General features: G+C 41.7%; 97 protein-coding genes and 5 pseudogenes (1 of these 102 running past the window's edge). 16 read left to right on the top strand and 86 right to left on the bottom strand.

Going from position 1 to position 115,343, the window contains the following annotated elements:
* The 8 genes from O3642_RS02510 to O3642_RS02475 all read right to left on the bottom strand — a co-directional run.
* On the bottom strand, positions 1-27 hold the beginning of the coding sequence (locus O3642_RS02510; RefSeq protein WP_003006433.1) for a F0F1 ATP synthase subunit C. It extends 174 nt beyond the left edge of the window; only the first 27 of its 201 coding nucleotides appear in the window; the start codon lies at positions 25-27; its stop codon lies beyond the left edge, outside the window.
* A gap of 228 nt (positions 28-255) precedes the next feature.
* A complete protein-coding gene (locus tag O3642_RS02505; protein ID WP_371605325.1) occupies positions 256-6,210 on the bottom strand; it encodes a ZmpA/ZmpB/ZmpC family metallo-endopeptidase in 5,955 nt (1,984 codons plus the stop codon).
* 233 nt (positions 6,211-6,443) lie between these two features.
* A complete protein-coding gene (gene glgA, locus O3642_RS02500; protein ID WP_061455428.1) occupies positions 6,444-7,871 on the bottom strand; it encodes a glycogen synthase GlgA in 1,428 nt (475 codons plus the stop codon).
* Positions 7,871-9,007, bottom strand: a complete 1,137-nt coding sequence (gene glgD, locus O3642_RS02495; protein ID WP_155125661.1) for a glucose-1-phosphate adenylyltransferase subunit GlgD — start codon at positions 9,005-9,007, stop codon at positions 7,871-7,873. The genes glgA and glgD overlap by 1 nt, the downstream gene beginning before the upstream one ends.
* Positions 8,997-10,139 (bottom strand): glucose-1-phosphate adenylyltransferase, encoded by a 1,143-nt coding sequence (locus tag O3642_RS02490; RefSeq protein ID WP_021152896.1) that lies wholly within the window; start codon positions 10,137-10,139, stop codon positions 8,997-8,999. Before O3642_RS02490 ends, glgD begins: the two co-directional genes overlap by 11 nt.
* A gap of 50 nt (positions 10,140-10,189) precedes the next feature.
* Complete coding sequence (gene glgB, locus O3642_RS02485; RefSeq protein WP_371605324.1) at positions 10,190-12,097, bottom strand: 1,4-alpha-glucan branching protein GlgB; 1,908 nt, start codon at positions 12,095-12,097, stop codon at positions 10,190-10,192.
* A gap of 560 nt (positions 12,098-12,657) precedes the next feature.
* Positions 12,658-14,391 (bottom strand): phosphoenolpyruvate--protein phosphotransferase, encoded by a 1,734-nt coding sequence (gene ptsP / locus O3642_RS02480; RefSeq protein WP_049474827.1) that lies wholly within the window; start codon positions 14,389-14,391, stop codon positions 12,658-12,660.
* A 4-nt stretch (positions 14,392-14,395) separates the two neighbouring features.
* Positions 14,396-14,659 (bottom strand): phosphocarrier protein HPr, encoded by a 264-nt coding sequence (locus O3642_RS02475; protein ID WP_003006411.1) that lies wholly within the window; start codon positions 14,657-14,659, stop codon positions 14,396-14,398.
* A gap of 476 nt (positions 14,660-15,135) precedes the next feature.
* Here O3642_RS02475 and nrdH point away from each other — a divergent pair, with 476 nt between their 5' ends.
* The 3 genes from nrdH to nrdF all read left to right on the top strand — a co-directional run bounded on the left by nrdH (position 15,136) and on the right by nrdF (position 18,707).
* Positions 15,136-15,354: a glutaredoxin-like protein NrdH gene (gene nrdH, locus O3642_RS02470; RefSeq protein ID WP_155125655.1), complete on the top strand. Its 219-nt coding sequence runs from the start codon at positions 15,136-15,138 to the stop codon at positions 15,352-15,354.
* A 120-nt stretch (positions 15,355-15,474) separates the two neighbouring features.
* On the top strand, positions 15,475-17,634 hold the full coding sequence (gene nrdE, locus O3642_RS02465; protein ID WP_371605323.1) for a class 1b ribonucleoside-diphosphate reductase subunit alpha: 2,160 nt from the start codon (positions 15,475-15,477) through the stop codon (positions 17,632-17,634).
* Positions 17,635-17,747: 113 nt separating this feature from the next.
* Entirely contained in the window at positions 17,748-18,707 is a 960-nt protein-coding gene (nrdF, locus tag O3642_RS02460; protein ID WP_070673984.1) for a class 1b ribonucleoside-diphosphate reductase subunit beta, read from the top strand.
* Positions 18,708-18,815: 108 nt separating this feature from the next.
* On the opposite strand, the gene alaS is transcribed toward nrdF, so the two are convergent.
* The 10 genes from alaS to O3642_RS02410 all read right to left on the bottom strand — a co-directional run bounded on the left by alaS (position 18,816) and on the right by O3642_RS02410 (position 31,069).
* A complete protein-coding gene (alaS, locus tag O3642_RS02455; protein ID WP_371605322.1) occupies positions 18,816-21,434 on the bottom strand; it encodes an alanine--tRNA ligase in 2,619 nt (872 codons plus the stop codon).
* Between the two features lie 24 nt (positions 21,435-21,458).
* Positions 21,459-21,944: an LURP-one-related/scramblase family protein gene (locus tag O3642_RS02450; protein WP_371605321.1), complete on the bottom strand. Its 486-nt coding sequence runs from the start codon at positions 21,942-21,944 to the stop codon at positions 21,459-21,461.
* A gap of 253 nt (positions 21,945-22,197) precedes the next feature.
* Positions 22,198-23,142: a peptidylprolyl isomerase PrsA gene (prsA, locus tag O3642_RS02445; RefSeq protein ID WP_371605320.1), complete on the bottom strand. Its 945-nt coding sequence runs from the start codon at positions 23,140-23,142 to the stop codon at positions 22,198-22,200.
* A 72-nt stretch (positions 23,143-23,214) separates the two neighbouring features.
* Positions 23,215-23,934 carry an O-methyltransferase gene (locus O3642_RS02440; RefSeq protein WP_118228360.1) on the bottom strand — a complete coding sequence of 240 codons (720 nt, stop codon included), beginning with the start codon at positions 23,932-23,934 and terminating at the stop codon, positions 23,215-23,217.
* Position 23,935: 1 nt separating this feature from the next.
* Entirely contained in the window at positions 23,936-25,738 is a 1,803-nt protein-coding gene (pepF, locus tag O3642_RS02435; protein WP_371605319.1) for an oligoendopeptidase F, read from the bottom strand.
* 72 nt (positions 25,739-25,810) lie between these two features.
* Complete coding sequence (locus tag O3642_RS02430; RefSeq protein ID WP_371605318.1) at positions 25,811-26,761, bottom strand: competence protein CoiA family protein; 951 nt, start codon at positions 26,759-26,761, stop codon at positions 25,811-25,813.
* 73 nt (positions 26,762-26,834) lie between these two features.
* A complete protein-coding gene (locus tag O3642_RS02425; protein ID WP_371605317.1) occupies positions 26,835-27,416 on the bottom strand; it encodes a hypothetical protein in 582 nt (193 codons plus the stop codon).
* Positions 27,417-27,583: 167 nt separating this feature from the next.
* Positions 27,584-28,756, bottom strand: a complete 1,173-nt coding sequence (locus O3642_RS02420; RefSeq protein WP_004219812.1) for an MFS transporter — start codon at positions 28,754-28,756, stop codon at positions 27,584-27,586.
* A 70-nt stretch (positions 28,757-28,826) separates the two neighbouring features.
* Positions 28,827-30,173, bottom strand: a complete 1,347-nt coding sequence (locus tag O3642_RS02415; RefSeq protein WP_371605316.1) for a DUF1958 domain-containing protein — start codon at positions 30,171-30,173, stop codon at positions 28,827-28,829.
* A gap of 188 nt (positions 30,174-30,361) precedes the next feature.
* Positions 30,362-31,069, bottom strand: coding sequence for a glucosamine-6-phosphate deaminase (locus tag O3642_RS02410; protein WP_151378885.1), 708 nt, complete (start codon positions 31,067-31,069; stop codon positions 30,362-30,364).
* A gap of 125 nt (positions 31,070-31,194) precedes the next feature.
* On the opposite strand from O3642_RS02410, the gene O3642_RS02405 reads away from it, so the two are divergent.
* The 3 genes from O3642_RS02405 to O3642_RS02395 are packed head-to-tail and all read left to right on the top strand — an operon-like array spanning position 31,195 to position 32,887.
* A complete protein-coding gene (locus O3642_RS02405; protein WP_003012095.1) occupies positions 31,195-31,365 on the top strand; it encodes a hypothetical protein in 171 nt (56 codons plus the stop codon).
* 11 nt (positions 31,366-31,376) lie between these two features.
* A complete protein-coding gene (gene queA / locus O3642_RS02400) occupies positions 31,377-32,405 on the top strand; it encodes a tRNA preQ1(34) S-adenosylmethionine ribosyltransferase-isomerase QueA (RefSeq protein ID WP_371605315.1) in 1,029 nt (342 codons plus the stop codon).
* 11 nt (positions 32,406-32,416) lie between these two features.
* Entirely contained in the window at positions 32,417-32,887 is a 471-nt protein-coding gene (locus O3642_RS02395) for an arginine repressor (RefSeq protein WP_003006364.1), read from the top strand.
* A 29-nt stretch (positions 32,888-32,916) separates the two neighbouring features.
* Here the strand turns inward: O3642_RS02395 and O3642_RS02390 are convergent, their stop codons facing one another.
* The 14 genes from O3642_RS02390 to O3642_RS02325 all read right to left on the bottom strand — a co-directional run bounded on the left by O3642_RS02390 (position 32,917) and on the right by O3642_RS02325 (position 49,345).
* Positions 32,917-34,251: a dipeptidase gene (locus O3642_RS02390; RefSeq protein WP_371605314.1), complete on the bottom strand. Its 1,335-nt coding sequence runs from the start codon at positions 34,249-34,251 to the stop codon at positions 32,917-32,919.
* Positions 34,252-34,268: 17 nt separating this feature from the next.
* A complete protein-coding gene (locus O3642_RS02385; RefSeq protein ID WP_003012149.1) occupies positions 34,269-35,780 on the bottom strand; it encodes a YfcC family protein in 1,512 nt (503 codons plus the stop codon).
* Between the two features lie 124 nt (positions 35,781-35,904).
* Positions 35,905-36,849: a carbamate kinase gene (gene arcC, locus O3642_RS02380; RefSeq protein WP_347111772.1), complete on the bottom strand. Its 945-nt coding sequence runs from the start codon at positions 36,847-36,849 to the stop codon at positions 35,905-35,907.
* Between the two features lie 85 nt (positions 36,850-36,934).
* On the bottom strand, positions 36,935-37,951 hold the full coding sequence (gene argF / locus O3642_RS02375) for an ornithine carbamoyltransferase (protein WP_135781978.1): 1,017 nt from the start codon (positions 37,949-37,951) through the stop codon (positions 36,935-36,937).
* A 95-nt stretch (positions 37,952-38,046) separates the two neighbouring features.
* The gene (gene arcA, locus O3642_RS02370; protein ID WP_003006347.1) at positions 38,047-39,276 is read right to left on the bottom strand and encodes an arginine deiminase; all 1,230 of its coding nucleotides are present in this window, start codon (positions 39,274-39,276) and stop codon (positions 38,047-38,049) included.
* A 239-nt stretch (positions 39,277-39,515) separates the two neighbouring features.
* Positions 39,516-40,205, bottom strand: coding sequence for a Crp/Fnr family transcriptional regulator (locus O3642_RS02365; protein WP_155125628.1), 690 nt, complete (start codon positions 40,203-40,205; stop codon positions 39,516-39,518).
* Positions 40,206-40,355: 150 nt separating this feature from the next.
* Positions 40,356-41,423 (bottom strand): serine hydrolase, encoded by a 1,068-nt coding sequence (locus O3642_RS02360; RefSeq protein WP_371605313.1) that lies wholly within the window; start codon positions 41,421-41,423, stop codon positions 40,356-40,358.
* A gap of 99 nt (positions 41,424-41,522) precedes the next feature.
* Entirely contained in the window at positions 41,523-42,995 is a 1,473-nt protein-coding gene (locus O3642_RS02355) for a helicase HerA-like domain-containing protein (protein ID WP_371605312.1), read from the bottom strand.
* 210 nt (positions 42,996-43,205) lie between these two features.
* Positions 43,206-43,811 carry a superoxide dismutase SodA gene (gene sodA / locus O3642_RS02350; RefSeq protein ID WP_003006336.1) on the bottom strand — a complete coding sequence of 202 codons (606 nt, stop codon included), beginning with the start codon at positions 43,809-43,811 and terminating at the stop codon, positions 43,206-43,208.
* A gap of 88 nt (positions 43,812-43,899) precedes the next feature.
* Positions 43,900-44,934 (bottom strand): DNA polymerase III subunit delta, encoded by a 1,035-nt coding sequence (gene holA, locus O3642_RS02345; protein ID WP_371605311.1) that lies wholly within the window; start codon positions 44,932-44,934, stop codon positions 43,900-43,902.
* 24 nt (positions 44,935-44,958) lie between these two features.
* Positions 44,959-45,561: a DUF805 domain-containing protein gene (locus tag O3642_RS02340; RefSeq protein WP_371605310.1), complete on the bottom strand. Its 603-nt coding sequence runs from the start codon at positions 45,559-45,561 to the stop codon at positions 44,959-44,961.
* A 75-nt stretch (positions 45,562-45,636) separates the two neighbouring features.
* Positions 45,637-47,883, bottom strand: a complete 2,247-nt coding sequence (locus O3642_RS02335) for a DNA internalization-related competence protein ComEC/Rec2 (RefSeq protein WP_371605309.1) — start codon at positions 47,881-47,883, stop codon at positions 45,637-45,639.
* Complete coding sequence (locus O3642_RS02330; RefSeq protein WP_371605308.1) at positions 47,864-48,532, bottom strand: helix-hairpin-helix domain-containing protein; 669 nt, start codon at positions 48,530-48,532, stop codon at positions 47,864-47,866. The genes O3642_RS02335 and O3642_RS02330 overlap by 20 nt, the downstream gene beginning before the upstream one ends.
* Before the next feature lie 66 nt (positions 48,533-48,598).
* On the bottom strand, positions 48,599-49,345 hold the full coding sequence (locus O3642_RS02325; protein ID WP_155171508.1) for a 1-acyl-sn-glycerol-3-phosphate acyltransferase: 747 nt from the start codon (positions 49,343-49,345) through the stop codon (positions 48,599-48,601).
* Positions 49,346-49,520: 175 nt separating this feature from the next.
* Here O3642_RS02325 and O3642_RS02320 point away from each other — a divergent pair, with 175 nt between their 5' ends.
* From O3642_RS02320 to O3642_RS02310, 3 genes are all read left to right on the top strand, one after another.
* Positions 49,521-51,860: a cation-translocating P-type ATPase gene (locus O3642_RS02320; protein ID WP_371605307.1), complete on the top strand. Its 2,340-nt coding sequence runs from the start codon at positions 49,521-49,523 to the stop codon at positions 51,858-51,860.
* 80 nt (positions 51,861-51,940) lie between these two features.
* Entirely contained in the window at positions 51,941-52,687 is a 747-nt protein-coding gene (locus tag O3642_RS02315) for a tRNA1(Val) (adenine(37)-N6)-methyltransferase (RefSeq protein WP_049474290.1), read from the top strand.
* The gene (locus O3642_RS02310) at positions 52,677-52,940 is read left to right on the top strand and encodes a GIY-YIG nuclease family protein (RefSeq protein WP_070465557.1); all 264 of its coding nucleotides are present in this window, start codon (positions 52,677-52,679) and stop codon (positions 52,938-52,940) included. The genes O3642_RS02315 and O3642_RS02310 overlap by 11 nt, the downstream gene beginning before the upstream one ends.
* 16 nt (positions 52,941-52,956) lie before the next feature.
* On the opposite strand, the gene O3642_RS02305 is transcribed toward O3642_RS02310, so the two are convergent.
* The 15 genes from O3642_RS02305 to O3642_RS02235 all read right to left on the bottom strand — a co-directional run bounded on the left by O3642_RS02305 (position 52,957) and on the right by O3642_RS02235 (position 69,244).
* Entirely contained in the window at positions 52,957-53,850 is an 894-nt protein-coding gene (locus O3642_RS02305) for an aldose 1-epimerase family protein (RefSeq protein ID WP_371605306.1), read from the bottom strand.
* A gap of 353 nt (positions 53,851-54,203) precedes the next feature.
* Positions 54,204-55,775, bottom strand: a complete 1,572-nt coding sequence (locus tag O3642_RS02300) for a DEAD/DEAH box helicase (RefSeq protein WP_371605305.1) — start codon at positions 55,773-55,775, stop codon at positions 54,204-54,206.
* Between the two features lie 788 nt (positions 55,776-56,563).
* Positions 56,564-57,472 (bottom strand): magnesium transporter CorA family protein, encoded by a 909-nt coding sequence (locus O3642_RS02295; RefSeq protein WP_049483663.1) that lies wholly within the window; start codon positions 57,470-57,472, stop codon positions 56,564-56,566.
* Between the two features lie 41 nt (positions 57,473-57,513).
* Entirely contained in the window at positions 57,514-57,894 is a 381-nt protein-coding gene (locus O3642_RS02290) for a PH domain-containing protein (protein ID WP_004219989.1), read from the bottom strand.
* A gap of 78 nt (positions 57,895-57,972) precedes the next feature.
* The gene (locus O3642_RS02285; protein ID WP_070450462.1) at positions 57,973-59,520 is read right to left on the bottom strand and encodes a peptide chain release factor 3; all 1,548 of its coding nucleotides are present in this window, start codon (positions 59,518-59,520) and stop codon (positions 57,973-57,975) included.
* Between the two features lie 184 nt (positions 59,521-59,704).
* Positions 59,705-60,385 (bottom strand): TIGR02206 family membrane protein, encoded by a 681-nt coding sequence (locus O3642_RS02280; RefSeq protein WP_003011786.1) that lies wholly within the window; start codon positions 60,383-60,385, stop codon positions 59,705-59,707.
* A gap of 13 nt (positions 60,386-60,398) precedes the next feature.
* Complete coding sequence (locus O3642_RS02275; RefSeq protein WP_371605304.1) at positions 60,399-61,085, bottom strand: YwaF family protein; 687 nt, start codon at positions 61,083-61,085, stop codon at positions 60,399-60,401.
* 25 nt (positions 61,086-61,110) lie between these two features.
* Complete coding sequence (locus O3642_RS02270; protein WP_155199418.1) at positions 61,111-61,812, bottom strand: TIGR02206 family membrane protein; 702 nt, start codon at positions 61,810-61,812, stop codon at positions 61,111-61,113.
* Between the two features lie 30 nt (positions 61,813-61,842).
* On the bottom strand, positions 61,843-62,454 hold the full coding sequence (locus O3642_RS02265) for an NUDIX hydrolase (protein ID WP_342986482.1): 612 nt from the start codon (positions 62,452-62,454) through the stop codon (positions 61,843-61,845).
* Complete coding sequence (gene murF, locus O3642_RS02260) at positions 62,444-63,814, bottom strand: UDP-N-acetylmuramoyl-tripeptide--D-alanyl-D-alanine ligase (protein ID WP_371605303.1); 1,371 nt, start codon at positions 63,812-63,814, stop codon at positions 62,444-62,446. Before murF ends, O3642_RS02265 begins: the two co-directional genes overlap by 11 nt.
* A gap of 274 nt (positions 63,815-64,088) precedes the next feature.
* Complete coding sequence (locus O3642_RS02255; RefSeq protein WP_371605302.1) at positions 64,089-65,135, bottom strand: D-alanine--D-alanine ligase; 1,047 nt, start codon at positions 65,133-65,135, stop codon at positions 64,089-64,091.
* Positions 65,136-65,211: 76 nt separating this feature from the next.
* Positions 65,212-65,808, bottom strand: a complete 597-nt coding sequence (gene recR / locus O3642_RS02250; RefSeq protein ID WP_003002450.1) for a recombination mediator RecR — start codon at positions 65,806-65,808, stop codon at positions 65,212-65,214.
* A 10-nt stretch (positions 65,809-65,818) separates the two neighbouring features.
* Positions 65,819-67,870, bottom strand: coding sequence for a penicillin-binding protein PBP2B (gene pbp2b / locus O3642_RS02245; protein ID WP_371605301.1), 2,052 nt, complete (start codon positions 67,868-67,870; stop codon positions 65,819-65,821).
* Positions 67,871-68,162: 292 nt separating this feature from the next.
* The gene (locus O3642_RS02240; protein ID WP_371605300.1) at positions 68,163-68,795 is read right to left on the bottom strand and encodes a DUF421 domain-containing protein; all 633 of its coding nucleotides are present in this window, start codon (positions 68,793-68,795) and stop codon (positions 68,163-68,165) included.
* The gene (locus tag O3642_RS02235; protein WP_371605299.1) at positions 68,792-69,244 is read right to left on the bottom strand and encodes a DUF3290 family protein; all 453 of its coding nucleotides are present in this window, start codon (positions 69,242-69,244) and stop codon (positions 68,792-68,794) included. The genes O3642_RS02240 and O3642_RS02235 overlap by 4 nt, the downstream gene beginning before the upstream one ends.
* A 135-nt stretch (positions 69,245-69,379) precedes the next feature.
* Between O3642_RS02235 and O3642_RS02230 the strand changes: the two genes are divergently transcribed.
* The 3 genes from O3642_RS02230 to O3642_RS02220 all read left to right on the top strand — a co-directional run bounded on the left by O3642_RS02230 (position 69,380) and on the right by O3642_RS02220 (position 71,369).
* Positions 69,380-70,207, top strand: a complete 828-nt coding sequence (locus tag O3642_RS02230; protein ID WP_049474278.1) for an exodeoxyribonuclease III — start codon at positions 69,380-69,382, stop codon at positions 70,205-70,207.
* 11 nt (positions 70,208-70,218) lie between these two features.
* Complete coding sequence (locus O3642_RS02225; protein ID WP_049474277.1) at positions 70,219-70,605, top strand: VOC family protein; 387 nt, start codon at positions 70,219-70,221, stop codon at positions 70,603-70,605.
* A gap of 170 nt (positions 70,606-70,775) precedes the next feature.
* On the top strand, positions 70,776-71,369 hold the full coding sequence (locus tag O3642_RS02220; protein WP_031577145.1) for a helix-turn-helix domain-containing protein: 594 nt from the start codon (positions 70,776-70,778) through the stop codon (positions 71,367-71,369).
* A gap of 108 nt (positions 71,370-71,477) precedes the next feature.
* Here O3642_RS02220 and O3642_RS02215 read toward each other — a convergent pair.
* From O3642_RS02215 to O3642_RS02130, 18 genes and pseudogenes are all read right to left on the bottom strand, one after another.
* Positions 71,478-71,687: pseudogene (locus O3642_RS02215) on the bottom strand (PaaI family thioesterase); the annotation flags it as partial.
* 162 nt (positions 71,688-71,849) lie between these two features.
* Complete coding sequence (locus O3642_RS02210; RefSeq protein ID WP_371605298.1) at positions 71,850-73,817, bottom strand: peptide ABC transporter substrate-binding protein; 1,968 nt, start codon at positions 73,815-73,817, stop codon at positions 71,850-71,852.
* A 264-nt stretch (positions 73,818-74,081) separates the two neighbouring features.
* On the bottom strand, positions 74,082-74,705 hold the full coding sequence (nth, locus tag O3642_RS02205; protein ID WP_155125586.1) for an endonuclease III: 624 nt from the start codon (positions 74,703-74,705) through the stop codon (positions 74,082-74,084).
* A 164-nt stretch (positions 74,706-74,869) separates the two neighbouring features.
* The gene (locus O3642_RS02200; protein ID WP_371605297.1) at positions 74,870-75,562 is read right to left on the bottom strand and encodes a 5'-methylthioadenosine/adenosylhomocysteine nucleosidase; all 693 of its coding nucleotides are present in this window, start codon (positions 75,560-75,562) and stop codon (positions 74,870-74,872) included.
* A 24-nt stretch (positions 75,563-75,586) separates the two neighbouring features.
* Positions 75,587-75,922 (bottom strand): cell wall synthase accessory phosphoprotein MacP, encoded by a 336-nt coding sequence (macP, locus tag O3642_RS02195; protein WP_371605296.1) that lies wholly within the window; start codon positions 75,920-75,922, stop codon positions 75,587-75,589.
* Positions 75,923-75,933: 11 nt separating this feature from the next.
* On the bottom strand, positions 75,934-76,479 hold the full coding sequence (locus O3642_RS02190) for an NUDIX hydrolase (RefSeq protein ID WP_371605295.1): 546 nt from the start codon (positions 76,477-76,479) through the stop codon (positions 75,934-75,936).
* A gap of 9 nt (positions 76,480-76,488) precedes the next feature.
* The gene (glmU, locus tag O3642_RS02185) at positions 76,489-77,868 is read right to left on the bottom strand and encodes a bifunctional UDP-N-acetylglucosamine diphosphorylase/glucosamine-1-phosphate N-acetyltransferase GlmU (RefSeq protein WP_371605388.1); all 1,380 of its coding nucleotides are present in this window, start codon (positions 77,866-77,868) and stop codon (positions 76,489-76,491) included.
* Positions 77,869-78,250: 382 nt separating this feature from the next.
* Positions 78,251-78,691, bottom strand: a complete 441-nt coding sequence (locus O3642_RS02180; RefSeq protein WP_371605294.1) for an ASCH domain-containing protein — start codon at positions 78,689-78,691, stop codon at positions 78,251-78,253.
* A complete protein-coding gene (locus O3642_RS02175) occupies positions 78,688-79,185 on the bottom strand; it encodes an NUDIX hydrolase (protein ID WP_155125576.1) in 498 nt (165 codons plus the stop codon). The genes O3642_RS02180 and O3642_RS02175 overlap by 4 nt, the downstream gene beginning before the upstream one ends.
* A 40-nt stretch (positions 79,186-79,225) precedes the next feature.
* A complete protein-coding gene (locus O3642_RS02170) occupies positions 79,226-79,831 on the bottom strand; it encodes a DUF6707 family protein (RefSeq protein ID WP_155125574.1) in 606 nt (201 codons plus the stop codon).
* Between the two features lie 138 nt (positions 79,832-79,969).
* Positions 79,970-80,389 (bottom strand): SMI1/KNR4 family protein, encoded by a 420-nt coding sequence (locus O3642_RS02165; RefSeq protein WP_155125572.1) that lies wholly within the window; start codon positions 80,387-80,389, stop codon positions 79,970-79,972.
* 19 nt (positions 80,390-80,408) lie between these two features.
* Positions 80,409-80,744: a hypothetical protein gene (locus tag O3642_RS02160; protein WP_155125570.1), complete on the bottom strand. Its 336-nt coding sequence runs from the start codon at positions 80,742-80,744 to the stop codon at positions 80,409-80,411.
* 36 nt (positions 80,745-80,780) lie between these two features.
* Complete coding sequence (locus O3642_RS02155; protein WP_371605293.1) at positions 80,781-81,479, bottom strand: 3-oxoacyl-ACP reductase; 699 nt, start codon at positions 81,477-81,479, stop codon at positions 80,781-80,783.
* Positions 81,472-81,708 carry a DUF2829 domain-containing protein gene (locus O3642_RS02150; RefSeq protein WP_371605292.1) on the bottom strand — a complete coding sequence of 79 codons (237 nt, stop codon included), beginning with the start codon at positions 81,706-81,708 and terminating at the stop codon, positions 81,472-81,474. The genes O3642_RS02155 and O3642_RS02150 overlap by 8 nt, the downstream gene beginning before the upstream one ends.
* A 104-nt stretch (positions 81,709-81,812) precedes the next feature.
* Complete coding sequence (locus O3642_RS02145; RefSeq protein WP_371605291.1) at positions 81,813-83,204, bottom strand: APC family permease; 1,392 nt, start codon at positions 83,202-83,204, stop codon at positions 81,813-81,815.
* A 117-nt stretch (positions 83,205-83,321) separates the two neighbouring features.
* A complete protein-coding gene (locus tag O3642_RS02140) occupies positions 83,322-84,149 on the bottom strand; it encodes a hypothetical protein (protein ID WP_371605290.1) in 828 nt (275 codons plus the stop codon).
* Entirely contained in the window at positions 84,146-84,946 is an 801-nt protein-coding gene (locus O3642_RS02135; RefSeq protein WP_371605289.1) for a hypothetical protein, read from the bottom strand. The genes O3642_RS02140 and O3642_RS02135 overlap by 4 nt, the downstream gene beginning before the upstream one ends.
* A complete protein-coding gene (locus tag O3642_RS02130) occupies positions 84,943-85,269 on the bottom strand; it encodes a PadR family transcriptional regulator (protein WP_371605288.1) in 327 nt (108 codons plus the stop codon). Before O3642_RS02130 ends, O3642_RS02135 begins: the two co-directional genes overlap by 4 nt.
* Positions 85,270-85,528: 259 nt before the next feature.
* On the opposite strand from O3642_RS02130, the gene O3642_RS02125 reads away from it, so the two are divergent.
* Positions 85,529-87,493 carry a peptide ABC transporter substrate-binding protein gene (locus O3642_RS02125; protein WP_129824367.1) on the top strand — a complete coding sequence of 655 codons (1,965 nt, stop codon included), beginning with the start codon at positions 85,529-85,531 and terminating at the stop codon, positions 87,491-87,493.
* 356 nt (positions 87,494-87,849) lie between these two features.
* Here O3642_RS02125 and O3642_RS02120 read toward each other — a convergent pair whose 3' ends face one another.
* The 6 genes and pseudogenes from O3642_RS02120 to O3642_RS02095 form a co-directional block, all read right to left on the bottom strand.
* Positions 87,850-89,853: an FtsX-like permease family protein gene (locus O3642_RS02120; RefSeq protein ID WP_129824368.1), complete on the bottom strand. Its 2,004-nt coding sequence runs from the start codon at positions 89,851-89,853 to the stop codon at positions 87,850-87,852.
* A complete protein-coding gene (locus tag O3642_RS02115; RefSeq protein WP_129824369.1) occupies positions 89,846-90,613 on the bottom strand; it encodes an ABC transporter ATP-binding protein in 768 nt (255 codons plus the stop codon). Before O3642_RS02115 ends, O3642_RS02120 begins: the two co-directional genes overlap by 8 nt.
* A gap of 185 nt (positions 90,614-90,798) precedes the next feature.
* Complete coding sequence (locus O3642_RS02110; RefSeq protein ID WP_155125560.1) at positions 90,799-91,416, bottom strand: DUF1307 domain-containing protein; 618 nt, start codon at positions 91,414-91,416, stop codon at positions 90,799-90,801.
* A 247-nt stretch (positions 91,417-91,663) separates the two neighbouring features.
* The gene (locus O3642_RS02105; RefSeq protein WP_371605287.1) at positions 91,664-92,782 is read right to left on the bottom strand and encodes a DUF4767 domain-containing protein; all 1,119 of its coding nucleotides are present in this window, start codon (positions 92,780-92,782) and stop codon (positions 91,664-91,666) included.
* An 81-nt stretch (positions 92,783-92,863) separates the two neighbouring features.
* On the bottom strand, positions 92,864-93,721 hold the full coding sequence (locus O3642_RS02100; protein WP_155125556.1) for an alpha/beta hydrolase: 858 nt from the start codon (positions 93,719-93,721) through the stop codon (positions 92,864-92,866).
* Positions 93,708-95,000 (bottom strand): annotated as a pseudogene (locus tag O3642_RS02095) (PTS transporter subunit EIIC). The gene O3642_RS02100 and the pseudogene O3642_RS02095 overlap by 14 nt, the downstream one beginning before the upstream one ends.
* A 309-nt stretch (positions 95,001-95,309) precedes the next feature.
* Here O3642_RS02095 and O3642_RS02090 point away from each other — a divergent pair.
* Positions 95,310-96,704 carry an MFS transporter gene (locus O3642_RS02090; RefSeq protein ID WP_155125554.1) on the top strand — a complete coding sequence of 465 codons (1,395 nt, stop codon included), beginning with the start codon at positions 95,310-95,312 and terminating at the stop codon, positions 96,702-96,704.
* 193 nt (positions 96,705-96,897) lie between these two features.
* Here O3642_RS02090 and O3642_RS02085 read toward each other — a convergent pair whose 3' ends face one another.
* On the bottom strand, positions 96,898-97,749 hold the full coding sequence (locus O3642_RS02085) for a VOC family protein (protein ID WP_155125552.1): 852 nt from the start codon (positions 97,747-97,749) through the stop codon (positions 96,898-96,900).
* Positions 97,750-97,937: 188 nt separating this feature from the next.
* Here O3642_RS02085 and O3642_RS02080 point away from each other — a divergent pair, with 188 nt between their 5' ends.
* Positions 97,938-98,624 carry a VIT family protein gene (locus O3642_RS02080; protein ID WP_155171475.1) on the top strand — a complete coding sequence of 229 codons (687 nt, stop codon included), beginning with the start codon at positions 97,938-97,940 and terminating at the stop codon, positions 98,622-98,624.
* A gap of 29 nt (positions 98,625-98,653) precedes the next feature.
* Here the strand turns inward: O3642_RS02080 and O3642_RS02075 are convergent, their stop codons facing one another.
* The 14 genes and pseudogenes from O3642_RS02075 to O3642_RS02010 form a co-directional block, all read right to left on the bottom strand.
* The gene (locus tag O3642_RS02075; protein ID WP_070845360.1) at positions 98,654-99,193 is read right to left on the bottom strand and encodes an NADPH-dependent FMN reductase; all 540 of its coding nucleotides are present in this window, start codon (positions 99,191-99,193) and stop codon (positions 98,654-98,656) included.
* A 168-nt stretch (positions 99,194-99,361) separates the two neighbouring features.
* Entirely contained in the window at positions 99,362-100,285 is a 924-nt protein-coding gene (locus tag O3642_RS02070; protein ID WP_371605286.1) for an L-lactate dehydrogenase, read from the bottom strand.
* A 153-nt stretch (positions 100,286-100,438) separates the two neighbouring features.
* Complete coding sequence (locus tag O3642_RS02065) at positions 100,439-101,350, bottom strand: Rpn family recombination-promoting nuclease/putative transposase (RefSeq protein WP_371605285.1); 912 nt, start codon at positions 101,348-101,350, stop codon at positions 100,439-100,441.
* A 272-nt stretch (positions 101,351-101,622) separates the two neighbouring features.
* On the bottom strand, positions 101,623-103,224 hold the full coding sequence (locus O3642_RS02060; protein WP_371605284.1) for a type I restriction-modification system subunit M: 1,602 nt from the start codon (positions 103,222-103,224) through the stop codon (positions 101,623-101,625).
* Positions 103,225-103,245: 21 nt separating this feature from the next.
* The gene (locus O3642_RS02055; RefSeq protein ID WP_021144391.1) at positions 103,246-103,539 is read right to left on the bottom strand and encodes a helix-turn-helix domain-containing protein; all 294 of its coding nucleotides are present in this window, start codon (positions 103,537-103,539) and stop codon (positions 103,246-103,248) included.
* Entirely contained in the window at positions 103,529-103,894 is a 366-nt protein-coding gene (locus tag O3642_RS02050; RefSeq protein ID WP_049518263.1) for a type II toxin-antitoxin system RelE/ParE family toxin, read from the bottom strand. Before O3642_RS02050 ends, O3642_RS02055 begins: the two co-directional genes overlap by 11 nt.
* A gap of 262 nt (positions 103,895-104,156) precedes the next feature.
* Positions 104,157-105,032: pseudogene (locus O3642_RS02045) on the bottom strand (HAD family hydrolase); the annotation flags it as partial.
* A 107-nt stretch (positions 105,033-105,139) separates the two neighbouring features.
* Positions 105,140-105,668: pseudogene (locus O3642_RS02040) on the bottom strand (restriction endonuclease subunit S); the annotation flags it as partial.
* Between the two features lie 120 nt (positions 105,669-105,788).
* Positions 105,789-106,274: pseudogene (locus O3642_RS02035) on the bottom strand (restriction endonuclease subunit S); the annotation flags it as partial.
* A gap of 18 nt (positions 106,275-106,292) precedes the next feature.
* Positions 106,293-110,261: a hypothetical protein gene (locus tag O3642_RS02030; protein WP_371605283.1), complete on the bottom strand. Its 3,969-nt coding sequence runs from the start codon at positions 110,259-110,261 to the stop codon at positions 106,293-106,295.
* Positions 110,262-110,303: 42 nt separating this feature from the next.
* On the bottom strand, positions 110,304-113,297 hold the full coding sequence (locus O3642_RS02025) for a type I restriction endonuclease subunit R (RefSeq protein ID WP_371605282.1): 2,994 nt from the start codon (positions 113,295-113,297) through the stop codon (positions 110,304-110,306).
* 126 nt (positions 113,298-113,423) lie between these two features.
* Positions 113,424-113,789 (bottom strand): TIGR02328 family protein, encoded by a 366-nt coding sequence (locus O3642_RS02020; RefSeq protein ID WP_371605281.1) that lies wholly within the window; start codon positions 113,787-113,789, stop codon positions 113,424-113,426.
* Positions 113,790-114,167: a YbgA family protein gene (locus tag O3642_RS02015; RefSeq protein WP_049522716.1), complete on the bottom strand. Its 378-nt coding sequence runs from the start codon at positions 114,165-114,167 to the stop codon at positions 113,790-113,792.
* A 259-nt stretch (positions 114,168-114,426) separates the two neighbouring features.
* Positions 114,427-114,684: a SemiSWEET family transporter gene (locus tag O3642_RS02010; RefSeq protein WP_003006102.1), complete on the bottom strand. Its 258-nt coding sequence runs from the start codon at positions 114,682-114,684 to the stop codon at positions 114,427-114,429.
* 288 nt (positions 114,685-114,972) lie between these two features.
* Between O3642_RS02010 and O3642_RS02005 the strand changes: the two genes are divergently transcribed.
* Entirely contained in the window at positions 114,973-115,236 is a 264-nt protein-coding gene (locus O3642_RS02005; protein WP_003012241.1) for a SemiSWEET family transporter, read from the top strand.
* The last annotated feature ends 107 nt before the right edge of the window (positions 115,237-115,343 follow it).

The raw sequence follows: 115,343 nt of genomic DNA, 5'->3' as shown, positions 1-115,343 counted from the left end.
ACAAAGACCTAAAAATGTTAAATTCATGATGAATTCTCCTTTTATAAATTTTACCTCCTTAGTTTACTCCTAAAAGATATAATAGTCAAATATTTTCTATAAAAGTAAGCGTTTTAGTGAAATTACGTTATTTTTTTAATATGATAATTTTTCCTATCTACGATTGATTTCTTTTAATTTTTAGACGCTTTGTCCACCTCTATTCATTTTTTCTTCTAAAAAACTCTCACCTGCTCAGCAGATGAGAGAATTCGATTATTTAAAGATAGACGTTTTGAAACTGTCTGTTTGTTGCAGTAATTTCTTAAAGATTTTTTCTTTCAAGGCAAGGGTATTGTCAAATTTGACAGAACCATTCTTCAAGCTGGCCTGATCTTTTTCAACCGCAGTTGCAAAGGCTTGTTTTAAGTCATCATAAGTGCTATAAGTAGTCCCATCAACTTCAATAGCCTGAAGTCCATTTTTAGCACTGGTCACCACTTCGTTGAAGTATGCTTTCTTCCAGTCTTCAAGGGTACTGAATGTTCCATCAGAAATCTTTTGAATGATGTAATCATCCCCTAAAGTCGCATGACCTGCTTGTTTGGATTCTTGTTTATACTTGTTTGAAGCATAGCCTAAGAAGCCTTTTTCATAACCATAGTAGCCCCAGAGTCTAAAGGTATTGTGTTTGAAGGACATGGCTCCAGGAGCCCCTTCACTGGTGTTTCCACCATAGATCCCTGTCATCATCGGCACCGTCACATAGGCTGAGCCAAAGTCTGATGGATTATAGACACCATTTCCAGGACCACGATTGGTCATGAAGTTGTTGGTGATGAGATCATCTACTGAATGTAAGGTGATGGCTTTTTCCTCATCACTCAAAGGACGCACCTTATCAAATTGATTCTTGGTATTAGCCCCTCGGTATTGTTTATCAACCTTCTTGAACCATGCATTGTTCAAGTCTTGACTGCCTTTATTGAGGACGGCTTCTCCTTCTAGGTAATCCAGAAGCATGAGCGTATCGTTATACCCCTTCATGTAACGATCAATTTCATCGCGTGATTGAAGGTAATTTGGATTAGTGTTGTACCATTGGTTGCCGTCGTTTGGACGTTCATAGGCCATGTTGAGACCTAGAGCTTTGTATTCTCCATTTGGATTGGATACGGATGGCGTTTGGAGCATGCCTTGAGCATAGGCTTCTAGATCCGTTCCTTCACGGTGTCTCCAGCCACCCAAGTATACCATACGGTCATTGACGTGCGTCGTTTCATGGGTAAAAGCAGAAATCCCAAAGTCACTGATCATATCCGTCACCATAAAGAAGACCGAATCATCTTTATAAGGATTTCCATAGACACGAGCGGTTGCTCCCATGCGCCAATCTGTCGCATGGTAACGATCAGTTGGTCCATATAATTCACGAATTGGAGCGACATCTTTTCCACTATTCGTATGGCCATAACGGTCTGTACTAATGCCTTTGTAGTTTTGGTTATCAAGGACAGGGGTCGGCACCATATTATTGCTCTTTAGGAGCTGGTTGCGAACATTATCAGCTGCTAATCGCGACCAGAAATCCAAGTAGTCCTGTTGGGCTTTTGCTACTTTATCAATTTCCGCCTTGAAGGCATTTCGTTCTGCCTCAGTGTTTTTACCGTATTTCTCGAAGGAACTATAGGCCAAGGTATTGTATGTTGAAATCAAGAACATGTGCGCATCTTTAAGATTCAAGAGTGGCAAGATCATTTTACCGTGAATATCATTGTTTAAGCCCTCATAGGCTCTATGCTTAGCAGATGCGAAAGCTGGATTGGTCGTCTCAGGCTCCACAATATAGACATTGTCTTTGGTTGCTTTGATGAACCAATCATTCAAGTCTGTCTCTTTTGTGAAGAGCTCCATATTGTACTTCAAGAAGTCATTTAGGTTGCTAGAAAGAGTAGACTTCGCAACGACTTCTCGGAAGGCATCATGGGTACGAGTTCCTTTGATGTAGTCTTCTTTTGAACCAATTTCAATCAAACGGTCTAAGACATCAACATTCTTCCCATAGAAGTCTGGCTTGAACAACATGAGCTGCTTAAGATTGACATCATCGAACTTCACTCCGTAATAGCGATTGAGGTAAGAAAGCCCTAAAAGAACGGCCGCCTTGTTGTCATCAACTTTCTTGATAAGGGCACGTTTAGCAGCCTCATCTGTGTTTAATTGATGGTCTTGGTTTTCAACCAGTTGTTTGACAAAGTGAGTCAGATTATCCTTGACTTCTTGGAAACTTTCTTCGAGGTAAAGGTTCTTAATGGCATTGACTTTGTTAGGTCCTGTTCGACCTAAGTGAGTGTAGATTGGATCTGATTGCAATTCTACAGGACTTAATTTCTCTACGATGGCACTGATGAGATCGCTCCGGTCCTTGTCCACCATATTTGGCGTGTAGACTACTTCACCGAGCTCCGCCACACTGTACTCTTTGACTTGTTTGACTTTAGAATCTTTCGGTGTCATGCTAAAGACATCTTTGGTCTTATCGGCATAATGGATCAGGATGTGATCAGCATCTGCTAGTTCAGTGACAAAATCATTGCCCTTCATAGCGGTCACAGACAAGACTTCCTTGGTCAAAAGAGGGCTCGTCGCAGCCAGTTTATTCCCTTGGTCGACAATCCACTCTTTGTTGTAGAATGGTTGCAATTTAGCAATATTACGGTAAGCCAGCTCACGAGTCGCATCGTAAGCAGTGATGGCCTTGTATTGATCGTCTTTGCTAACAAGGTGATTGAGCGTGTCTTCAATCGGTTTGCTGCTGGTGAATGTATCAGCTGTAATTCCCATTGCTTCGATTTTCTGCTCAGCTTCTGCCAGCGAGATGCTTGGGATTTTACGGGAGTTGTTAAAGGATTTCTTCCCTTCACTCACGCCTTCCACACTGTAATTGCGCTTGGTTCTTGAATAGGTGAAATAATCATCTGCGTCGATATCCGAATGTCCGAAGACCATCTCACCTGTTTTGACTTTCATCATGGTGATGTTGTCTTCAATAGTCCCCAAGGCCCAGTTGGTCCCTAGTAATCCACCAGATTGGACAGCTTCTTTGAGTTCAATCGAACCTTTAGCAACGGAGTTTCTGAGAACTCCTTCTTTACCTACTGTGTGGTTATTTCCACCATTTTGAGAGGAATAAGCCAAACCTGCAGCTTTGGCTTTATTCCCAGTGATTTCAGCATCAACGTAAGCTTTTTCTACGACACCCTTCCAGTTCTCACCAACAACACCCGCTAGATAGCCACCTTTGTTCCCAGCAGCGTGCAGTTTCCCGATAAAGGCGACATTACTTACTTTCCCACTGCCATCAATTTTATTGACGATCCCTGCTACGTCATTGTTCCCAACAACACTTCCTGTTACTTTAACATTCTCGACAGTTGCATTATTTTTGATAACACCTGCTATTGGGGCTACTCGATCTGTCCCAGGTAGGTCAATATTGACATTTTCAAGCAAGAGATTCTTAACCGAGCCACCTTCGATGTTCCCAAATAATGGTCTTGTAATGTTATGGATGGCAAATTTATTTCCATTCGTACTTTCCAAAATTCCCTTGAAGGCATTGGTCACATAGGATTTCCCTACTGGCTGGACATTAGCCGCATTCATATTGCTACCCAGTTTAAAGGTACCAGTCGGATTGGCTTGCATAGCTTTTACAAGTTCGTTGAAATTGTAGTAGACATCCCCTTCATGAGCTTTGGGTTTTGCAATATAGTGGACATAGTCCTCACTAAACTGGTTGTCCGCAGTCCGTTGAATGAGATCAGGAGCTTTGGCTGTTACTTTGTAGAGGGTCACGCCATCTACCGTTACTTCTTCAATTTTATCAACGGCTAGTTTTGTAACCTTATTATCATAGGTAGTGACCTTTAAGTAGTAAGGCTTCACATCTGATGGTGTTTCAGACAAGAGGCTGCTATCGGTCTCAAGACCTTGGTCATCCACGCTAATCAGACTGGTTTCCTTGATGTTTTTGATTTCAACTTTTTTAAGATCAATTCTCAGTGGTTTTTCCTTGAGAACTTCTTCTTCATCCCCATTTCCACGGTCATACACCATGGTCGTTGCGAGCGTATAATCCTTGTAGTAGTCCAAGTCCGCTAAAGCAGCTGCCAAGTCCGTCTCTGAAAGGGTCAGGGTTTTCACCACTTGATCACCCTTCTTCAATACAGCCTGGATGGACTTGATGGTCACACCGTCTGGTTTATCCAAATGATAAGTAGCTTTAGCACTGCGCTTCAATTCTTCCTTATCGACCTGGGTCAAAGTTAAGGTAGGCTTATCAAGTTCTTTGGTCCCTTTTTGAATGATCCGATCTTGAGCTTGTTCAACTACTTCCTCCGTAACCGTTGGGGCATCCGCCGTTTTAACTCCCTTGATGGTCTTGTAGACCTTGGTGATTTTCTTCTTCCCATTCTTACCGGCTTGAGAAACCCTTTCAGTTCCTTTTAGCAAGGTGGCATCTTGTTCGGTTACCGTCTTAAATGGAATTTCTTCAAAAGCAACTTCCTCTTTTTGGCCTTCAATCGCCTTGGTCCCACGACTAATTTTTTCTGTCACAGGAGCTTTGACCGTTTCAGTGGTCGTACTGAGAGGCTCTCCAATCTTCTCACCATTAACCGTCTTATAAACACGACGAATCTCCTGGCTACCAGCCTCTCCTTTTTGAAGGAGGCTTTCTTCATCGGTGTAACGATTGGCGTCCGTTACATACTCTGTTTCATATGGAAGGATTTCCGTTTCTGTCTCTGTTACAGTCCCTCCCGTTACTTGATAGGTTGGGTTCTCCGGTTGAATAGGAGCTTCGCCGACATGGCCTTCTTCCTGTGTTCCCTTGGCTTCCACCACACCTGTATAGGCTTGATTCTCCGGTTGAACAGGAGCTTCACCAACATGACCTTCTTCTTGTGTTCCCTTAGCTTCCACCACGCCTGTATAGACTGGATTCTCTGGTTGAACAGGAGCTTCGCCGACATGGCCTTCTTCCTGCGTCCCTTTGGCTTCTACCACACCTGTATAGACTGGATTCTCCGGTTGAACAGGAGCTTCGCCGACATGGCCTTCTTCTTGTGTTCCCTTAGCTTCCACTACGCCTGTATAGACTGGATTCTCTGGTTGAACAGGAGCTTCGCCGACATGGCCTTCTTCTTGTGTCCCTTTGGCCGTTACAACTGGAGAAGGGCTGGGTTGAGGGGTTGGTTGGGCATCTTCTTTTGTCCCGACAGCAAGAATTTGTGAAACTGGTTCTTTAGTGACCTTGCTTTCAACTACTCTGCGAACTTCTTGTCCATCTACCACACTCACTTCCGTCAATATGGTCCGCTCCCCATTTTGACCAGCAGTCAGCACCTTGGTTTGCCCTTTGGCCAATGTAGGATCAGCTTGTTTGAAAGTTTCAAATGGCACAGGCTCAGTAGAGACTTCCAGGCTTGGTTTTTCAACTTGAGGAAAGGCTGGAGCGACTTCTGGGGTCACACGCGCTTGTGCTTCCACTTGTGGAATACCTGTACTTGTTTTGATCGTCCCTTCTACAGAAGATTTCGTTTCCTGCATAGCCTTTGGCTCTTGTAAGCTCGTCTTTTGGACTGACGGGTAGCACAGATAACCAATATAGTCATAGCCGTCAATTTGAATCACGCCATTTGCAAGATCTTTGCTCGATGCGATCGCAAGATCCTGATTATAGGCGCGCAAAACTTGATTTTGTAGCGCTGCGACTTCAACTGGAAGTAGAAGACTTTGTCCCATGGCTCCAATCAAAAGGACGCCCATGACCTTCTTCCGGTGCTTTTTAGAGAGTAAGAGGACCGCAAAGGAAGCAGTGGCTAGACTTAGGCCAAATAGGGCGACTTCCTGACTTCCTGTTTGAGGAAGAACCGACTGAATTGCTTCCTTCTTCTTATAGACGAGATAGAAAGTATCTTCATTTTGATACTCTTCAGGGATTGCATGAATCACCTGTTCTTTTTCTTCAGCAGTTAGCTCTTCTTCTGTCACATATCCTAAGTGCACATGAGCAGGTAGAGTCACCTGATCTGCTTTGACAGGACGAGCTCCTAACAAGCTTCCTCCTAATAAAAAGGCTCCAATGGCTACCGGACCAACACCGACAGTTAATTTCCGAATCGAATATTTGGTCATTTTTTCAAACGTTTGTTTCGCTTTTTTCATCCTAAAATTCCTATATAGTAATATTTAACCCTCGAGCAGGGACCTGATTATTTTTAGAGAGGATGGGATCCTTTCCAGAAATAAGAACCTTCCCGGGATTTTTTACCTTTACCTATCTTATCTTTTTTCTTCTATTTTAGCAAGCTCTAAAACTCAAAAAAATAAACCGTTTTCTTTATAGGAAGAAAACAAAACAAAAAACGCCTCGAAAGGCGTTTTTACACTAGATTTACTTATAAGGACTGGTATAAATCGTTGTATCGTTGACTAGCCGTATCCCATGAGAAATCACGAGTCATGGCTTGTTCTTGCAGGCCATACCAAGCCTGTTTGTCATTGTAGTAAACAGCTAAAGCCTCATCAACTGCCCAGTTAAACCAGTAGCCAGATAAATTATTGAAGCTAAAGCCTGTTCCACTTCCATCAACAACATTATACGGTTGAACCGTATCTCGAAGTCCGCCGACTTCATGTACCAAAGGAAGGGTTCCATAACGCATGGCCATCATTTGAGAAAGGCCACATGGTTCAAAGCGGCTTGGCATCAAGAAGACATCTGACGCTGCATAGATTTCTTGGGCCAATTGGACATCAAATGTGATATTAGCTGAAAGTTTATCTGAGTAGGCTTGACCGAACCAAGCAAAGGCATTTTCAAATCCAGGATCTCCTGTACCGAGCAAGACAATCTGAATATCCTTTTGCAAGAGTTGATGCAACTCTTCCACCACAACATCAAAACCTTTTTGACGTGTCAAACGAGAGACAATTCCAAACAAAGGAACGTCATCGCGAACGGGTAAACCGACACGTTCTTGAAGAGCTCGTTTACTAGCTGCTTTACCTGAAAGATCTGAAAGACTGAAGTGATGCGTCAAGAGTGGATCCGTTTCAGGATTATATAAATCCGCATCAATCCCGTTAACAATACCGGTCACCTTGCCAGATTCCATCCGAAGGATCTGATCCAAGCCACAACCGTATTCAGCAGTCATAATCTCATGTGCATAACTAGGAGATACGGTTGTCACACGGTCAGCATATAGAATGCCGGCTTTCATCCAATTCAGGCAATCATTCCACCGAAGTGTTCCGTCTGCATAGCGTTCAAATCCCACTCCGAATAAATCCCACAACATTCCTGGGTCAAACTGACCTTGGAATTCCAAATTATGGATGGTCAATACTGTTTTAATCCCATGGTAAGCTTGAATCCAACGGTATTTTTCCTTAAGCAAGAAAGGAATCATCGCTGTATGGTAATCATGGGCATGAAGAACATCTGGAATGAAGTCAACCCGTTCCATCGTTTCTAAGGCCGCGAGCTGGAAAAAGGCAAACCGTTCGCCATCATCAAAGTCACCATACACATGGCCTCTAAAGAAATAGTGTTGGTTATCAATAAAGTAAAAGGTGACCCCATCTCGTACAATGCGTTTCACACCCACATATTGACTTCTCCAGCCAACCTTGGTCTCAAAATGCAAAACGTCTTCAATTTGATCCCCAAATTTTGCCTCTACCATATCATAGTAAGGGAGAATCACGCGCACGTCATGACCACTTTTAGCTAAGGATTTAGGAAGAGCGCCAATGACGTCTCCCAAGCCACCTGTCTTAGAAAATGGTGCTCCTTCAGCTGCAACAAATAATAGTTTCATTAGACAATATCCTCTGTAACAATCGTTCCTTTTTTAACCACGACAGGTGCTTCTTCTGTTCCACGAATCGTCACACCGGCAGTCACTTCAACCCCCTTATCCAGGATGGCATGTTCGACGATTGCATTTTCATGAATGACAACACCAGGGAAAAGAAGACTACTGCGGACTTCTGAACCTTCATGAAGGTGTACCCGGCGTGAAACAACAGAGCGTTCAACGGTTCCTTCTACAATACTACCAGAAGCAAATTGGGACGATTTGATATTTGAAGTCTTGGAATAATAAGTTGGCTCTTCATTCTTCACTTTTGTATACACCTTTTGATTTGGTGAAAAGAGCTTCATGAATTTTTGGTTTTCCAACATATCCAAGTTTGCTTGATAATAGGATTCAACTGAGTGAATATTTGCTAGGTAGCCTGTATACTCAAAGGCAAAGGCATTGTATTCCACTGCCAAATCACGCAAGATATAGCGCAATTTTTGTGGGTATTCTTTCTTGGCTTCTTCTTCAATTTTTTCAATCAACCAAGGAGTATCTACAATAAAGACATCTGTTGACATATTGTAGACTTTATCAGGATCCTGACCATCAAAAAGTTTTTGCTCTGTAACATGGTCTGTTTCATCAATTTCCAAGACAGCATTTACTTCAGAAATGTTTTGCAGATGCAACTTTTTATAAACCACTGTAATCGGACGATCAATGGTATTATGAAGGTGGAAAATCTGATTGAGGTCAATATTCATTAATACATCACAGTTCAAAGCAACTGTTTGATTAGAACCAGACCGTTTCAAATAGGTCAATAATTGTTGGTAGTATTCTGGCCCTACCGTTGTATTTTCAACTGGAGTATTATAGATTCCGAGGTAATAGTGGCTCAATAAAGTAGACAAGCCCCACTCACGACCTGAACGAATATGGTCAAAGACCGAACTAATATTTTCTTGTTGGAAAATCCCAAAAACACTACGAATACCAGCATTTGCAAGACTAGACAATGGGAAGTCGATTAAGCGGTATTTCCCATCAAACGGTAGGGATGCTACCGGACGATGGCTGGTCAAAGTGGACATATCATGATACCCAACTGTATTTCCTAAAATGGCTGAATATTTATCAATCTTCATCTGTTGCTACCCCCACTTTTTCATTGTAACCGACAACTTGTACTTCCTCTGTTCCATCAATCACGACGCCTTCTGCAATGACTGCTCCTTCTCCGATAATCGCGCGTTTCACGACAGCTCCTTTACCGATAATGGCATTGCTCATCACGACAGCATCTTCGACAACCGCTCCTTCACGAACTTGAGCTTCTGTTGATAAGATGGAGTGTTTGACTGTACCGTCTACCGAACAACCATCGACGACAAGAGAATCTTCGATGTGGCCATGTTCCCCAAAGAAGTTTGGTGGAGAAATGAGGTTGCGTGAATAGATTTTCCAGTGACGATCGCGACTATCCAAGGCATTATTCGGATCGATATATTCCATATTGGCTTCCCAAAGAGACTCAATTGTACCAACGTCTTTCCAATAACCATTGAATTCATAAGCATAAACACTTTCTCCTGATTCTAGATAAGTTGGAATGACATTTTTACCGAAGTCTGACATATCGATATCGCTCTTTTCAGCAGCAACCAACATATTGCGCAGACGAGCCCAGTCAAAGATGTAAATCCCCATGGAAGCCTTGGTAGATTTTGGTTCAGCTGGTTTTTCTTCAAATTCAACAATCCGATTATTAGCATCGGTATTCATGATTCCAAAACGACTCGCTTCCTTCAAAGGTACATCTAGGACGGCAACAGTCAAGCTCGCATTATTATCCTTGTGCGCTTGAAGCATATCATCATAGTCCATCTTGTAGATATGGTCACCAGAAAGAATCAAGACATATTCAGGATTGATGCTGTCGATATAGTCGATATTTTGGAGGATGGCATGACTAGTTCCTTCGAACCAACGATTTCCTTCACTAGCTGAATAAGGTTGCAAAATAGAAACACCTGTATTGATTCCATCCAATCCCCAGCTTGAACCATTTCCAATATGACTATTGAGGGCCAGTGGCTGGTACTGTGTAATCACACCAACATTGTGAATTCCTGAGTTGGCGCAGTTTGATAGCGCAAAATCGATAATCCGATAGCGCCCACCAAATTGAACCGCAGGTTTTGCGATGTTTTTGGTTAATTTTCCAAGACGTGTTCCTTGCCCTCCGGCAAGAATTAAAGCGAGCATTTCATTCTTCATTGACTACTTCCTCTTTTTAAAGCTTGGACTCCCATAGAGTCAACCGATCGTCATTTCTTATCTGATGTTTTAGATTTTGTCTTACGCACCTTGCGTTTTACCTTCCAAATACTAGCTCCTAAAGCCGGCAAAGTAAAGGTCAAGGTTTGTTCATAATCCTTCCATAGTCCCTCTTGAGACTGAACTGTCGGATTGTGCTCTTTCCAGACACCTCCCCATTCTTCTAATTCTGTATTCCAAATTTCTTCATAGACCGCTGATACAGGCACACCAATCGTAAAGTCCTTGCGTTCTACTGGTGCCATATTGAAGACACATACTAGAAGCTCGCCTTTACGATTCTTCCGGATCATAGACAAGACGCTCTGATCCCGGTTATCTGCATCAATAATCTCTAAGCCATCAAAGCTATCATCAATCTCCCACAATTCTTTGTGTTCTTTGTAGAAATGATTGAGCTGAGAAGTAAAACGACGCATCTTAGCATTCATTTCATCCTCTAGATTCCCCCATTCCAGTTGCTCCTCTGACTTCCATTCCAAAAATTGACCAAATTCTGAACCCATAAAGAGCAATTTCTTACCTGGATGGCAGATCTGATAGGTTAAAAGATTACGGAGTCCAGCAAATTGATTGTACCGATCTCCCCACATCTTGTGCATCAAACTCTTCTTACCGTGCACCACTTCATCATGTGAAAATGGTAGTAAGAAATTCTCAGAAAATGCATACATATAACTAAAGGTTACCAGATTAAAGTCAAATTTCCTGTAGACCGGGTCTTCCTCATAGAATCGTAGAATATCATTCATCCAACCCATATTCCATTTATAGTCAAAACCAAGACCACCTTCTTCTTCAGGGCCTGTGATCTTTTGACCAGCAGAACTTTCTTCAGCAATCATCATAACATCTGGGTGTTCGTTCTTGATAATCGCATTCAAACGTCTGAGGAAATGAACCCCTTCATAGTTGAGGTTTCCCCCATCAATATTTGGTGTCCATGGACCACTGTCATAATCGAGGTAGAGCATATTGCTCACAGCATCGACCCGAATTCCATCTAAATGATAGGTTTCAATCCAAAACTTCAAACTAGAAATCAAGAAAGACTGTACTTGATTCTTTCCTAAATCGAAGTTCAAAGCCCCCCAACCATAGTTATGGGCCCGATGTTCATCCTGGTATTCAAATGTTGGTGTTCCATCATAATATGCCAAAGCATCATCATTAATGATGAAATGGCCAGGCACCCAATCCACGATCACTCCGATATTGTTGAGGTGACATTCTTCCACGAAATCTTGAAATTCTTCTGGGCTACCATAAGTTTGCTCGAGGGCAAAATAGCCCATGAGCTGATACCCCCAGCTCAATCCCAATGGATGGGCCATCACTGGCATAAATTCTACGTGGGTGTAGTTCATCTCAACCAAATAAGGGATGAGTTCTTCTTTTAGTTGTTTGAAAGTATAGGAACTATAATCATCATTTCGTTTCCAAGATCCTGCGTGAACCTCATAGATATTAACAGGTCGTTCCTTAAAACCAAATTTTTTACGGCGTGCTCTCCAAAGACCGTCTTTCCAGTTCTTTTCCGGAATGGTCTTAATGATAGACCCTGTATTGGGTCGTTTTTCCATCCATAACGCTAGAGGATCAATTTTTTGAACCTGATGACCATTATTTCGTGTCACCAAATATTTGTAGATATCTCCCTCTTTTGCATCTGAACAGAAAACTTCCCAGACGCCTCCTTCATTACGAACCATTGGAATTTTCCGGGCTTCCCAATCAGTAAAGTCACCAATCAGATCGACCGCCTGGGCATTGGGAGCCCAAACACGGAAGGCATACCCTTCTTGTTCTCCCCTTGTTTCCTTGTGAGCACCTAAATACTCTTGAAGCTGGAAATTATCCCCTCTTCCAAATGTCCATAAGTCTGTGCTTCTATCCATATACTCACCTCTTCAATTTTTTTGAAAGCGTTTTCTAATTGTTTTTATTTTACTATAAAATCACTTAATTTTCAAGTTGATTCCAGGAAAATCATGTAAATTTATCAGGAAAAGTTCTTTCATTTTCTTTTCCGAACCTTTTACTGCATTCCTTCGCTTTCCTCATACTCTTACTTACGATTATACTACATATCTAAGGAAATTTAAACAAAAAACCGAACATTTTAGTCAATGTTTTTATTACTAACTAGTTTATTACGAATAAAATGAACATTTTTATAAAAAAAGTAAAAAAAACAAAAAAAATACTAAGACAGATGTGTCTTAGTATTTGAATGTAGACAAACTATGATTTTACATAAAACAGCTAGATAATTTTCAAAAAATAACTTTTATTTTTTAGTTATTTAAGAAGTTGAAATACTTTTCGCTGTGAGAAAAGTGCCTGAAACACAGTTGTTTCAGGCACTCGGAATGATTGAGACCTTAGGAAAGTTTTTAAAATTTCTTTGTCTTCAATCTGAGACTAAGACAGATATGTCTTAGTATTTGATTCATTCTTAGTCTACGTTCACGTATTCTTTAGAAAGTTCAAGCACTTCTTCCATGGTTGAACATTCAGTCAGAGCACGGTTAGCGTATTCTTGCATTTTAGCTGTATCCAATTTCTTCATCAAGCTACGTGTACGAAGAACAGATGTCGCTGACATGGAGAACTCATCCAAGCCCATTCCGACAAGGAGTGGAACAGCTGTTTGGTCACCGGCCATTTCACCACACATACCAGCCCATTTACCTTCTGCGTGAGCCGCCTTGATCACATTATTGATCAAACGAAGGATTGATGGGTTATACGGTTGGTAAAGGTATGAAACTTGTTCGTTCATACGGTCAGCAGCCATAGTGTATTGGATCAAGTCGTTTGTACCAATTGAGAAGAAATCAACTTCCTTAGCAAATTGATCAGCAAGCATAGCTGCAGCTGGAATTTCAATCATGATCCCTACTTGGATATCGTCTGCAACGGCAACACCTTCAGCAAGCAATTTAGCTTTTTCTTCTTCAAGAATGCCTTTAGCCGTACGGAACTCCGTCAACAAAGCAACCATTGGGAACATGATCCGCAATTTACCGTGAACAGATGCACGAAGCAAGGCACGCAATTGTGTACGGAACATTTGATTACCAGTTTCAGAGATAGAAATACGCAAAGCACGGTAACCCAAGAATGGGTTCATTTCTTTAGGAAGGTCGAAGTAAGGGAGTTCCTTATCCCCACCGATATCCATTGTACGAACGACAACAGGTTTACCGTTCATACCTTCAAGAACTGCTTTGTAAGCTTCATATTGGTCATCTTCAGTTGGGAAGTCTTGAGAATCCATATACAAGAATTCTGTACGATAGAGACCAACAGCTTCTGCACCGTTATCATTCACACCTTCAACGTCTTTAGGTGTACCGATGTTAGCAGCCAATTCGAAATGTTTTCCATCAGCAGTAACTGTTTGAGCATCTTTAAGGAGAGCCCATTCAGCTTTTTGTTTAGCGTAAGCTTCACCAGCTGCTTTGAAGGCTGCGATTTGTTCCTCAGTTGGGTTGATCACCACTTCACCAGTGATCCCTGAAACAGCCAAAACATCACCATCTTTGACAAGTTCTGTGATGTTATTTGTTCCAAGAACGGCTGCGATTTCAAGTGTACGCGCCATGATAGCTGAGTGACTTGTACGTCCACCGATGTTAGTAACAAAGGCTTTTACATACTTTTTGTTCAACTGAGCTGTATCAGATGGTGTCAAGTCATGCGCCACCACGATTGCTTCTTCATTGATAGAAGCAGGGTTTGGCAATTTCTTACCAAGCAAGTTGGCAAGGACACGTTTGGTAACGTCGCGAATGTCTGCTGCACGTTCTTGCATGTAAGGATTGTCTTCCATTCCTTCAAAGATTGCAATGAACATGTCAGTGACTTCTTTCAAGCCAGCTTCTGCATTGATTTTTTTCGTACGAATCGTTTCTTTGATCTGACCAATCATTTCAGGGTCAGCGAGAACCATCATATGCGCATCAAAAACTTGCGCTGCTTCTTCACCAAGGCTTGCTACTGCATTCTCCCGAATAAGAGAAAGCTCGTTTTGTGAAGCTTCAAGAGCTGCATCCAAACGAGCTTCTTCTGCACTTGTATCTTCGACTGAAACAGTCTCAAATGATAAGTCTGGTTGAATGAGCAAATATGCCTTAGCAACGGCAACACCATCGGATGCTGCAATTCCTTTTAGCATTTTTGTCATATTTTTAAGCCAATCCTTCTTTAGTCATTGTTTCTGAGATAGCTGCGATCGCATCATCAGCGTCAGCACCTTCAGCAGAAATTACAACGTCAGCACCTTGACCAACACCAAGGCTCATAACACCCATGATTGATTTCAAGTTAACTGATTTACCTTTGTATTCAAGAGTGATGTCTGATGCAAATTTGCTAGCAGTTTGAACCAACAAAGTTGCTGGACGTGCGTGGATACCTGTTTCTGCCACGATGTGGAAATCTTTAGAAGCCATAATTGGACTCTCCTTTTAAAAAATAGTTTTTGAGTTACCTTTTGATAACCCTTACAATTTGGTATTATATCATCTTTTGAAATTTTTTTCAAGATTTTTATCACTGACTTACAGAAAAAGACTGCGAAAAATCCCAATTTAGATACATTCTAAGAAGCTACTGAAGAATGGAGAACAAATCTTTTCAATTTTCTACTATATTATAAGTAACATTTTCCTCCGCTTTCAAATAAAAAGAAGCTACTGAACCACAGGATATTGATTCACCAAAAAATTATAACTAATTAAAGATGCTTTAAAACCTATTCCTATCCCATTTCTTGGAATTTCTCAATTTCCATCCACCACAATATATTGTGTTTTAAAAACCCCATTTCATCTCTTTGCACAATATTTAGTTTTATTTTGTTGACAAGTTGCTGGATTTTGTTTATACTGTTTACAGATTTATATTTCGATAGGAGAACGAAAAAGAAATGGTAACTATTTATTCAAAAAATAATTGTGTTCAGTGCAAAATGACAAAACGATTCCTCGATAGCAATCACGTGGAATACCGCGAAATTAACTTAGATGAACAGCCAGAATTTGTAGAACATGTTAAAAACCTTGGCTTCAATGCTGCTCCAGTTATTCAAACACAGGATGAAGTATTTTCTGGTTTTCAACCAGCTAAGTTGAAGAAACTTTCTTAATAAACACAGTATTTTGCTTAAATAGGGTCTAGCGTTAGCAACCTAACACTAGACCTTTTACTTGGAAAGAGAGGACTTCTCCTCTTCATTTTTTTGAACTAGAACTAGAAAAGGATTATTATGGGATTAAAATCTCTTGAAGATGTGACGTATTTTCGTCTTAACAATGAAATCAACCGTCCAGTAAACGGCCAAATCATGCTTCATAAAGATAAAGAAGCTTTAGATGCTTTCTTTAAAGAAAATGTTGTACCAAATACAAAAGCCTTTGACTCGATTACAGACAAGATTCAGTACCTTCTCGAGCACAATTACATTGAGAGAGCTTTTATCGAGAAATATCGTCCTGAATTTTTAGAGGAATTGGCCCAATTTATCAAAGACCAAAACTTCCAATTCAAGTCCTTCATGGCGGCTTATAAATTCTATAACCAATACGCTCTGAAAACAAACGATGGAGAATATTATCTTGAAAGTATGGAAGACCGCGTCTTCTTTAATGCTCTTTATTTTGCGGATGGAAATGAAGCTATCGCACGAGACATTGCAAACGAAATTATCCACCAACGCTACCAACCAGCTACTCCTTCTTTCTTGAATGCTGGACGTGCCCGACGTGGAGAATTGGTTTCCTGTTTCTTGATCCAAGTAACCGATGACATGAATGCAATCGGACGCTCTATCAACTCTGCCCTTCAACTTTCTCGTATCGGTGGTGGGGTTGGGATCTCCCTCAGCAATCTTCGCGAAGCTGGAGCACCGATCAAGGGCTATGAAGGAGCCGCTTCTGGGGTCGTTCCAGTTATGAAACTCTTCGAAGATAGCTTTTCTTACTCTAACCAACTTGGTCAACGTCAAGGTGCTGGGGTTGTTTACCTCAACGTCTTCCACCCAGACATTATCGCCTTCCTTTCAACTAAGAAAGAAAATGCCGATGAAAAAGTTCGTGTGAAGACTTTATCACTTGGTGTTGTGGTACCAGATAAATTCTACGAATTAGCACGTAAAAACGAAGAAATGTATCTCTTCAGCCCATACTCTGTTGAGCGTGAATACGGAGTACCATTCAACTACATCGACATCACTGAAAAATACGATGAGTTGGTCGCTAATCCAAATATCCGTAAGACAAAAATCAAGGCACGTGATTTGGAAACTGAAATTTCTAAATTGCAACAAGAATCTGGCTACCCTTATGTAGTCAACATCGATACTGCTAACCGGGCAAACCCAGTTGATGGGAAAATCGTCATGAGTAATTTGTGTTCAGAGATCCTACAGGTTCAAGAACCAAGCTTGATCAACGATGCCCAAGAATTTGTCCAAATGGGAACTGACGTCTCATGTAACCTTGGTTCAACCAACGTGGTTAACATGATGACTTCACCTGATTTTGGACGTTCGATTCGTGCCATGGTCCGTGCTTTGACCTTCGTTACAGATAGCTCTCATATCGTGGCCGTTCCAACTATCGACCACGGAAATAAACTGGCGCATTCGTTCGGACTTGGAGCTATGGGACTTCACAGCTACCTTGCGCAACAATTGATTGAATACGGATCCCCTGAGTCTGTTGAGTTCACAAGTATCTACTTCATGCTCATGAACTACTGGACTCTCGTAGAATCAAACAACATCGCGCGTGAACGTGGTGTTACATTCCACAACTTCGAAAAATCTGATTATGCCAACGGTACTTACTTTGATAAGTACACGACTGGAGAATTTGTACCAAAATCTGATCGCGTCAAAGAACTCTTTAAAGATATCTTTATCCCAAGTGCTGAGGATTGGGCAGAACTGCGTGCTAAAGTTCAAGCAGATGGTCTTTACCACCAAAACCGCTTGGCTGTCGCACCAAATGGATCTATCAGCTACATCAATGACGTATCTGCTTCTATCCACCCAATTACACAACGGATTGAAGAACGCCAAGAGAAAAAAATCGGTAAGATCTACTACCCTGCAGCAGGATTGTCAACGGAAACGATTCCTTACTACACTTCTGCCTACGACATGGATATGCGAAAAGTCATCGATGTCTATGCTGCCGCAACTGAACACGTAGACCAAGGTCTTTCACTGACTCTCTTTATGCGTAGCGATATTCCAAAGGGTCTTTACGAATGGAAAACTGAAAACAAACAAACCACTCGTGACTTGTCTATCCTTCGGAACTACGCCTTTAACAAGGGTATCAAGTCTATCTACTACGTCCGTACCTTTACAGATGATGGTGGAGAAGTTGGCGCCAACCAATGTGAAAGCTGTGTCATCTAATCCGCTATCCTAGATAGCTATCAAAAGTCGGTTCGCCGACTTTTTGTGCGGTATTCTATCAATTTATGGTAGAATAGTAACGATTGAATGAATAGAAAAAGAAAGTGATGCAAATGGAAACATACTACAAAGCCATTAACTGGAATGCGATCGAAGATGTCATCGATAAATCGACCTGGGAAAAACTGACAGAGCAATTCTGGTTGGATACACGTATCCCTTTGTCAAACGACTTGGATGACTGGAGAAAGTTGTCTAATAAAGAAAAAGACCTAGTTGGTAAAGTCTTTGGGGGATTGACCCTTCTAGATACCATGCAATCTGAAACAGGTGTTCAGGCTCTTCGTGCGGATATTCGTACTCCCCATGAAGAAGCTGTCTTTAACAACATCCAATTTATGGAATCTGTCCATGCTAAGTCTTACTCTTCTATCTTTTCTACTTTGAATACCAAGTCAGAAATCGAAGAGATTTTCGAATGGACCAACACCAATCCTTTCCTTCAAAGGAAGGCAGAAATCATCAACGAAATCTATCTCAATGGGACCCCTCTTGAAAAGAAAGTCGCCAGCGTTTTCCTTGAAACCTTCCTCTTCTACTCTGGTTTCTTCACACCTCTCTACTATCTTGGAAACAACAAATTGGCCAACGTAGCTGAGATCATCAAGTTGATCATTCGGGACGAATCTGTTCACGGAACCTATATCGGCTACAAGTTCCAACTTGGATTTAACGAATTACCAGAAGAAGACCAAGAAAAACTCAAAGAGTGGATGTATGATCTTCTCTACACCCTCTATGAGAATGAAGAAGGCTACACAGAGAGCCTCTATGACGGTGTGGGCTGGACAGAGGAAGTCAAGACCTTCCTTCGCTACAACGCCAATAAAGCCCTCATGAACTTGGGACAAGATCCGCTTTTCCCAGACTCAGCAGATGACGTTAACCCAATCGTCATGAACGGAATCTCAACCGGTACTTCTAACCACGACTTCTTCTCTCAAGTCGGAAATGGTTACCTTCTCGGTGAAGTAGAAGCCATGCAGGATGACGATTATAACTACGGACTATAAGACAAAAACCTTTCCAGACGGAAAGGTTTTTTTGTTGCAATCTTTTTCTAATTGGATCTGCTTTTTTTTGAAAAAAGAGGTTGGACAAACATCCAACCTCTCCGATTATTACAATTTACCTGCTACGGCATCCAACAATTCTTGGATTTTCGCTTGGTTGCTTCCTCCTGCCATGGCCATGTCTGGTTTACCACCACCACGTCCATCGACGATTGGAGCCAATTCTTTGATCACATTACCTGCATGCACATCTTTTGTCTTGCTAGCAACAAGGACGTTGACCTTGTCACCAATGGCTGCGACAAGAACAAGCACATCAGAGTAGTCTTTTTGTTTCCAGTTATCTGCAAAGGTACGAAGGGCACCTGCATCTGATACAGAAACTTGGCTGGCAATGTAACGGTGACCGTTTGCTTCTTGAACATTCTTGAAGACATCCCCTGCTGCCGCTGCTGCCGCTTTTTCCTTCAATTCTGCATTTTCTTTTTGCAATTGACGGAGTTGTTCTTGAAGACCTTCCACCTTGTGAGGAACTTCTTTGAGTTGAGGTGCTTTCAAGGTTGCTGCGACTGCTTTCAGAGCATCTTCTTGTTCACGATAAGCTTCAAAGGCTTCCTTACCAGTTACTGCCAAGATACGACGAGTTCCTGATCCGATCCCTTCTTCTTTGACAATCTTGAAGAGACCAATTTCAGAAGTATTGCCTACGTGGGTACCACCACAGAGCTCAACAGAGTAATCCCCGATAGTGACAACACGAACTTCTTTACCGTATTTTTCACCAAAGAGGGCCATAGCTCCCATTTCTTTAGCAGTATCAATATCTGTTTCAATCGTTTCGACTGCGATTGCTTCCCAGATCTTTTCATTGACTTGTTGTTCAATAGCACGCAATTCTTCTGGAGTCACAGCTTGGAAGTGAGTGAAGTCAAAGCGAAGGAATTCTACTTCATTGAGAGATCCCGCTTGGGTTGCGTGGTTACCAAGGATATTGTGAAGAGCCGCATGGAGCAAGTGAGTGGCTGTGTGGTTCTTCATAACACGATGACGACGATTGGTATCAATAGCCAAAGTGTATTCTTGGTTCAAGGCAAGTGGAGCAAGAACTTCAACCGTATGAAGCGGTTGTCCATTTGGTGCTTTTTGAACGTCTGTCACTGTCGCTACGACGTTTCCTGCAGCATCCAAGATTTGACCATGGTCCGCAACTTGTCCACCCATTTCAGCGTAGAATGGAGTTTCTGCAAAGATCAGTGATGCAGTCCCTTCAGATACAGCTTCTACTTCTGCATTATCCGCTACGATTGCTACCAACTTAGAAGGCAATTGGCTAGCATTGTAGTTGAAGCTACTTTCAACTGTGATGTTTTGAAGGGTTTCATTTTGCATCCCCATAGATCCACCTTTGACAGCAGATGCACGCGCACGTTCTTGTTGTTCCTTCATAGCTGCTTCAAAACCTTCACGATCGACTGTCATTCCAGCTTCTTCAGCGATTTCTTCTGTCAATTCTACTGGGAATCCGTAGGTATCATAAAGTTTAAAGACATCTTGACCGGCAATCACTGTTTGACCTTTGGCTTTCAAATCTTCAACGATGGTTTGGGCAAAGTGTTGACCAGAGTTTAAGGTACGAGCAAATGATTCTTCTTCACTCTTGATAATTTTTTCGATAAAGTCTTGTTTTTCAAGTACTTCTGGGTAGTAACTTTCCATGATCTTCCCAACGGTTGGAACCAATTTATACAAGAAGGTTCCTTCAATCCCCAATTTTTGACCATGCATGGAAGCACGACGGAGGAGACGACGAAGAACGTAACCGCGTCCTTCATTACCTGGAAGAGCCCCATCTCCAATCGCAAATGAAATCGAACGGATGTGGTCAGCAATCACCTTGAAGCTCATATTGTCTCCATCTGGATCATAGGTTTTACCAGACATCTTTTCCACTTCACGAATGATTGGCATGAAGAGGTCTGTTTCAAAGTTAGTCTTCGCCCCTTGAATAACGGCTACCAAACGTTCCAAACCTGCGCCCGTATCAATGTTCTTGTGTGGCAATTCCTTGTATTCGCTACGAGGAACAGCAGGGTCAGCGTTAAATTGTGACAAGACAATGTTCCAAATTTCGATGTAACGGTCGTTTTCGATATCTTCTGCAAGCAGACGAAGACCGATGTTTTCTGGGTCAAATTCTTCTCCACGGTCGAAGAAGATTTCTGTATCTGGTCCAGAAGGCCCTGCACCGATTTCCCAGAAGTTGTCTTCGATTGGGATCAAGTGACTTGGATCTACTCCCACTTCAATCCAGCGGTTGTATGAATCCTTGTCATCTGGATAATAAGTCATGTAAAGTTTGTCTTTAGGGAAGTCAAACCATTCAGGACTTGTCAAGAGTTCATAAGCCCAGGTAATGGCTTCATCTCGGAAGTAATCTCCGATAGAGAAGTTCCCCAACATTTCAAACATGGTATGGTGACGAGCAGTCTTCCCTACGTTTTCGATATCGTTGGTACGGATGGCTTTTTGAGCATTGGTAATCCGTGGATTTTCAGGTTTGATGGTTCCATCGAAGTATTTCTTAAGAGTAGCAACCCCTGAGTTAATCCACAAAAGCGTTGGGTCGTTTACTGGAACCAAGCTAACAGATGGTTCTACAGAGTGACCTTTGCTTGCCCAGAAATCAAGCCACATTTGACGGACTTGTGCACTAGATAATTGTTTCATATTTTTCTCCTAATTTTTTTAAGCTTAATTTGCGCCAGCTTCTAACATTTCGACATAATCGATGGCGACACAAAGTGAGATGACTAAATCAGCGTATTCATCCTCATACACCGATACTTGGTAGGTAGAGGTTAAATGAAAGAGTTCCTTGCTAATCTCAGCGACGATTTGATCCCGATCATCGAATAATTTGAATTCTAGGTCCCAGATATTTCCTTGTACCCGAAGTCCCAAATCTTCGATATCGTATTTATCCCTGAAGAGCGTCAGCTTTTTATGGATAAAAAAGCGGTCCCCATCCTTCAACTCAACCACAAACTTAGGAAGAAGGCTGATTGTTTTTTTAGTAATGTGGCTCACTTCTTGTCCATTCTTATCGTAGATGGTAAAAGTCTTGGGAATCTTAAGAAAAGATCCCTCAACCTGGTACTCAACATTTCCCAACTCATCTTTGATATCGAACCGCTCGCCACCCAATCGAAATTTTTGTTTCACTTGATAGGTTCGCATCTTTTGATCTCCTTTAAAAAGCTCCAGACAACTGCCCATAAACAAAAGACAAGCCACCAAACGAAGGGCGAAAAACCGCGGTACCACCTTCATTCAATGAACTTGTCATTCTTCATTTTGTATGCAATTGTCTCAGCCGAGTAGCAAAATCATTTCCCTTCCATGGCTCGCACCCCCGCCACTTCTCTGATTCCGAGTAACAATGATTTATTCTCAACTATTTCATTATACAAGTTCCAAAAGGAACCGTCAACTATTTTTTAGATGATGAGCTGCTATCACTTGTTTGAACACCGATATTTTGCAAATATTGGTTGAAGGTTGATTTGAAGGCATCATCTTTGACCTTGATATTGGCATTGGTCATCGCTTTTGCAATAATGCTACGGATGTAGTTAGTATCTTGCTTACGACCGTCAACAATGATCTCTTTCAAACGTTTTTCGTATTTCTTCCAGTCAGAACCTTTTTCTGTCTTCTTATTCAATTTGACAATATAGTAGCTAGCAGAATAGTTTTGACCTGCTGAAACTGTGATCACATCTGAAATCCCATTTTCATCCAACTTAAAGGCAGCTTCTTTGACTTGAGATGGAACATCTGCTGTTCCTGAATCGAACTTGACTTCGCCACCTTTGTCTTTTGTAGCAGTATCTGTTGAATTGTCTTTGGCGATTTGGGCAAAGTCTGCACCTTCCGCTTTAGCTGCTTCCAACACTTCTTTTGCTTTATCTTCTGAATCCAACTTGATAATTTGTGCTGTTACTTCTGGTGTGTAAGATTCAAAAGCCGCCTTGTAGTCAGACTCTTTGATATCTTTCTTAGCTGCTTGGTTAACTGCATATTCCAACAACATATTGCTGCGGATTTGTTTCTTCGCTGTTTCTTCCGTCAAACCTTGTTGCGCCAAGTATGCATCGAATTGGTTGCCTAATTGTTTCTTTTGTTTAGCCAATTCTTTATCGACTTCTTTATCAGAAACTTTTGATCCATATTCTTTTTCAAAGACTTTATTGATGGTCATTTGGAAAAGAACTTGTTGAGCACCTTGGTTGGTTTTGATTTCATTATAGAAATCAGAAACTGTAATCGTGTCCCCTTTCATGGTCACGATATCTTTGTTTGTGCCATTGGCACACGCTGCTAGTGTTACGACTGATAGCAAGGTCACAGCACCCGCTACAAGTTTTTTCTTCATGAAAATTATTCTCCGTTCCTTTTTAAACTTCTTCTATTTTACCACAAATTAGAGAGAATACCTTAAATTTACCTAAAAAGAGCTAGGATCTGGCAAGGTTACCGTCTCTGCATTTTTCCGAATCATCAAAATACCATCTCCAAGTGGCACCAAACTAGCGGTCAAATCTGGATGGTTGAGAGTCGCGTTAAAGAGGTTCTGAAGCCCCCGGTAAATGGTTCGTTGCCCACGACGCACTTCCATGATGTCCTTAGCAACATCTCCTCCTTGGAAAATATCATCCAATACCACGACTCCCCCAACTTCTAAGAGTTCGAGAATTCGTGGTAAAAAGACGATGTACTTAGACTTAGCAGAGTCCATAAAGACAAAGTCATAGGTCTCTGTCAAATCCTGCAAGACATCTACCGCATCTCCTTCAAGCAAGGTGATTTGTTTTCGCTGATCGTATTTAGCCAGATTTTCCTTGGCAAAGCCAATCATCTCTTCATTCCGATCAATAGTAGTAATTTGTGCATCGGGAGCATTTTCAGCCATTAAGAGCGCTGAAAACCCAATTGCTGTCCCAATTTCAAGGATTTTCTTTGGTTGCAAGGCTTGTAGGAGTAGTCTAAAGTAAGCTACCGTTTCATGCGGAATAATCGGAATATTTTCCTTGCGGGCGAATGCTTCTAACTCCTCCAAGGCACCTGCTACCGGTTTTTGACGCGTGCGCATAAAGTCAACGATCTCGTCTTTAACCACTGGCCGGCGCATGTTGTGGTTGGCATTTTTACTATAAGACTCTACCATCTTATGCGAGTCCTAATTTTTTTACTAGGGCTTCAAATTCATTCAACCGACGTTCAAAGACCGCAAAAGCTGCGTCCAAGTAGTCTTCTTTTTCCATATCCACACCTGCTTTACGGATGACGTTGAGTGGATAGTCAGAATTTCCAGCCTTCAAGTAGTCGATATATTTATCACGATCTTCTTGTGTTCCATGAACAATTTTTTCAGCTAAGGCTGAAGCTGCTGCAAAACCTGTTGAATATTGGAAGACATAGTAGTTATAGTAGAAGTGAGGAATCCGAGCCCATTCATATTGGATCTCAGGGTTGTCTTCTTTTGAAAGACCATAGTATTTTTCATTGAGCTCTGCATAAAGGTTGTTCAAGAACTCACTAGTCAAAACGGTACCTTCTTGGTCTGCTTTATGAATGGCATGCTCAAATTCAGCAAACTGCGTTTGACGGAAGACGGTTCCACGGAAGCCATCCAAGAAGTGATTCAAAATAGCAAAACGAGTTGCATCGTCTTCTACTTCTTCTAACAGACGTTCGGTCAGGATATTTTCATTGGTTGTAGAGGCGATTTCGGCAAGGAAGATGGAATAGTCCCCATAGACATAAGGCTGGGTTTCACGGGTATAGCTAGAATGCATACTGTGACCAGTTTCATGCACCAAGGTGAAGAGATTATCCAATGTATCTTGCCAGTTCAACAACATGAAGGCATTGGTATCATAAGAACCACCTGAATAGGCACCTGAGCGTTTTCCTTGGTTGACATGCACGTCGATCCACCGTTCGCTAAAGGCCCGTTTCACACGAGAAAGATAGTCCTCACCCAAAACAGCCAAGACTTCTTCTGCTTTAGCCAATGATTCTTCGTAGGTAAACTTGTAGTCTGTATCGGATAATGGCGTATACATATCGTACATCTTCAAGTCTGAGATTCCTAGAATTTTTGAACGCAATTGCACATAGCGTTGCAAGAGTGGCAAATGTTTGTTCACCGCTGCTACCAAGCTATCATAAACACTTTCTGGTACAAAGTTTTCATAAAGGGCCGCTTCACGGGCAGATGAGAATTTGCGAACTTTGGCATTAAAGTTGTGAACTTTCACATTGGTTTGCAAGGTTTTAGCATAGGTATGTTGGTACTGTTCATAAACCTTGTAGAGACCTTCGTAAGCTTCTTTACGAACGGCACGATCTTTTGATTCTACCAAAGAAATATAGTTTCCATGGGTTAATTGAACTTCTTCGCCCTTGTCATCATGTACAGTTGGGAAAACAATATCTGCATTGTCCAAGATTTCAAAGGTTTCACCACCAGCCGCAAAGATCTCACCAGCTCCTGCAAGTAATTCCTCTTCTTTTTGAGACAAGACATGTTCTTTTTTCTCTAGCAAACGATCAAAATAATGACCATATTGTTCCAAGGCTGGAACTTCACTCACAAAGGCCTTATACTGCTCATCCGTAATGGCCATGAATTCAGGCTCATAGAAGGCAAAGGTTTCACCTAACAAGCTATAAAGAGACATCCCTTTTGATTGGTACTCTTGGTATTTAGCCACTCGTGTGTCTTGGTCATTTTTCATATGAGCATAGACGTAGACCTTTTCTAAGCGACGGCTCAATTCCAAATATGCATTGGTTGTATCCAACAGTGTTTGCGCCGAATCCAACAAATGACCAGCATAGTGGCTTGCTGCTTTAATATCTGCAGCTAAGCTGGTTGCTTCTTCTTCCCAAGCTTGATCTGTCGCAAAAATTGTCGACAAATCCCATTGGTATTTTTCATCAATTTCATTTCGTTGTTTTACCATTTCGATTAATCCTCCAATGGTACTATTTTAGCATAAAAATGAACATTTCGGGAGGATTTCTATCTTAGAAAGTTAGCTTTTCTGCTGAGCATAAAAACGTGGGGGATAGAGGATCTGAACAGGTTGGATCCCTTGCGACTGATAATAGGTCATAAATTGCTGGTAGTAATCTTCTACATTCTCTTCAATTTGAAGCAAGTTCTGTGAAAGGATCGGACGACAAAGAGGATAAAAGAAATCCAGCCCCAGTTCCATCAGATGGTGTCCCTGCAAATAGAGTTCTTCCTGAAGCTTCAGCCACTTTGGATGACGATAAAAGAGTTGTTGCTGTATATACGTTAAAAATGTACGATCGAGCTCAACTGCCATATGCTGCATGGGTTGCGAAAGATAAGGGGTCCGTAAGACTTCTAGTAAAGACCTTTGGCCAAAAGGGAAAATTTCTGTTTGATAATGCAATCGCCCTCGTAAATCCTCATGGATGAGGTATTGCAAACGTAGCTCTTTCTTTGTCAGATCCAATTCCCAAAGATGAAACCCCCGATTCTGACTAAAATAAAGAAAACCTGCTTGTAGCTTGGTTAGTCTTTTCTTAAGCCACAACTTTTTACCGAGTAACCAATAGACCTGATAACCGTTAGATCGATAAGCATCGCTTCTCTCCTTCAAACGTCCTAAAGATAGGGAGCTACACTGCACTTCCAAGGCTAAGTTCTTGTCCACTATTAAAAGATCCGCAATTTGTTGAAAATCTGCTAAATAACTTTCTACTTCTGTTCTAGACTCCTTTGAGGCCCAGTTATAAAGGCTGGCTTTTAATTCCAGGTGTTCAAAACTCTCAGCTTCGTGATGATAGGGACACTGCTGTAACTCTACATGGGCAAAATGAGCCCGCAGAACCGTGCCATTTTTAAGACGCACTGGACTGTGACATGCTAGGCAATAGAAGGGACCTTCTGTCACAGCTGGGATCTCTTCCATGCAGTTCCACCGCTTTTGATTGTTATCCATGGCAATAAACATAGTCCTACCTCCTCATCTATATCATTCGAAAAAAATAAGAAAAAGGCTGGAAATTACCAACCTTTTCTTCATCTTATTCTTCAGAATCTGAATTTGAATCATCACTGTCGTCATCTGCAACAGGAGATTTACCCAATTCTTTCTGCATATCTTTCAATTCTTTACGAGTACTTTCCAACTCGTCTCGAGCATCTTTCAATATTTCGATCAGAGCTTCACGGTCTTCTTTAGGAACGACATCGCCGTTTAAACCGATGCTGTCCAAGCCTTCATAAAAAATTTCTTTTTGGCTTCCTAATTTTTCCTTCAAGGCGCTAATCGTTGCATCGTATTGCTCTTTTGCAGAAGCTGTTACAGAAGCACTTGCTTCTTCAGTATGAGAAACAGATTGGTCCATTACTTTTGCAAATAACTTTTTGAAGTCTCCGACTGTTTTTGCTTTACTGATTTCATCATCTGTTAAAAGAATGGAAGTGGATGTATCTTCTAAATCTGTTGAAGTATCCTTACTTTTTGAAGTAATGGCAGATTTGCTCGTCACTTTAGTAGTTGATTGACCATTTGAAGTGTCCTTCTTTGTGTCTTGTTTGTCAGAACAAGCAGCTAGTGAAACAATCGTTAAAAGAGCAGCTGTCGATAAGATCATTTTTTTCATAAAATGGTCTCCTTTATATTTATTTTACCTGATTCTACCATCAAATACTTTGATTATCAAATTAATCACTAGTTCTTGATAATAACAAAAAAGTTGGACAAAATACTGTGAAATCAGTATTTCTGTCCAACTCCTGGATTATTCGTCATACAATTGTAACAATTTCATTAGTCTACTTTTCCACCAAAAAGACCGTGGGCCTTTCCTTGGGGCATTTTTAAGGCAAAGCTCAGCAAAAAGACGATCCCTACTACCCCTGCTAAAAAGAAACTCATGACTTGGTAACCGCCTCTTTCAATAAAGAGGGCTGCGAAGGGTTGTAAGAGAATGGTTCCTAAATAACGAGCTCCTTGGACAATGGCCATGGCAAGAACCAAGTCTTTGCCATTCACCTGTTGGGCAATAAACCGTAAGGAGACCATAATCAAAACCATCCCTGTTGTATGCTTGGCTAAGAGAGTTAGAAGCACTTTTAAGAAGACAGGACTTGGAAGAGCATAGACAGCATATTGAGCGAAAATAATTCCAATTGGAAGAGCGATCAAAACCCGTAAAGGCCAGTGGTCCATGAATCGATCAGAGAAAAAGATCAAGGGGGCTTCCACTACGACGGAGATAGCCACAACTGTTGAGGCAATATGAACTGGTAGACCACTATCCATGAGTAGCTCAGGAATATAGGTATGACCAATATTTCCAACACCTGAAGCCAAGCCAATCAAAATGATAAAGAAGAGGTAAGGTCCATTGTGAAGAAGGGGACGAATAGAAACTGGCTCTTTAACCTTTTCTTCTTTTTTCTCTCTTGTCTTCATCCGAACGGCACTTAGACAGAAAATGCTGAGTACAATGGTGATCAAAACCGTATAATAGACTGCTTGGGGGCTAAACTGATGATAGACCCAGCCAGCTATTTGGACACCGACCGAGTAGCCAATGGTTCCCCAAACGCGAATCTTCCCAAAAGCGTATGGACTTTGCGTTGCAAAAACTTCCATCATGGGAGCTGTCCCATTCAAACAGACTAGAACACTCCCATAAAAAACGGTCAGCCAAAAGAGATTGGGGGCCCAAAGAAAACCGAGGACACCACCAATGATCACACTCAGACTGAGGGTCGTCATTTTTACGATTCCAAATCGCTCATTGATATACCCAAAGAAGGGTTGGGCTACCATGGATAAGAAAAAGGCAACCGATACTAAGGTCGACACTTGAGTTGCACTATAGTGCTTCCCCATCAAATAGACGGAAATGAGGGTCGTAAAGAGAGACGTGGACATAAAATAAAAACTATAGAGCAGCATATAAGCCGCATAAGAATTTCGGAATTTTTTCATATAAATCCTTTCTAAAAATATCGGAATGGGACAATGACAAAACCCAACTGACAATCAGTTAGGTTTTATTTTATTCTTTATTATAGCGCTTCTGAGCCTCTATTTTGCGTCTCTCACGACTTTGTTTTTCAATCGAGAGAATGATGACAAGAATGAGAATCGGAATCAAAATCAGGAAGTGATCCAGCGAAAGCCATTTACTGTGCTTAGCCGTTGTCTTTTTCCCACTTGCTGTTTCTTTGACAAGCTCTGGCTTGGATCCTTCTTCCACCTTCATATCATCTCGGATACCTTCAGACAACGTATAGAGATCATTATCTACTGTCAGATAGCCATCTTTTACCGCAAGGGTCGGTTCTTTAGCACCTTTTTTGACCGTTGCATAGAAGGGTTTTTCAAGTGTATAGGTCTTGCCGTCAATCTTCTGGACACCTGCATCTAGCAATTTTTTATAACCAAAATCTTTATAGGCTTTTTCGATCAAGGCATTGCCAAACGGATGACGGTAATATTCCCCATCTTGGTCTGCCCAATCTCCTACGCCCATAATGACAGCAATTAAGCGCTGATTGCCCCGTTTGATGGTCGCGATATAGTTGAAGGCTCCACGAGGACTTGATCCAGTTTTTAAACCATCTACACCTTTCAAAGCATACTTGGCTCCTGGCAATGAATAATTGTAGGTATCAAAGGTTTCCTCATACGGAGTCCCTTTTTTAACCGTAACTTGTGCTTGATTGGTATAGTTTAAAATATCTGGGTATTGATTGATAAAATGATAGACCAGAATTCCTAAATCACGCGCAGTTGTCTGGTTAGCAGCGTCATTTGGATAATTGTTTACCGGATAGTAGCCTTGCAAGGTGGAGATGGCTGCCCCACTCGGGTTATTCCAGACCGTATTGGTCATCCCTAATTCCTTAGCCTTGGCATTCATGCGCTCGATAAAGGCATCTGGATCATTGTTGGACATGAGATTAGCCAACATGAGGGTCGATACATTTGAGGATGGAACCACTGTCATGGTAATCAACTCCGGAATTGTATAGTCTACCCCAGCAACAATATTATTGTTGGAGATCTCATAGATCTTTCCGATTGCTTGGTCTGAAGCGGTCGCCTTGATCACTGTATCCTTACCGATCTTGCCACTTGCCATATCTTCAAACAAGAGATAGAGCGTCATGAGCTTACTCATGCTTGCAGGATCTCTGGGTTCATCGATATTGTCTTTCCAAAGAACATTTCCCGTATTTCCGTCAATAATGAGCGAAGAATGCGGGCGGTTAATGGCTTGGACATTGTCATTTGGATACATCTTTTGCGCCATATCCACCAATTCATCCGCACTCGCTAGAATCGGCTGGCATAAGAGACTCAGAAGGAGGCAAATATGGATCAAATATTTTTTTATCATAAACTTTTCCTTTATAACAGACTAATCAGCTGGAGGCTGAAACAAGCTTCTAGCCCTCATGCCCTTTCCTCTTGTCTCCCAGTAGATGAAAAGAGCTAATCCCAGCAGATAATTACTTGTATTGTACCATACTTTAAAGCAGAAAAAAACCTATCTGACCCGAATAAATCGGCGATAGGTCCTTTTTTTTATCGACTTAACAAGCTCAAGGCTTCCTTATCCGCAATAATGGTCACATTTGGATGTCCTTGAAGGGCACTAGCTGGCACTTTTTCTGTCCTTTCACCTTCTACCGTACCTTTGATCGCTTGAGCTTTCGATTCCCCATAAGCAAACAAAACAATTGATTTCGCAGCTAAGATATTGGCAATCCCCATCGAAATGGCTTGAGTTGGTACATCTTCGATCTTATCAAAGAAACGAGAATTGGCTTCAATCGTAGAGTCATCCAACTGAACTAAGTGGGTCTGACTGTCAAAGGATGTTCCTGGCTCATTAAAACCGATATGTCCATTGCGCCCAATACCTAAGATTTGGAGGTCCACTGGATGGTCTTCGAGTATTTTGTTATAGCGGATGACTTCCTGATCGGCAGATTCTTCTACACCTGATGGGAGAAAACTTTCTTTGAATGGTTTGGCATCAAAGAGATTCTTCTCCATGAAATAACGATAAGATTGAGGATCATCTCCCGTCAACCCTACGTATTCATCTAAGTTAACACTAATTAGGTTAGACAGATCCAAATCACTTTCACGAATTTGTTTATAAAACTCAAGGGGACTGCTTCCAGTCGCAAGACCTAAGGTTTGAGCACCTTTCTGTAATGTTTCTTTCAATATATCAAAGGCAACTTTTCCACCCTCAATTTGGTCCTTTACTTCAATAATTTTCATTGGATAGTCCTCCTATTTCTCTATGCTTTTATTATATGGTATAGACCAATTTTTGTCAAGTGAAACCGCTATCTTTTTCTGGCGTTTTTTTCATTTTCAAGTCGATTCGTGATATAATGGAGAGTATGATTGTATCACTATTATTCATCATTTTTTTGATCGGACTCCTTGTCTTTCTCTTATCTTTCTTGATTCATCAAAGAAAGATTCTCAAGGTCCTGATCTTTTTGATGGGAATCTGCCTGATGCTCTTAGCTGTCGGGACTACCATCTATCTACTCACAAATTTATTATAAAAGGAGCGCAAATGAATACCAACGACTTTGACTTTGATTTGCCTGAAGAACTGATTGCCCAAACCCCTCTTGAAAAACGAGATGCCTCTAAACTCTTGATCCTCGATCGAAAAACAGGGCAATTCCAAGACCGTCATTTTGATGCCATTTTGGATGAATTGGAGACAGGAGATGCTCTTGTCATGAACAATACGCGAGTTCTACCAGCCCGCCTTCATGGAGTCAAACCTGAAACAGGTGGTCACGTCGAATTCCTTCTCCTTAAGAATACACAAGACGACTGTTGGGAAGTCTTGGCAAAACCTGCAAAACGCTTAAAGGTAGGTGCCACAGTCAGCTTCGGAGATGGTCGCTTGACCGCAACTGTTGAGGAAGAATTAGAGCACGGAGGTCGCATCGTACGCTTCCATTACCATGGGATCTTTTTAGAAGTTCTAGAAAGCCTTGGCGAAATGCCACTTCCTCCCTATATTCATGAAAAGCTTGCTGACCGTGAACGCTACCAAACCGTTTACGCCAAAGAAAATGGTTCTGCTGCAGCTCCAACGGCAGGTCTTCATTTCACCCAAGAATTGCTCCAAAAGATTGAAGCAAAAGGGGTTCACCTGGTCTATTTGACCCTTCATGTGGGCCTAGGAACCTTCCGTCCAGTATCTGTGGACAATCTTGAAGACCATGAGATGCACTCTGAATTTTACCAACTTTCTGAAGAGGCTGCTGCTACCCTTCGGCAGGTAAAAGCTGCAGGAAAACGTATCGTAGCCGTCGGAACGACTTCTATTCGGACCCTTGAAACGATTGGTAACAAATTTGATGGAGACATCCAGGCCGATTCAGGTTGGACCAATATTTTTATCAAACCAGGTTATGAATGGAAAGTCGTCGATGCCTTTTCAACCAACTTCCACCTTCCAAAATCAACTCTGGTCATGTTGGTTTCTGCCTTTGCTGGCCGTGAATTAACCCTCGAAGCATACCACCATGCTATTCAGGAACGCTACCGGTTCTTCAGTTTTGGGGATGCTATGTTCATCAAGTAAAGGAGTCACTCATGAATAAAATTGAAAGCCGCCACCGCTTGATCCGCTCTATTATTTCTGAGCGTAGGATTCATACCCAACAAGAACTTCAAGAAGCCTTAGAGGCCAATGGCGTTCTCGTTACCCAGTCCACCCTTTCACGGGATGTCAAATCCTTGAATCTAGTAAAAATTAACGAGGGGGATAGTTCCTACTATGCCATGAACACCATCGCTCCTTCCCGTTGGGAAAAGCGACTGCGGATGTATATGGAAGATGCCTTAGTCATGTTGCGGCCCGTTCAAAACCAGGTCGTTGTAAAAACTCTTCCAGGTCTTGCCCAATCCTTTGGAGCTATCTTAGATGCATTGGAACTCCAAGAAATTGTAGCCACCATCTGTGGAGACGATGTCTGTTTGGTTATCTGCGAAGACAATCAAGGAGCTTTGGATTGTTTCGAAAAATTAAAAGAATTCACCCCACCCTTCTTCTTTAGTAAATAAAAAGTTTGGAAACCAAGTTTCCAAACTTTTTATGTTGTAGCTAAGCGTTGAATGGCTTCTCGATAGATTTCCATCGCAGCATAGAGATCGTCAATTTTTGCTCGTTCATTGGCTTGGTGCTCGGTCTGTTCTGCACCTGGGAAAAGAGCCCCAAAAGCGACACAATTTTCCATGGTCCGCGCAAATGTCGCACCACCAGAAGACATGGCTGGCGTCTTATCACCAGTTTCTTCCTGATAGACTGCCATCAAAGAGCTGACTAAAGGACTATCCAAAGGAACATATAAAGGAGCCAAATAATCAAACTCTTCATATTCCAACTGATAACTAGCTGCAATTTCTCGCAAACGAGCTACTAAGGCATCCTTGTCTGCTAAGACGGGGATCCGGATATCAATCCCGATTTCCGATTGTTCTTGATCGATGACAAGGGTCGCAAGATTGAAGGAAAGATCGCCACTTGGTTCATCTGTAATTCTACCAAATAGAGCCCCACCAGTCGCATCCTCACCAACAGCATCTGCAATAAAGAGCAAAGCTGGATGGGGTTGGATGAGGGATAAACTTTCCGCTAAACCGACAATGGCATTCACTCCTTCAGCTGCATCTTTAGAGTGCTTGGAAACACCCAAGACCGTTACAGAATCTTCTGTTTGGCTATACTGAACCCCACTTTGATCCAAAACAGGAAGCAACTCTTCCAAACGATGGCCAGCATAGGTCGCCTTGTCTGGAACAACATTGAGGGCCTGACCAGCCTGTAAGGGAAGATCGTCCCAACCTGAACCATGCAATTTCACTTGTAATAAGCCTTTTTCAGCATAGGTTAATGGGAAAGAGGAATCCGGTGCAAATCCAAGATTTGCTTGCTCTTCGATTTGGTTGTAACGATTCATACAGCGCCACAAGGTTTCTTCATCCGTTCCAAAGATAAAGCGGATTCGTTTGGTAAACTGGATACCATCATCCAGCAAACTCTTAACTGCATAAAGGGCAGCGAGGGACGGCCCCTTGTCATCCTGCACACCGCGACCTACTAGATAGTCACCTATAACAGTCGCTTCAAAAGGTGGCGTTTGCCAATCTTGTAAATCACCGGCTGGAACAACATCCAAGTGACAAAGAACGGCCAGGAGTTCTTCCCCCTGACCGATCTCTGCATATCCATAGTATCCTTCAGGATCTATATATGTTTGAAAACCTAATTCTCGAGCAAGCTCTAAGGTTTTTTCTAGGACATCTTGGATAGCTTGTCCAAACGGTGTTCCATTTTCCCCTTCATTTAATACAGAAGGGTAAGAAATGATGGTTTGGAGCGAGTTTAAAAACTGCTCTTTTACATCGTCCTTTATTCTATTTTTCATGAAACACCTACTTTATGCTATTGCAAGAATGGAACCATTGTTCCTAGTAGAAGAAGGGCAATGGTGATCACAACAATCGCTACGACCAATTTACCCATGAATTTCCACCATGCACTCAAGTCAATACGTCCAAGAGCAAGAGCCCCCATTACAATACCTGAAGTTGGTGCGATTAAGTTCAAGACACCAGATGCAGATTGGTAAGCTGTGACAATCAAGCTACCTGGTACATTGACGAATTTACCAAGAGGTGCCATGATACCCATTGTTGCGCTGGCAAGACCAGATGATGATGGGATCAAGAATGACATTGGCAAGTAGAAAATGTAAGTCAAGACAATGAACAATTGAGATGAAAGACCTTTAAGTCCTTCTTCACCCCAGTGAAGAATTGTCGCAGTGATCATACCGTCATTCATGATGACTTGGATACCACGTGCTACCGCTACGATAAGAGCAACACTCAAGAGGTCAGCTGCACCATTCATGAAGGATGAAATGATTTTATCTTCTTTCAAGCCATAAATGATACCAACAAGGATTCCCATAAAGGCAAAGAGCATAGCTGTTTGAGGGAAGTACCATGTACCAAGAGCATCTGTGTTACCGATCAATTGACCAAGCACTGGAACTTTATGGAGAGATTCGTTAAAGTTTTCAAAGAATGTAATACCCAAATCTTTGAATGGAATAAATCCAGCAACCATGATAACGAATGTTGAAATGAAGACGAGCAAGACACGTTTTTGTTTCTTGTTCATTTGTGAAGGAATTTCTTCGCCACTATCAACGTTGAAGTGTTTCAAATCTTCTTCACGAGTTGCATAGGTGAGAGATTTGGTTGGGTCTTTTTGAACCTTATCTGCATAACGATATACATAGTATGTGCTAAGGGCTGTCAAGACAATCCAGAAGATTACACGGAGCAAGAGACCTGAGGCACTTGAGATACCTGCAGTGTCAGAAGCGATAACTGTTGCAAATGGGTTCAATGTTGACGCCAAACATCCGATTTGTGATCCTAAAAGGATAATGGCTACCCCTGTTAAGCTGTCAAAACCAACGGACATCATAACAGGTACAAGAAGTGGATAGAAGGCCATGGTTTCTTCACCCATACCATAAGTTGTCCCACCAAGGGCAAACAATGGCATCAAGATCAAGATCAACATTTTTTCGCGGCCTTTGTATTTACGAACGATAGAAGCAATCCCTACATCAAGGGTACCTGTTTCGTTCACAACTCCAAGGAAACCACCGACCATCAAGATGAAGAAGGCTACGTCAATCGCTGCACTAGTTGGTGCTTTACCAAGCATGGCATTGATCGGAGCCATCAAGACATCCCAAATCCCTTGAGGATTTTGTTTCACAGATTCATAACTACCTGCGATGATGGCACCAGCTTTATCAACCTTGTATTGACCAGCTGGAATGATCCAAGTTAACACTGCCATAATGGCAATGATAATTAACAATACGGAAAAAGATGAAGGCATCTTAAATCCTTTTTTCGTTTTTTCACTCATTTGTCTTCCTCCTAACGCAACAAAGTGTGAGTGATGTTTTACAAGAGTCTCTTGTAAAACGCTTACCTATAGACTTATTCTATCACAATAAGCTTTAAAATACTAGTTTTTTCCTAATTTTTCATTAGTCTTTTTGGATGATTGTTCCACTTTCAGACTCAATCAAAGCTCCAAGGTTTTCAAGGGATGTAATAACTGCTTTTCCTTCCGGGCGACCATTGACGAAGGCAATGGCAGCTTCTACCTTAGGAAGCATGCTTCCTGGTGCAAATTGGTCTTGTTTGATATATTCTTCCAATTGAGCCACATTAACATGTTCCAATTTTGCTTGGTCTGGTTTGTTGTAGTTCACAAAGACATAATCGACACCAGTCAAGACGATGAAGAGGTCTGCTTCTACTAATTCAGCCAAACGTTGAGATGCGAAGTCTTTATCGATTACCGCTTCAACACCAGATAGGCTACCATCTGCTTCTTTCACAACTGGGATACCGCCACCACCGGCTGCAACAACGACTTGACCGTCGTTCAACAAAGTACGAATGGTATTGATTTCTTTGATATCCACTGGTTTTGGTGAAGCCACAACTTTACGCCAGCCACGACCAGCATCTTCTTTGAAAGTTGCACCTGATTTTTCAGCTTCTGCTTTTGCTTCTTCTTCTGAGTAGAATGGGCCAATTGGTTTGCTGAGGTTGACAAAAGCTGGGTCGTTCTTATCAACAACGACTTGTGTCACAACAGAAGCCACGTCTTTTTCGATTCCTTCTTCAAGAAGAGCATTTTGAAGAGCATTTTGAAGCCAGTAGCCAATGCTTCCTTCGGTCATAGCAACTAATGAATCAAGTGGGAAAGCAGGGTTCTTTTCAGAGTTTGTTGCCAAGTGTTGGAGCAAGAGGTTCCCTACTTGAGGACCATTTCCGTGAGTGATGATCAAGTCATCCCCATTTTTGATTAATTTGACTAAGTGTTTTGCTGTTTCTACAAGCGCTTCTTGTTGAGCTTGAGCAGAAGGATCAGATGAGAGAATAGCATTTCCTCCCAAAGCAACAACGATTTTTCTTGACATAGGTTTTCCCTTTCTATAAAAAATAGGGGCAGGACTAAAGCTAGCAGTCCAGCCCCTATAGCTGTTGGTATACGGTTATAAAGTCTTAAACTTTTGGAATGTACATGTTACCAAGAGTCGCTGCCATAACCGCTTTGATGGTGTGCATACGGTTTTCAGCTTGGTCAAAGTGACGAGCATATTTGCTACGGAACACTTCGTCAGTAACTTCCATTTCTTCTACGCCGAATTTTTCAGCAACATCTTTACCATAAACAGTGTTTGTGTCGTGGAAAGCTGGCAAGCAGTGCAAGAAGATCAAGTCTTCGTTATCAGCTTTCTTAACCAATTCCATGTTTACTTGGTAAGGTTTCAAAAGGGCAACGCGTTCTGCAAATTTGTCTTCTTCACCCATAGATACCCAAACGTCAGTGTAAAGTACATCTGCACCTTTCACAGCTTCATCAGCATCTTCAGTGATCAAAATATGAGCGCCACTTTCTTTTGCGAATCCTTCTGCCAATTCAACAATTTCTTGTTCTGGGAAGAGTTCTTTTGGAGAGAAGATGTGTACGTTCACACCAAGGATTGCACCTGTTACAAGAAGGCTGTTTGCAACGTTGTTACGTCCGTCACCACAGTATACAAGTGTCAAACCTTCCAAACGCCCAAAGTTTTCTTGAACAGTCAAGTAGTCAGCAAGCATTTGAGTTGGGTGCCATTCGTCAGTCAAACCATTCCATACTGGAACACCTGAGAATTCAGCCAATTCTTCAACCATGCGTTGGCTAAATCCACGGAATTCGATACCATCAAACATACGTCCGAGAACTTTTGCAGTATCTTCTGTAGATTCTTTTTTACCAAGTTGGATATCGTTTGCACCTAGGTATTCTGGGTGAGCACCAAGGTCGATTGCTGCAGTAGTGAAGGCTGCACGAGTACGAGTTGAAGTTTTTTCAAACAAAAGCGCAATGTTTTTACCAGCAAGGTAGTGGTGTTCGATGTTGCGTTTTTTAAGGTCTTTCAAGTGAGCTGAAAGTCCGATAAGGTATTCTAACTCTGCACGTGTAAAGTCTTTTTCTGCTAAAAAGCTACGCCCTTGGAATACTGAAGTTGTCATTAATTATCTCCTTTAATTATGCATGATAGGATCCTGTCATTCAGTTTAGAGGGCTCAGTTTAGACACTGAGCCCGTCTAACCTGAAGAAGGATGATTAGATTTCTTCACGTTCGAATGGCATTGACATACAACGAGGTCCACCACGACCGCGAACCAATTCACTTCCGCGGATCTTAATCAAACGAAGTCCGTATTCTTCTAATTTCTTGTTCGTAACAGTGTTACGGTCGTATACTACTACCACACCTGGTGCGATTGTAAGAGTATTTGATCCGTCGTTCCATTGTTCACGTGCAGCAGCAACGACGTTGCCACCTCCACATGGAATCAATGTAACTTTTTCAACACCAAGGTTTTCAGCAAGCAATTCAGCCAAATCACCTTTTTCTTCAACGATCTTCAATTGTTCGTTTTCATAAGTTACAGAGAAGACGCGAAGGTTACCTTGGATTTCTGGGTGGATTGTGAATTTATCGTAGTCCACCATTGTGAATACTGTATCCAAGTGCATGAATTTACGGTTGTTAGCAAATTCGAAGGCCAATACTTTCTTGAAGCCAACGTTCTTCTTGAAGATGTTTACCAACAATTTTTCGATTGATGCAGCATCAGTACGTTGTGAGATACCAACTGCCAATACATCTTTAGAAAGTACCAACTCATCTCCACCTTCGATACGAGTATCTTCTTCACGGTTGTAGACAAGTTCAACTTTTCCACCGTAAACTGGGTGGTATTTGAAGATGTATTTACCATACAAAGTTTCACGGTTACGTGTATCTGCGTACATGTGGTTCAATGATACTGCATTACCAATTGTTGCAAATGGGTCACGTGTGAAGTACAAGTTTGTCATTGGGTCGATAGCAAATGGATAGTCAGATTCAACAAGGTCTGTCAATCCTTTTGCTTCTTCAGGAATTTCTGGAAGTTCAGCTTTTTGAACCCCTTCCATTGTTTTTTCAACCAATTCTTGGTTGTCTTCAATGCTGTGAAGCAATTCACGGATCGCAATTTTTGTTTGGCGTCCACGAATGTTCGCTTCTTCAAGGTATTCTTCGATGAACTGATCGCGAATTTCTGGAGAAGTCAATGACTCAGCAGCCAACTGTTCAAGATAAAGTACTTCGATTCCTTCGTTACGAAGTGCTTCAGCAAATGCGTCGTGTTCTTTTTGAGCATCTTCCAAGAATGGAATATCATCAAAAAGAAGACGTTCAAGATAGTCAGGCATCAAGTTTTCCAACTCTTTACCTGGACGGTGCAAACAAACTTTTTTCAGTTTTCCAATTTCTGAGAAAACATGAATTGGGTGTGTAGACATCTATAGTCCTCCTTTTTTCTTGCGGTTTAGCATAGCTAATCCTGTTTACAGGTTTTATTTTATCACCAATTGGTACCGCTTTCACAAAGGATTCTACTTTTTGAATGCAAAGAATTTGGCATTTTTTTGAATCTTTCCTATTTTTTAGTTAATATGAAGCGTTTTCTTTGCATATTTTGCCTTTTATATCATTTTTATGAATATATATTTTTTTGTAAAAAAATAAAAAGATCAACAAATTAGTTGATCTCTTCAAAACTCTTTAAAAAATAGGCTGTATCTAGAAAAGTTAGTTGTTTTCTCTCATACTGGACCTTATGAGAATCGATGAGTTTCTTTAAAACTTGATTGACGGTTTCTCGAGTTGTGGCTGCTAATTTGGCCATTTCCTTCATACTAATTGGAAATGGAAGCTGATTTCCTAGACTTTCATAGTCCTTGCACAGAATTGCTAAAGATTGAATCACGCGCTCACTAGCACTAGCTGTCACGACATTGCGCAAGCGCAACTCTTGAAATTCTAGGATGGAGGAGATCTTTCTCATAATAAAGAGCAATTGCTCCTTACTCTCTTTGGCATAAAATTCATAAAGATGAACGGGAATAACAAAACAACGTAAATCCGTCACCGCACTAGCTGTATAGTGGTAACGCTCATCCTGGAACATCCCACCATAAGGGAACAAAGCCCCCTTCTTTATATAATCCATATAGGAGAATTGGTCCGACGAATCAAATTGCTCAATACGAGCAAAGCCGTTTGCCAGAAGAAAAAGGCGCTCCCGCTTATCTCCTGCATAAAATAAAATTTGTCCCTTAGGGATATCCCTGGTATGAATTTCAACAGCTAATTTATCAAATAGCTCCACTGGTAGCGCAGAAAAGGCTGGATGCGAGCGAAGCAACAGGTAATCTTCCTTTGTAATCATATCTATACTTTCTCTTATTACTGTTATTAGTATAACATACTTTTCATAGAAAAGAGAAAGAAGTCTCTATAGAACAGAAAAATAATTCGAAACACCAAGTAATTGTTTGTTAGAAAAAAAGGCCTGAGCATAACTCAGACCTTCTGTCGATTATTCATTCATATTGACACGATGCCATTCATTGATAACATATGCCAATTGCCCCAATTGATAAAGACCAACGCCACTGATTTCAGAACTTTCTGGAGTCGTACCTCCAAGTCCTGCAGTGTAAATAGCAACCATATAAGGAGTCGATTCACGGACAATAGCATCTACATTAAGTGCTTCAGCAACATAGCCTGGTTTTTGTTGGATCACCAAATCTGGCAAGAATTTCTTATAGTACTCACCTGGGAAAGATTCCCCAATTAATTCCAGCAAATCTGCATATTTTTCTTGATGATTCCAAAGGTACTCCAAGACATGGATGTAATAATCTGTCGTCGTTTTATTATCTTCGCTAAAGGTTTTGACTTCTGGTGAACGGGATTGACCATAGCGACTGAATAACTTACGCGCTTGCTCTATTCCCCCTAAACGATCTGCTAAGGCATAGGCAGGGGTATTTTCAGAGTAAACCAATGAATAGCGTTGCATATCAGGAATAGACATGGCACCATCGAAGGCAGCAACGTAATTGTCATGCTCCCCTACATATTCATAGTAGGTATTGGTAATGTCAAACCGGTCTGTTAAATTGAGTTTGCCTTTTGCGACCTCATCCACCACCAACATGTTTAATGGTAGCTTATAGGTGCTTCCTCCAGTCATTGGTTGGAGATCATTCATGGCAAATTGCTCTCCTGTAATGGCATTGCGATAAGTGAAGGCAACTTGTGATGGATCAATTTCACTTTCTGCTAGGAAATCCTGAACAACCTCTACCAAACCTTTATTAGCATAATCATAGACTAAGCCATACTCATTCATTGTCTCCCTATCAGCATCTAGCACCGCTTGCTTGGCTTCAGGAGATTTGATACGTGGCTTTTTTGTCTCAGGGGTAGACTTTTCGATATCTTGTTCTTTTGCTTCTTTTGTTTTCTTTGCTTTTTTGTCGATTGCTGATGCTATTGGTTGCGTAACATGCAAGTAGCCCAGTGTACCCGTTCCCGCTATGCACAATAGAATACTGATCGCAATCATGATCGAGCGTAGCTTCAAATAGTTTTTCATATAAGTTTTATTATAAAAGATTCTACAAAAAATAACAAGGCATATCAGGTGAGGAAAACGATTTCTCCTTAAATACCTTTTTACGCTACCTCTAGACTGTCATTTCCGTTTAAAGGAGCCCATAATCAGCTTAGCGATCTCACGCGCAATCGTTCGGAATAAGGAACTCAAGAAGGAATCTTTTGCCTTTTCAAGACTAGATTTTCTTGGACGACCTGGACTACGTTTTTGAGCCGCCTTATCTGCTGCAGCCTCTTCCTTTTCTGCTTCTTTTTGCTCTTTTTCTTGTACTTCCTTGCTTGCTTTAGCTGCTAATTTTTCATAGGCAGATTCCCGATCAATCGTCGTCGCATACTTTTGATGGAAAGGCGATGTTGTGATCAAGGCCAATTGTTCACTCTCATTTAAGAGGTCAAAACTCGATTGAGGAGAGAGAATATAAGCACGCTCAACCACACTAGGCTGTCCCTTTTCATTCAGGAAAGAAACCAAGGCTTCCCCTGTCCCTAATTCTGTGATTACTGTTTCTGTATCAAAGTCTGGATTCGGACGAAAACTTTGGGCAGCAACCTTAATCGCCTTCATTTCTTTTGGTGTATAAGCTCGAAGTGCATGCTGAACACGATTTCCAAGCTGTGCCAAAACAGATTCTGGAAGGTCTTGAGGATTTTGGGTAATAAAGTAAATCCCTACACCCTTCGAACGAATTAGGCGTACCACTTGCTCAACCTTCTCAAGAAAGAGCTTGCTTGCATCCTTAAAGAGGAGATGAGCTTCATCAAAGAAGAAGACCAATTTTGGCTTTTCAGGATCCCCAACCTCTGGAAGTGTTTCAAAAAGACGAGACAGCATCCAAATCAAAAAGGTTGAGTACAATTTTGGTGAATGAAAGAGCTTTGTAGCCGAAAGAATATTGATATAACCACGACCAGATGCATCGAGTTGCATGAAGTCATTTAAATCAAGTGCGGGCTCTCCGAAAAACTGGTCTGCTCCTTCTTCTTCAAGAACCAAGAGACTTCTTTGGATCGCTCCGACAGATTGTTTGGTGATATTGCCATATTGGGCCGAATAGTCTGAACTGTGTTCATAGACTTCCTTTAAAAGGCTTTGCAGGTCCTTCAAATCAATCAAGGGCCAATCTTTCTCTTGGGCCACTTTAAAGACAATTGCGAGAATTCCTGATTGGGTTTCATTCAAATCAAGCAGACGAGAAAGAAGCAATGACCCCATCCCTTCGACCGTCGCACGAACAGGATGACCAGCTTGGCCAAAGACGTCCCACAATCGAACAGGGAAAGCTTGTGGCTCAAACGGATCTGTGATCCCAAGAAGCTTGTAGCGTTCTTCCAGTTTTGGTGTCCATTGCCCTGCTTTGGCTAAGCCAGATAAATCTCCCTTGATATCGGCTAGAAAGACCGGAATGCCTTCTTTGCTTAATTTTTCTGTGAGGACCTTGAGCGTAACCGTTTTTCCTGTTCCTGTTGCACCTGCAATCAAGCCATGACGATTCAACATCCGCAAATAGATAGGCGTTTCAACGGCTCCTTTAGTAATGGTAATACTAGTCATTTCATTTCTCCCTGAATGTTTCAGTTTTCATTTTAAGGTTTATCTTTTCCTTTCCTAGGCCCTTCAAACCAGGTTTCAGACAAGTAAGACACACTCCTACTAGTGTATCATTTTCCTGACCAAACGCAAGAAATTATACTCCGATTTTTCGGATGCAAATAAAAAAATCTATAAGAGCCAATACTTGCTCTTATAGATTCCTTCATTTTATTATTTTGCTGCTGCAAACAATTCATTAACTTTATTCCAGTTGATCACTGAGAAGAAAGCTTTGATGTAGTCAGGGCGTACGTTACGGTATTTCACGTAGTAGGCATGTTCCCAAACATCCAAACCAAGGATTGGTGTTTTACCTTCAGAGATTGGTGTATCTTGGTTTGCTGTTGAAGTCACTTCGAGTTTGCCTTCTTTGTTGACAACCAACCATGCCCAGCCAGAACCAAAACGTGTTGTTGCTGCTGCTGTGAAGGCTGCTTTGAAATCTTCAAATGAACCAAATGTAGCATCAATCGCTGCAGCAAGTTCTGCTGAAGGAGCTGTTTGTTCTGGAGTCATCAATTCCCAGAAAAGAGCATGGTTCAAATGACCACCACCATTGTTGATCACAGCTTGGCGAATGTCAGCTGGAATGGATTCAACATCAGCTAACAAGCTTTCAAGGTCTTCTCCAATTTCAGGATGTTTTTCAAGAGCTGCATTCACATTGTTTACATATGTTTGATGGTGTTTATCATGGTGCAAATGCATGGTTTCTTCATCGATATAAGGTTCCAATGCATCATAAGCATATGGTAATTCTGGTAAAATGATAGCCATTTTATGGTCCTCTTTTCTTTATTACTGACTTGATGATAACGCAAACAGCTAAATTATTCAACTAATCTGCTTGCGATTTCATTCATCGTTAGATGCTATTCGCTACTTTCAACAGGGCCAAATCAAATAAGTAGTCTTTTTCATATGTTCCACTTTTAATCGCATAATCCGTCTCGATGAAGGTTATCATAGCTTGCTTCAAAAAGGACAAGGAAAGCCTGCGGCTATCCCTTAAGGCAAACTTCACCTGATAAGGATTGACCTTGCGTCCTGACAAGTCCGACAAGCTCGCTACAATTTGGCTTTCGGATTGGCCTTCTTCTGAGAAAATTTTAACTTGAGAAAACATTCGGAATTGTCCCAACAAAATAGCGATCAATTTTATTTCATCTTCTCCTTGTAAGCGGAGATCCTTAACCAAATTCCGGGCTTGATCGATTTGGCGTTTGAGAATCATCTGTGTCAGATCAAAAATATTATCTTGCAAGGACTTTGGAACAACCTCCTTGATATCTTGGAGGGTAATCTGACCATCTTCTTTATAAGCCTGCAACAGAGCGAGATTCTTCTGTAACTCTCCAAAATCATAGCCAGATTTTAAGAGTAGCTGGTCCAAGGAATCGCCCACAAAGTGTAAGCCCAATTCTTGCGCCTGACCAGAAAAATAACGCTTTAAATCTTGCTCTTTAGGAGTGGTCGCTTCAATGATTTGGGCATCCCGTTTTAGGAGTTTGACCAAGCGGCGCTTACTATCTAATTTTCCTTCTGCAAATATCAGCAAACGGGTCGATTCAGAAGGATTTTCCAGATAGTTTTCAAATTGTTTCAGATCTTCATCGGTTAAATTGCGTTTCTTGGCAGTGGTTAGATCCAATAAGTGATCCAAAATCACGATTTTTTCATCTGCAAAAAAAGGAAGACTGACCAAATCCAGCTCGACCTCAGCATAAGAGGCTTCCTTCATATCAAAATAAGAATAATTCAAATCTGAAGGATCATAGCCTATTTTTTTTAAAATGTCTTTTTTTAACCATTCAAATTGACCTACATCCTCACCCGTCAAGACAAGAATAGGAGGCAGAGTTTGAACCGTCAGATGTTTAGTGTCGGTAATTGCTTGCATGAAACTCTCTTATCTTTTATCAGTTTAGTGGATTTCGTGTTCAGCAGCCATCTTTTGTTCCAATGGTGGTTTTTCATCAGACAAATCAGGTGCTGCTACAAAATTTGGAATTTGCTCAAACGAGTTGCCGCCAAAGCTCCCCCCTGTCGCTGTGACCTGTGGTTCAGAAGCCACTCCCATAGGAGTTTCTACTGGTTGTGGGAAGGTGTTTTTCCCTGGAAGCATCATGAGAATCAAGAGAGAAATAACTGTAATCCCCAAAAGAAATAGGAAAATATCTAGCCCCGTCAACAAATAGAGCAGAACCGGACCAAGGTTCAAAAAAATCCAAGACCAATGGATTCCCGCATCCCGCAAGCGACGTACACAAATGGCTTGACTGGGTACTAAAATGAGGAAGTAAAAGAATGCTAAGAAAGCGAGCGCCCATAAACCTGTCTTAGAATGAACAGCTGAAAAATTGAGCGTTTCTTGAGCATTTTGATGGGATAAAGAGGCCACGATATAAAAAACCCAAAGAGGCAACGAAATCAGGGAATTCCAGAAAAAAGCTAGCCAAAAATGGGCCCGACTGGTCTTACTTGAAAAATCTGCATACTGTATCCAAAATTGCTTAAATGCGTTCATACGATTCTACCTTTACATTGATTTCACTTTCTATAATAGCAATTTTCAGCATAGAAAGCAAACCTCTCCTCATCTCTAGCGGACCGTTTCTACCCTCCAATGGTCCCACCCAATCAAGCGAATCGCTCCTCTTTCATCGGTACGAAGATAAGAAATGGATCGTTCCTCTAGACGATCGAGCAATTCTTTGTGAGGATGCTGGTAGCGATTTTTCTTTCCAACAGAGATCAAGGCCAATTGAGGATGTAACTGGTCTAAAAACACATCACTAGAGGAACCTTTTGATCCGTGGTGGCCTACTTTCAAGACATCCACTTGTAATTGTGGATCGTTTTTCAATAGTTTTTTCTCTCCAGCTTCTTCCAAATCACCCGTGAACAAAAATCGTTTCTGATAGAACTGTCCATAGAGGACAATCGAATCATCATTTTTACCATCCCCCACTTCATCAGGGGATAAGACTTCTAGATGATGATCAAAAATAGGAAGTTGATCCCCTCTTTGGACTACTTTAATCGGACTATGAAGCTGTTTCAATTTCTCTCGAAATTGAGAATTAGTTAGACTACCTGGACTGACATACACTTTTTTAACTGGGATTTGTTTGGCAACCTCCACCATATCTCCCATATGGTCCTGGTCTGTATGAGTCAAGACTAAAGCATCGAGTTTTCCAACACCTCGACTCTTGAGATAGGGAATCAAGGTTTGATCCGCATTGGCAGATTGACTGCGCTTTTGCCACTTTTCTCCACTTTTAAAAGTGACGCGTCCTCCGACATCAATCAATATGGTTCTTCCTTTCCAATCACGTAAAAAGATACTATCTCCTTGACCGATATCCACCATGGTGATCTCATTTTCTAAAGGATGCTTGGTCCAACAAAAGATGAGTAGAATCATGCCTATTAACAGGAAACGACGTTTTTTTTGCTTTCGAAGATCATACAAGATCCCTAAAAGAAGGAAGAGAGCGATCAGAGCTGGTCCCGTTGGCTGACCAAATACCAAAGGTAGCGACGTGAGCTTTGAAATCCAACGAATACACTCCTCTATGAGAAGAAAGAAACTGTTAAAAATGGTAAGGGGCTTTAGAATCGATAAGATAAATAGCACCGTTAAACCTGGAAGAAGGACAAGGTCAAATAAGAAAGAAAAGAGGAAGGTTAAAGGGAGTGACCAGGGTTGAAAGACGCTAAAGTAATAGGTCAAAAGGGGCAAAATCCCCAGGCTAATCCAGAAACTTTCCACTAGTATCTTTTTAAGTCCTGAATAAGAGCTGGTATCTACCAAGGTCAAAATAAAGGCATAGGCACAACTCAAGACCCCTCCAGCTGTCAGGAGAAACTTGGGCATGAGCAACATTAAGATCATCAAGGTCATCGCCATATTCTCCATCCCTCGGACCCCCTTTTGAGAGAGGATCTTCTGCAAGAGGCTGCGAACCACTGAAACAGAAAAACCTGTCAAGCCAGCATAGACCAAAGAAATTGGAACCATCCAGATATCGACTGTCTCTTGCAAGATTCCTAAACGTAAGAGAGCTTTCCGGATCCCATTGATGAAAAAGCCAACCTGCATCCCAGATAAGGCGAATAAATGGATGATTCCTAAACTCGTGTAAAGCTGGTCCATCTCTTCAAAATCCGTATCTAAATAGCCAAAAAGAAGGCCGGTCATATACTGGTTCATCGGTTGCGGAAAGTGCTTCTTGCTCCAAACAATGGCTTGGCGCCTCCATTGAGATAGGCAATCGAAAACATTCCAAGTTTGGATAGGGAGAGCAGATTGGATCGTTTCAATTTTTATTTGATAGTGAATGCCCTGTGTTTCCAAATAAGACCGGTAGTCAAATCCTCTAAAATTTCGCTGCCCTTCTGGCTCTTCTATAGCACCTTTATACGTCAACTCCAACAAATGAGTTTGACTTTGCCAATGCTGTTTTTCTTTTTCTGATTTTAAAGTGTAGAAGACTTGGTAGGTCCTTCCCTGATTTTTAGCACGAAAAGACAAGGCGTCCCCATTGATCTTGATGGTATCTGGGATCAGATGTAAATGGGCTGGGGGCTGACTTTCTACTTGTACTGGATGATCTTGTATTCGCTGAAAGACAAAGAAGGCCGCAAAACAAAGGATTGCTAAAGCAAGCCCTAGCAAACTTGAGCGCTCCCCTTTATAGTGATGAACCGCTAAAATTCCCACTACTACTAGACCGCTGATCGAAAGCCAAGATGGTTGATAAACACTAAAATACAACCATAGGAGTACAAAGGCGAGATGGACAAGCGAAAAAGGAAGGTTTTTAATCCACCGTGAAAGCATCTCTTAGTTTCTCCAGTGTTTTCTCTCCGATTCCTGAAACATTCTTCAGATCATCCACTGATCGAAAAGGACCATTTGCCTCGCGATAGGCGATAATGTCCTGGGCACGTTTCTGGCCAATGCCCGATACGGTCTGGAGCTCTGTCTCTGTCGCTCGATTTAAATGAACCTTGCCTGTTTTTTCTGCTGGCGCTGACGAAGTTGCAGGACTTTCTGAACTTCCAAGTGCTGGAACATCCTCTCCTTCTTTAGCAACATAGATCACTGCTTCATCGGAGAGTTTTTGCGCCAAGTTGACTGATTGGCTATTGGCATCTGCTGTCATCCCACCCGCCTTATGAATGGCATCGTGGACTCTGCTATCTGAGCGCAACTCATAGACACCTGGTTGTTTGACGGCTCCTTTGACATCGACCGTAATGATCTCGGGTGCATCAGACACAGAAGTCGCCGTCTTTTCTTCTTTGGAACTAGCGGTCTGCACCTTTTCTTTGCTCGAAGTTGAACTAGAAGACTGATAAAAATCCGGTATGGTGGATGCACTTGACTGAGGTCGATGAAAAAGAAAATACCCTCCAAGTAAGAGTCCGATAGCAGTAAGAGCTAAAAAGAGCTTATATTCTTTGATTTTTTCGATGATATCCTCCATAAGAAACCTCCTCTCACTTTTATTATTCGTAAAAATAAAAAAAACTGAGCAAAACTCTCAGTTTTTTTACTTGTTTTTCCGATGTTTGTCTGGATCCCATACAAAGCTTGCTAGGTAACTAAAGATCAAGGTCAAGATGCCAACGACTAAGACAAGGGGAATCAAAAGGATTTTTAACAAACGAATCAAGATAAAAGGTTTTGTTGGGGTGTTGATCGCTTGTGCTTCCGCATCCAAGCGATCAAACTCCTCTTGGATACGGCGGGCAACTTCTGCCACTCCTTCGTCATTCATCTTTTTAATATCCGAAATATCAATGGGATGTCCAAAGTTCATATCAATGCGTTCACCCGTTGCCAACCCTTTCAAGTCTCTTGGACCAGTATAAGTCACTGGCATGATACGGACCTTCGCCATTTTGGCAATGATGGCAACACCGCCTTTGACGTCTTGAGAATGACGGCTTCCACTTGGGAACATAATCAAGGAACGGTTGCTCTTTTTCAGCATATTGACAGGATACTTAATAGCTTCTGCTCCTGGATTTTCACGGTCGATCGGAAAAGCCCCACACATGCGAATCCACCAGCCAAAAATACGATTGGTGAAGAGCTCTTTTTTCGCCATAAAGATAAATTGCTTTGGCTTGGTCGCAAAGGCCATATAGACTGGATCCCACCAAGTTCGGTGAGGGGATACCAAGATGTAGTTCTCTTCTCGATCTGGAATATTGTCCTTATGATGGTAATGGGCATTCCCATTTAAAACCCACAGAATAAAGGCAACAAGGCCACGTAAATAGGTATAAAACATAGTTGTTCCTCAAATCCATTTCATTCGTCTCTCTACAAGATATTTCATCCTGTAAAAGGTTCTTTCTTATTATACCGTATCCTGATTTTGACCGCAAACTTTTTTTAGATAGAAATTGTCTCAGCGGACCGATTCTAGATAGTCTTTTTTTCAAAAAAATGATATCATATTGTCTATGGAAACTATTGATTTAAAGGGCTTGTCCCTCAGTGAAGTCCGCAAGAAAATGGATCGCGGACAAACCAATGATTTTACAACGAATACAAGTACCAGCACCTGGCAAATTATCAAGCGCAACGTCTTCACCTTGTTTAATACCTTAAACTTTGTGATTGCTGTGGCCTTAGCTGCTGTACAGGCTTGGAGCAATATGATCTTTTTCGCAGTCATTTGCTTCAATGCCATTACAGGGATCATGACCGAGATGCGCGCTAAGCGGATGATTGATAAACTCAACCTCATGAGTCGAGAGCTAGTGACTGTCATTCGTGACGGGGAAAAAGATGCGATTCCACCAGAAAAGCTTGTTCTCGGTGATTTAATGCTCTTATCTTCGGGTGAGCAGATCCCTAGTGATGCCGAAGTCATGTCCGGTATTGCAGAAGCCAATGAGGCTATGCTGACTGGTGAGAGTGATCTGGTCTTAAAAGAAGTTGGCGATGAACTGCTTTCTGGTAGTTATATTGCCAGTGGTCAAGTCTATGCCCGTGTCAAGCGAGTTGGAGCAAACAACTATGCCAACAAACTGATGATGGAAGCCAAAACCTTGAAGCCTATCAATTCGCGTATTCTTTATAACTTAGCGAAAATTTCGAGCTTCACTGGTAAAATTATCATCCCATTTGGCCTTGCCCTCTTCTTTGAAGCACTGTTGATCAAGATGTTACCGATCAAGGATTCTGTCGTGAATTCTTCCACAGCTCTCTTGGGAATGTTGCCAAAGGGAATCGCTTTACTGACAGTTACGTCTCTTTTGACAGCGGTGATTAAGCTCGGTATGCGCAAGGTTCTTGTCCAAGAAATGTACTCAGTAGAAACCCTGGCGCGTGTGGATACCTTGTGTCTTGATAAGACCGGTACCATCACTCAAGGGAAGATGACAGTCGAATCTCTCCATAGCTTATCTGATCATTTTTCTGAGGAAACCATCAAAGTTATCCTTTCAGCATACATGCAAAATAGCGAGGACACCAATCCTACTGCTCAAGCTATTCGCAAGGCTTATGGAGAGTTGGAGCATGCTTATACTGCAGAAAACATTATTCCTTTCTCAAGCGATCGGAAATGGGGAGCCATGCACCTCTCCAATCTTGGCACCGTCTTTCTCGGTGCTCCTGAAATGCTCCTTCAAGAAAATCCAACTGCTGTCGTCGAAGCACAAGGCCGTGGATCGCGCGTTCTCGTCTTAGCCCACAGTTCAGAACGGATCAGCATGCAAGAATTGAAACTGCCTGAAAATCTTGAAGGAATTGCCGTTATTGAGATTACGGACCCCATTCGTGAAGGGGCTTCTGATACCCTCGAGTATCTTCGCTCTGAAGGCGTGGATCTTAAGATCATCTCTGGTGACAACCCTGTAACAGTCTCTTATATTGCTCAACAAGCGGGCTTCAAAAACTACGAAAACTACATCGATTGTTCTACTATCTCGGATGATCAATTAGTGGATCAAGCAGAGGAAACAGCCATCTTTGGACGCGTGTCTCCTCACCAAAAGAAACTGCTCATCCAAACCTTGAAAGCAGCTGGTCGGACGACAGCTATGACTGGAGACGGGGTCAATGATATCCTCGCTCTTCGTGAAGCTGACTGCTCCATCGTAATGGCTGAAGGAGATCCTGCAACCCGTCAAATTGCCAATATCGTTCTTTTGAACTCTGACTTTAATGATGTTCCAGAAATTCTATTCGAAGGTCGTCGTGTGGTCAATAACATTGGACGAATCGCTCCGATTTTCTTCATCAAAACGATCTATTCCTTCCTCTTGGCTATTATCTGTATCGCCAGTGCCCTTTTCTTCAACGTCAATTATTTGCTGATTTTTCCATTCATCCCTATTCAAATCACCTTGATTGACCAATTCGTCGAAGGGTTCCCACCATTTGTGTTGACCTTTGAACGCAATATCAAACCGGTTGAAAAACACTTCTTAAGACGTTCCCTTCTGTTAGCCTTACCAAGCGCCTTGATGGTCGTCTTTAGCGTCTTGTTCATTCGCCTTTGGGGAGCAAGCCATGGTTGGTCTGCAGCCGATATGTCTACTGTATCCTATTACTTACTTGGATCCATCGGTTTCCTATCCGTCATCCGTGCCTGCCTTCCACTAAATATCTGGCGAGCCCTCCTCATCCTCTTCTCTGTTGTAGGATTCTACGCATCTGCGGTCGTGCTAAAAAACTTGATCGAGATTTCCCTCCTTACAGCCACTACTTTCCCAGTTTATCTGGCATTGATGGCTATCTTTACAGGAGTCTTTATCCTCACTACGATTCTCCAAAAATATGAATTTGATTAAAAAAGTTGAGAGTTTTTACTCTCAATTTTTTATGTTTTATCGATCTTTCCCCAAGCCTCTTTTCATGCTATAATAGAGCCATGACAGATATCGAATTAAAAGACGGCGAGCGCGTCAATCAGCTCTTTTCAAGTGATGTGAAAATTATACAAAATCGGGAAGTCTTTAGTTACTCCGTGGATAGCGTCCTCCTCTCGCGCTTTCCAAAATTGCCCAAGCGGGGCTTGATCGTAGATCTCTGCGCTGGAAATGGGGCCGTGGGACTTTTTGCAAGTACCCGAACAGAGGCCCAGATCATTGGTGTCGAAATTCAGGAACGTCTAGCGGATATGGCTACCCGCTCCATTGCCCTCAATGACTTGAACCAGCAAATGTCCATGATCACCGATGACCTTAAGCATTTGCCTCAACATATCAAGGGCAGTAAGGTGGATATTATCCTCTGCAATCCTCCTTATTTCAAGGTAGATGAGCATTCCAATCTCAATGAGAGTGAACACTACCTCTTAGCTCGACATGAAATTACGACCAACTTAGATGAGATTTGCCATGTGGCCCAGCGGGTTCTCAAATCAAATGGTCGCTTAGCGATGGTCCATCGTCCAGATCGCTTTTTAGATATCATCGAAACCATGAAGCGTTACAATCTTGCACCTAAGCGGATCCAGTTTGTCTATCCCAAAATGACCAAAGAGGCGAATATGTTGTTGATTGAGGCGATCAAGGATGGCTCACTGGATGGTTTAAAAATTCTGCCTCCCCTCTTTATTCACAATGAAGACGGCAGCTATACAGACGAGATTCATGAGATCTACTATGGAAACTAAGGCTTACATGTATGTCCTAGAGTGTGCGGATGGCTCCCTCTACACTGGCTACACCACGGATGTCGAAAAACGCCTAAAGACTCACAATGCTGGAAAAGGCGCCAAATACACACGGGCTCGCCTCCCCGTTAAACTTCTTTACAAAGAATCCTATCCAGATAAACCCTCTGCGATGTCTGCCGAAGCTCTCTTTAAAAAGAAATCCCGCCAGGAAAAGCTAAACTATATCAAAAAAAACCGTCGGACTCCATAGTCCAACGGTTTTTCATTTACAAAATGGTGATACGGTACTGATGACTCCGCGTCTCTTGAGGGGCCAACTGGATCACACCTTTTTTGTCTTCGAAGAAATCGCCCTCTTCTGCAGATGTGGAAATACCTGTCCAAGGCTCTAAGGCAATGAAGGGGCCCTTGTTATTAGTAGACCAAAGGACCAGATTTTCAAAATCTGCAAAATCAAATTCCAAACCTTTACCTGATTTTTTCGAGATAAGCTTCACAGATTTAGAGGCTAACTGATCTAAAATAATGGCATCTTTTTCAAATAGTTCATGTCGCAAAGGTAGGCTACGCTTATGATCGAAAAATGGCGTCCGCTGCAGGCGATCGACCAATCCAGTTTCTGTGAACAAGAGAGGGACGCTGCAGGTTTCTTCTTTTTCAAAAATCAACTCGTAGTCTTCATAGTCTTCATCTGCTAAAAGGGGACAATGAAAAGCTGGATGCCCTCCAATGAAATAAGGCATGACTTGATCAGACTCTAGATTTTGTACACGATAGGTGATAGTGATTTCTTTCCCTTGCAATTCATAAACGATTTCAACTCGAAAATGGTAGGGATAATTTTGCAGGCTCTCTTCGTTAGAGGTGATTTCAAAGACAAGACGATTGTCTGTTTGTTCTTTGAGTTCAAACTCTCTCTTGCGAATGAGGCCGTGTCTTGGAAGCTGGCCTGTCTTCACTCCATCTTTTAGATGATACTGCACTTGGCCATTACGAACACTCCCGCAAATCGGAAACAGAACCGGCGCTTGTCCTGACCAATACTCTGGATCCCCTTGCCAGAGATATTCTATGCCTTCTTTACTTCTAATGGAGCTCAATTCCCCTCCAAATGTCTTAAAGTGCACTTCTAGATCATCATTTTTTAATGCAATCACCATGGACGCCACCTCTTTATAATTAATATAGTTATCATATTCATTATAACCTTTTAGCTAAGATTGTCAATTTTTATCTTTTTAGTTAAAAATTTTTAAAAAAAGAAGAAAAAAACCTTGACAAAGCTTAGAAATAATTGTAAACTTAATATGTTAACAGAAAAATTCCTTTTTAGGAATCCGTTCTTTCTGTTTTCTGACTTTTTTAGGATGCTCCTTATCATGATACATTTTTTCTAAAAGGGTCAGTTATCATTTAGGTCTCCTTATAAATATACAAGGGTTAACAGCAAGTTAACCCTTGTATTTTTGATTTTCATTTTAAAGACGACCTATTACTAGACCGTCTTTAAAATTTATTTATCCCCTTTATTGCGGATGACAAAGCCATTTTTCTTTTCATTGGAAGTGCGATGAGGACGTTTATTACCTTTGCCCTCAAAGTCTCGGCTATTTTTATTGGACTTGCGTTTGAAATCACGGCGTCCACCTTCACGGTCATCTCTGCGATTTCGATCACGGCGTTGGTCTCCACGACGGCCATTTCCACGGCCCCCTTTGCCTTTCCCACCAAAGCCACCACCAGATGGTTTAAATGGCAATGGTTTTTCACGCGCAATTTCAACTTCTGGAAGACTATCTGGATCTTGAACGGTCAAGCTTAAGATATACATAGCCAATTCTTCAGGAGTGAATTCTGCAGCCAATTTGCGAGCATCTTTACCAAACTTCTCAAAGTTAGTCCGGATTTTCTCATCCTCAAAGTCTCGCTCAATTTTCTTCAGCGCTACTTGTTTTTTCGCTTGGAAGGCTTCTTCTGCTGTTGCAGGTTTCATTCCCTTCATCCGCTTTTTGGTCAAGTTCTCAATGATTTGCAAATAGCCCATTTCATTTGGCGAAACAAAGGTAATGGATTGCCCTGTTTTCCCAGCACGACCTGTCCGTCCGATCCGGTGAACATAGCTTTCTGGATCTTGTGGAATATCGTAGTTGTAGACATGGGTCACACCTGAAATGTCCAACCCACGTGCCGCAACGTCCGTTGCCACCAAGACGTCCAAGTTCCCATTTTTAAAGTCACGAAGGACACGGAGACGTTTGTTTTGATCCAAATCTCCGTGAATCCCTTCTGCTCGGAAACCACGGATCTTCAAGCCACGCGTCAATTCATCGACCCGGCGTTTAGTCCGACCAAAGACAATGGCAAGCTCCGGTTGCTCGACATCCATCAATCGAGTCATGGTATCAAACTTTTCGCCTTCTTTGACACGAATATAGTATTGATCGACCAAGTCGGTGGTCAATTCTTTGGCCGCAATCTTAACGTGTTCGGGCTCTTTCATAAACTGAACACCAATGCGTTTAATGGCTTCTGGCATCGTTGCTGAAAAGAGCAAGGTTTGACGTGTTTCTGGAACACGGCTAATGATAGCTTCGATATCTTCCAAAAAGCCCATGTTAAGCATTTCATCTGCTTCATCCAAGATCAAGGTTTCAATATGATCGAGTTTCAAGGCCTTGCGCTTGATCAAATCTAGCAAGCGTCCAGGGGTTCCCACAACGATATGAGCACCTGACTTCAAGGCTTTGATTTGCTTTTCAATGCTTGATCCACCATAGACAGAGCGGACTTTGACACCCTTGCTGCGTCCAAAACGGAAGAGTTCTTCCTGACTTTGAACCGCCAACTCACGTGTCGGGGCAATAACAAGGGCTTGGATTACTGTGTTATCAACATCAATCTTCTCCAAAGTTGGAAGACCAAAAGCAGCCGTTTTACCGGTCCCTGTTTGCGCTTGACCGATGACATCTTTTCCTTCAAGAGCCAACGGAATGGTTTGTTCCTGGATCAGGCTCGCTTCTACAAAGCCAGCTTTTTCGATTTCTGCTAATAATTCAGCAGATAAGTTAAATTCATTGAATTTCAATTCTTTCTTCTTTCTAAAAAGTGGTGCGAAGCCACTTTATCACACTTCTTTTCAATGCGAAAACGCACTGATTGCATAGGAAGTCTCCTTCCCGGTTACCTGTCGCAAGACTCATCTAAAGGAAAACCCAATCGTTTTTTTATGGAATTCCCTTCTGCGAAAAATGTTTTCGCACTAGCGGATTTGGTTGATTAAAGTCGTTTTCCAAACGAAAAGACACCAAGATCCTCCTTGTGGGAGATTGACCAACATTCCTTTTCTAATTGTTCCATCTCACCAGCATTTCTCTCATACAAGTTTGCAACTTATCTAGTATAACACAATGGACGACCAAATGATAGTCAAAGGAGAATAATTTTATTTTTTAGGAAAAATTTTTAAAAACTTGAAAATAGTCAAGAGGGCAGTTTCCCCTAGATTTAGCTGACTTTCTTCTGACACCGTTCAAGAATCCCTTTAAATAGGAGTATAAAAACTTCGGAAAAACTTTTTTTGGTAGTTCTTGCGTTTTTACAAATAAATATGTATAATACAGTTAGTATCTAAAATATTTCTGTATAAAGAAATAGGATCATTTTATCTGATTCAACGATTTATTCTAAGTTCTGATTTATTTAGAACCACTCAGTACTATTAAATCTACTCCTACTATTTCCAAGAAGATTTTGTACAGTCGATGAACTATTCACACTGCCCCTTCTTTGGAGAGGAGGGCAGGTGTCTAGATGGTTCCTATTTCTCAGATTATTCTAGATACGAAGAGGCTCGGATTTCTCCAAGCCTCTTTTTTATCTTTGTTTCACAATCCACCGCATAACCTTTCCCAAAATGAGCCATAATATAAAGCTACATACGGATACATAAATCCAAGCATTGGGATCCTTTGTCATAGGAAGAGGGATATTCATTCCAAAGAAACCGGTGATAACGGCTAAAACCGCCAACAAGGCTTCAAAGATGGTTAGGGTTGTCAAGTTGTCATTCAAGTTGTTGTTTAGGATATTGTTGTAAGATCCTGACAACTGTTGCAAGACATTGGAAATCAACTCAGTCATCGAAGCCAACTGACGCGCTTCGATCATGGCATCATCAAACTGCTCTTTTTCAATATCATTCATCCTGCGATAAATGGCATGCGCTTTAATATGTTCTAGCAACATCCGATTTTGCTTGGCTGCTGCGACCAGATAGACCATACCGGTCTCAAGGTCAGACAGGGCATAAAGATTCTTGGTCGTCGTTGTCTTTCGAAGCAAACGATTGAGTTCATCCTTGTGCTTATCTAAGCGATCAATAATCGGATAATAAGCATTACTGATCATTTCAAGACCTGCAAAAAGCAACTTATAGATCGACAACTCCCCATGGCTTTCCAAATAGCGAACCATTTGTTCAATGATATAGGCATTGTCCTGGTTACTGATGGTCACGAGTCGCGTATCTTGAACGATAAAGGTCATAGGGATGGTTTCGTAGTATTCCTTGTCCTTTTCTAAATCCAATACATTGTAGATAAATGTGATCGTACCGTTTTCTCGATTATAATCCATATGGGCACGTTCGTTCTTATCCATCGCGTACTCAATGGTTTCTTTGTCAATCTCGTATTTTTTATAAAGATATGAGTTTTCAGCAATCATATCCGAGTCGATATTGATCCATTTCCGATCTTGACCCAATTGTTTTTCGATAAACATTCCGTCTCCTTTCTCAACTGTTCTCTATCAAAATGATATTTTTATTTAAAAACTGCACTGGCTAATGCTTGCTGGATTTCAATGACGCTGCTGTCACTCTTGAATTGTAAAACTTCTGAAGGCTCGACTGCAGAAGAGACCCAGATTTTTAATTCGGCATCCAAATCAAAATGACCGGAAGTTTCGACTGAAAATCGAGAGATCGAGCGATAAGGAAGGGATTTGTAGGACGTTTTCTTTCCTGTTACTCCTTGCTTATCCACCAAGATCAAACGAAACTCTGTAAAGACGATTAAATCACGAATCAAGCTAAAAGCAAGTGTGACTTGCTCTCCCGGCACCAAGATATCTTCCAGATCTCTTTCTACTTTATCAACATTTTTTTGAGAGGCATTGCCCATCAAACCACTTAATAATCCCATCATTTCTCCTTTATAAGCGAAAACGGATAGATTTTCGTTTTCTTATTTTTTTGTTATGGATCAGTTTTGAAAAATTCCTTACCCCATCTTTTCTTCCAGCTCAACGTCTGGATACTTATCCGCAAACCAGCGGAGGGCAAAGTCGTTTTCAAAGAGGAAGACAGGTTGGTCAAAGCGGTCCTTCGCCAAGATATTTCGGCTTGAAGACATGCGCTCATCTAAGTCTTCTGGTTTGATCCAGCGAACTGTCTTTTTACCCATTGGGCTCATGACCACTTCGGCATTGTATTCATTTTCCATCCGGTGCTTAAAGACTTCAAACTGAAGTTGACCAACAGCACCTAACATGTATTCACCTGTTTGGTAGTTGGTGTAGAGCTGAATAGCTCCTTCTTGCACCAATTGCTCAATCCCTTTGTGGAAGGATTTTTGCTTCATGACGTTCTTAGCTGACACTTTCATGAAGATTTCAGGCGTAAAGGTTGGCAGTGGTTCAAATTCAAACTTGTTTTTGCCCACTGTCAAAGTATCTCCAACCTGATAAGTACCGGTATCGTAAACCCCAATGATGTCTCCTGCTACAGCATTGCTGACATTTTCACGGCTTTCGGCCATAAATTGAGTCACGTTAGATAACTTAGCGCCCTTACCAGTACGAGGCAGGTTGACGCTCATCCCACGCTCAAATTCGCCAGATACGATCCGCACAAAGGCGATCCGGTCGCGGTGACGAGGATCCATGTTGGCCTGAATCTTAAAGACAAATCCTGAGAAATCCTTATCATAAGGATCGACAAGTTCCCCATCTGTCTTCTTGTGGCCGTGTGGCTCTGGAGCAAACTTGAGGAAGGTTTCCAAGAAAGTCTGTACTCCAAAATTGGTTAAGGCTGAGCCGAAGAAGACGGGAGTCAATTCACCCGCAAGGATGGCTTCTTCTGAAAAGTCATTTCCTGCTTCTTGCAAGAGTTCGATATCGTCTTTTACTTGCTCGTAGAAAGGGTTGTTGGCAAAAAGCTTGTCTCCGTCTTCTAGACTAGCAAAACGCTCGTCTCCTTTATAGAGTTCCAAACGTTGGTTATAAAGGTCATAGAGTCCCTCAAAGGCTTTCCCCATCCCAATCGGCCAGTTCATTGGGTAACTGGCGATTCCCAAGACTTCTTCTAATTCTTGTAAGAGGTCCAGTGGCTCACGACCGTCACGGTCCAGCTTATTCATAAAGGTAAAGACGGGAATGCCACGGTGTTTCACAACCTCAAACAATTTCTTGGTTTGAGCTTCAATCCCTTTGGCAGAGTCTACCACCATGACGGCAGCATCCACCGCCATCAAGGTCCGATAAGTATCTTCTGAGAAGTCCTCGTGCCCTGGCGTATCAAGGATATTGACCCGTTTGCCATCATAGTCGAACTGCATAACAGATGAGGTTACCGAAATCCCACGTTGCTTCTCGATATCCATCCAGTCAGATTTAGCAAAATTTCCTGTTTTCTTCCCTTTGACAGTACCGGCTTCCCGAATCTCTCCCCCAAAGTAGAGCAACTGCTCTGTAATCGTCGTTTTACCAGCATCCGGGTGGGAGATAATGGCAAAGGTACGGCGTTTTTTAATTTCTTCTTGTACGTTCATGTTCCTAATTCTTTCTCTTTTTATTTTCTGATAAATTTACAAATCCATCTCTACATCAGATTTCTCCTCAATTTCTCTATCTGTCCTATTATAGCGAAAATAGGCACTTTTTTCAACGATGATTCTTCTTTGAGAGCAAAAAGAAAGACCGAAATCCGTAGATTCTAGTCCTCTTCAATCATGGTTATTTTCTCACTTTCACCCGCTCACTTCTGCGACTGAAGAACTGATTAAAGAGTAATAAAGCAAGGGCTAAAATACTGGATACAACCAGATAATTAAGCCACACCTTATCCCCTCTCATAATCGGAGGTCGGGCCATCAAGCCATAATTTCCTCCTGTCAATTGATTGACTCCAACCAGGAATAAATCTAAGGCAAAGGTATAGAGAACAATCTGACTATTTTTTAAGAGGTTTCGATCATACCATCTCAAGAGATAAATCAAGGAATTGATTAAAAGACAGTAATGTCCGAGGAGGAAAGAAAAGCTCGTAATATGAGGGAAAGTATAGGGATCAAAGACTGGATAGCCTAAAGCAAAGATGGCTCCACTCACTCCCATCAAGGCAAAGAACTGTTTGCTTTTCCAGCGGTCTGGTAAAAACAAGACCGCAAACATGGCCAAGCGGCAATGATAAAATGGTAAGCTATTGGACCAAGGAATGTGGTAGGCAAAATACCAAAGATACAAGCAAATTAACTGGAAGCCTTGTAAATATTGAAAGCATTTGCGAAATTGCTCATTCTGATAATAACGAAGTGACATCATAATCGCTGTCACAATTAACAAGACCATCACACTATACCAAAGTGCTGAGATTGCTGGTGGTGCTGTTGATTCTGTAGTGAAAAAATGATGCATAAAATCTCCTTATTTAAACAGATTTAGGTATTCTTCTTTTCTTACTGTACTGAACGATCGTATTGATGAAAATCAGTGTCCCCGTCATGAGTACCGTCACGATTAAATAGTTGAACACAAGACCATGGTCACCGATCACAGGAGGGCGACGCATAAAGCCGTAGTTTCCACCTGTTGCGAGATTGGCAAGCTGAATAATGGCATTGACCCCAACAGTCATCTGACAGATTTTCCAAACAGACCCTTCTTCCACCTGGTAGGATTGAACCAGATAGATTAAACTGTTGGCCAGGAGAGCCCAGTGACCAAAGACATTGTTGATCGAGGAAACGTGAGGAAAAGGGTAGGGATAAAAAACAGGATGAACCAAGGCCATAATGGAGCCAAAGACTCCCACGAGAGCAAAATATTGTTTGAAGCTGCCCTTGGGCGCCAAAAGAATGATCCACATGGCCATCCGACTATGATAGAAGGGAAGACTCTCTGAAAGAGGCAAGCGAGCAGCTAGATACCAAGAGTTGATAATGAGCAACTGGATCAACTGCCCCCAATACCAAAAGTTTTGATAGCCTTTAGAATGAGCAAATCGAATGGACAGAACTCCCACTACCACCAATGAAGTCGGCAATAAGAAATACCAGACCCCCAATTGAGGAGGGGCCGTTGGTTGACTGGTGAAAAATAAGTCCCAAAGTGTCATGATTTCTTTCCCTTATCTGCTCTTTTTATTCTGAACGCGAAACTATATTCTCTTCGACCATCTTGTATTTGTATTTATAGCGTTGATTGACCAAGCAAATACCGGCCACCATCACGATGCTGACCAAGAGGTAGTTCAAAAGAGCACCGTGGTCTCCAATGATTGGTGGACGCTTTAAGAAGCCGTAATCTCCTCTGGTCAAGAGGTTGACCAAAAAGATGACTGCATTCATTCCAAAAGTGATCTTAACAATTCGTAAGCTGTCTTGTTTTTCCGACTGATAAAAATCTTGCAGGTAAATCAAACTATTGGCAAACAAGGCCCAGTGACTAAAAATCAGATTGAGCACGGTAATATGGGGGAATGGGAAGGGGTCAAAGGCTGGATAAACCAAGGCCGCAATGGATCCTAGAACTCCCAACAAGGCAAAATATTGCTTGATATAGGTTCCTCTCGGAGCAAAGAGTATTGCAAGCATGGCCAAGCGACAATGATAAAAAGGCAAATTATCCGTCAAAGGCATGTGGGCGAGAATATACCAAGCATTGATGGTCAAGACTTGAATCAATTGTGCCCAGTACCAAAAGCGTTGGTAGCTTTTTGACTGCGCATATTTGATAGAAAAGTAGCCAACCACCAACAAGGAAGCTGGTAGGAAAAAATACCAGAGACCAAACTCGGGCGGGGCTGATTTTTGGTTCGTAAACAATAAATCCCAAAGTGTCATGTTCATATTCCTTTAGTTTATAGATCGTTTTTAATCACAATACAAATCTCGTTTCCCATCATAAACCTCCCAAAGGAAGTTCAATTGTTCTTCTGTATTGCGCTTGGTAGAAAGAGCAGGCATTTTCTCTCTCTCAAAAAATGCAAGATCGGAAATTTCCTGATTCTGTTGAAAACTTCCATCCAGCAATTCACATTCAAATACCAATTTCACATATTGGCGGCTTTGCAATTGGTAGCGATTGGTGTCAAATACTGCCAACAACCGATTGACACGTGCTACATAGCCCGTTTCTTCTTGGATTTCCTTTAAAATATTTTCTTTAGGAGAATAGCCAACCTCACCAAAACCACCTGGCAAAGCCCAGGTCTCTTCTCCCTGACCTTTCACCAGACAAAGTTTTCTATCTTTGACAATCCAAGCCCTAACATCAATTAAGGGGGTGTCATAATAGTTTGTCGGTCGAAACAAATCCGATAATTCTTGTGAATTCAGATTAGTCGTTTCTCTCACAAGATCCTGTAAAATTTCACGAATATCCTGGTAACGCTCTTGATCAAATGGATCTTTTGAGAACGCTAAGCCTGTATTGGTGATTGAAATCAAGCGCTGAATGTCCTTCAGTACATTATTACTTACCATTCTCCAATTCCTCTACCAATTTTGCCAAATTCATGGAATTACTTCCCTTTATAAGGATTTGGTCTTGCTCTTTCAAGCTTTCCTTGACTTGTTTAACCATATCCTCAAACTGATCTTCCTCAGCTGTCTTCTTGAAATAATAGACATGTCCGAGTGGGAACATCTGACTTGCTAACTGAGCCAATCCTGCAATGTCTTGGCCGTAGAAAATAACCGTATCCAAGACATCTGGCGAGAGGCTAAGAATCATTTGGTTGTGCAGATCTACAGATTGCTCCCCTAGTTCTTTCATATCTGCCAGGACGGCTAATTTTCGACCATTTGGATTAGCAGGAATGGTAGAGAAAGTTTCTAAGATTAGGCGCATAGCCGTTGGATTGGCATTGTAGACATCGGATAGGATATCCGCTCCGTTACTGGCCTTCTTCCATTCTGTCCGGTTGCGCGTCAATTGCAAGGTTTCAAAACTATCACGAATTGCAGCTTCACTCACTCCTTCTTTCAAAGCAACATAAGCTGCAATCATGGCATTGGTCGCATTGTATTTTCCTGTTACCGGAAGATCAATCGCTTCTTCTAAGAAATTCGCTCGGAAAGTTAAGCTATCCTTTCGCTCAATTAACTCAGTAATAAAAATCTCCTCGTCTGGCCCAAAGCGGACGACTGTTTGATTTTCAGGGAGGTAGGCATTGACGATCGGATCAGCTGGAACTACCAGAAGACCGCCTTCTGGCATCCCATCCGCAATCTGAAGTTTTCCTTTTGCGATCTCACTTCGATCTTTAAAAAATTCCAAATGGGCTTCCCCAATCAAGGTGACAATAGCAGCTTTTGGATGCGCCAGTTCTGACAAGAGATGGATATCTCCTAGATGGTCTTGCCCCATTTCAAGGACGAGTTTGTCTGTCCCTTCTGGCATATGCAAAACCGTATAAGGAAGACCAATTTCGTTATTATAGTTTCCTTGTGTTTTATAGGTCAGGTAGGTGGTAGACAAAAGCTGGGCCAACATATCTTTTGTGGTGGTTTTACCATTTGACCCTGTTACTGCAAAAACATCCACTTTTGTCTTTTGAAGATAGGCTGCAGCTAGTGTTTGAAAAGCGCTCAGCACATCTTCCACCAAAATATAAGGGTGGCCTTCTACCACTTTCTCTGAAAAAGTGGCTACGGCTCCGTTTTCAAAAGCAGTCTCAATAAAGTCATGACCATCACGCGCTCCCTTTAAAGGAACAAACAGGTCTCCAGGCCCAATCAAACGGCTGTCAAATTCCGGATTGACGAGGGCCACATCTTCAAATTGGCTGATATCATTTTTTGCATGTACTAGATGAGCAACTTCATGTAATGTGAGATTCATATCCGACTCCTCAGTTCTCCGTAACGTCCTCAAAGATTTGGACGCTCCTATCAAATTCTTCTCATTATACCATATTCTAGACCACAAAAAAAGTGGCTGGGACAGAAGTCCTAGCCTCTCAATTATTTTTGGATTGTCGAGCAAGACGCAGTGATTGAGTGGGCTCTACTACGCTGATTTCATCAGCTTTTACAGCCCTACTCAACTGTGCGGAGGTGGGACGACGAAATCGAATTCTAACGAATTACCGATTTCTGTCCCACTCTCTCTTTTCTTACAACAAATGCGCTTCGTGTTTTTGGAAGACTTCTTTTCCAAGCTCTACTAACTTGGTGATCAAATCTGTATAGTTGAGTCCCATATTGTCCCAAAGCAGAGGATACATAGACCATTGGGTAAATCCAGGCATGGTATTGAGTTCGTTTAAGAAGATCTCTCCTTTATCGGTATAGAAGAAATCACAACGCGCTAAGCCCAGACCACCGATCGCACGAAAGGCTTTCTCTGCGTTGGTCCGCATGGTTTTCACAACCTCAGGGTCCAATTGAGCCGGAATCGCCATGGTAATTTTGTTGTCGATGTATTTGGCATCATAATCATAGAAGGCCACATCTTTCACAACTTCACCTGGCAAGGTGCTCTTCACATCATAGTTTCCAAGCAGTCCAACTTCAATCTCACGCGCATTGACTCCTTGTTCTACTAAAACACGGCTATCGTATTTAAAGGCTAATTCAAGAGCAGCCCGAAGCTCTGTTTGGTTTTCAGATTTTGAAATCCCTACGCTAGAACCCATATTGGATGGTTTGGTGAAAACCGGATAAGGGAGAGTCGCTTCAATTGCAGCAATTTTCTCATCCACGTCATCGCCTTCCACTACAGCTACATAAGGAACTTGCGGAATTCCTGCAGACTCCAAGACCCGTTTGGTCGTGATCTTGTCCATGGCCACACTGGAAGCTAGGATACCACAGCCGACATAAGGCATTTTCAAGACTTCTAAGAATCCTTGAATGGAACCATCTTCTCCCATCGGTCCATGAAGAACTGGAAAGACTACTGCTCCTTCCTTGTAAATCGCAGATGGAGCCACTTTTTTAGACCAGTCCACTGTCTCATTGGTCATCAATTTCTCATCATCCGCTGGTTTCTCTTCAAAAGCTTGCGTCTGGATGAAGTCTCCTGACTGCGTAATAAAGTAGGTTTGAACCGAAAATGCTTGGTAATCAATCGCGCGCATCACGCTTTCTGTTGAAAGAACAGATACTTCACGTTCTGCACTACGTCCACCATACAACAGGATTAAGTCTTGTTTACTCATAGTTTCTCCCTAATTGTTCCCTTGATTTCTTACTTGATAGTATACCACAATGATAGCCCTTTCGAAAGAACTTCTCTTATAATTCTGTCCGATTTTCAATCGCGCGAAGCAAGGTCACTTCGTCCGCATACTCGATATCGGCTCCAACTGCCAATCCCCGTGCCAAACGGGTCACTTTGATCCCTGCTGGCTTGAGCACACGCGAGATATACATAGATGTCGCTTCCCCGTCTGCCGTCGCATTGGTCGCAACAATCACCTCAGTGACTGTTCCATCCATCAAGCGACTAATCAAACTTTTGAGATTGATGTCGTCAGGTCCCACACCATTCATGGGCGAGATCAAGCCATGTAAGACATGGTAACGACCATGGTATTCCTGGATATTTTCCATAGCAGATACATCCCTGCTATCTTCTACAACCAGAATGAGGGATGGATCCCGCGTTTCATCTCGACAAATCTCGCAGGTTTCTTCATCGGTTAAATTGCCACAAATACTGCAATACCCCAGCTCACGCTTGGCATTCAGTAAATTCTTGGCAAATTCATTCACATCATCATCTGACATACCAATGGTGTAAAAAGCCAGACGAGTCGCTGTTTTGATCCCAATTCCTGGCAACTTCGAATAACTGTCAATTAATTTTGCAATAGGTGCTGGATAAAGCATAGTTTCCTTTCTAATTCATGGGGTGTTTCTGATTGTATAAGTTAATAATGTCACGCGTAATGGAATGACTGACCGTCGCTTGTAGATTGGTATTATGTGGAAAGACCACTGCTACCGCAATCTTTGGATTGTTTGACGGTGCATAAGCCACCACATTGGTATTAATGGCTTGTTTACCTCCATCGACAGTGGTTTCGGCCGTACCGGTCTTGGCACTAATGGAAACACTAGCACCTTGACCGACGGTTTTCCCTGTCGTCAACCCACTCGTACCATTCGCAACTTGGTAGAACCCTTGCTTGATCAAAGTCATGTCCTCCGCTGAGATATGGACCTGATTGAGCTCCTTGGTTTCGATCGCTTTTTTCAACTGACCAAGCCCCCCTTGATCATTATTGTCATAGATGCCTTCAACAACATGAGGACTCACCCTCTTCCCATCATTCGCTACCGTTGCCGCATACTGGGCCAATTGCATCGGTGTATAGTTATCAAACTGACCAAAGGCATTGGTCAAATAATTGCCGACTGTGTAGTCTTTTGGAATAAAACCGGTCGATTCATTGGGAAGGTCAATCCCCGTTGATGTTCCAAGACCATATTCCGCAAAACTAGAGCGCAGTTTTTTCATAGCCGGTTCAACCTGATCCACTTGTAAGGTCATGTTTGGAGTGTAGGGTTGCCCCATCATCTTAAGGGCAATTTGGACCATATAGGTATTGGAAGAGTATTCCAATGCTTCCACCGCATTGATGGAACGACTACCGTATTGGGTAAACCAAGAATTGATAGGAGCGGATCCTGCAAAAACAATCGGCTGATCGGTCAGAACCTGGTTCCCTGAAATGACTCCATTTTCCCATCCCGAAGTCAAGGTCGCTCCTTTAACGACCGATCCTGGGACGAAAACATTGGTGACTGTTCCCAAAGCATCGGTTGATAAATCTTGACTACCAGCCTGGTGTTTGATCCCTGCCATGGCAAGGACTTTCCCTGTATCAGGCTCAAGGGCTACAGCATAGACGCCTTCGGAGTAGGTCGCATTTCCAGCTTGCAACTCTGCGCTAAAGGCAGAGCGGAGAATATCTTCCACCCCTTTTTGGAAATCCAAGTCAATCGAGAGCTTGAGGTTTTCTCCTTTGGCCCCTTTTGAAACGTCGACCACTTTCTCCATATTGCCATTTTTATCCAGAAGAATTTCTTTTTCACTGCGTTTTCCTTGAAGGACGTTTTCGTATTCCTTTTCGAGATAAGACGTTCCAACCCGGTCATTGAGGGCATAGCCTTTTTTGACATAGTCCTCGACTTCTTCTGCTGGAAGTCCCGCCTGCTCAGTCGAAACCGTTCCGATGATAGAAGCTAAAGGAGTATCCAAAACCTTGCGGTCCCAACTGGTCGTGATCGCAATTCCAGGAAGGTCCTGACTGTCAGCCGCGATGGTCGCAATCTGCTCAGCTCCTAGTGCTTGCGTCGAAATAATCCCCGTCGCAAAATTCTCCACAGCATTCATTTGGCTATAAAGATAGATAATATTTTTCTCATCATCTGTGTAACCGAGTTTTGAAGGGTCAATGCTGTCCACTGCCGCTTGATAGATTTTAGCTTCTGGCAGACGATTGCCATCAGTATCAAATTTCTTTTTCTCAGGCAGGTGCTCTACGACCTCTTGGTAGACTTTGGTATTGGCCAGATAGTAATCCACTTCTTGCCGTTCGGTCACTTGAGGATTTTCTACATCAACATACTGCAAGAGTTTTCCAGCTGTCTCTCGCATTTCTTGGGCCGTCATTTTACGATCCCGCGTAAAGGTCAAGACTTGTTTTCCCACATTTTCCACCAAGGGCTTACCAGAAGCATCATAGATTTGCCCTCGCACACTCCCTTGTTTGACCGTCTTTTTCGTAGCTTTTGCCAATTTATCCGTATAGTAGGCTTGGTGAGTGATCTGCATATAGCCAAGTCGGGCAATCAGCACCAAAAAAAGAAGGCAAATCAAACTAAACAGCAGGTAGAGTCTGCGTGTTATCGAATGATTCTCAAACTTCCGTATTTTCTTCTTCATGAAATGTTCTATCCTTCTTTTCTAATCAACACTTACCTTCCATTTTACTATTTTTCCAAGAGTATCTCAAGAAAAGGAAGAGACCTTTCCTGGAATTTTATAAGGAAAAAAGAGAGTGGGACAGAAATCGGTAATTCGTTAGAATTCGATTTCGTCGTCCCACCTCCGCACAGTTGAGTAGGGCTGTAAAAGCTGATGAAATCAGCGCAGTAGAGCCCACTCAACCACTGCGTCTTGCTCTACAATCCTAAAATAATTGAGAGGCTAGGACTTTTGTCCCAGCCTCCTTCTTCTAATATGTCACAACATTGATTTTTCCTTTGTCATACTCGGCAATGAAAATATCCAAAACATTGTCATAGCCTTCTTTTTCCAATTCAGCCAGCAACCACTCTTCGCTTTTTCCAATTGTTTCCAAAATTTCAAGCTGAACCACTCCATCCGTAATGATCGGATATTTAGGATTTTCATCCCCCGCACGGACAATAATCAATTGACCATTTTGTTCAATAACGGCGCGCTTCACATCTTTTAATTGAAAAATCCCTTGTCCACGTAGTTTCAAAGCAACATCTGAAGCAGAAAGTCCTTTGGAACGACAAGCTTCCGGATCCAGTTTCCCATTTTTAATGATGACAGTTGGTTTTCCATCAATCAAGTGCTTCATAAAACGAACATTGGTATTGAGCCATTTTAAGAGCAAGATCAAAATGGTCCACATCAAGAGAATCACAATGTACTGAAGAATGGTAATGGAGCTATTGTAGATGACCCCACCAATAATTCCCCCAAGAACAAAGTTCTGTATCTGGTCTACTGCAGAACTTGGTGCTAAGTTTCCTTTCCCGGTCACATTGATTACAAATACCAAGGAAATCAAGCCGAGAGCTAATTTAATCAAAATGGCTAAAAAATCTACTGTCATTTGTTCACCTCCACAAGTTCCACGTCTGTTTTATACAGATCCATCTTTTCTAATAGGTAGCTATCTGGGTCACTTCCTGCGATAGCTCGGTAATAAACCTCTCCAACCTTCAGGATCGCCCCATCTGTGGCTGCTGAAGTATTGACATAGACATCTTCTTTTTTGACATCCAACTCCTTTGAGATAACCTCAATAAAACGCAGAGAACGTTGGAATTGGTCATTATTACTTTGGCTATTTTGGAAATTGCTGATGCCGATCAAGACGACTGCAACCAGAGTCAAAATCGAGATAATGGATAATTCACGGAATTTGCTATCGCGCTTATCCCGATAGGCTTTTACCGCAAAAAAACCAGTCAGTAGAATGAGCAAACCAGAGATCCCAATGGTCACCCAATTTTGCTGACTAATCTGACTCAATACATAGTCATAAGAGTAAAATTTCATAATGAACTCCCTTTCTCCAAATGAATTCAAGCTATTATAATGTATTTCAGGAGAGAATTCAAGGCATTCTAATCAGAAAATCATTAAATTTTTGTTATAATAAAATTATCCATCATGTCAAGAAAAGGAAACACAATGAAACTCATTTCATGGAATATCGACTCGCTTAATGCTGCATTAACCAGTGATTCAGCACGCGCTAAACTTTCTCAAGAAGTCCTCCAAACCTTGGTTGCTGAGGATGCGGATATCATTGCCATTCAAGAAACCAAGTTATCCGCCAAAGGACCTACCAAAAAACACCTTGAAATCCTTGAGGAACTCTTCCCTGGCTATGAAAACACCTGGCGCTCTTCTCAAGAACCGGCTCGTAAAGGCTACGCTGGAACCATGTTCCTCTATAAAAAAGAGCTCACACCCGTTGTGACTTTCCCAGAGATCGGAGCCCCTTCGACCATGGACTTGGAAGGTCGGATCATTACCTTGGAATTTGATAAATTTTTCGTTACTCAGGTCTACACACCTAACGCTGGTGATGGTCTCAAACGTTTGGAAGAACGTCAAGTTTGGGATGTCAAATATGCTGAGTACTTGGCTGAACTAGACAAACAGAAGCCTGTCCTAGCTACTGGAGACTACAATGTTGCCCACAAGGAAATTGACCTTGCCAATCCTGCCAGCAACCGCCGTTCACCAGGTTTCACGGATGAAGAACGTGAAGGATTTACCAACCTTTTAGCCAAAGGATTTACAGACACCTTCCGCCATATTCATGGTGACGTCCCAGAACGCTACACTTGGTGGGCACAACGCAGCAAGACTTCAAAAATCAACAACACAGGCTGGAGAATCGATTATTGGTTGACTTCAGACCGTCTTGCAGACAAGGTCATTAAATCAGATATGATCGACTCTGGCCCACGCCAAGACCACACACCGATTGTCATGGAGATTGAGCTCTAAGGAGAAAGCTAATGGACTATCAAGCTGTCATCCCCGAATTTGTGGTATCCAACATCGAAAAGTCGCGCTCCTTCTACTGCGACTTGCTGGGCTTCTCTGTCGAATACGAACGCCCCGAGGAAAAATTTCTCTTCCTCTCCCTTGAAGACTGCCAACTCATGTTAGAAGAAGGCGATGCAGAAGAATTAGCTCAGCTGACTTATCCTTTCGGGCGTGGTATCAATATTTCCTTTGGCATTGAGGATGTTCCTCAGCTCCACCAAAAACTACTGGAAGCTGACTATCCCATCCATCGTCCTTTGACCAAAAGAGAATTTCGTGTTGGCGACCATTATATCTATCCTCATGAATTTGCAGTTTTAGATCCAGATGGCTATTTTTTAAGATTTAGTGAATAAGAAAAAGGAGGTTGTTGGCCTCTTTTTCAGTAAGTAAATATAAATTGACAGACCTGTAAATCCAGTGACAGAAACCTTTGCTAAAGCCCATGAAATCAGCATGTCAAAGAACTTTGATAGCCATTTTTTGTATAATTGAGTAGAATGAAATCAGAAAGCGAGGAAATCTTATGCAAGTCGGAAAGCAGATCCAGCACTATCGTAAAGAGAAAAATTTATCTCAAGATGATTTGGCTGAAATCATCTTTGTCAGCCGTCAATCCATTTCCAACTGGGAACGCGGAGCAACCTACCCTGATATTCAAAACCTGCTTTTACTGAGCAAGGTCTTTGAAGTGTCATTGGACCAACTCATAAAAGGAGATGTGGAAACCATGAAACAAATTATTCACGACCAAGAATTTATGCGCTATCAAAAAGATGGAGTGGTTTTTACCATTTTACTAATTGGAAGTCCTATAATAATGATTCCTCTAATTCTTTATCTGGAATGGTTCGGTATCGCTATTAGTTGCTTGATTTATGCTATCACAATGTTCTACGCCCTACGCATTGAGAAATTTAAGAAACAGCATAATCTTCGTACCTTTCGCCAGATTGTCGCCTATGATCAAGGACGCAGCCTGAGCGAGATTGAAGAAGCCGAGGAAAGGGGCAAGGCTCCTTACCAAAATATTATCCTTCCTGTTCTATTTTGCCTTGGAATTGGAGCTATTGCTCTGTTGTTTTCTTGGCTCTTACTGACTTTCTTCCCTATCAAATAAAAGCGAAGTCATCAGACCTCGCTTTTCAAATGTCTTTAAAGTTATAGAGTTGCAGATAGTGATCACACTCAGAATTTTTGAGATGTAACTATCTACTCATTCTTTCTTTTATATCCTCACCTGTCTATCTTCAGATCGTTGGCCTGTGACAAACATGGTGAAGGTTGCCTTGCAGACATATCGGCCATCTTGGTTGGTGATATCTACATCGACGACACAGGTTGTACGACCTTGATGGACACATTCCCCCCTGATGGTTAGGACATCCCCTAGATTTCCAGCTTTCAAATAGTTGATAGAAGACTGGAGCGTCCCACCTCCGCACAGTTGAGTAGGGCTGTAAAAGCTGATGAAATCAGCGTAGTAGAGACCACTCAACCACTGCGTCTTGCTCGACAATCCAGAAACAATTGAGAGGCTAGGACTTTTGTCCCAGCCTCGACTTTTTTATCTTCATTGATAGACCAATGATTGATTTTTTTATTTTTTCTTTTCGATATGATCTTTGAGATCTTCTTGAGCTTTTTTATTGGATTCTGCTTTTTTCTTCAACCATTCTTCTTTGGCCTTGTTAAAGTCTTTTGTAGTGACAACATCTTTAGACATTTCAAGGTATTTGTAGAATGTTCCTGTTCCTTTTGTACCAACCCATGAAGCCGCACGGCTGTATGGTACGGTCCGTTGAAGCATTGGAGCACCACCATTTGAAACAGTTGGAAGCGTAATCGAGCTATCTGTCAACCATGCTTGCGCTGCTGCATATTTTTCATAGCGTTTAGCTTGATCCAACAATTCAGCATCGGCGTCTTTCAACATGTTAGCGTATTGATCCAAACCAACTGTTGCAATGGCTGGATTATTTGAACCTGCATCAATACCAAGATAGTAGAAGACAGAACCATTTACTGGGCTGATACTTTCGAGGTAAGTCGATGGGTCTTGGTAGTCAGGAGCCCAACCACCGCCTGAGATATCGTAATCTCTCGCAGCAGCAGTATCGCTGAAGTAGGTGATATTTTGGAAATCATCATCCGAAACCTTTTGAAGGTCTACAACGACATTGTCTGCACCAAGCGCTGACTCTACAGATTGTTTGAAGGAGCTAGCTTGTTGGACCATGCTGTTGTCCACTTGGCTGACAATGTAGTCCAAATGAATTGGGAATTGAACGCCTTGTTTTTGCAATTCAGCTTTGGCTTTCGCAAAGGAAGCTTTGGCTTTTTCTGGGTTGTAAAGGCTAGTTTGACCATCGGCCAGGCTCACACCCTTCCATTGATCCCCATAGGTAACCAATTGTTTTTCAACGACTTTACCAAAATCTTCTCCATTGACTTGGACATAAGTTGGTGGCACCAAAGTGCTACGAAGGGTATTTTCAGCCGCATCAGATCCAGATACTTGTGCCGCATATGATTTGCGGTCAAAGCCAAAGTTCACCGCTTGACGGAAGTCCTTGTTCAGAATTGCTTTCTTGGTAGAAGCTTTTTGTTCATCCGTTGTTTTGGCAGTGTGGTCATACTTTTGACGGTCCAAGTTGAATCCAAGATAGTAGGATGTTCCCAATTGCAAACCGTAGACAATGTTGTCGCCAAAGTTTTTCTTAACGCTCTTATACGTCGAACTGTTTGGCATAACAGATGCAAAGGAATATTGACCTTTTTCAAAGTTTTTAATGATAGAATCTGGGTTTGATCCATCGTTAAAGGTCAATTTGACATGATCGATATGAACATTTTTCGCATCGTAATAGTCTTTGTTCTTGACCAATTCAATCTCAGATTTCGAAGTCAAAGATTTCAAGTAATATGGACCATTGTATAAGATGCTGCTAGGTTTCAACGAACCAAAATCTTTTCCTTGAGATTTCAAGAAATCCGAATTAACTGGGAAAAGAACACCTGAGGTTGTTTTTGAGTTCCAGAAGCTTTCTGGACGGACCAAGGTATATTGGATGGTGTGGTCGTCTAAAGCTTTGACTCCAACTGTTTTAAAGTCCTTCGTTTCTCCTTTTACATAGGCATCCAAACCTTTGATCGAATTTTGAATCAAGAAGAGACCTTCTGATTTTGACTCAACCGCGTGTTTGATCCCTGTAACAAAGTCTTGAGCTGTTACAGCACCATACTCTTCACCCTCACTTGTATACCATTTGGCATCCTTACGAAGTTTGTAAGTATAGGTTAATCCATCTTCAGAGACAGTCCAATCTTCTGCTAGACTTGGCACAAAATTTCCGTATCGGTCGTTTTCAAGAAGACCATCTACAAGGTTACTTGTGATATCTGAAGTCGTTGTACGAGTTGCAGCGATGTAATCCAAGGTATTTGGATCCGCTGAATAGACGAATGAGTAGGTTGCTTGATTGCTACTACCACCGCCACACGCTGCTAAGAGAAAGGCACCTGCAACAGAAACTCCTGCAAGAGCTAACAGTTTTTTTGCTTTCATCACTATCTCCTTATGTTAGATTTTCTACCATTATACACTATTTCTTAAAAAAAACCAAATTTATTTTAAAAAAGTTCGTTATTTCTGAATGAATATAATAAGATGTCAAGAAAAGCATTTTGAAATTGATCTCAAAGATGCTGGATAGGCAAGTCTTATCACATACCATTACAGACTTGTAAAACCTCATCTTTCAATCCTTTTAATAAATATACGTTTCAGCGAAAAAAGAACCTCTGCTCTTTCGAGCAGAGGAACTGATTCCTAATCAAAATGATAGAGTTGTGAGTACTGGTCACATTCAGGATTTTTAGGATGGCAGATGGCCCGTCCAAAATAAATCATGGCTTGATGGGCAGCTAGCCATTCGCTCTTTGGTAGAACATCCATGACCCGCTTTTCAACTTCCAATGGCGTCGCTGATTTCTTGACAATATCATGGTGCTTGCAGATTCGCTCTACATGGGTATCGACGGCAAAGGCTGGAATTCCAAATCCTACACTCATAACCACATTAGCTGTTTTCCGACCAACTCCTGCAAGGCTTTCTAACTCTTCGCGAGTCTGAGGGACTTTTCCATCAAAGTTGTCTAGCAATTGTTGGGCACATTTTTTGAGAAATTTAGCCTTATTTCGATAAAGGCCTAATTTAGAAATATGCTTGGCGATATCGGCTTCACTGGCTGCTGCCATGGCTTGTGGGGTTGGAAAAGCCGCAAACAAACCTGGTGTCGCTTTGTTAACAGCTGCATCTGTCGTCTGAGCCGAGAGCATGACTGCTACTAGTAATTCAAAATGATTACGAAAATCCAGACTTGGCTTGGCATCTGGAAAGAGGGCGATAATTTCTTCAATCACATGACGTGCCCGTTTCTTTGATAAAACCATATTCTCTCCTTTACATTACTAGTCTTTATTATAGCATGAAAGTTCCCTATTTCTGAAAGATTCGGCTTCAGAAAAAAAGAAGTGGAACGAGAAATGAAATTGAATCATACTTCATTCCTCGTCCCACTTCTACCATTAGATATTCCTAGGCTCTATTGTTTGTTTTACACCAATCTCTTCAAGAAAGTAATTAAGGTTTGAGCAGAGCGCTCGCCAGCCTCTACGATAAATTCATCAAAAGAGATATTGGCTGCGTGATCTGCCGTATCACTCATAGCTCGAATAACCATAAAGGGACGTCCAGCTGCGTGAGCGGCTTGGGCAACGGCTGCCCCTTCCATCTCAACAGCCAAGACTTCTGGGAAATGCTCCCGAATGGCTGCGACTTTTTCTTCACTCGCGATAAAGCTATCTCCTGTTGTGATCAAGCCTACATGTGTGGTTGCAGCTTCTTCTTCCAGAACTTTTTTCATTTCTGATACGAAATAGCGACTGGATTCAAAGTAAAGCGGTTGGCCTGCCATTTGACCATACTTGTAGCCAAAGGCTGTTACATCCACATCATGATAAGCCAATTTGTCCGCAAGAACGATATCTCCAACAGCCATCCCTGGGGCAACGGCACCTGCAGAACCCGTATTGATAATGACTTCCACCTTAAAATCATTGGCCAAGACTGCTACACTCATAGCAGACATGACTTTTCCGATACCACTTTCAACCAAAACGACCTCATGGCGTCCAATTGATCCTGTATAGTAGACTTTTCCAAGACGCAGATGCTTTTCCCCATTTTCAAGGGCTTCAACCAAGATCTTCAACTCCTGGGGCATGGCTGCAATAATTCCAATTTTCATGTCATTTCTCTCCTTGTGACGACCTTATAGACGCCAAATAGCAATGATCAAGACAATGAGGAGCACAATGATCCAGAACAAAATCTTATTGAGTTTGGATTGGACCACACTTTGTTTGCGCTCTTCAATGCGACGACTCTTGGTCACTGTGGGCTCCACTTGGATCTGCACCGTATCCTGAGAATAACTCTCTTGCGGACGTTCCATACGGCTTTCTCTCATAGGACGTTCATAGCCAAATCCTCTGTGGTCTGTCCGAATAATTTTCGTCTCTTCAGCATCGATCATTTTAGGACCGGTGATGTCCTCTCCTCGCCTTGCTCGTTCAATCATTTCATCGGTTAATAAAGGTTTTCCCATCGGATCCTCCTCTATTTATTGATTAAGTCCCAATATTGGATAGCCATGATGGTCTTGGCATCACAGATTTCACCAGAAAGGATCAAATCTTTCGCTTCCTTCAAGGTCACTTCTAATAACTCCAAGGTCTCATCCGCATCTTGTGGACGTGGATTTTCCACCTTTTTCAAGTTGGTCGCACCATAAAGTTTGATCCGCTCATTACAAAATCCAATGGCTGAATAAAAATCATACAACAATTCTAGATCCGCTGTGTAGCCAATTTCTTCTTCCAACTCACGCAGAGCAGCCACTTTAGGGTCTGCATTTTCTCCCTTTTCTAACTTCCCTGCTGGAATCTCCACCGAGGTCCTTTCAATCGCCTTGCGGTACTGTTTCACCAAGATCGTCTTCCCATCTTCTGTGATCGGCAAAACCGCTACTGCTCCATTATGGAAGATTAAATCACGCTGCGCTTGGCCTTTTCCAGCGGGTAGTTCTACTTGATCAGTCACCACTTGGAAAATCGGACCCTGATAAATCTCCTTGCGCTCAATGGTTTTTTCTTCAAATTGCATGAAAATCTCCTATTTATTTTTAGGATGGTGTGGCAAGCGAAGGGCATACTCTTCTTTATTCACTTGACGGCCACGACCAATCGCAATCGCATCAGCTGGTACATCCTTGGTAATAGTTGATCCAGCACCGACTAAGGAATTGTCCCCTAATTCAACTGGCGCAATGATGGTCGAATTGGATCCGACAAAAACATTGTTTCCAATCGTCGTTTTAAACTTGTGTTGGCCATCATAATTCACCGTGATGGTTCCAGCACCAAAGTTAACGTTGCTGCCAACTTCACAGTTGCCAATGTAAGTCAAATGACCAGCTTTGGTATTTTCGCCGATAGACGAACCTTTGACTTCGACAAAGTTTCCAATATGGACATCTTTGGCGAGGCTAGATCCTGGACGAATATGAGCATATGGTCCTACTGTCACGCCATCGGCTACGGTGCTTTCTTCAATCATAGAGTTAGTAATAACGGCACCTGCACCAATTTCACTATCCACGATATAGGTTCCATTGGTTAAAACTGTCTCAGCCCCAACTTTTGTGTGCCCTTTTAGGGTAACATTGGCTTCGATTTGCACTTCTGGTGCGATCTCAACATCGACATCGATATAAGTCGCATCAGGGTTAACAAAGCTCACTCCATTAACCATGTGGGCTTGGTTAATGCGACGACGCATGACGTCTTCTGCTGTTGCAAGAGCTACGCGGTCGTTAACCCCAAGACTTTCATCAAAATCTTTCAGAGTATAGGCTCCAACTTTCTCCCCTGCCTCACGGAAAATTCCGATGACATCCGTGATATAGTATTCTCCTTGGGCATTGTTTGTATTGATATTCTTCAAGGCTTCAAAGAGACGCGCATTGTCAAAGACATAAGTCCCTGTATTGATTTCCTTGATTTGTTGTTCATATTCTGTCGCATCTTTTTGCTCGACGATTCGAAGCACTTCCGCATTGTCGTTACGGACAATCCGACCATAGCCAAATGGATTCGCTGCTTCGGCTGTCAAAATCGTTGCCACATTTTTGTGGTTGATATGGAAGTCGATCAAGTGTTTGAGGCTTTCACCCGTAATCAAAGGAGTATCACCTGCAATGACGAGAGTATGCCCTTCAAGACCTTCCAAGACTGGCTCTGCCATCATTACCGCATGACCAGTTCCTAACTGCTCCGTTTGCTTAACAAAGTCTGTTTGTCCCGCTAAGACTTGCTCTACCAATTCCGCCTTGTGGCCCACAACCGTTACAGTCTTTTCAGGTGAGATGGCTCCAACACTACGGAAAACATGTTCCAACATAGAGATCCCAGCAACCTTGTGAAGAACCTTAGGCAAATCTGACTTCATGCGAGTTCCCTTACCCGCTGCTAAAATAATGGCATAATTTGGCATATACATTCTCTTTTCTTTACAATATCGTAGTTATTATACCATTTTTCACCCCTTTTGGAAAATAAGACCTAAATCAAAGGGAGTGGGAAAGAACTTCGACTAATTAAACAAAAGTTGAAAAGGTTCCCCAAACCTATTCAATTTCCCCACCCTCGCACAGCTCCAACAGTCTGGGAGACTGTTGGAGGTTGCAGATAAAGAAAACATTGTTATCCGTCTTCATAGGTCATCTTTGGAGCTAAATAACGAACAAATACTTAGGAACCTTGCTTCGCAAGTCCTATCCACCACCTAAAAGCAGTGCTTTGAGCAATCAACCACTGCGTCATACAGTTATTCCTATTAAACATCGAAGGCTGGACAGTTTTTGCCCAGCCTCGTTCTATAATGGATAAACCTTGCGAAATTCTTCTAAAACCACCTTGCTATAAGGTGTAAAAGTTAGTCCCCCTTCTCCTAAACAGTCTTTGAAAAAGTCTTCATGAACCTGACGCCAATAAGCCAGAGATTTGTCTCCTTCGCCTTCTTTATAGGCATGGTCGGCTGACACTTGATGAAAAGGCTGAACGGAAACCTTTGTAATTTCAACAATGCAGACAGCTTGATCTTGACTGTCTAAAATAACATCAAAGGTCCCTTCTTGTGGAAGGAGTTCGTCCTCTACTGCGTAGAGGTCATAAGCTGAAGCTGTTGCTGTTTTTTCGCCTTTAAAGACCAGTTCCGCTAAAAGGTCTGGATCCACTCCAAAGGCCCAGGCATCTATCTCATCTCCAATCGAGGGGTTAATCTGCTTGTAGGCATTCCACATTTCTTGAGGTGTCATTGGTTCTCCTTCTTTTCTTTAACCTTCCAATTTCTATAGCTTGTCAGTTCTAATTCTGGAAATCCTCCTAACTCTGCCTTCACCTTCAATACTAAAGGAGAAGCATTGTCGGCAGTAATGTCTTCCACATTCAACCAAATGGCATTGGCTGAATCATTACTTCCATCAAGAACCTCCTGAGGAAGGGATTGTTGAGAGCTTTCGAAATCGAGTACGATATCATAAAAGGCCATGATATGGTGTACAGCGAAATCTTTGCCCTCTTCTTGAACCATCACGTCATACATCCTAGGATTTGAATAATTGCTAAGCGTATAGCCTGTCTCCTCCAGAACTTCTCTCTTGAGGGTTTCAGTCAGCCCTTCTCCTAGTTCCTGGCTACCACCCGGTAGATCAAAACGATGCTGATAAGGGCCTCTTTTTTTTTCAATGCAGAGCAGTTTCCCCTCTTGAAGACAGACTCCGTATACACCAAAGTGTTTTTTGATTTCCATATTCTACTCTTTTCTAAAAGTCCAAGATCAATAACTTACCTTATCCCTTAAAAGGAAATAGGCTAAAGATTTCATGCTCCTTGATATACTTCTTTAGTATCTCTATATTCTCTTCGATTTTTGTCCGAATATCTGTCTCTTCACAAGTTGACTCATCAATAAAAAGGTGAATCTTCAATAAATCTGTCAGGTATAGCAGACGACGTTCCATTTCTGATTCAGGGCTTGGAGCCTGCTCGATTTTTGCAAGCTTTTGCTCCAAGCTATCACCATTCAAAAATCTCTGATGAACTCTCCTTCTTATTTTTTGAGTTGATTCCTCCCCTTGTTCTAATGGAGATAAAAGGAGTTTTTTATAGAGGAGTACCTGATTTTCTTTTTCTCTTTCCAGATAAGCCAATAAAACTAGAGAGCTATCAACAAAGGACCAAGTGTTATAATTCCCTTCAAATGGAACTTGTATGATCCTATCTAATAATTCCTTAGCCATTTCCTCTTGACCATCCAGATAAAGTAAATAGGCCAGATGATTTAGCGATTCGAGATAGGTAGCTTGGGTTTTCTTATTCTTTTTTAATACTTTATCTAAATAAAGATGTAGGTCTGGATGTTTTTCCAGTTGTTCAACTACTTCAGGTAGCTTCATCTGAAATCCTTTCTATTCTTTTTTAAAAAATTTAAAGTGTTTTTAATCATCTGATGCCAACTTGTCCACGCGCACCTGCTCAATTATCTGCTCTAGTAAAAGTTCTTGGTGTTTACGCATCCCTTCTCCTTTTTCGTCTCACTCTTCAACAAAAGAGTTTAAAAAGTCCTCAAAAGAAGCCCATTGACCGTAGATCTCAGCTGTTTCTTCTAGAACATAGAAGCAAACCATACCATAATCTTCTTCCCTTAGGGAAAGAGCGTAATTGCCAGAACCAGGATCATAGGCGAAATGGAGAAGGTCTGTAGCCCTAAATCCTGCAGGCACAGCCTCATCGTCATACCATGTAAGAGACTTGCTCATTTCCTCAAGTGAATTAAAAGAATTGAAAGGAAAGAGGTGATGTTCATCGTGGACACCACTTACTTGGGGCTGACCACCGTTGTTCTTGAGATAAAAATTTTTCATGACTTCTGGCAATTTCTTTCCAAGAATCTCCTCAAATTGTAAAAGGTCTTCTTTTGAAATCGGTGAATCTTCATCAAGCATCCTAAACATGATTACTCCCTTCAATTTTCTACAATTCTTCTTTTAGTTCCTTTTCAATAAAGTCATAAACATTTGCAGCAACTATTTTCATCTCTAAGGAGCCTAAAGCACCCAGGTCATTTTCATAAATGCAATCATCAGAATTTTTCTTGATAAAGTAAGCCAAATCTCCTTCCTGTCCAATCATAAAGTAATCTGGCTCTACTTCCTCAATCTGATAAGTCTCATTACGCTCCTGGAGATCCTCCTTAGCATACAAACAGATACCTGTATCTCCAATTTCATAGGGATCAATCTCTTCCCACTCTGATAAAAACTGATAGTAGAGATTGGGCAATACAAATCCAAACTCATCTCTTTTCATAGCTTACCTCCACATATCCACTGAGTATCAACTATATTACTTCAAAGACCAACCACCATCAATAGTCAGGATTTGTCCCTGCATGGCACTCGCTTTTCCACTTGCTAAGAAGAGGCTAACTTCAGCAACTTCACTTGGCTCAATCCATCGTTTGATGGGGGTTTCACTTGCCACCCAGTCCGCCAATCCTCCTGGTTCAAAGTCTGAGGCGGTCATGCCTGTTTTGACGGCCCCTGGTGCAATGCCAAAGACCTGAACCCCAGCTTCTGCATAATCCAGCGCCAACTGCTTGGTAAATCCCGCAAGGGCATGCTTGGAGGAAGTATAAGCGTGACCGCCACCTCCTGCTAGGCTAGAAGCAATTGAGCACATATTGATGATGATCCCATGCTTCTTCTCCAACATTTGAGTCAGATAATGCCGTGTCAGCTCTACCGGAGTCACATAGTTGATCTCAAAGATCTCCTGAATCTCCTGAGCACTTTGCTCAAGAAGTGGTTTGTAGTCATCCAATACCCCTGCCGTATTGCACAAGATGTCGACCTTAGGACACCAGTTAAAAATCGGCGTCAAATCCAAAGTTAAGTCTCGCTGTAAGAAGTGAAAATCGCCTGGCAACTGAGGATCCGCTCCTTGGTCCACTCCATAAACCTGATAGCCCTTTTCTAAAAACAAACAAGCTTGCGCCAGACCAATCCCGGAGCTCACGCCTGTAATCAAGACCTGTTTAGTCATGGACTTCCACCCAATCTGTCGCTAGAACATCGCAAGGAGTTGGACTCCACATGGAAAAGCCTTCGTCTTCACCAGACACGTTAATGAGGAAATAAGGTGTCACTTCCAGAGCCACTCCATTTTGCTCGATGGTATCAAACAATTGGACATAGTTTTCTGCTCCACCCCATCCTGTTCGTACATATTTTTTCTTGGCCTTTAAGCCTGGTAAAATCTCTTCAAATGTCATGGTGTTCTCCTTTGTTATCTATTTAACTTTCTCCCTTTATTATACCAAAAAAAGAGCTTTCCCTATACAAAAAGCCAGAGTTCTTCTACTCTAGCTTTCATCTTTTATTTATGTTCTTCTGAATGGCGATACCCATAGCCAAAATAAATTCCTATCCCAATCAAGAGAGCAACTCCGAAGGCCAGCCAGGTCGATAGAGAATACTGGGTCATAAAGGACACACAGACCACAATCGATAGGATTGGCAAGACCGGAACCAAAGGCGTTTTAAATTCACCAGGTCCAGGAGCCCCGTGTTCCTTGCGCAATTTCAAGAGAGCGAAGGCCAACATAACCAGGTAAGCCAAGGTACAGATATTTAAGAAGGAAGCGATACTCGCAAGTGGAAAGACTCCACCAGCAATGGCAGCCATCGATCCAGCTACTAGTGTTGCATTTTTGGGAATTCTAGTTTTTGGATCGAGCTGTTTCATAGCTTTTGGCAAGAGCCCATCCCGCGCCAAACTGTATATCATCCGTGAGAGGGCAAAGGTCATGGAAATGCAGACGGTAATCAGGGTTAAAATCGCTACCAGCGATACATAATTCCCTGCCCATCCTGCGCCGACCTGACGGAGGGCAAAGGCAACCGCGTCTTCTACATTTAAGTTCTTAAAAGGAACCATACCGGTCAAAACCAGGGTGACCAAGATATAAAGAACGGTTGTGATCAAAAGACTGAGGACAATCCCGCGAGGAACGTTCTTTTGTGGTTCCTTGATTTCGTCGACCGCCATGGAAATGGACTCAAAACCAAGAAAGGCAAAGAACATGAGCGAAGCGCCAGTCATAATCCCTGTCTGACCACCATAGATTTCGCCAAATCCATACGGAGCAAAGTTGGCCCAGTTGCTAGGGTTTAGGTGAAAAATCCCGACAAGGATAAACAAGGCAAGAGCGGAGAACTTGAGTAAGACCAGCAAGGAATTAAAGCGTAAGACCGCTTTTGCATTCATAAGAACTAAGGCAGTGACGAGGACCATGACCAAAATAGGCAAGAGATCCACATAAGTTCCCTTAGCTGGATCAAAAGTCCCGTTTAAAGCCGTCGGCAGGCTCCAGCCAAGATTGGCCAACAAGCCCTTGAAATACGCAGCCCAACCTGAAGCCACCCCTGATACAGCTGTCATAAATTCCATCACAGTCAACCAACCGGCAATCCAGGCAGGAAACTCTCCAAAGATGGCATAGAGGTAACTATAGGCCCCACCGGTTGAAGGGATGCGAGATGCAAATTCAGCAAAGAAGAGGGCAGATAAGCCAACGCAAAAAGCCGCAATCACAATCGAAATGATGAGAGCTGGACCAGCTAAATTCGCCGCTGCAGTCCCCGTAATCGTGAAGATCCCTGTCCCCACCATGGCACCGATTCCTAAAATAATCAAATCCCACAATCGTAAATGGCGGTTCAGACCTGCATGAGATTTGCCAACATCTTTTTTTTGAAATAGATTCATCCCTTTTCCCCCCTTTTATTGTCATCATTCTATCACACTTAGATTGAAAATGGTAGCCTATCTCTGACAGTAACTTCTCCAACTAATAAAGGAGGGGCACCCCTCCTTAACTGTATTTTAACCTTCTTCAGCCTTCATCTTTCTCAATGCCCGAATGGTAAACCAATAGTATATAACTAGCCCAAAAACAATGACGGCTGTTGGCAGGAGGACAGTCATACTAGGATTCTGAATCCCTTGTGCCAAAGTCCAGCGATGCAAGAATCCCACTATTAAAAAGGCGATGATAGGAAAGACAAAGGCTCTGCCAAGCTCTTCTTTCCATTGCCAAAGAATGAGAGCTCCACTAGCCCCTGTCATGAGAAGGGCATCCCAAGGACTAGGGACGGCAAGCCAAGCAAGAGCTGGCAAGAAACGGACCCCCACGATCTCACTAGCGAAATAGACTCCTAGAACCAAAACTATTGCCACATGGATTGCTTTTTTCAACTTTTCTTCTGCAAAAATGAGGCGACGAAGGAGATAGAAGAGTAGCCCAACAGCCAAAAGTCCTAAAATACTATCCGTTAGATAGACAAGTGGCTTGAGCACAAGGACCGCTTGAGAAGCAAAATCACTTAAGAGGCGATAAAAAATCACAATTCCTGAGACGATTGCACCATATTTTAGAACAGATCGCGTGGATTCTTTAGGCATGTTCTCTATGATTTGGTCTGCCATTTCCTTAGGATCCTGTCCAAAATAGTCCTTGGCTGTCAATCCATCTCCACTTGCTTGCGAAAAATCCAGCGCTAGATTATAGACCTGCTCTTTTAAAGCCTTCTCCTCATATAAGAAACCGGCGAAATTGAAATAATCCCAGAGATCTTGGAAATAAGCTTGGTCCTCTTGGCTAAAGGTTTGAACCAAAGCCTGTGTTTCTTCATAATAAATAGCTGATGTCATATTGCTTTCCCCTTTCTTTGGAGACGAAATACAATGAGGAACAGGACGAGTCCTATAAGAGGGAGTAGCCAGCGTAATACATTAGCAGTTTCTGGATTCACAAGACGAATCAAGCATCCCGTAACTAAGAAAGTCAGGCCCATGACTAGTAGACTCGTCATCAAACGCTCCCTGTTTCTATAAGCCATAACCGCAAACCCAAGTAGGACTAGGACAGCAAGAACAACCGCCCAACCATCTGATAAGAAGAGACTCCCAATGTGGCCAAAATAGATCGAAAATAGTCGTACGATGTTCAGAAATACCATCAGGCAGATCCCACTGATAAAAGTAGCCCAAGGCCACTTCATTTCACCATAGCTCTGTTTGGACCAAAGCCACGTGATGAACTGGCTAAACACCAAGAAATTGAATAAAATAACAACATAGGTCAGGGGTTCGATTTTCAGTGGCATCATCCAGGTAAAATCCATTAAATAACGCATGCCAACTAAGATCCCTCCAAGTAGAAAGACGAGTCCCACATAAGATCCTAAAGAGCGTTTAGGTAACTCTGAAAGAATTTGATCCACCATTGCCCGTGGATCCTTTCCAAAATAATCCACTGCCCGAATGCCTTCTTTCTCAGCAACTTTTAGGTCGCAAACCATATTGTAGAGTTGTTCACCGAGTGCTTCATCATCATAAAAATAGACCTTTGCCCCAATATAGGCCACCATTTTTTTCACATAGGCTTGATTCTCCTTGTTTAGATGATTCAGTTCATCAGACATTTTTTCTGTATAATCTTCGATCATTCTTCCCCCTCCTTTTTTACGCGTTCTACTTTAATGACAAGATCCTGCCACTGGTCCCAAAATTCCTCTAAGCGTTCTCTTCCAGCATCACTGAGTGAAAAATACTTGCGATCAGGACCATCTGGAGACGGCCTCATTTCCCCATGAATAACCCCTTGTTTTTCTAATTTTTGAAGCAGGGGATAAATGGTCCCAGCGACAATTTTATCAAATCCCATCTCTTTGAGACTTTGGATCAATTCATAGCCATAGATGGCCTTTTTAGAAATAATCTCCAGCACACAGCCCTCCAAGACTCCCTTTAGTAATTGGGACTCTTTCATCCTTCTCACCTCTTTCTTCACATTTTTAACTAGTTTGTTTTACATACTAGCTATTTCACTATCAGTATACTCTTTCTCCACTAGTATGTAAAGCATATTAGTAATCTTTTTTAAAAAATTTTTATTCCTTAAAAATCCCTTAAAATCAAGGTTTTTCTGTATACTCGTGTGTAAATATACAAAAAAAGTTCAAAAAACACTTTATTTTGTAGATTGATTGGAGTATAATAATTAAAATTATTCAAAAGGAGACACGAATATGAAAAAATCGAAGCTTGCTCTTTTAGCAGGTGTCGCCGCAGCTTCAACGCTTTTCCTTGCTGCATGTGGCTCATCTTCTAATGCGTCAAAAGGGACAACCTACAACTACGTGTATAGTTCTGACCCTGATACCTTGAACTATTTGACTTCAAACCGTGCAACTACAAGCGATATTACTACCAACTTGGTCGATGGTTTGTTTGAAAACGACCAATACGGTAACTTAGTGCCTGCTCTTGCTGAAGACTGGTCCGTTTCAAAAGACGGTCTGACTTATACTTACAAGCTTCGAAAAGACGCGAAGTGGTATGATTCAGAAGGAAATGAATATGCTGACGTCACTGCACAAGATTTCGTGACATCTCTAAAATACGTAGCAGATAAAAAATCTGATGCACTTTACTTGGTTCAAAACTCAGTCAAAGGATTAGATGATTATGTAAACGGGAAAACCAAAGACTTCTCAACTGTTGGGGTAAAAGCTGTTGATGATCACACTCTTCAATATACTTTGAACCAACCAGAATCTTTCTGGAATTCTAAATTGACGACTGCTACTATGATGCCAGTTAATGAAAAATTCTTGGAATCAGCTGGGAAAGACTTTGGTAGCGTGAAACCAAGTGGTATCCTCTACAACGGTCCATACATTTTGAAATCCTTCACTTCAAAATCACAAATTGAATTGGATAAAAACCCAGAATACTACGACAAGAAAAATGTTCACATCGATACCGTTAAATTGACTTACTTCGATGGCTCTGACCAAGACTATCTCGCTCGTAACTTCTCAGATGGCAACTTATCTACTGCCCGTCTCTTCCCAACGAGCTCAACTTACACTACGATTCAAAAGAAATTCAAGGATAACATCGTTTATTCACCACAAGATGCGGTTGCCTACTATGCTTACTTCAATGTAAACCGTCAAAACTACGGTCATACGAAGAAGACTTCTGACGAGCAAAAGAACAGCACTAAGACAGCTCTTCAAAACAAAAACTTCCGTCAAGCCTTGAACTTTGCTTTGGATAGAACTTCATACAGTGCTCAAGCTAATGGGAAAGATGGAGCAACCAAAACCCTTCGTACCCTACTAGTTCCACCTACATTTGTGCAAGCCAACGGAAAAGATTTCGGTACGCTCGTTGAAGAAAAACTTGCCGCAACAGGAGATGAGTGGAAAGGTGTGAGCTTTGCCGATGCTCAAGATAGCTTGCATAATGCAGACAAAGCCAAAGCAGAACTTGCAAAAGCAAAATCTGAATTGCAATCACAAGGGGTTCAATTCCCAATCCATATCGACTATGTCGTAGACCAATCTTCTAGCTCACTTGTTCAACAAGCAGACTCTATGAAGAGCTCTATCGAATCTGCTCTTGGTAAAGACAATGTCGTGATTGACGTACAAAAATTGTCTACAGACGATGCGGATAACGCTACTTACTTTGCCCAATCACCAGATCAAAAAGACTTTGACATGGATATCACTGGTTGGGGACCTGACTTCCAAGACCCATCTACTTACTTAGATATCTTGAACCCAACAGATGGTTCAACCTTGACTGGTATGGGACTTGATCCTAAGAAAGACCAAGCGCTCATCGAGAAAATTGGTTTGAACCAATACAAAGAATTGCTAGATGCTGCCAATGCTGAAAAATTGGATACCAATGCGCGTTATGAAAAATATGCTGATGCCCAAGCTTGGTTGACAGAAAACGCAATTGTTCTTCCAATCTACTCTAAGGGTGGAGTTCCATCTATCACGAAGGTAACGCCATTCTCAGCAGCAAATTCTGCAATTGGTATTAAAGGTGAAACAAGCTTCTTCAAATACCAAAAACTTCAAGATAAGACAGTCACAACTGCTGACTACGAAAAAGCTTATAAGAATTGGTTGAAAGAAAAAGAAGAATCAAACAAAAAAGCGCAAGAAGAACTTGCAAAACACGTGAAATAATCACGAAAGAAAACACCGGGGATATAATCCCCGGTGTTTTTGGTTAAGGATAAAACTCTCTTTGAAACTTTCCTTAGGTGAGTACGGACGTTAGGTGAAATTATCCAGTGGATGATTTCAGCAATCCAGGAAGTTCCATAACTTAGTTTTGGACCTAAGGTTCCAAAACTCCCGAGTGCTAGAAATACTATTATTTCTAGCACTTTTCTCACGGCGGAAAGTTTCGGTTTTTGTTTAAATAAGCTTAATAACATACATTATTATAATTCTTTCCACAACACTTAGCTTGTTCTATGTAAAAACCAGTTTGTTTATTTATTGGATTTTTCATTTCTCAATCTTTTATAGACTCAGCGCTACCTCACGACAATTTTCCGATAACTTCTAGACGTCAGTAGAAAGACGAGGATATAAGAGATGAAAAAGACAGCGCAGATAGACAGAGTCGTTTGAAGGACCAAGCCCGCATTGGTTGCTCCTAAGAGGGCAACGATCTTTGCAATCATCTTGTAGGCCACTCCTAGGTAGAGGAAGGAGAAGAATAAAGGAAGGAAAAAGACAGTGAGAATCTGTTTGCGAATGGTGGTGGCCGTTTGCTTTTGGTCCAACCCTACTTGTTGCAAGATCACAAAATTATCCCGGTCCTCATAGCCCTCTGAAATCTGCTTGTAGTAAATGACGAGTACCGTAGACAATAGAAAGATCACCGATAGGAAAATCCCAATAAAGAGGATTGTCCCTGCTGATTCACGCCACTCCTTCTCCATGCTGTATCGATCAACCCCACCAAACAAAGTCGCACCATATTGACTCATTTTGTCTGTCGAATTAAGCTCTTTGGCCATTCCAGCTATAAAATCTTGGTTTTCTTTATTTTTAGCACTAATAGAGAATTCCAAATTTTTATCAATTTTTAGTCCCAGTTGGTTCAAGTCAGGGAGGACAAGATACAAGCCCATTTGGTGTTGAAACAGGTCGGCTTGCGGGAGTTTTCCTTGGATAAAATTGGAGTCTAGTTTTTGCTTAATCGCGAAGCTCTTTCCATTGATTTCTAATTGCGAGTCTAGTCTTCCAGGATACTGATACCCATAGGCTAGGATTTCATTTTCCCCAAGCTCAACTTTTTGACCCGTCAGTTGCTCATAAGTTGCCTGATCAAAAAAGTAGACTACTCCTTCTGTCTTCAATTCCTGACCAGTTTCTTGATCGGACTGGTCATAAACCTCTAAGACCTTTCCATCAATCTTTCGAATTTCAGCCGACCAGTATGTTGTCTGATTCACTTGATAATCTGATAGATGTGTCGCATCGGCCACTTTCTTAATTTGTGCTTGAACCTCCTCAATAACCGGTTCTGTTTCAGCTTCTGAAGTCATATGCCCCACACTAATATTGTAGTCCGAAGGGTACATAGTATCTAGGTAATTCTGCCCTCCAATAAAGAGATTCAGCGACCCTGTTAAGGTGACCAAGACCATGGTGGAAAGAATACTAATGGTCGCAAGGCCCGCTGCATTTTTTCGCATCCGTGCTATTAAGTTGGAGACGGATATAAAATTCTCTGGCTTGTAATAGTAGGATTTCCGACCTTTGAGAAATCTTAAAAAGGTAATGGTGCCTGCGTTGAATAAGAGATAAGTCGCAAGAATGACCAAGATAACGGCAATAAAGAATCTTTGGACAGCCGCAACTGGACGCTCTGCTGTTAGCGCTAAATAGAAAGCAATTCCTAAGAGTCCTAGTCCTAAAAGAGTTTGGACCAGCAAGAAGCGTCCTTTCTTCTCTCCTGCCTTTTTCTGTTGCATGAGGTGGAGGGAACTGTAGCGCAAGAGACGGAAAGAATTTAACAAGAGAATGAGGGCAAAAGCTAAGGCTAGCCCAAATAAAGTGTTAAGAACAGCCCCTATCTGGAAGGTCGATTGAATGACGACTGGAAGCCCCATACATTTTAAGAGGAGGGCAAAAATCAAGGGATCAAACAAGAGCCCCAAGCCCAGTCCTACTCCAACTGTGAGGATATAGAAGATAAGCAATTCCCATAAGGTCATGACGAGGAGATGCTTCTTCTCCATCCCTAAAACACTGTATAATCCCAATTCTTTGGAACGATTTTTCATAACATAGCCATTGGCATAAGCCACTAAAATGACGACGACCAGCTGGACGACGAAACAACCAAAACCAAGGACAGCTCTTGCCGTTCGTCCTCCGTAAGAAGCTTCTAAATGAGGGGTCGTTGCCAGGGCGATAAAGCTATAGAGGATCATAGTCGTTAAAATGATAGCTATAGCAAAAGGGTAATAGAGCTTACGATTTTGTTTGAGGTTGGAAAGAGCTAATTTACTTGTTAATTTAAACATCACGATCCTCCTTACTCGCCATGACCGTCAAGGTATCCGAGATTTCTTGGAACATCTGACGTTCTGTTTTTTCCCCGCGGAAGATCTGGTTGTAAAGGATCCCGTCCTTGATAAAGAGCACGCGCTTGGCCCTCGCTGCTGCGGCGGTTGAGTGGGTCACCATGAGAATGGTTTGGCCCATAGTGTTGATATCTTCAAAGACATCTAGCAAAGCTGCTGAAGACTTGGAATCCAGCGCCCCTGTTGGCTCATCGGCAAGGAGGATTTCAGGGGAGGTGATGATGGCCCGTGCTACGGCTACCCGTTGTTTTTGCCCACCAGAGATTTCGTAGGGATATTTTTCAAGCAGTTGGTGAATGCCCAACTCCCGACTGACGCTATCCACCTTGCTCATCATTTCCTTGACTGGTCTGCGAGAGAGGACGAGAGGCAAGAGGATATTGTCCTTGACAGACAAGGTATCAAGCAGGTTGAAATCTTGAAAGACAAAACCAAGTTTTTCGCGACGGAAGCTCGAAGCGTCCTTGTTCTTGATGGTTGAGGTGTCGGTGCCATTGAGGTAAACCCGCCCTTCGGTTGGCTGGTCCAGCATGGCTAGGATGTTGAGAAGGGTGGATTTCCCGGATCCTGATTCCCCCATGATAGCGACGTATTCGCCATTTTCCACGGTGAAGTGAATGTCCTTTAGGGCTTCGACCTGCGTCCCTTGAAAGCGGGTTTTGTAGATTTTTTTGATATGTTGAACGTCTAGTAGGGTCATGGTCCGTTCCTTTCTAGCTCGATAAAAGCTTCAATCGATTTTTACAAATCTATTGTACTAAAACTGAAACGCTTTCACCATAACATAACCTTACATTTTACCCTTTATTTCTTACATTTTTGTAAGAAAGCAAAAAGAGAGCAGCGGATTCAGCTGCTCTCCATTCCATTTTGGACATCTAAACACTATTTTTCGACCATACCGCTTTTAATGAAAAGCTCTTTAGCTTTAGAATAGCTGATTGTATTGTCGGCTTCTAGGTTCAGAGTAGGGATTATTTCTTTTAATTTTTTAATATCTACTTTGGTGTAATCAATTGTATTGGTGATATAGAAGATACCGTCTTTGTATTCTGATGTCAGTTCAAATCCATGTCCCATCAGATCTTTAAATTTTTCTTGGTTCCTAGCAACGGCTTCTTTCATTGATTGAAGAGGGTTATCGCCAGCTACTTTTGAGACATCGTAATCATCAACTTTTTCTTGTACTAACAAGGTATCTCCCTTGTAATACAAGGTGATGATTGACTTACCTGCTTCATCACTCGTTTCGAGAACGGTTTTTTGAGCATCTGCGATAGAGTCCTCTTTTTTACTATCATCTTTTTTTGAATCTTTTGTCTTATCATTAGCAGATGATTTTGATGAATTGCTTGATTTGCTTTCTGAACTAGATGACTTTTCTACCTTACTTGAAGAAGACTTTGCATCTTTGCTTGATGATTCTGAAGCAGTTTTGCCAGAACATGCTACTAATGTTGCGACTGATAAGAGAGCCACGCCTGCTGTGAGAAGTTTTTTCATAATTTTTCTCCTATAGATATTGATTGATTATATTTTAAGATGAAATCTTTTTATTGTCAAATATTTTATGTACTTGATCCTTCTTATACCAGTTTTTATCACTAACTCTTAACATGTTTCGCCATCCAATTCACAAAACCCAGAAAATAAATTTTTATTCATTCCGCATATAAAATAAAAGATTAGACAAAACGTCCAATCTTTGATGAATGATTGAAAGAACTGAATAAGCCCGTATTTCTTTTTTTCATTGATGAAGTAATTGATTGAACTCTTCTTGAAGTTCCTTGTTGTTCGTTGGTTTTAGATACATCTTTCCACCATTGGTCGTGGGAGAATGAAAGACAATGCCTTCTCCTGTATCTGTAATGGCAAAGAAATAACTATGCACATCTGGATACTTGTCCCAATTGCTATAGCGTTCCACGATTCTGTATTTTGCATTTCCCTGACCAGTTTCTGTATAAATGGCATCCATCTTGCTATTTTCCCCTAGAGTATAGAGGTTGTCTGGTCCTACATCACCGCCAGCAATACCTTTTTGATAGTTGGGTTGTCCCATCTTTTCACCCCAGGTCTTCATAAATTCTGCTAATTTTGCTGATTTTTCTGCGTTCCAAGGCGTTTTTTCCTGGCTTTGGCTATTTCCCGCTGATGGTGTGCTGTCAAAAGTTTGCCAGTCAAACCTCTTGAGATCCCATTTTTCCTCATCCGATTTTCCAAAGAGGGCATTCAGATCTGACCCCGGTACTTGGACTTCTTCTTCCTGGACTTTGGTCGTGGCTTGAGGTGCCTTTTCTATCCGTGAGAGCACAGCTACACCACGGCCAGTTCCTGACATCCAGCTGACTTCTAAGACTTCTCCTCCCTGATAGAGGGTCGTCGCATTGCGCGCTCCACCGTGTCCAGCGACGAAACCTTCAGCTAGCAGAGTCGGTTTTTGGTTCTTTAGATAGTAGACTCCCGTCACAAAGTAGCTTCCATCGGTCTGCTGATTGGCGACGATCATCTCATCTACCCCATCGTTATTTAAGTCCTTAAAGGCATAGCGAACGGCTTCTGGCTGATTGATCACGGTCTCGATCACCCAGCTATTGATCATCCGATCTTCTTTGGCTAATGCATCATTCAATTTGGAAATGGCATCTAAATCTTTTGAAGTGGCAAAAATCTTTTGGTAGTCTGAAAAAACAGACTGGTATAATTGTTTGTTATCTGCTTTTTTGGCTTGTTTCTTTGCTGAAGTCTGGCTTGTTGCAGCCTCTTTTTTGGGACTGGACTGGCGTTGGTATCTCTGGTAACATCCTGTTAACATGACCATACTCGAAGCCACTAAGCCCAATTGCATCCATTTTTTTCTTTTCATCTGATCTCCTCTAGTCTCCCTTGTTTTCACTGATCTTCATTATACTAAAAAAAAGGTGAGGAAGGAATCCCTTCTTCACACTTAGTTTATTTTATTCGGTTTGGCTCGACGATCCGTTTGACTTTCAATATGCTCTTTCACCAAGGCAACCACCTCATCATTTGTTGGAAGGTCCGAGTGCTGGGCATCTTCCCCCGTCACCGTAATCTCCGTATAGCTAGCTGCTTGGTTTTGGTAGATATACTTCCCAGCAGAAACACTGGCATCTGGGACCAACTCATCTGAATCATAGGTAATGGTCCCTGCTACTGAATACATATGAAGGGTTGTGGGGATGGCTTCTTTTCCCTTGATAAAATCGGCCAACATCTCAGATTTATTTTTGATATTGGTCTCCGTGAAATTATAGGGAGTTCCGATGGTCATAAGGGTCTTGAGATCCACATCATAATCCCCTAGATAATTTTCAATAAAGGCTGTATAAATCAAGCCACCGTTGGAATGACCCAAGCCCTTAAAATTATTAAAATTGTATTTTTCTTGAAGGGCTTCGAAGGCTTGATTAAATAGTTTAGCTTGCTTTTTAATGTTGCTATAGCCATCTTTGTTATTTTCAAAACCAACCACAATTACCGGCTCATTGTCCTTAGCATCAATACTACCACTATAGGTGATATGCCCATCATTCCAAACCTTAACCTTAAGTAGACTGTGTTTGGTTCCTTGGCGGTCTTGGTTGAGCTTGGTCACCAAGCCATCAAAGCGGTTCTCTGTCGCAGAGCTTCCCGGGATCATGATGATGGGAGACAATTTTGAATTATAAAATTTCTCGATTCTTGAAACATTGGTACGAGTCCAGCTATAAGAAGGAATGGCTAAAGCGATCAAGAAAAGACTAACCAAAGTAAGGACGATCGCTATTTTTTTAGATTGCTTCATCGCTTTCTCCTTTCACTTTTAAATCTTTTCGAATACGATTTCCCATGCGGACAAATGGTAGATAGAAGAGAATATCGACGGTAAAACAAAGGATACTGACAGCTAAGGCTCTTAGACTCCCTCCCGTTCCAATAAAAGCATAGAGAAGGCTAGGTGTCCCATCTGGCACCGGATAGACGGCTGCTGGCATCAGTTTGAAGCACAAAGCTACAGCTGCTATCGCCATATTCACCAAAGGGATCAATAAAAAAGGAATCACATATAGGAGGTTGAGAAGGACCGGTATCCCTACCATGAAAGACGCCCCATTGTTAAAGAGACTTGGAAACAGACTGAGGAGGCTGACTTTCTTGTCCTTTTGACTTCGTGAAACCAATAAGATTGCAACTAAAAGCGCTAGGACAGCGCCGATACCAGCCACCAGACCAAAACTGCGGTACAAATTAGTCAAGGTATAGAGATGAGGAATGCCTGTCGTTGTATGATGCGTCACAGCGTAGGTCAGATTTTCCAAGGCAAAACTGTCATCCGCAAGAGAGTTCAAGGCAAAGGCTTGACTGTTACCGACCCAAGCAGCTAACCCACTAAATAGTCCCATGCCAAAGGTCGACAGCAGATGATGACTGCTTACCGTTAGAGAAGCCAAGATCTGTCGGATAGTCTGAAAAATATTAAATTGATTTCCAAGAACCAAAAGAAGATTGAGGCTGACCCCTAGAACTAAGGACAAGAAAATGGGACGCACCGTCTTGGGCTGATAGATGAAATCCTTGTCCACAATTTGGTCGTCACTGGCCTTGGATAGACGAAAGATCTGCCCAATTAGATAGCCTAAAACAATGGCTAAGAGGATATTGGTCGTCGCGGGTAAGTTGATGCGTGTCAGTTGCCCATCTTGGAGTGGGCCCACCAACAATTCCTGAGAACCTACAATCAAGCTGACCAAAAGAGCAGTCACTCCAGCTGTCCCTGTACTTCTACCATAGTGCCCAGCTGTATATTTTCCAGCGAGGTAGGTCACTAAAGGCCCAGCTAGACCTCCTAAAAAATTGGAAAAATTAATGAGGACTTGACTAATAGCTTGATCCTACGGCAACCAGCTATCCATCGAAAAGAGCTGATGGATATAGCATCGATCGGAGAAGACCGATAGAGCGATCACCCGAATGATTCCTGAGAATAGAAAAAAAGGAAATAAGGAAACCAGAGTTTTCTGGGAAATTTGAATCAAACTTTTTTCTCGTAACCAGAAAAACTTCTGGACTAAATACTTGGTCATGGGGCCTCCTGTTCGAGTTGATTGACTTATTCACGTTTACTGCTTTCTTCTTATTATATCATACTGGCGAGCCTTTCCTTTCGTTTGGAGAAGCATCGTCTTTTGAGAATGCTATTATTATTTTCAAAACTTTTCAAAAACTCTTTGACAGGGGTCTTCATTTCCTCTATACTATTTGTTAGCTAACAAAACGATGGATCAGGTTGCCGTAGGTCCCACTATGCTACCTGACGGAAAATCAGATCGTTACCATGATTTTTTATACCATAGTCCATATCTTTAGGAAGATTTAGGAGGAATCAGACACCGATGTCACAAGAAAAAATTTCAGCCAAGGTCTTGTTCGCGATCTTTGCGACAGGGATTCTTTCCTTTTGCGGGGTGGCTGGAGAAACTGCCATGAATATCACCTTCCCAATATTGATGAAGGAATTTGAGATCAATACCGCAACCGTCCAGTGGGTCACCACCATCTATCTTCTAGTGGTTGCCTGTGTAGTCCCCTTATCTGCCTACCTCAAACGCTCTTTTAAAATGAAGTCCATCTTTTTAGTTGGAAATCTCCTATCTGTTTTAGGTGTTCTCATTGACTTCTTAGCTCCAAGTTTTGGCTTTGTGGTTTTGGGTCGATTGGTCCAAGGAATGGGGGTTGGTTTTGCCCTTCCTCTGATGTTTAATATCATTTTAGAGCAGGTCCCAAAACGCAAGATCGGTCTCATGATGGGAGTGGGGACCCTGATCACAGCCATCGCTCCCGCCATTGGACCTACTGTCGGTGGTCTCTTGACGGCTAACTTCGGTTGGCGGTCCATCTTTTTGGTTCAATTCCCGATCCTTCTAGCTTCGCTAGTCGCAGGACTTCGCTCCATTGAACAAATCAGTACAGTCAAGCGAGAAACGCTTGATATCATGAGCCTTCTTGCCATTATTGCTTCATTTTTAGGCTTGATTCTAGGCATTCACGGTCTATCTGACCATGCTTTCTTTAGTTTTTCTGTCCTTGGTTGGCTGGTGATTGGGTTCTTGGGACTCGTTCTCTTAGTCTGGCGGTCCAATCAGTTAGAGACTCCCATTATCAACCTTGCCATCTTAAAGAACCATCTCCTCACTGGCCATGTTCTTGCCTTTTTCACCTTCCAATTAGGCTCTCTGGCCATGAGTTTCCTCTTGCCCAATTATGTCCAATTGGTCAACCACTCGAGCACCACGCTTGCAGCCTTGATGCTGCTTCCAGGAGCCATCATTGGAGCAGGTTTTGCTCCTTTCTCCGGTCTCATTCTAGATAAGTTGGGTGCCCGCAAACCGATTCTCCTTGGAGCTGCTTTAATCCTTCTGGCCCATTTCCACTTCACCCTCTTTGGCCTGAAGCTGACAAATGGCTTGATTCTTATCTTTTACATGATCTTCATGACCGGTATGGGGCTTGCCTTTGGAAATATCATGACCAACGGACAAAAACAACTCTCTCTGGAAGAGCAACCCGATGCGAACGCGATTTTTAACACCTTGCAACAATTTGCAGGCGCTGTCGGAACAACCCTGGCTTCCTTGATCGTTGCCATGAGCCAAGCCAATCAAAAGATGGACTTCACCCAAGCCACTGCTAAAGGAAGTCGCAACGGTTTTATGGTCCTATTTGCCTTAGGCATCTTCCAACTCCTTCTCTTATTTTGGGTTGTGGGAAAAGAAAATGAAACCAACTAATTTATCTCATTAAAAAGGAGCTGGGAATAAACTGTCCAGCCTTCGATATTTGATAGAAAAAACTGTATGACGCAGTGGTCGATTGGCATCTTTGTTCGCTTGATTAAGCTCCAAAGATGACCTAATCAACTGTGCGGGGGTGGGAAAACGAACTCTTCTTAATTAGTTGGAGTTCTTTCCCACTCCCTTTTTATTATCCTTTTCTTACTCGTGTGACAATGCCATCAGGATCTTGAAAGGTAAAATCATTAGAGCTCAACCATTTGACAGGAGCCCCATAGGCTTTTGCCCTCTCTGCGATGGTAACTAGGGCTTCCTTGTTTGCCACTTCAACGACGTAATAGGCAAGGCCAGGCATATCTTTGTCACGCTTGGCTAAAGCTTTTCCACCCCATTCATTGACAGCTAGGTGATGGTGGTAGTCTCCTGAAGCGATCCAGCTGGCTGATGGAATGGTGAACTTATCAGATAGGTCCAAAACGGCTTGGTAGAAAGCAGTTGCTAACTGGCTATCCTTGACCGATAAGTGGATATGCCCCATGCGGGTATCTGGCGCAATGACAAAAGGATTCATTTTACGACCCATGTCGTAAATTTCTTGTGCTGAGAGTTCCTCTGTCACCCCAATGATGCGGCCATCCTCTCGAATATCCCAGTCGGCAACAGGTTTATCTCTATAGAGTTCGATGCCATTTCCTTCTGGATCTTCCAGATAAAGAGCTTCACTATAGCCGTGGTCTGCTGCCCCAATAAACGGATAATTCAATTCCGCAATGTGTTTAAACACATCTGCTAGGTCCTCGCGAGACGGCAACAAAATGGCCATGTGGTAAAGGCCATAACTGGTTTGAACCACCTCCTCACCCTTGGTCTTCTTCAAATGTACCACGGCTTTTCCCCCTGTTCCTAAAAGAACTTCCTGATCTGATTGCGACAGGATCTCCAATCCAATGATTTGTGTATAAAAAGCTGTTTGACGATCCAAGTCTTTCACATGTAAGGCTACTTCTGCTAAATAAATCTTGCTACGATAGGCGTATACCATATTCTATTTCCTTTTTGTTGTAATTGTATTTGTTACATTATACCTCTTTAAGTTGTAATGTCAAATATTACAACTTAAACTTCATTAAATTGTCTAACTTTTATCATTTGAGTTAAAATCCTTGCTTTCTTTCTGCACTTTATTTATAATCATTCTAAAGAAGATGAAGGAGATATTGTCTAACTGAAATGAAATATGGAGTAGATGAATCATTTAACGATCGCTTGAATATCTTGAGAGCTGCTGTTCTCGGGGCCAATGATGGAATCATTTCTATTGCTGGGGTGGTGATCGGGGTAGCTAGTGCCACACCAAACATCTGGATCATTTTCCTATCTGGCTTATCAGCGATTCTGGCAGGTGCTTTTTCGATGGCGGGCGGTGAGTATGTCTCTGTTTCCACACAAAAAGACACGGAAGAAGCCGCTGTGAACCGCGAACAAGCCTTGTTGGATCGCGATCCAAAGTTAGCCAGAGAATCTCTCTACCACGCTTATCTTCAAAATGGAGAATGCGAAACTTCCGCAAAGATTTTGACAGAACGTGCTTTTCTGAAACACCCACTCAAGGCCCTGGTCGAAGAGAAATATGGTATCGAATACGAGGAGTTTACCAATCCTTGGCATGCTGCTGCATCTAGCTTCCTTGCTTTTTCGGTTGGTTCCCTTCCTCCAATGCTCTCTATCATTCTCTTTCCAGCTGCCTATCGCATTCCGGTGACGGTCTTCGTTGTTGGACTATCCTTGATCTTCACTGGCTATACCAGTGCAAAACTGGGAAAAGCACCAACCAAGCCAGCCATGCTTCGTAACCTCATCATTGGCCTTCTCACCATGGGTGTGACTTACTTCTTCGGACAACTCTTTAGTATCTAAAAAGCTGAGACTTCTGTCTCAGCTTTTTCTTATGCTTCTAATAAGGCTTGTGCTTGTTTTTCCAGTCCTGCGACCGCTTCATCTGTCAAGACTAATTCACCTGTTTCCCAAGCTTCTGGGTTAACGGTTGTTCCAGTAAACTCTCCAACCACTTGAGTCCGAACGAAAGGCAAGAGCGCTTGGTAAGCCGCAAACATTGGTTCGTGTCCGGCATTGGCTACTGAAGAAACCGTTACGATCTTGTCTTGAAGGGCAGATGGACCACGCGTTTCTGACAGGTCAAGGGCACGACTAAGCCAGTCGATCAGGTTTTTCACTACACCTGGAATGGCAAAGTTGTAGACTGGTGAGAAGATCCAGATGGCATCCGCAGCAAGGACTGCATCACGCGCTGCTTGCACAGCTGGCAAGGTTGGCGTTTCCAAATCTTGGTTCATCATTGGGATGCCCTTGTAGTCCAAGTAAGTCACCGTTGCTTTTCCTTCAAGAAGGCTTTCTGCTTTCTGGGCCATTTGATGGTTGAAAGATCCTTGACGAAGGGATCCGACGATAAATAAAATGTTTCTCATAGTTGCTTTCTCTTTCTGTTGTAAGAATATTTGTTATATTAACTATTATACATGCCCTAGATGTAATGTCAAGAATTACAACTTGGAATTTACTAAGCTTTATTAAATTCACTAAGCAAGGGCTAAGACAATTAAAAGGCTAGGACTTTTGTCCCAGCCTCCTCTCTTTTATGCATGCTCCAGCCCTTTTCGTGTGTTTTCCTTGATGGTTTCGGCTGAATGGAGTAATTTTTCTTTTTCTTCTTCTGTCAAATGCAAATCCAATCGTTCAAGAATTCCTTTTCGACCCACGATCGCTGGGTAGCCAAGATAAGTTCCATATTCTGGACGATAGTTAGACACTGGCATTTCCTCGTGGCTATCATTGATCACAGCTTCTGCCAAGCGTTGGGCTGCTGCAGCAATTCCAAAATTGGTATAGAATTTGCCAAAAAAGACAGTATGACCACCACGCAAGGACTCGTAGTTGATGGTGTCCAGCTCTTCTTGAGAGAAGAGATCGGTAATAGCGTGTCCTTTGACACGGACCTGACTCCAAGCAACAAATTGAGAATTTCCATGCTCACCAAGGTTATAGCCTGATACACTAGCAGGAGAAACCTGCAAACGATCGGCGACTGCGCGCTTCATCCGAGCTGTATCCAGCAAGGTTCCTGTCCCAATCACCTGCTCTTTTGGAAGGCCGGTATATTGTTGATAGAGTTGAGTGACTGCATCGACCGGATTGGTCACTACCAATAAGACCCCACTAAAGCCAGAAGCCTTCAAATCACGCGCTACTTGCACCACTTGCTTGCTAGTAAAAGGAAGCTCTGCAAAACGGTCATCAGTGTTATTAGCCTGCAACTCGATATTTCCAAGAGTCGACACCACGACATCCGCATCTTTTAAAGCCGCGTAGTCATTGACCGTGATATGAACCGGATACCCCGTATTGGCAACTGTATCACAGAAATCCAAGGCATCCGCCTTGACCTTTTTCTCATTGGTATCAATCAAGACCAAGTGATCACAGGTGTGTTTCAAAATCATGCTGTGGGCCAAGGTCGCACCCACATGCCCCAAACCAATAATACCAATTTTTCTTGTCATCAGAATCCTCTTTTCTAGTATCGATCACACTGTTGGTGAGGATAGCTCTTTGTTGACTCTATTCTACCACAATTCTAGAAAGGCGGATTGAAAAAATTGGAAAATTTTCAATTTTTTTCAAAAAAGAAAAGAGGCGATGCCTCCGTTAACGACTCAGGAAAGAAGAGTCTCAATTTCTTCAATGGACAAACCCGTCATCTCCGAGATAAGTTCAGCCGTCATCCCTCGTGAAATCATTTCACATACCAACTGTTTACGTCCTTGTTCCAACCCTTGTTCTAAGCCTTGTTCCAGCCCTTGTACTAAACCTTCTTCTCGCGCTTCGTCAATCGCCGTCTCCATGGTCATATCATAATTTTCTTGAATGCGAATCCGCTCGTCTATCATGGTCTTCTCCTCCTTGGTCCAGCTAGATGAATCTAATAATGAATCTGCGTGGGCAACAGCCTGACTGGGAGCTTTTGTAAAGGGAAGATTCCCAAAAAACTCCAACCACTGTCTGCCTGCATCTGTCAGGTTCTCATCTTTATTATACTTGTCTAGCTCTAAAAAGGCAACCTGCAGAAGATTTTGGTGCTTACCATTTTTATAATAGGCCTTAAGTTGCTTGCCAGACCGGCTATTGGTCAGCCAGTACTTGTTGATGGCGGCCTCTTCGTCTAGTAAGAGCGACTTCTCCAAAATCGCAATCCCATAGACGGGCTCCATCTGCTCGTACATCCTATGTGTCTGTCCTTGCTGGCGCAGTTTTTGCACATTCTCCACCAGCTGATTGGCCAAATAGTAATGGAACCGATTCAAGAAATACTGCTGCTTGCGAATCTGGATCTCGATGATCACCTCGGTTCCATCATGGAGCTTGGCTCTCACATCCACCGCAGTGGAGAACAAGTCATCCTCCTCATAGGCCATGCTGTGGGGCTGGCTTCCCTCCACAATCTGAGCGTCCGCCACATCCAGCTCTAAAATATCTCGAATAAATGCTGCCGTCACCTCTGGTAAACTAAAAATCTTCTTGGCCATGATGTCCAAGGTCGGCGATACATGCGCGTGTCTCTTTTGCATCCCTGCTCCTTTTCGATAAAAAATGAGGCTGGGACAAAAGTCCTAGCCTCTCAATTATTTTTGGATTGTCGAGCAAGACGCAGTGGTTGAGTGGGCTCTACTACGCTGATTTCATCAGCCTTTACAGCCCTACTCAACTGTGCGGAGGTGGGACGACGAAATCGAATTCTAACGAATTACCGATTTCTGTCCCACTCTCACTTCTATTATTCGAAAAAAATTTGGGAAATAGCGAAAAGAATATCCTTTACCTACTACCATCTCCTCACACCCTAACCCTTAAACTCTTGGACAAATTTCTTGAGTTCGGCATCAGCTTCTGGTGTTGTTCCATGAAGCTGGCTGAGCATGTCTAGAAGAGAAGCTGTCTGGGTCTCAATGGTGGCGTTGGTCTGATTGATCTTGGCCACGATCTCTGTCAGTGGCTCCACTTCTTCTTCCTCAAAGGTATCCACATAGCGTGGGATATTGAGATTGTAGTCATTCTCGACGATCTCCTCAAAGCTAGCCAGATGAGCAAACTTATCCATATCCTCTCTGCTCTTATAGGCCTTGAGGATCTTCTCGATATGAGCATCCGTCATGATATTCTGGTTCTTGCCCTTGTCAAATTCCTTAGAGGCATCGATAAAGTAGACGTCCCGATTGGTCCGGTTCTTCTTGAGAATGATGACCGTCGTTGGAATACTGGTATTGAAGAAGATATTGGCAGGAAGACCGATCACCGTATCAATGGCCCCTTCTTCCAGCAAGGCCTTGCGAATGGTTCCTTCCGCATTACCACGGAAAAGAACTCCGTGAGGGAGGACGATGGCCATAACACCATTGTCTTGTTTCAAGTGGTAATAACCGTGCAAGAGAAAGGCGAAGTCTGCCTTGGACTGAGGCGCCAGCTTACCAAATGGGGAGAAGCGTGGATCCTGGAGAAAGCCGGAGCTTGCGGACCACTTAGCTGAGTAAGGAGGGTTCATAAGAACCCCATCAAAGTTGGTCGGCTCTTGGGTCGGCCAGTCTTCGTCCAGCGTATCGGCATTGTGCAAGAACTGGTTTTCCACCGGAACCCCGTGTAGGATCATGTTCATCCGAGCCAGGTTATAGGTAGAGGTATTGAGCTCCTGACCAAAATACTGGACCGTTTGAGGCTGGTGAGAAAACTTTTTGGCATTGAGCAAGAGTGAGCCCGATCCCATGGTGGCATCGTAGATAGTAAAGCCTTGCACGTCTTCACGCCCTAAAAAGGCAATCTGGGTCATGAGCTTGGCTACAGGCTGGGGCGTATAGAACTCTCCTGCTTTCTTACCCGAGTCGGTCGCAAACTGACCAATCAAGTACTCGTAAGCATCCCCAAGCATGTCTCCTGCATGACCTGCCACATCCAGCACTGCCAGCTCTTTCATAACAGCAGCCACTAGCTGGTTTTGCTTCTGAGGTGTCGCCCCTAGCTTTTTGGAGTAGAGATCAATGTCCTCAAAGAGATTCTCATAGAGATCGTCACTTTGCTCGATGTCTCGGAAGCCCTGAGCTAGATCTTCTAGCTGGAAAGTCCCTTCATTGACCCGGTCTACCAAGGCCGTAAAGGTCAAGTCGGGCTTGATAACATAGTTGAGCTCATCAGTGATGACGGAGATCAAGTCCTCTTGAGAGTCTGGATCCTCATAGTAGGACCGGTAAAGCGCCAAGGCTTCATCTAAGCTCTCTGTCTCCTCCTCCATGGTCTCCGCCACGAAGAAGAGCAACTTATCTGAGAGGTACTTGTAAAAGATCATCCCCAAAAGGTAAGACTTGTAGTCATTGGCATCCATCTTAGAGCGGAGCACATCCGCTGAGTTCCACAGGGCTTGGTAGAGCGACTGGGAGGTTTGTGTTGTTTCCATAGTAATTCTTTCTGATTTCTTTTAGACCTTTTCTTGTTCCAGTGGGACGACGGCGAGGGTCTTGCCCAAACTGGCTAAGACTTTCAAGACTGTGTCCAATTGAGGACTGGTCTTTCCTGTCTCCATCCGAGCGATGACCGGTTGACTGACCCCACTGAGTTCTTCTAGTTTCTTTTGGCTAATGCCCTTTTCATGCCGAGCTTCGATCAGCTCTGTCATAATCGCGACCCGCAGGTCACTTTCTAGGATTTCTTCCTTGGTGAAGAGCTCTGCTCTCACATCTTTCCAATTACTGCCGATGGCACTATTCTTCATCTCTTAGCCCTCTTTCCTTCAAATCTTGCAACTCCCGCTTGGCTTTCTCGATCTCTCGTCTGGGTGTCTTTTGCGTCTTTTTGACAAAATGATGCAGTAAGACAAAGCTCCCATCCAGCCAAGCCACGAATAAAATCCGATCCCGCAAGGGTCTCAACTCCCAGATCTCCGCATCCAGATGCTTGATGTAGGGTTGGCCAGCACGTGTTCCATGCTGGCTCAAAAGCTCGATGTAGTCGTTGAGCTTGTTAAGTTTGATCCGGCTATCCTTGTTATCGCGACGAGCTAACTCCCTCATGTAGTCCAGGACCGGTTGATTCCCTTGTTTGTCCTTATAAAAATAAATAGCGTGCACAAAGCAACCCCTTTTCGAATTTATTATAACTCTAAAGTTATTAAAAGTAAATACTTTTAAGTTATTAAACACTAAGGAGCACCCTTTAAACGAATCAAAGGGGCCCACTTATACTATTCGAAAAATGATGTGCTTATGGTTGCTGATAGGGGGAATTTTTGAAGGTTAGATAAACATATCTTGCAAGAGTTTCTTTTATAACTTAAAAATTTAAAAATGAAATTTAATTCTATTTTTTCTTTCTTTTAAGCTTTCTTGTGCCTGCTTCAACCTTATCAGCATTTTTCTTGTTTTCTAACAGTTCATTATAAGCCGTCTTTTTAATAATCGTTTTGATTAGATTATCAAGTTCTGTATTTTCTGAGTAGTCAGCTGGAACAAAATAATCAATACGGTTATCTCGAGTCATTTTGTGGACTTTTTTTCTGTCATTCGTTTTTGGATTGAATACACCGATAGAGTAGCCACCTCTTGTTTTGACTAGCTTCATACAGGGTATATCAGTATCACTATCCCCTAAATAAACCATATTTCTAAAAGGAACTCGTAAATCACTTTCAGCAAAAAAATCATTCACTGCATCGTCATTTACATCTAAAATACCTTTGGTAATTCTAAAAAGAAATTGAGTCTTATTGGTGTAATTCACTACTTGAGCTGGCCAGACCGCAACCCCACTTTCATCACAATAAAAAGAAGTCGCATAAATTTTCTTAAAAGCTCCATTTTTAGCTATTGAAGTCCCCTCTATCATTTCTTTCAAACCAGATGAAATGATATAATGCTCAACAATAACTCCGTTTTCTTCACCATATTTTTGAATGCGTTCAAACCAGTCTTCGACTCCTGGAAATAGTTCTACCTCTGAACCAAACTTGGCTAACTCTGTCTTTGTAAATAGGACTTTTCCTGCAGATTCTGTTTTCATCGTAAACATATAGGCAAGGTTCTTGTCCATATTATTGGCCTTGGCAAAACCATTGGATTTCTTCCAAAATTCACTGATTTCATAGCCAAGCCTCTGTATAAATCCTTGAGCTTGCATATCATCAGGAGACAGCGTTTTATCAAAATCATAGCAGATAGCTACTACAGGTTTTTCTTCTTTTTTTAGAGTTTCTGATTTTACTTTTGACATTTTTCTATACTCCTTTTATATAAACATATCCTGCAAGAGTTTCTTTTTGAGTGTTTCTAGCTGCGAAATTTTTTCTTGGTGAGAGTTGATGATGTTATCTAGGTTAGAGAAATAGGAGCCGATGGCTTGTTGTTCTTCCATACAAGGGATTAATATCTTTTGATTTTTTACAATATCACTATTGAGATTTACTTGACTTCCTGGTTGACCGTATCGATTCCATTTTTCTCTAAACATTTCTAGCCATTGAAACATAAATTCTCTATCAAATTTTGGTCTCATAAAAATTAAAAAACCATCATGTACACCAGTTTTAACGTAGTTGACAACAGGTTTTCCAACAGTGGCAGCAATACTAAGTAATAAATGAGGTTCCGTTAGAACTCTTGTTTTTTCTTGACCTAATTTTGATATTTTTTGTTCTAAACTATGAATTCTACCATTCTGACTTGTAACATCAGAGATACGTAACCAACCAATTTCTGAATTTGAATCAAACCATTTTGGATCTTGTATTGGTCTAGGAGAAGCACCTCGTACAATATCAGCTAACTCCCCTATACACTTTTCTTCCCACTCTCCTTCGAATCGGTCCAAACGAATCTCAGGAATAGTCTGTCCATCTTTGGGAAACATCTTAGAGAGCATGGTCGCCTTGAGAGATTGATAGTTAGCAAGATTGTCCTTGTAGCTAGCCAGGAGGTCGTCTAGGGTACGGAAGAGAGTGCCAATGGCGGATTGTTCCATATAATCTGGAATTGATACCTTAAAATCAGATAATGATTCTTTTGTTATCGTTTTTATAGTCCCTCCCGGAGCCTTTTGTCTCTCAATTTCAAATTTATTTTGTATGACATACGCCCAGAAATCTTTATTAGTTTTCAAAATATAATTTTCGAAAACTAAAATTGTTCTATCTACATAGGCATCATATTGAGTAACTGCGACTCTTCCAATACTTCCCTGTAAAGTTACAATTACTGAATCAGATGGAACAAATACACTAAATGGTTGAGCTAAAGCACTGATTTTCTGTTTTGTATCAGCTGCTAATTGTAGATTATCCAGAACATCCACTACTTGAACAAATGGCATTTCATTTTCCCCACCATACCATTCCTTATTTCCATATGGTTGTGGAAATGAACCTCTTCGATAATTGGAATATTCTCTTAATTTATAGGATTTCCATTCTTTGTCTAATCTATTAGTACTAATTTTTGGAATACATTTTTTTAACATTTTAATCTCTCATAACTTTCAATATTCTATTTGTTTTCCTTTAAAACCATTTAATCTTATTCCTTCCAGCTGAACTGAGTGGCTGCTAATCAAATGTCTATTTTGAAGGTAATTCGTCATTATTCTATTAAAAGTACTATTTTCTACAAGTGCAAATTTATTTCCTTTACTATTATCATTTAACGTGTCGAAAGTTGACTCCCATTCAAAGTAAAGCTCTTCACTAAAAATACTCATAATATATGGAAGTTCCAAGAGATCGATATTTTTACTTAATAATTCCATCTTATATTCCTCCATAGTAGGAGTTTTTAATAAGTATTTCAAAAATGAAATTTTTGTTGATAGTTTGACATCATCGTCTTTCAGAACTTGATAACATAAATTGATACTAATATTGATTTTATTTAAAGTAATCAAATTATCTATATTAGAGATAACTAATTTATATATTTTCTCCTGAATACTCTTACCAGATTTATCAAAGTAATCGGGGTTTACCATAAGATCCAAGTCATTTATATCAAATTTATAATCTAAAATATAATTAATTAATTCCTCTGAAAGATTTCCATTTTTTAAACTTACAACTTCTAAATTATCAATTAATTTCATCTTGTAAGAATCATTAAGCCTATCCATTTGAAGTAAAGAGATTAGCTCATTTGTATCATATCTTTCTTCTACAACATTGAGATAATCATCAATATTCTTTATAATAAATTCATTTTTAAAATTAGGATAAACTTCCTCAATAAATTCAAGATTTTCAACATTGAATTTTATCATTCCTATATCTATAAGAAACTTAAATCTTTCATCTGAAATACCTTCTAAAATAAAGCTAGAGTAACGCCATCCAATATCCTGGAGAATATTTTTATAAATAATTAATTCTAACTGATCTGAAGTCACAATCTCATCCATAAAATTCTCTATACGATTTTCAGGAAGTAAATCAAAATCATTCGAATCAAATTTTAAAGTCAAATCTTTATTAATTAAATTTATAACGAACTGATTAATTTCCTCATAAATTGAAAAATATTTTACTATAATTTGTGAATTTACTGCTGACTTATAGTTTTCGACAAGTAACTTCACCAATTTTTTCTCATTATCATCTGATAATCTTTTAAACTTACTATTTGTATAAACAATAGATAGTTCAGGAATTCTATAAATAATCTCTTCAATGATATTCTTACTTTCGTAATTTTTCTCACCTTCTGATTCATCCAAATTTATATGCTCAAAAAGATCGTTATTATTTAACAAGTACTCAATATATTGAGAATCATCACATATCTCATCAGTTGAAAATGTAAGATAAACTGAAATGTATTTCAATAGAACATCTGTTGAAGATATATATTTAAGCAAAGGCTTAAGTTGGATTTCTCGATTGATAATTTCAAAATTTTTATGTTTAAAATCATCATCTGTATTCTTTATGTACCAGTACATAAAGAATCGTAAATTATTTTCATTTATAATATATAAGTTATTTTCAAAAATAAAATCAATAAACGAAACAACTTCTTGCTCTTGACTTCTATCCTCTTTATTTCCATGTGTTGAAAAGTTTGTGAATTGAATTTTTAATTTTTTTAAATTATTTTTTAATCGATCTGGATGTTGCTTATTATATGTACCAGTAAAAATATCAAAGTTGGTATCAGCAAAATTGTTTATTATATTTTTTGTATTTTCTGATAAAGAATTTATATCAGATAAGTTGAGAAACAATAAAAACATATCTCTTCTTTGTTGATTAATAGAATCATCATTATTCTCATTACTAAAATATTCATTAAATAATTTAGAATTAAACTTCAGCCAATGATCAAAAAAAGCCTCCATAATCTTTTCATACTCATATATGTCAATTTCTTCAATATTTTTTTCATGAATTGCAAATCCAAAAAAATTAATCAAGAAAATTAGAATATTATTTTGATTAAATATATATTTTAATCTCTCATAATTATTACTATCATTTATTGATAATAATAAATACTTAAATAAAGAATAATTTAGAACATAATGGAATTTATAATTTTTTATGTCTAATCGATTAATAATCTCATTTATATGAGTCAGTAAAATTTCGGGATTATTTTCTCGTCCGGATAAAATATTTATAATATATTCTTTTTCATCTTTAGAAATTGTATTTTCGTAGAAATGATTTAAATAATCTTGATAAGTCTCATCAATATAAGAATTTCTTATTAAAAAATTGATTACAGAATATTGAGGATTCTGCTTAATCTCTTCTATAAATGTACTTTCAAAAGAATCTATCTGATCCGCAGATTGATAAATATCAGACAATCTATAGCCCTCTAATAGTTCAAATTCATCAATTAATCTATCTTTCTTTTCTAGTAATGAGTTTTCTTCATTCTTACTTTTTATCCCCCTCATTCGTTCCTGAAATTCAAAGCTATCATAGTCAGGAAAAACTGATCTCTTAGTTTCTCTAGTATGATGTTGCTTATATTCAAAGTCAGAAAAATTAGAGTAAGACAAAATTTCACTATCTTCTTTTATTAATTCTTTAATAAAAGAAGAGTAAGAAGTAAAATCAGATTGTAGTTTCCCATTCACGCTAACTAGTGACTTACCTGATGGAATTCTATAAATAGTCCCATATAACTCAACTTCATTGCTCAAATGTTCTGATCTTACACTATTTAATTGTTTTTCTAGAACTTGAATTTCCCTATATAATATTTCTCTTTGATTTTTTAATTGTCTTTCTTTAGAATTAAGCAACTCATACAAAAAACCTCTATTTCTTTGTAACCTAGAAAAATCTTTTGGGAATATATTTTTGTAAACAACCATAGAAAATAGCTTTTCACAATTTAATGTTAGAATATTTAACGTTTCTTTATACATCAAATATTCATTACAAATATTATTAATCAAACGCATATCATCAAGGTACAAAGAAATGTTAAATAAAAAATCGTCTCCTAAATCATTATGAAGATTCATATCATGAAGGAGTTTAGATAATTGATCGTAAGAGTTTGAAGCAGTCACAACCGGAATAATAGGTATAATATAATCAAAAAACTTTGTCCGTTCTTGAGACTCAAATAAGTCATCTTTTACCAAATATAGAAATAATAATTTAGTATCATCGCAAATTTTCCGTTTTCTATTTATAATAACATTTAACTCTTTTAATTTTTCAAAAATTCTAGAATCATTAAATCGCTCAATGTCTTCAAATATTATTACATCAGCTTCTGAATTTTTAAACAAATATAGAACATCATCAAGATATCTATCAAAATAGGATACCTTGGGATCTTCATTTGAAAATATTTCTATATCAGTATCAATTTTTTCTAATCGAAATGTTAGTCTCCGAATAATACCTATTTCTTTTTGTATTTTAAGTAGATAAAAAATTGAGTAAATGATCAAAGAAAATAATATAAAAATTGCCAATAGTTTAGCATAAATGCTTACTGTCCAATTTATCCAACTTATATTTTTTACAAGCTCAGTCCATGAATTTAGATTGAAAAAATACATTAATAAAATAATTAATGTCCCTAAAAAAAATGTATTGGGCCAAGGCTTGATCTGAGATTCCGCATCAAGAGTTTTAAAAATAGATTTTCTTATTTTATTAGGATTAATTTGATGAAGTAATTGATTGATTATTTTTCCTTCAATAGTATTTATTTGATGATTATTAAGTCCGTTTTTCCCACTACTTATTGTTTCATCATATTGTCCTAATGAAATATGAATGAATTTTTTGTTTTCACAAATTAACTCATAACTTTCGATAACACTACTTTTTCCAGCCCCATAATTTCCAGTTATTGCAACATTTGTTATATCTGATTTAGGATTTAATGCAAAATTTAAAGCTCCCTTAGTTACATTATTGATATTTATATCAGTTTTTGCGGTTAGACTTTGAAATGAAATATCGGTTGAGTTATTCTCTTCAGGCATTATTGACTCCTTCCCTATATCTTAATTTACGAATTATCTCCCTTACCTCCCCACTCTCAGTGGTTCAATCACCTCTTCGATCAATTGGGTATAGGCTTCTTTGATTTGTTTTTTATAGCTGAGTGGGTTGAGGGCATCTGCCACTTCTGCCTTGTAGTCTTTGTAGCGTTGGCTCTTGGTCAGCTGGCTTTCGCCGGCTTGTTTTTTGGCGCCTTTGCGGTAGTGTTGGATATAGTAGCGGAGTTCGTCGGCTCCGATATACCAGTGTTTGGCAAAGCTGGTAATATGACTATCGATGACCGATTCGATCATCTGGTCCAAGACTCCGGTAATGGATTGTCCTCGGTAGCGTTCGGGCTCTTCTTGGACTTGGGTCCAGAGGTTTTGGATGATCTCCGCTAGGCTTGGATTGGTCCGGTTCAGGCTCTCGATATAGCTATCCACGGTTGCGATATCCTTGTCACTGAGGGTCTGCTCGTCATTTTCCTCCTGCTGGATCATACTCTGGATCAGTATCAGGATATAGGCATAGTTGATCTCATCGACTTGGACTGACTCCAGCTCATAGTGGATATCCAGCTCATCTTGGCTGTCCACTTCTGGATCCCTGCTCTTGATCTCCGCCAGGATATTTTGATAGAGGCCCAGATAGGCTTCGAGCTGGCTGTCACTGAGGCCTGTTTCCCGGTAGATTTCTTCCTTATCATACTCTGAATAGACGCGGATCGAGGCTTGGTACTTGTCAAAGACCTGATAGGCTTTGGCGACCTTGCGGAGCTGGGCCGTTGGGGCCTGCTCGAGGGCGACTCCCTCTTCTTCGAAGTCTGTAACTTGGCCTTTAAACTCTGCCCAGGCTTTTAAGAAGTTGCGCTTCTCTTCTTCCCAGCTTGGTGCTAAGACCTCATTTTCTCCTCCATTGGAGTAGAGCTTGAGGGCATTGTCGACGGCTTCCTTAAAGGCTTGAGGGCGCTGGAAGGTGATGATATGTCCGAAGTGTTTCTTGTCATCAAAGATCCGATTGGTCCGGCTAAAGGCCTGGATCAAGTCCTGTGGGCGCATGGGTTTGCGATCGATAAAGAGGGTAGATAGACAAGGTGCATCAAAGCCCGTCAAGAGACGGTCGACCACGATGACCAGGTCCAACTGCTCATTGCGGTAGAGGTACTTGTCCTGCTTTCTGGCAAGGCGATTATTGACATCAGTATTAAAGCCCCGCAGATCCGCTAGGCTAAAATGCGTACCAAACTCTTGGTTATAGTCCTCCATGACCTGCTTCATGTGGTCTTGGTAGCCGATGGACTCTTCCTCATTTTCAGACACCGAGTAGGTGATAGTAAACCTTGGAAAATCTGGTAAATGACGTTTGACCCGCTCGGAGACCTTGACCCGCTCCTTGCCAGCGAGAATGCTCTTGAGCAGATTATAATAGGCCTGTGCTCGTGGGATAGACTTGACCGTCAAGATCGCCTCATAGCTCTTTCCTACCCCTTTAGGGATATTGAGCTGTTGCTGGCTCTTATTGAGGATGGCATCCAGGACTTCTAGCATGTGCTCCTTGTCCTCATAGGCCTGGTCTGGGATCTCTTCTTCTAGCAGATCTGAGATGATGGTATTGCGGTAGTCGACCTTAAAGCCTAGAACTGCTCCATCATGGATGGCTTCCTTGACCGTGTATTCATGCAGGCGATCGCCATACTGTTGGTGGGTAGTCTGAGCCAGGTCTCCCAATTGTTTGCGTTTGTTTTCCTTAAAGATCGGAGTTCCCGTAAAGCCGTACCAGAGAGAGTTCTTGAAGTAAGCCTTGATCTCCTTTTGCGTCTGTGGGGTGACCGCTCGGTGGCACTCATCAACGACAAAGGCCACGCGCAGGTCCTTGATCTTCCCAGCATCCCGCTGGTACTTCCCTTCTTCGAACTTACGCATCATGGTCGTGATTTTCTGAATGGTCGTGACCACCACGCGCTTATCATTTCCCCCTATGCGTTTGACCAGCTCATGGGTATTGTCCGTCTCGTCGATGTCGATGACATCATTGGCCGCATAAGAGAGGAAGGTTGAAGTCGTCTGCTGGTCCAGATCTCTGCGGTCGACGACAAAGATGGTCTTTTGGATCGCTGGGATCTGCAAGAGATTGCGCGCTACCTTGTAAGAGGTCAGGGTCTTACCTGATCCGGTCGTATGCCAGATATAGCCCGACTCTTGGCGACGAGAGGCTTCCTGCACAGCCTCGATGGCATGGATCTGGTAGGGACGCAGGAGGATGAGGGCTTTCTTACTGTCGTCGATGACCGAGTACTGCATGACCATCTGGTGGGCCCGTGGGATCGAAAGAACCTCATGGGCAAAGCTGTTGAGATCGATCATGGGCTGGTTATCCTTGTCCACCCACTTGGTCAGAAACTGCTTGTTCAGCTTGCTTTCACGCGCTGCAGCGATATAGCGTGTGTCGACTTTATTGGTCACGACAAACATCTGTAAGCTCGAGTAAATGCCCCGGAACTTGCCTTCACGGTCATACTTTTTGATTTGGTGAAAGGCATCTAGAAAGGCCACTCGTGGACTCTTGAGTTCGATATGGATGAGGGGCAGGCCATTGATCAGAAGGGTCGTATCAAGCCGTCGATCCTGGTCTAGCGGATAAGCCTTGTCGCGTTCGACTTGATTGACCACTTCATAGCTTGACTTCCCAGCAGCGATATTGTCCCGCCAGATGACTGCCAGACGGATGGTGCCTAGACTGGCATCTTCTCGCTGGACTTCAACCTTGGCGATGCCATTTTCACCAGCAAGCCACTTGGCTGCTTCATAATAGCTGACAAAGTTGAGCTGGTTCTTGATCTGGCGCTTTTCCTGATCAGTCAAGGGATGGTCCGCCAGCACAGCGACATTGTTTTGCGCCAGCTTGTCAAAAAAATTTTCCCACAACTGGTCTTCATTCTTGAGATCCTGGCGATAGGTCCACTGACTCTCTCCTGAGGTCAACTGCTGGATCAACTGTCTTTCAATCTCAAGTTCTGGAGTTGCTACTGCCTTCATCCCTCTATCCTTTTCCTGTACATAATCTCCTATTATTATAGCATGTTTGGGAAAGAAATTAACGCTTTCAAAGCATTTTGTTGGGATTTGGCGCAAAAAAACGAACCTGGTCTGGTTCGTTTTTTCTTAGTCTAAATGAATCCCCTTTTCTGCTAGATTGTCTAAGCATTCTTGAAGGTAAGTGTCCTGGTGCTCGGGATAGATGGGGAGGCTCAAGGCTTCCTCTTCCAGTTCTGGGTAGGCTGGGCAGGTCTTTCCTCTGTAGGTCGACTCCCACCACTCTGGGCTGACCTTATAGCCACGAGCGGTCATCTCCTCCATGATCAGACGGTGATAGGCATAGAGGCGATAGGGCGAGTAGTCAAAGACATAGTTGACCGTCGCGTGCTTCTTGCCCCAGCCATTGCCTCGAAGGGCGCAGCATTCCCGGTGTTGACCCAGGAGCTGGGGACGAGGGAGTTTGGGAATCAAGTCTTGGTGCCAGAGTCTCATCTATTGACCTCCTAGTAGCGTTGAATCTTGTAAGTAGCGATTCGGGTAGCGCTCAAGGAGAGTCTGGATTCCCTTGATCAGATCTTCTTGCTGGGCTTGGCCATGCTGGTATTTCTCAAGTAGCAGCATAAAGTCCGCCTTTTCCTCTGCAGTCGCCTGCTTTTTGAAATAGCCCCAGATATGCTGAAAGGCATTGGAGACCTGGCCACGATTTTCTGGCAAGGCCAGCGCTTGCTGGATCAGGTCCTCGACGTGGCTGACCTCCACCTGGTCTCGCTTGAGGTATTCCCGGATTTCCTTGTAGATATTACTGGAATGACTGAGCACCAGGTATTTATTTTTCGCCCATAGGACTTGACAGTGATGTTTTTGCTCCACTTTTGTCTCCTTTTGATCTTCTCTATGAATAGTCCTCCCATTATACCATGGAAATGATTCATTCCATCAAAAAAAGGCTGGGACAAAAGTCCTGGCCTCTTAATTGTTTTTGAATTGTAGAGCAAGACGCAGTGGTTGAGCGGGCTCTACTACGCTGATTTCATCAGCTTTTATAGCCCTACTCAACTGTGCAGAGGTGGGACGACGAAATCGAATTCTAACGAATTACCGATTTCTGTCCTACTCTCTCTTTCATTGATTACAAGGCTGTGATGGCTGTGATCAAACCAAAGATGATCCCTGGTGCATTGGCTGCAGCAAGTGGAATATCGCGTTCTTTTTTGAAGAGTCCGTAGTAAACCCAAAGGCTACAGTTGATGGCTGCGACAAGGGGTTGAACAAAGTTCCCTTTGTGACCTGCGAGGTTATCCATGATTTGTGGGAAGTAAGACACATACATCATAACAGACATAAAGGTCGCAACCCAACCAAGAATTTTCATTTGTTTTTCATTCATTTTGAAACTACCATTTCCTTTTCTTTTTTTAAAGTATGCACTATTCTACCTTTTGTCCTTTACAAATTCAAGTCTTTTTTTCAATTGTTACCGAACTGTAAAGTGTCACAATCTTGTGATTTTGCAGGAAGATGGATTTCTTTTCGAGAGAGTCTTCTCTCTAGTTGCTATTTTTTTGACACATTGTCTAATTTTGTGCGAATGTAATCATTTTCATCTTGCATAGCATGCAAATTAATTGCATTTTCTTCCTACTTATGCTATTTTGATACACAGAGGTAAAATTTTATGAATAAACAAAAAATCAACCAAATCGTTGGCTCGATCGGTGCCTTTATTGGGATTATCGTTTTCATTGCCTACATCCCACAAATTATTGCTAATTTACAGGGAAATAAGGCCCAACCTTTCCAACCCTTGTCAGCTGCTATTTCTTGCTTGATCTGGGTCATTTATGGTTGGACAAAGGAACCTAAAAAAGACTGGATTTTGATCATTCCAAATTCAGCAGGTGTCATCCTAGGGGGATTGACTTTCCTTACATCACTTTAATAGAAATCGATAAAAAACCGAACTGTAGTGGTTCGGTTTTTTTATGTTTCCCTTTGAAAAACAAAAACAATCGCATCGGTTTTCAAACAAAAAGAGGCTGGGACAAA

The organism is Streptococcus sp. 27098_8_66, assembly GCF_041431945.1.
Taxonomy (GTDB): domain Bacteria; phylum Bacillota; class Bacilli; order Lactobacillales; family Streptococcaceae; genus Streptococcus; species Streptococcus dentalis.
This window is presented reverse-complemented; position numbering and strand designations above follow the sequence as displayed.

Coding starts and splice junctions, on each gene's coding strand:
- O3642_RS02505 (WP_371605325.1), bottom strand. CDS start 6,210: ATGAAAAAAGCGAAACAAACGTTTGAAAAAATGACCAAATATTCGATT.
- glgA (WP_061455428.1), bottom strand. CDS start 7,871: ATGAAACTATTATTTGTTGCAGCTGAAGGAGCACCATTTTCTAAGACA.
- glgD (WP_155125661.1), bottom strand. CDS start 9,007: ATGAAGATTGATAAATATTCAGCCATTTTAGGAAATACAGTTGGGTAT.
- O3642_RS02490 (WP_021152896.1), bottom strand. CDS start 10,139: ATGAAGAATGAAATGCTCGCTTTAATTCTTGCCGGAGGGCAAGGAACA.
- glgB (WP_371605324.1), bottom strand. CDS start 12,097: ATGGATAGAAGCACAGACTTATGGACATTTGGAAGAGGGGATAATTTC.
- ptsP (WP_049474827.1), bottom strand. CDS start 14,391: ATGACAAAAATGCTAAAAGGAATTGCAGCATCCGATGGTGTTGCCGTT.
- O3642_RS02475 (WP_003006411.1), bottom strand. CDS start 14,659: ATGGCTTCTAAAGATTTCCACATCGTGGCAGAAACAGGTATCCACGCA.
- nrdH (WP_155125655.1), top strand. CDS start 15,136: ATGGTAACTATTTATTCAAAAAATAATTGTGTTCAGTGCAAAATGACA.
- nrdE (WP_371605323.1), top strand. CDS start 15,475: ATGGGATTAAAATCTCTTGAAGATGTGACGTATTTTCGTCTTAACAAT.
- nrdF (WP_070673984.1), top strand. CDS start 17,748: ATGGAAACATACTACAAAGCCATTAACTGGAATGCGATCGAAGATGTC.
- alaS (WP_371605322.1), bottom strand. CDS start 21,434: ATGAAACAATTATCTAGTGCACAAGTCCGTCAAATGTGGCTTGATTTC.
- O3642_RS02450 (WP_371605321.1), bottom strand. CDS start 21,944: ATGCGAACCTATCAAGTGAAACAAAAATTTCGATTGGGTGGCGAGCGG.
- prsA (WP_371605320.1), bottom strand. CDS start 23,142: ATGAAGAAAAAACTTGTAGCGGGTGCTGTGACCTTGCTATCAGTCGTA.
- O3642_RS02440 (WP_118228360.1), bottom strand. CDS start 23,934: ATGGTAGAGTCTTATAGTAAAAATGCCAACCACAACATGCGCCGGCCA.
- pepF (WP_371605319.1), bottom strand. CDS start 25,738: ATGGTAAAACAACGAAATGAAATTGATGAAAAATACCAATGGGATTTG.
- O3642_RS02430 (WP_371605318.1), bottom strand. CDS start 26,761: ATGTTTATTGCCATGGATAACAATCAAAAGCGGTGGAACTGCATGGAA.
- O3642_RS02425 (WP_371605317.1), bottom strand. CDS start 27,416: ATGAAAAAAATGATCTTATCGACAGCTGCTCTTTTAACGATTGTTTCA.
- O3642_RS02420 (WP_004219812.1), bottom strand. CDS start 28,756: ATGAAAAAATTCCGAAATTCTTATGCGGCTTATATGCTGCTCTATAGT.
- O3642_RS02415 (WP_371605316.1), bottom strand. CDS start 30,173: ATGATAAAAAAATATTTGATCCATATTTGCCTCCTTCTGAGTCTCTTA.
- O3642_RS02410 (WP_151378885.1), bottom strand. CDS start 31,069: ATGAAAATTATTGAAGTAAAGGACCAAATTGAGGGTGGAAAAGTTGCC.
- O3642_RS02405 (WP_003012095.1), top strand. CDS start 31,195: ATGATTGTATCACTATTATTCATCATTTTTTTGATCGGACTCCTTGTC.
- queA (WP_371605315.1), top strand. CDS start 31,377: ATGAATACCAACGACTTTGACTTTGATTTGCCTGAAGAACTGATTGCC.
- O3642_RS02395 (WP_003006364.1), top strand. CDS start 32,417: ATGAATAAAATTGAAAGCCGCCACCGCTTGATCCGCTCTATTATTTCT.
- O3642_RS02390 (WP_371605314.1), bottom strand. CDS start 34,251: ATGAAAAATAGAATAAAGGACGATGTAAAAGAGCAGTTTTTAAACTCG.
- O3642_RS02385 (WP_003012149.1), bottom strand. CDS start 35,780: ATGAGTGAAAAAACGAAAAAAGGATTTAAGATGCCTTCATCTTTTTCC.
- arcC (WP_347111772.1), bottom strand. CDS start 36,849: ATGTCAAGAAAAATCGTTGTTGCTTTGGGAGGAAATGCTATTCTCTCA.
- argF (WP_135781978.1), bottom strand. CDS start 37,951: ATGACAACTTCAGTATTCCAAGGGCGTAGCTTTTTAGCAGAAAAAGAC.
- arcA (WP_003006347.1), bottom strand. CDS start 39,276: ATGTCTACACACCCAATTCATGTTTTCTCAGAAATTGGAAAACTGAAA.
- O3642_RS02365 (WP_155125628.1), bottom strand. CDS start 40,205: ATGATTACAAAGGAAGATTACCTGTTGCTTCGCTCGCATCCAGCCTTT.
- O3642_RS02360 (WP_371605313.1), bottom strand. CDS start 41,423: ATGAAAAACTATTTGAAGCTACGCTCGATCATGATTGCGATCAGTATT.
- O3642_RS02355 (WP_371605312.1), bottom strand. CDS start 42,995: ATGACTAGTATTACCATTACTAAAGGAGCCGTTGAAACGCCTATCTAT.
- sodA (WP_003006336.1), bottom strand. CDS start 43,811: ATGGCTATCATTTTACCAGAATTACCATATGCTTATGATGCATTGGAA.
- holA (WP_371605311.1), bottom strand. CDS start 44,934: ATGCAAGCAATTACCGACACTAAACATCTGACGGTTCAAACTCTGCCT.
- O3642_RS02340 (WP_371605310.1), bottom strand. CDS start 45,561: ATGAACGCATTTAAGCAATTTTGGATACAGTATGCAGATTTTTCAAGT.
- O3642_RS02335 (WP_371605309.1), bottom strand. CDS start 47,883: ATGCTTTCACGGTGGATTAAAAACCTTCCTTTTTCGCTTGTCCATCTC.
- O3642_RS02330 (WP_371605308.1), bottom strand. CDS start 48,532: ATGGAGGATATCATCGAAAAAATCAAAGAATATAAGCTCTTTTTAGCT.
- O3642_RS02325 (WP_155171508.1), bottom strand. CDS start 49,345: ATGTTTTATACCTATTTACGTGGCCTTGTTGCCTTTATTCTGTGGGTT.
- O3642_RS02320 (WP_371605307.1), top strand. CDS start 49,521: ATGGAAACTATTGATTTAAAGGGCTTGTCCCTCAGTGAAGTCCGCAAG.
- O3642_RS02315 (WP_049474290.1), top strand. CDS start 51,941: ATGACAGATATCGAATTAAAAGACGGCGAGCGCGTCAATCAGCTCTTT.
- O3642_RS02310 (WP_070465557.1), top strand. CDS start 52,677: ATGGAAACTAAGGCTTACATGTATGTCCTAGAGTGTGCGGATGGCTCC.
- O3642_RS02305 (WP_371605306.1), bottom strand. CDS start 53,850: ATGGTGATTGCATTAAAAAATGATGATCTAGAAGTGCACTTTAAGACA.
- O3642_RS02295 (WP_049483663.1), bottom strand. CDS start 57,472: ATGTTTATCGAAAAACAATTGGGTCAAGATCGGAAATGGATCAATATC.
- O3642_RS02290 (WP_004219989.1), bottom strand. CDS start 57,894: ATGGGATTATTAAGTGGTTTGATGGGCAATGCCTCTCAAAAAAATGTT.
- O3642_RS02285 (WP_070450462.1), bottom strand. CDS start 59,520: ATGAACGTACAAGAAGAAATTAAAAAACGCCGTACCTTTGCCATTATC.
- O3642_RS02280 (WP_003011786.1), bottom strand. CDS start 60,385: ATGCATCATTTTTTCACTACAGAATCAACAGCACCACCAGCAATCTCA.
- O3642_RS02275 (WP_371605304.1), bottom strand. CDS start 61,085: ATGACACTTTGGGACTTATTTTTCACCAGTCAACCAACGGCCCCTCCT.
- O3642_RS02270 (WP_155199418.1), bottom strand. CDS start 61,812: ATGACACTTTGGGATTTATTGTTTACGAACCAAAAATCAGCCCCGCCC.
- O3642_RS02265 (WP_342986482.1), bottom strand. CDS start 62,454: ATGGTAAGTAATAATGTACTGAAGGACATTCAGCGCTTGATTTCAATC.
- murF (WP_371605303.1), bottom strand. CDS start 63,814: ATGAATCTCACATTACATGAAGTTGCTCATCTAGTACATGCAAAAAAT.
- O3642_RS02255 (WP_371605302.1), bottom strand. CDS start 65,135: ATGAGTAAACAAGACTTAATCCTGTTGTATGGTGGACGTAGTGCAGAA.
- recR (WP_003002450.1), bottom strand. CDS start 65,808: ATGCTTTATCCAGCACCTATTGCAAAATTAATTGACAGTTATTCGAAG.
- pbp2b (WP_371605301.1), bottom strand. CDS start 67,870: ATGAAGAAGAAAATACGGAAGTTTGAGAATCATTCGATAACACGCAGA.
- O3642_RS02240 (WP_371605300.1), bottom strand. CDS start 68,795: ATGACAGTAGATTTTTTAGCCATTTTGATTAAATTAGCTCTCGGCTTG.
- O3642_RS02235 (WP_371605299.1), bottom strand. CDS start 69,244: ATGAAATTTTACTCTTATGACTATGTATTGAGTCAGATTAGTCAGCAA.
- O3642_RS02230 (WP_049474278.1), top strand. CDS start 69,380: ATGAAACTCATTTCATGGAATATCGACTCGCTTAATGCTGCATTAACC.
- O3642_RS02225 (WP_049474277.1), top strand. CDS start 70,219: ATGGACTATCAAGCTGTCATCCCCGAATTTGTGGTATCCAACATCGAA.
- O3642_RS02220 (WP_031577145.1), top strand. CDS start 70,776: ATGCAAGTCGGAAAGCAGATCCAGCACTATCGTAAAGAGAAAAATTTA.
- O3642_RS02210 (WP_371605298.1), bottom strand. CDS start 73,817: ATGAAAGCAAAAAAACTGTTAGCTCTTGCAGGAGTTTCTGTTGCAGGT.
- nth (WP_155125586.1), bottom strand. CDS start 74,705: ATGGTTTTATCAAAGAAACGGGCACGTCATGTGATTGAAGAAATTATC.
- O3642_RS02200 (WP_371605297.1), bottom strand. CDS start 75,562: ATGAAAATTGGAATTATTGCAGCCATGCCCCAGGAGTTGAAGATCTTG.
- macP (WP_371605296.1), bottom strand. CDS start 75,922: ATGGGAAAACCTTTATTAACCGATGAAATGATTGAACGAGCAAGGCGA.
- O3642_RS02190 (WP_371605295.1), bottom strand. CDS start 76,479: ATGCAATTTGAAGAAAAAACCATTGAGCGCAAGGAGATTTATCAGGGT.
- glmU (WP_371605388.1), bottom strand. CDS start 77,868: ATGCCAAATTATGCCATTATTTTAGCAGCGGGTAAGGGAACTCGCATG.
- O3642_RS02180 (WP_371605294.1), bottom strand. CDS start 78,691: ATGACACCTCAAGAAATGTGGAATGCCTACAAGCAGATTAACCCCTCG.
- O3642_RS02175 (WP_155125576.1), bottom strand. CDS start 79,185: ATGGAAATCAAAAAACACTTTGGTGTATACGGAGTCTGTCTTCAAGAG.
- O3642_RS02170 (WP_155125574.1), bottom strand. CDS start 79,831: ATGAAGCTACCTGAAGTAGTTGAACAACTGGAAAAACATCCAGACCTA.
- O3642_RS02165 (WP_155125572.1), bottom strand. CDS start 80,389: ATGTTTAGGATGCTTGATGAAGATTCACCGATTTCAAAAGAAGACCTT.
- O3642_RS02160 (WP_155125570.1), bottom strand. CDS start 80,744: ATGAAAAGAGATGAGTTTGGATTTGTATTGCCCAATCTCTACTATCAG.
- O3642_RS02155 (WP_371605293.1), bottom strand. CDS start 81,479: ATGACTAAACAGGTCTTGATTACAGGCGTGAGCTCCGGGATTGGTCTG.
- O3642_RS02150 (WP_371605292.1), bottom strand. CDS start 81,708: ATGACATTTGAAGAGATTTTACCAGGCTTAAAGGCCAAGAAAAAATAT.
- O3642_RS02145 (WP_371605291.1), bottom strand. CDS start 83,204: ATGAATCTATTTCAAAAAAAAGATGTTGGCAAATCTCATGCAGGTCTG.
- O3642_RS02140 (WP_371605290.1), bottom strand. CDS start 84,149: ATGACATCAGCTATTTATTATGAAGAAACACAGGCTTTGGTTCAAACC.
- O3642_RS02135 (WP_371605289.1), bottom strand. CDS start 84,946: ATGATCGAAGATTATACAGAAAAAATGTCTGATGAACTGAATCATCTA.
- O3642_RS02130 (WP_371605288.1), bottom strand. CDS start 85,269: ATGAAAGAGTCCCAATTACTAAAGGGAGTCTTGGAGGGCTGTGTGCTG.
- O3642_RS02125 (WP_129824367.1), top strand. CDS start 85,529: ATGAAAAAATCGAAGCTTGCTCTTTTAGCAGGTGTCGCCGCAGCTTCA.
- O3642_RS02120 (WP_129824368.1), bottom strand. CDS start 89,853: ATGTTTAAATTAACAAGTAAATTAGCTCTTTCCAACCTCAAACAAAAT.
- O3642_RS02115 (WP_129824369.1), bottom strand. CDS start 90,613: ATGACCCTACTAGACGTTCAACATATCAAAAAAATCTACAAAACCCGC.
- O3642_RS02110 (WP_155125560.1), bottom strand. CDS start 91,416: ATGAAAAAACTTCTCACAGCAGGCGTGGCTCTCTTATCAGTCGCAACA.
- O3642_RS02105 (WP_371605287.1), bottom strand. CDS start 92,782: ATGAAAAGAAAAAAATGGATGCAATTGGGCTTAGTGGCTTCGAGTATG.
- O3642_RS02100 (WP_155125556.1), bottom strand. CDS start 93,721: ATGAAGCAATCTAAAAAAATAGCGATCGTCCTTACTTTGGTTAGTCTT.
- O3642_RS02090 (WP_155125554.1), top strand. CDS start 95,310: ATGTCACAAGAAAAAATTTCAGCCAAGGTCTTGTTCGCGATCTTTGCG.
- O3642_RS02085 (WP_155125552.1), bottom strand. CDS start 97,749: ATGGTATACGCCTATCGTAGCAAGATTTATTTAGCAGAAGTAGCCTTA.
- O3642_RS02080 (WP_155171475.1), top strand. CDS start 97,938: ATGAAATATGGAGTAGATGAATCATTTAACGATCGCTTGAATATCTTG.
- O3642_RS02075 (WP_070845360.1), bottom strand. CDS start 99,193: ATGAGAAACATTTTATTTATCGTCGGATCCCTTCGTCAAGGATCTTTC.
- O3642_RS02070 (WP_371605286.1), bottom strand. CDS start 100,285: ATGACAAGAAAAATTGGTATTATTGGTTTGGGGCATGTGGGTGCGACC.
- O3642_RS02065 (WP_371605285.1), bottom strand. CDS start 101,350: ATGCAAAAGAGACACGCGCATGTATCGCCGACCTTGGACATCATGGCC.
- O3642_RS02060 (WP_371605284.1), bottom strand. CDS start 103,224: ATGGAAACAACACAAACCTCCCAGTCGCTCTACCAAGCCCTGTGGAAC.
- O3642_RS02055 (WP_021144391.1), bottom strand. CDS start 103,539: ATGAAGAATAGTGCCATCGGCAGTAATTGGAAAGATGTGAGAGCAGAG.
- O3642_RS02030 (WP_371605283.1), bottom strand. CDS start 110,261: ATGCCTGAAGAGAATAACTCAACCGATATTTCATTTCAAAGTCTAACC.
- O3642_RS02025 (WP_371605282.1), bottom strand. CDS start 113,297: ATGAAGGCAGTAGCAACTCCAGAACTTGAGATTGAAAGACAGTTGATC.
- O3642_RS02020 (WP_371605281.1), bottom strand. CDS start 113,789: ATGAGACTCTGGCACCAAGACTTGATTCCCAAACTCCCTCGTCCCCAG.
- O3642_RS02010 (WP_003006102.1), bottom strand. CDS start 114,684: ATGAATGAAAAACAAATGAAAATTCTTGGTTGGGTTGCGACCTTTATG.
- O3642_RS02005 (WP_003012241.1), top strand. CDS start 114,973: ATGAATAAACAAAAAATCAACCAAATCGTTGGCTCGATCGGTGCCTTT.